Raw genomic sequence first — 106,386 nt, forward strand, 5'->3', positions numbered from 1 at the left:
GCAGGGTCCGTACGCCGGTCGGCGCGGCCTGGTCGGTGACGAACCATGCGAGGCGGCCCTGGTGGATCTGCCGCCGGTTGGTGAAGGTCGCCACGAACCGGCTGTCGACCGGCGCGCCGGTCGCCGAGAAGCAGCGCACCTGGATCAGCAGGTCGGGCGCGACCAGGCTGCGGTACCAGCCGGCCACCGTACAGTGCACCGGCCCGCCGCCGTACGCCACCACGTGCGCGACCCCGCCGGTCGTCGCGGCACCCTCCAACTCCACGGTGTACGCCCCGGTGGCGGTGCGCCGGACCACGATGTCGCCGTCGGCGGAGTTGACGCTGTAGCCGTTGGTGACCCGGTACTCCGCGATGGTGGGCTGATCCGCCCAGACGGTGGCTGTGACCGGATCGGCGAGCGGATCCGCCCCGGCCGGTCCGGGCACGGCGAACGCCGCTCCGAGGAGCAGCGCGCTGATCCCCACCGCCATCCAGCTCGTACGTCGCACGACCGTAGCCCTCCCGCCCTCGCCGGACACCTGGCACCGCGCCACGAGTCTGGCAACCCCCGTCAATGCCCGTTCCCGGTCAACCGGCGCGGGCGTCGCGGCCATCGCTGTGACGCTACGCCCGCCGCCGTCGCCACAGAGCCGACCCCGGCGGCGGGGTGGTGGCTGCGTAGGGTGGGCGGAGCGCGGGTTCGGCTCGGGGCCGGCGGTCGCGCCGAGCGCTTGGAGGAGGCCCGATGGCCAGCATCGACATCGCCGTACCGGCTCCGGCCGCTGTCGTCCCGCCCGCGCTGGCGGACCGTCCGCTGCTCACCTGGCTCGACGGCGCGACCGGCGAGCGGGTCGACCTGACCGCGGCCCAGCTCGGCGGGTGGGCGGCGCGCTCCGCCGGCCTGCTGCGCGACGGCTGCGGCCTGACGCCGGGCAGCCGGGTGGCGGTGCTGCTGCCGCCGCACTGGCGTACCACCGCGGTTCTGCTGGGCGCCTGGGCGGTCGGGCTGGAGGTCTCGTTCCGGCCGCGCGCCACCGCCGGGCTGCCGGTGCTGGAGCCCGGCGGTGATCGACCGTACGACGCCGTCCTGGTCACCCCGGAACGGCTCGACGACTGGCTGGAGGACGTACCCGACGGGCTGCACCGCTACCTTGTCGGCACCGGGCCGGAGCCGCTGGACGACGTGCCGGCCGGCTGGCTCGACTGGTCGGTGGAGGTGCTGCGACACGGTGCCGCCCCGATGGATCGCCCCCTCCTGCACGCCACCGACCCGGCCAGCCCGGACGGCACCACCTACGACGAGTGGGGCCGGGTGGCCCAGGCCGTCGCCGAGCAACTCGACCTGCGGGTCGGCGACCGGCTGCTGGTCGACGTCGCTGAGCACGACCAGCCGCTGAATTGGCTGCTCGCCCCGCTGTCGGCCGGCGCGTCGGTGGTGCTCTGCGCCAACCTCGACCCGGCGGCCCGGGAGGCGGTGGCCGCTGCCGAGCAGGTCACCCGGGTGCTCTGACCCACCGGGCCTCCGGGCCGGCCGTCATCCCTCGTCCAGCCGGTCGAGCAGGTCGACGGCGGCCCGCATGTAACCGCTGATCCAGCGGTCGTGGATGCGTTTGATCGGCAGCGGCGCGAGGGACAGATGCCGCTCCCGGCCGACCTTGCGCCCGGTCACCAACTCGGCGCGTTCCAGCACCCGTAGGTGTTGCAGCACCGTGGTGCGGTCCAGTTCTGGCAGCAGCGCGCAGAGCGAGCCGGTGGTGTGCGTGGACGCTTTCAGCGCGTCGAGCATCCGTCGCCGTATCGGTGAGGCGAGCGCCTTGAACACCAGATCGTCGTCGGAGTCGGCGGGATCCTTGGCGACCGAGCCAGTCATGTTGTAAAAATACAACATGACTGGCTCACTTACCGAACTCTCCTTCACCGTCTCCGGCCGCATCGCACGCCCGCGCGCCGAGGTGTACGAGGCCGTCGCCGACCCGGCGCAGCTTTCGCGCTACTTCACCACCGGCGGCGCCCAGGGGCGGCTGGAACCCGGGGCGCAGGTCACCTGGGACTTCCACGACTTTCCCGGCGCCTTCCCGGTCACGGTGGCCGAGGCCGACCCGCCACACCGGATCGTCATCGAGTGGGACGGCGAGGCGACCACCGGCGACGGCGGCAACACCCGGGTCGTCTTCGAGTTCGAGTCGATCGACGACGACACCCGAACCCTGGTCACCATCACCGAGACCTCCTGGCAGCCGACTCCCGAGGGGGCCCGGGCCGCGTTCGGCAACTGCGAGGGGTGGACGGGGATGCTCGCCGCCCTCAAGATCTGGCTGGAGCACGGCATCAACCTGCGCGAAGGCTTCTACAAGTGAGCTGGCCGCGCCGATCGTCGACCGGACCACCTGGAACGACGCGCGAGGCGTACTCCTGCACAGGAGAAGGCCCTGACCCGGATGAAGGACGCGATCAGCGCCGCCCGCCGCCGCATGCCGATGGTCGAGGTACGCCCAGACTACGCCTTCCACGGCCCAGAGGGCGTCGTCACCCTGCTCGACCTCTTCGACGGCCGCCCGCAGCTCATCGTCCAGCACTTCATGTTCGCGCCCGACTGGCAGGAAGGCTACGACGGCTGCTCGATGATGGCCGAGCACATCGGCCCCCTGGCCCACCTGCACGCCCGGCGTACCTCCTTCGTCCTCACCTCCCGCGCGCCGCTGGAGCGCCTGCACGCCTTCCGGGCCCGGATGGGGTGGCACCTGCCCTGGTACTCGACCGTCGGCGACGCCTTCAACGAGGGCTTCGGGGCTACCGTCGACGGTGTGGAACGCCAGGGGATCAGCGTCTTCCTCCGCCGGGACGACCGCGTCTTCCACACCTGGTCGACCCACGCCCGGGGCGAGGAGCCGTTCATGGTCGTCTTCGACCTGCTCGACCTCACGCCACTCGGGCGCCAGGAAGACTGGGAGAACTCGCCACCCGGCTCACCGCAGGAGCCGACCTACTCCTGGATGCGCCTCAGTGGCAGCTACGAGGAGAACGGCCGGCCTCGTAGCTGCCACCGACCGGAGCACGCCTGACAGTCACTCGACCCGGGGTACCCGACGCCGGTCAAGCCCCGGCACCCGCCGCGAGCAGGGCGCATTGTGCTCGTAGGGCAGCACGCACCGCCCGCCGCCGTCGGGCAGCGGCTGGTCGCAAAAAACCCAGTGACGTACGTTCTGCTGATCCTCCAGCGAGACGTTCACCCCGCCCGGCTCGACCCGTGCGTTCAGCCGGGCCAGCACCCGGGCGGCGGTCCGGGCGAAGATCCGGGCCCGCAGCAGGTCCGGCGCGCTGACCGGCACGTGGATCATCCAACGCTCGCTCATCGGTACCGGTACCTCCCCGACTGGGCGCTCTGCCAGGCCCGCAGGGCGCTCTTGATGCGTACGTTCTCCTCCTGCACCGCCACCAACGCGGTCTGCGCGGTGGCCAGTTCGTCGGCGACCCGGTGCAGGAAGGCGCGGATCTCGGCCGGGTCCAGCCCGCGTCGCCGGACGTTGAAGCACCGCTCGCGGATCTGCGCGGGCCGCAGTGGATACGGAGCCGGCGGCGGCAGCACCGGCCATTCAGGGCTTGCCGCAGGCCGGCGCAGCAGCCGGCGGAACAGGTTGCGCACGTTGACCACCCTTCGTCGGATCGGGTGACGGTGGAGGAGTGGCCTCCGCCGAGGGGGCCGGCGGAGACCGCCCTCGCCCGGCCGTCGCAGCCTCAATTGGCGGTACGACGACAGGGCCGCGCTGGGGGCGCGGAGTGGGGTCTCGACGGCGATGCGAGACCGGTACGAGAGGCGCCAACCGACCGCATCAGCACCGCATCACCGAGAGCGACGCTACCGATACCTCTCACCTCTGTCAACGCTCTCTTACCTCTCGAATCTAGCCAGCCCCCTGCCTGCTCCTTCTCTCCTAGTCATTGCTGCTCTCTCACCTGGTGCTCGATACTGGGAGGGCCAACCGACTGCAAGGGGCCTGCACGTGCCGATTCCGCCAACCATGGACGAGTTGATCAAGGATCTGCTGAGACGGATCGAGGTGGGAGAGTTCCAGCCCGGGTCACAGATTCCGTCCACTCAAGAGCTTTCCGACCACTACGACGTGTCGGTGTCAACGATCCACCGCGCGGTGGCGAGGCTGCGGCAACAGGGCGTGCTGGTCGGCCGCCCAGGTCGCGGCGTCTTCGTCGCGGAGGCCACACGGCGCTGATCTTTTCCTGATCTCGCTGCCAGCGATGTGCCCTCAACCCGGGGGAGCCGAGCAGACCACCACCCGACCGGCCAGCGCGTACGAGCCGTTAATTTGAGGCCGCCTGACCGACCGCGGCGGAGGCCCGCTCCCCAGAGGGGAGGGCCGATGGCAGACGGGATGGTAGACCGCGTCACTTCTGATGCCACCTACGCCGGCTTGAGAGGACGACGGCTGGATTCAGCGGGCTAGAAAGATCACCGTCTGACCGACCGAGGCGACGGCAGTTCAAGAAATGAACCGACTGTCGGACTGCCGCCAGCAGTGGCCGGCAGCCTTGGGGCGCAGCACCCGGCCGGGTGCGGTTTATTGCCGATCAGTACGCGCGTAGCCGATCGAGGTTGTCGCGAACCGCCGTATCGGGCGGCTTTACACCGTAGTGCAGGCTGCGAAGCGCCGCCGCAGCCTCATCAGGAGCGTCGCAAACTGCAGCACGTAGTTGAGTACGTCTCCACTGCTCGCGGCCCGCACGAATCGCTGCGTCCCACCCATCAACATGGTCCACACCGAACTCGACCACCAGTGAGTTGAGTACGTCTTCGATGCAGGGACGGAACCGGTGGCCGCCCACGGGAAAGTGAAATTCCGCCATGTGTGGAGGCTTCCCGGTACGCCATCGCTGGCGAGCTTTGCCCTTCTCACCAGCCACGAGGACGTAGGCGAACTCATCGCGGTGGGCATGGACGTGGATGTGGGCGGCCGGGACAGAGCCGTTCACTTGGCGGAGGTACTCGTACCGAAAGAGAGGGACTTTGTCCCCAGCCGGGACCACATGAAACCAGGATTCTTCCACAGCAAGGTAGGAGGCACCCCGGTCCCAGCAGCAGTTCAGCTTGACGGACAAGTCCAGCCGATGGGTGCCACCGATGTACAACGGGAACACGGCCTCTTTGCCGTTCTCGTATGCAGCCACGATGACGCGTGGGCTGTCGGCGCCGCCGGCAACGACAGCGGACAAAGCCATCCTGGTTGGGATGACCCGCCCGATACGAGAGGTAAGGTCCTCAGCGAAGGCGGTGGCTTTGTCGATCAGTTGCTCGTCGGCGTTGTCACTCATCTTCGCCGAGGAGATAGTCGATGCTACGGACGGTCTCGTACACCGCGCGCTCGTCGGGGCGCAGGTCAAAGTTTCGCCCTAGGTCGTACAGCGTCTCCTTGTCCATGCTCACGCGACGTAGGAGCGCTTCGCGCCATGCCAGCAGCTCGTCCCGCGTCTTGACGATGGCGGTTGGCATAGCCGGTCCTCTCGTCGCTGACGGTACTGCCGTAAGGCTCATGTTAAGCGGACCTCCTGAGAGCTGCTACCCGTAGTAACGGACCGACACACTCTTGGCGACGGTGCGGACAAGTTTGAACACGAAGTGCGAGAAGCGACACCCCCCGATCGGGTAGATGCTGCGTGCTGACAGCAAGGAGTCGGCATAACGACAGTGGATGCGGTGCAACCAAGTGCAGTCACCGTCCCGCGTTCACGGTGCATTCGGCTGGAGGTCAGGCATATGACTCGATGTCCTTCCAAGGGGGTGTGTTGAGACGCTTCGGGGCTCAGGTTGGGTGGCGTGCTGATGGGGGCGGCTGGTCGGCGGGCTGTCCTATGCTCGTCGGGTGAGTGCGGCGGCGGGCATGCGGGCAAGATGGGGCGGCTCGTGCTCGGTGAGATGCTGATGCCGCTGTCGGCGATCCCGGCGGAATCCGTCGAGCACGGTGAGGTCTTCACCCGTCGTTGGATTGTGGATCTGATCCTGGACCTGGCCGGATACACCGCTGATCGTGATCTCGCGGCGCTGGTGGCGGTCGAGCCGGCCAGCGGGGAGGGTGCTTTTCTGGCCGCGATGGCTGCCCGGGTCAGTGCCTCGTGTCGTAAGCATGACCGGTCTCTGCTGGACGCGAAGCACGCGGTGCGCGCCTTCGACCTGCTGGCACCCAACGTGGCGGCCAGCCGCCGGCTCGCCCGGGACGTGTTCGTCGAGGACGGCTGGCCGCTCCCCGAGGCCCGCGAGGTGGCAACGGCATGGGTACGGCAGGGTGACTATCTGCTCGATACACACGTCGACAGCGGTGTCGATCTGGTGGTGGGCAATCCGCCGTACGTCCGGTTGGAGGACGTGCCGGCGGACCGCATGCTGGCCTACCGCGCCGCGTGCCCGACGATGACCGGCAGGTCGGATCTGTATGTCGGCTTCTATGAGCGTGGGCTGCGCTCCCTGAAGCCGGGCGGGGCGCTGGCGTTCATCTGCGCCGACCGGTGGATGCGTAACCAGTACGGGCGGCAGTTGCGGGAGCTGATCGTCGCCGGCTACAGCGTCGACGTGACGGTCACCATGCACGATGTCGACGCGTTCGAGGAGCAGGTTTCTGCCTACCCGGCGATCACCGTGCTTCGGCGTGCTCCCCAGGGTGCGGCGGTGGTGGCGGATGCCCGGCGTGGTTTCACGGCTCCGGATGCCCCGGAGTTGTTGGAGTGGGTCGCCGATCGGGAGTCGAGGCCACGGGCGGACGACCGGTACGAGATAGCGAGGCTACCCCACTGGTTCGACGGCGGTGACTCCTGGCCGGCGGGCTCGCCCTCGCGGCTGGCGCTGATCGAAGATCTGAACGACCGCTTCCCGCCGTTGCAGGACGCGGCGACCGGCACTCGGGTCGGGATCGGTGTGGCCACTGGCGCCGACAGTGTCTTCATCACCACCGGCGCCGACGTCGAGCCGGGGCAGCTGTTGCCGCTGTCGATGGTCCGCGACACGACGTCGGGGACTCTGCGGTGGTCGGGCCACTACCTGGTCAACCCGTGGAACGCGGACGGGCAACTCGTCAACCTGGATGCCCTGCCTCGGCTGCAGGCTTACTACCAGCGGCACGCGGCGGCCCTCAAACGGCGGCACGTCGCCGGCAAACAACCCGCCCACTGGTACCGGACGATCGACAAGGTCGACCACTCCCTCGTCGAGCGCCCGAAACTGCTGTTTCCCGACATGAAGAACGCCATCCACCCCGTCCTGGACGAGGGCGGCTTCTATCCGCACCACAACCTGTACTACATCATTTCTGCAACCTGGGACCTCCGCGTCCTAGGTGGACTCCTGCTTTCTCGTGTCGCACAAGCCTTTGTAGAGGCCTACGCCGTTAGGATGCGTGGCGGCACCCTTCGATTCCAAGCCCAGTACCTGCGCCGGATCCGCGTACCCCGGCCCGAGGCCATCTCCGCTGCGGACCGGGCTGCGCTCGCAACCGCCTTCGACAAGCGGGACAGCCGGGCGGCGACGGAGGTTGCCCTACGGGTGTACGGGATCGACAAACCGGGAGACCTGATCGATGGACCAGCAGGCGTTCGAGGAGGCAATCCGTAGCTCCTGGGCGGTCCGAGAGTCGCAGGCCGCGAAGAAGCTGCTGTCGGGCAAGACCGACACCGGAGGACGTGGCGCAGTCACCGGCGGCGCGCATCTCGACGCTCTGACCGAACTGCTGGCCAACGTCTTCCGGGACGCTGGATTTCCGCCGGACGCGGTGCGTTGCAAGTCCGGCATCGAGCTGCCCGGCTATTTTCGGCCCACAAAGCAGTGGGACCTCGTGGTGCTTCACGAGGAGGAACTGGTTGCGGCCATCGAGCTGAAATCGCATGTCGGCCCATCCTTCGGCAACAACTTCAACAACCGCAATGAGGAGGCGATCGGTAGCGCCGTCGATCTGTGGCGAGCCTATGAGCATGGCCTACTCGGCCGGCTGCGACCGTGGCTCGGCTACGTCCTCCTGGTCGAAGAGGCGAAGGGGTCGACGCGCAAGGGCAGACCAAGGAGCGGTACGTTGCCTATCGACCCTGCCTTCTCCGACACCTCTTACCTGGACCGTTACGCGATCCTCTGCAAGCGGCTGGTGGACGCAGGATTGTACGACGCCACGTGCCTCGTCACATCCTCGCGGGAGCCGGATGCGCCCATCCGCCAACCCGACCCGGAGATCGGGTTCGCCGCCTTCGTCGGTTCCATCGCCGCCCGCATCGAGAAGGTCGGCGTGCCCCGTCCGAGGCTCAACTGAACCCACACTCGGGGTGGCACCTGCCGCCGCCCTGAGGGCAATTCCACGCAATGTATTGCCTCAGCCCTCGTCCTGCGGCCGTGCCGTCGGTCCGGCCAGCCCGTGCAGTATGAGGTCGGTGAGGGTCTCCACCACCTGATCGTTGTCGGGTGGGTCGGCGGTGCTGGGCAGCGCGTAGTTGAGCGTGAGGAGCATCGCGCCGATGGCCGCGGCGACGAGCTCCGGGTCGCCGGGCAGTCGGTGTCCGCGTTCGGCGAGGTACTCCAGGTGCTCGCGGATGGTGTGGGTCTGCTCCCGCAGGTCGCGCCAGGCGCGGCCCGAGCCGGGGTCGTCGGCCACCATCGACTGGAAGACAGCGATTGCCACCGGGCGGTTGTCGCGCAGCACGGCCCACGGGGCGGCGAGGTGGTCGCGGAGCTGGTCGCGGTTGGTCAGGTCGTGTTCGCGCGGGTGCTCCATGCCGGCGACGCGCGCGTCGACCGCGTCTTCCAGCTCGGCGAGGAGCGCCTTGAGCAGCTCCTCCTTGCTGGTGAAGTGCTCGTAGAACGAACCGGTGGCGCGTCCGGCCGTGGCCGTGATGTCAGTGATCTTCGTGTTGAGGTAGCCGCGCTCGCCGAACAGTCGCCGTGCCGCGTCGAGCAGCGCGGCGCGGGTCTCAGCCGCCTTCGCCTTCCGCGTGGCGGCCCTCTCCTGCGGCATCCGTCCTCCAATGGCTGTTGACCCGGACGATAACATCGAACATACTTTCACCGAATCAGGATTCGGTGAATCTAAGTTCAGGGAGGCTTCATGCGGACGATCGTGGTCGGCGGCGGAATCGCCGGAGCGGCCGCCGCGCTCGCGCTGCGGCTAGACGGTCACGACGTGACCGTCTACGAGGCGTACGAGAACCCGGCCGGGCACGTCGGCGGCCACCTCAGCCTCGCGGTCAACGGCCTGCGCGGTCTGGAGAAGCTCGGCTGCCTGCGCGAGGTGCAGGCGGCCGGGTACGACATCGAGCGGATGCGCTTCCACAGCGGGAGCGGCCGACGGCTGGGCGACGTGCCGCGACTGCGCCGCCAGGCCGATCCGCTGCGGAGCGTCACGATCATGCGGGGACGGCTGGTGGACATCCTGCGGCGCGCGGCCCTCGACGCGGGCGCGCGCATCGTCACCGCCGAACGTCTGGTCGGCATGGTCGAGACGCCGGAGAGCGTGACGGCCGAATTCGCCTCCGGTCGACGCGACACCGCAGATCTGCTCGTGGGCGCCGACGGCATCCACTCAACCGTGCGCGGGCTGCTCGACCCGTCCGCGCCGCGCGCCGAATACGCGGGGCTCTACGGGGTCGCCGGGATCTCCACGATCGAGGATGCCGAAGTCGGCATCTGGAACCTCACCCTCGCGCGGAACGGTGTCTTCGTCTACAGCACCGTCGACGAGGGGACCGCGTGGTGGGCGGCCCAGGTCGCCGATCCGGTGCCGCCACCACTGCGCGGCGGCGTCGACGAAGCACACTGGCGACGGCGCCTGCCCGGGCTCTTCCCGGAGGCCGTGCCGGCGGCCGTGCTCGCCGCCACCACGAAGGTGCTCGCCGCAACCCACATGCATGCCTGCGGCCCGATCCGGACGTGGCACAGTGATCGGGTGGTGTTGGTCGGCGACGCCGCTCACCCGGTCGGCGTCGGGCAGGGCGCCTCGATGTCCATCGAGGACGCCCTGGTGATCGCTGCGGCGCTGCGGACCGTGCCGACGATTCCCGCAGCGCTCGGCGCTTATGCCGCGGAACGCCGCCCACGCATCACCCGGCTGCTCAAACACGCCGACGACGCCCGTGGCGGCAAGAAGCCCGGCCCTGTGAAGCGTCACCTGGATGCGGCCATGATGCGCCTGTTTCTCCCGTTCTACGAGCGGGCCCAGGGCTATCTGTACGACTACGAACCGACCGTGTCCGCAGCGCGCACCGGAGCGTGATGTCAGGCAGCGCGCGGCGGCACGGCAGGCCCGCTCAGTCGAAGGTGGGGAGGGTGGGGCCGAGGACGTCGTCGGCGTCGACGATGGTGTACGCGTACCCCTGCTCGGCGAGGAAGCGCTGTCGGTGGGCGGCGTACTCGGTGTCGATTGTGTCCCGGGAGACGACGGTGTAGAAGTGCGCCTGCCGGCCGTCGGCCTTGGGGCGTAGCACCCGGCCGAGCCGCTGCGCCTCCTCCTGGCGGGAGCCGAACGTCCCCGACACCTGGATCGCCACCGCCGCCTCCGGCAGGTCGATCGAAAAGTTGCCCACCTTCGAGATCACCAGCGTCCGCAGCGAGCCGGACCGGAACGCGTCGAAGAGCCGCTCGCGTTCCTTGTTCGTGGTCGAGCCCTGCACGATCGGCGCGTCGAGATATTCGCCGAGCTGGTGCAACTGGTCGATGTACGCGCCGATGACAAGTGTCTGCTCGTCCGGGTGCCGGTCCACCAGGGCCTTCACCACCGGCAGTTTGGTGCGGGCGGTGGCGGCCATCCGGTAACGCTCCTCCGCCTCCGCCGTCGCGTACGACATCCGCTCGGCATCGGTCAGGGTGACGCGTACCTCGACGCACTCGGCGGGGGCGATCCAACCCTGCGACTCGATGTCCTTCCAGGGCGCGTCGTACCGCTTCGGGCCGATCAGGCTGAAGACGTCGCCTTCGCGGCCGTCCTCGCGTACCAGGGTGGCGGTCAGGCCCAACCGGCGACGGGCCTGGAGGTCGGCGGTGAAGCGGAAGATCGGCGCGGGCAGCAGGTGCACCTCGTCGTAGACGACCAGGCCCCAGTCGCGCGCCCCGAACAGGTCCAGGTGGGTGAACGCGCCGCCGCGGCGCGAGGTCAGCACCTGGTACGTGGCGATGGTGACGGGCCGGATCTCCTTGCGCTCGCCCGAGTACTCGCCGATCTCCTCCTCGGTCAGCGAGGTGCGGGCGATCAGCTCCCGCTTCCACTGCCGGCCCGCCACCGTGTTGGTGACCAGGATCAGCGTGGTCGCCTTCGCCTCAGCCATCGCCGCCGCGCCGACCAGGGTCTTGCCGGCGCCACAGGGCAGCACCACCACCCCGGACCCGCCGGCCCAGAACGAATCCACGGCCTCGCGTTGGTACGACCGCAGCGTCCACGGCTTCCCGCCGTCCTTGCCCGCCTCGGCCAGCTCGATCGGGTGCGCCTCCCCGTCGACGTACCCGGCGAGGTCCTCCGCCGGCCAGCCGAGTTTGAGCAGGGCCTGCTTGAGTCGCCCACGCTCGGACGGGTGCACCGCGATGGTGTCGTCGTCGACGCGGTTGCCGAGCATCCCGGCGAGCTTCTTGCTCTTGGCCACCTCGACCAGCACCACCCGGTCGAGGGCACGCAGGACGAGACCGTGCGCCGGATCGTTGGCGAGCTGGAGGCGGCCGTACCGGTCCATGGTCTCGGCCACGTCGACCAGCAGCGCGTGTGGCACCGGATACCGCGAGTACTTGATCAGAGCGTCGACCACGCCCTCGGCGTCGTGGCCGGCGGCACGGGCGTTCCACAGCCCGAGCGGCGTCAGTCGGTACGTGTGCACATGCTCAGGCGATCGTTCGAGTTCGGCGAAGGGAGCGATGGCCATCCGGCAGGCCTGTGCGTCGGGGTGGTCGATCTCCAGCAGGAGGGTCTTGTCCGATTGCACGATAAGCGGTCCACCACTCACGCCGAATCCTCTCGTCCGTACGGCTGATCCGGCCGCCGGAGCAGGCGGCTGACCTGCCGCCGGGCGACCATCCAGTCTTGCACGCGGTGGCGGGTGGCGAGAAAGTGCTCGGGTTTGCGCAACCTCGCTGGTAGTCATGTGCGTCTAGCAGTAGGGGACGAGTTGTCGAGGTCGACGGTCGGTGAGTCGCGTACGAACCACCGTGGTCCTCGCGGTCGTCATGCCGGTCGGTACCGGTGCGTAGCGCGTTCGATCCACGGTCCGACGGGCCAGGAAGCGGGGGACCTTCCCGTCACCGTGGACAGCCAACGGGGGCGAGCGGCGCGCCCGGGCCGCACCGGCGACCCCCCAGCCGGGTTGGCCGCTGGACGGCAGGGGTAGGAGCCGAACCCGGATCGGTACCCGACGGTGCTGGTCGACAGACGTCAAGGGTGACACCCTTGACGTCCAGGGACGGACCGTACGGGGGAGGACAGATGACTGTTGATCAGGAAGTTGTCCCCAAGCGCGAGCAGGCAGAGTCAACCGAACCCGTCTCCACCGCCACGGTGGTCGCGTACGCGATCGTCGGTGTCGTCCTGTTCGGCTGGTTCCTGTTCGGCTGGTTGGTGCTCCAGCAGGGTTTCGTCGACTCGGTCGGTGAGGCCGCCGGCACCGGGTTCGCCCTGCTGCTGATCGTAGCGATCGTCGGGTCGGTGCGACGCAGCCGCCGCTGAAGCGCCGATCCTCACTTCTCCAACACCGCTGCGGTGATGCGGTGCAGCGCGAAGGTGTGCAGCATCTCGGTGCGTTCATCCTCGGCCCGCAGGTAGCCCGCGCCGAGCGAGACCGGTCGCACCAGCCGGGACGCGGTTGCCCCGTGCGCGTCGACGTAGCCGACCCAGACCAGCGCCTTGTCGCGTACCGCCTGTTGCAGCACGGCCAGGGCGTCGTGGTGACCGTGGGTGGGCACGGGCCCGTCCGGCGTCACGCCCCGCACCACCGCCGGGGCCCGTCGGGCGGCTCGCGCCGCCGCGTCACCCCGACGGATCTGCTCCACCACGCCGAGCAGGCGGGGCAGCGGCAGACGTGGGGTGGCAAGTGGGTCGAGCGCTCGGCTGGCGACCGAAACCCTCGCCGCGGCCCGTCGAATCTTGGGCCGGGTGAGCACCGTCGAGCCGGTGGCGTCCTCGGCCACCGGAGCGTAGCCGGCCTCCCGTAGCACGCTCAGCAGCCGGCCGCCCTGGTACGGGGTCACCAGCACGGTCGGCGCGAGCCGGCGCAGCGCCAGTGCCTCGACCCGCCGGTCGGCCAGCACCTCGGCCAGCAGCGCCTCGTCGTCACTGCGCAGGTACGCCCCGGCAGAGCCGATCCGCAGCCCGCCGTGCTTGCGGGCCACGTCGTCGACCAGGTACGTCAACCCCTGCGGTACCGGCGTTCGGGAGCGGCGGCGGAACAGTTCGTGCAGGTCGTCGGCGGAGTAGCCAGCATCAAGGGCCCGTCGCACGCTGCCCGTGGTGATCCGGTGCACGCTCGCTCCACCCGCCGACTCGGGTTCGGCGACCGTCTCCAGTTCGACGGCGAGCGTCGGCTCCGGCGGCCCGGGCACCACCACGGTCAGGTCGGCCTGGACGAGGAAGTGGTCCACCGGGGCCGGCAGCAGCGTGTCCAGCGCCCGGACCGCACTGCCGCCGTCCTCGGCGTCGGCCCGAAGCCCCAGCGGGTCGTCCGTCGCGCCGTCCTCGCTGGCCGTCGCTTCGGTCAGCAGCAGTCGCCCGTACGAGGTGAGTGCTCCCAACCCGGTCACACCCAACGTGGCCGCCTCAGCCAGCACCTCCCGGTACGCGTTCTCCCGGCCACGGCTGCGTCGAGGTGCCCGCCAGTCCAGCAGTGCCAGCACCTCGTCGACGCTGGGCGCGGTGGCCGGTTCCAGATCCGCGAGCACGCCGAGCACCGCCTGACGGGCGGCGGGGGCACCGGCCCGTTCCGCCTCCGCCGACAGCACGGTGATCGGGCGGTCCCGGTCGTCCCGCTGGCCGACCAGCCCGACCTGTCGAGTCATGGTCAGCCAGGCCCGCGCCAACTGCTCCCAGCGTTGGGCCAGCGAACCGGCCCGCCACACCTCGTACCCGGCGGTGGGCAGCACCTGCTGGTCGGCGCCGTACCGGCTGGCGGCGCCGGGCAGTTCCAGCTCACCGGTCAGCCCGGCCGCGTACGCCACCTCCAGCAGCAGCGCGGCGGTCGACTCGTCCAACCCGGTGGCCCGCACCAGCCGGCGCAGGTCACGTACGCCGATTCCGCCCGACCGCAGGACCGGCGCCGGTTCGGCGGCCAACTGCTCCAGCAGCGCCTCGGTGTGGCGTACCACCTCCATGGTCTGACCAGCCCCCGCGGAGTCGGCGGCCTTCGGCTCGCGGGGTGTGGCCGTCACCTGCGGCGGACTGCTGCTCAGCGGCCCGAGCGGCCCGGTCTCGCGGCGCAGCAGCAGCCCGATCTCCCGGGGCAGCTCGACCATGCCGGTGGTGCCACCCTTGCCGCCGGACACCCGCACCAGCAGCCGATGGTCGACCAGCCAGCGCACCGGGGATCCGGTCGCCGCCCCGCCGTTGGTGTCGTCCGGTGGCAGGTCGTCGTCCGCGCCGACCGCCGGTGCCTGCAACGCGCCGGGCGGCACGCTGCCGACCGGTGGGCCGGCGGCCAGCCGGTCCAGGATCGCCCGGGCCGACGGGGGCGCGGACAGCAGCGTCCGGCGCAGTTTCGCCGGGTCCGCGCAGAGCGCGGCGGTGCGCGGGTCCAGCTCCGTCGCCGGTCGGCCGAGTCCCGCCGGGTACGGGGAGATCTCGTCGATGCCACCGACGAGATGCAGGGCGCTGTCGGGGCCGTACAGCAGGAACCGGGCACGTAGCCGGTCGACGGCGGCCCGGACGGCGGTGGGGGCGGGCGGGTTGGGGCCGGCCGTGGCCAGGGCGAGCACCCCGTCGACCGAGGTGGTGCCGTCGGCCGGGTCACGGGTCAACCGGGCGGCATCCATGATCTGGAGCGTGAACTGGTCCAGCCCGTCGAGGGCGCGCGACACCGAGACGCGAGACTGCGCGCGGATGGCGAGGGCGGCCACGTCGGCGGGGACCGGCACGACGAGGTCGGGCCGTAGCTGAAGGAGCGCGGCGAGGGACTCGTCGGGCAGCGACCGCAGGTGGTCGGCGAGTGAGGTGCTCATCGTCGTTCCACGCTAGCCCGGCTGGGGCCACTCCCGCCTATCGGACGTCCCGGCCGGTCCGGCTGGCCGGGTAGCTTTCCAGGATGCCTTCGTTGACCGTCGGATTCGATCTTGACATGACGCTGGTCGACTCGCGTCCCGGCATCGCCGCGGCGTTCCGCGCGCTGAATGAGCTGACGGGGGTGTACGTGGACCCCGACGCCGCTGTGTCGCGGCTTGGCCCGCCGCTGCGCACCGAGATCGCCCGCTGGTTCCCACCCGAGCGGGTGGAGGAGGCGGTCCGGCTCTACCGCGAGCTCTACCCGGCGTACGCGATCACGCCGACGGTTCCGCTGCCCGGTGCCCGCGCGGCGGTGGCGGCGGTGCGCGAGCGGGGCGGCCGGGTGCTCGTGGTCACCGCGAAGATGGGCCGGCTGGCCCGGCTGCATCTCGATCATCTGGGGCTGGCCGTGGACGAGGTGGCCGGTGACCTGTTCGCCGAGGAGAAGGCGACCGCGTTGCGGGCGCACGGAGCGACCCACTACGTCGGCGACCACGTGGCGGACATGGTGGCCGCCGCTGCGGCCGGGGTTCCTGGCATCGCGGTGGCCACGGGCCCGTGTTCGGCCGATGATCTGCGCGCCGCCGGGGCCGCGACCGTGCTGGCGGATCTCACCGGATTCCCAGCGGCGCTCGACGGGATGATCCGGCTAGCCTTGAGGCAGTAGACGGTTCAAGCGAAGCAGAGGTTCTCAGGTGCCTACGGGTCGAGTGAAGTGGTACGACGCGGCCAAGGGATACGGATTCGTCACCAGTGACGAAGGCGGCGACGTGTTCCTGCCGAAGGCCGCGCTGCCGGCGGGTGTCACCGATCTCAAGGGGGGCCAACGGGTCGACTTCAGCGTGGTGGACAGCCGGCGGGGCACGCAGGCGATGGGGGTGAAGCTCCTGGATGCGCCGCCGTCCGTGGCGGAGCTGCGCCGACGCCCCGCCGAGGAGCTGCACGGCCTGGTCGAGGACATGATCAAGGTGTTGGAGGCGAAGGTCCAGCCGGACCTGCGTCGGGGCCGCTTCCCGGACCGCAGGACCGCGCAGAAGATCGCTCAACTGGTCCACGCGGTCGCCCGCGAGCTGGAGGTCTGAGGCACGAGCCCGGCGTCGGTGGCCCGGTCGAGCAGTGCCTCGACGGCAGCGAGACCTGCCTCACCCAGGTCTGCGGTGAACTCGTTGACGTAGAGGCCGATGTGTCGGTCCACCACGTCGGGCTCCATCTCCTGGGCGTGCGCCAACACGTACGCCCGGCTGGCCGCCGGGTCGGCCCAGGCCCGCTGGACGGAGTCCCGGATCCAGCCGGCGGCCTCCTGCGGGTCGACCACACCACGGCGGGCCAGGATGGCACCGAGCGGAATCGGCAACCCGGTGTCGGACTCCCACCACTCGCCCAGGTCGACCAGGGCGGTGAGACCGTGTCGTGGGTAGGTGAACCGGGCCTCGTGGATCACCAGCCCGGCGTCGTACCGCCCAGCGGCGACGCCCGGCATGATCTCGTGGAACGGGACCACCTCGATGCGCCGCGGTGCCCGCCCGGCCGCCCACAGCCGGAACAGCAGGTAGGCCGTGGTCCGGTCACCGGGCACCGCCACGGTGGCGCCGGTGAGGTCGGTGCGGTCGGGTCCGCCGCCGTGGTCGGCCCGGGTGAGCACCAACGGACCGCACCCCCGACCCAGGGCACCCCCACAGGGCAGCAGGTGGTAGTCCTTCAGCAGCCACGGCAGCGCCGCGTAACTCACCTTCACCAGGTCGAACGCGCCGCGCTCGGCGGCCGTGTTGGTGACGTCGACGTCGGCGTACGTCACCTCGACCGGCGGTGCGCCGGGCACCTGTCCGTGCACCAGGGCGTGGAAGACGAACGTGTCGTTGGGGCAGGGCGAGATCGCCAGCGAGAGCGCCACACCCCCACCGTAGCCCCGCCGCCCTGACCTGCCGCCGGCCGCCTGGGCTGGTACCCGACCTCGCTGGTGCCCGCCGCTCTCGCTGGACGGACTGCCAGCGGGGGCAGCAGGCGGGCGGAGGCAGCGGGGGTCAGCGTAGGGCGGTGGCGGCGGCGGTGAGGGCGGTCAGGGCGTCGCGCATGCGCCATGCGTCGCGGTCGCGGGGGCCGATCGGGTTCGAGACGGTACGCAGCTCGACGAAGGGCACGCCGGCCTGGCTGGCCGCGACCGCGACGCCGTATCCCTCCATGGCCTCGGCCACCGCGTCCGGGTAGCGCCGGATCAGTTCGTCGGTGCCGGCGGTGGTGCCGGTCACGGTGCTGACGGTCAGCACCGGGCCGACGGTCGCGGTCGGTATCGCTGTGCGCAGGGCCGCCAGCAGCGCCGGGTCGGCGTCCAGGGTCGACCCGCCGCCGAGCAGCTCGGCCGGCATGCCGAGGTCGTCGATCGGGATGAAGCCGTCGGGTGATTCGGCACCCAGGTCGGCGGCGATGGCCCGGCTACCGAGCACGGTGCCGCCGACGGCGACCCGGCCGGCGAAGCCGCCGGCCACCCCCGCACTGACCACCGCCCGGTACGGGCGACCGGCCAGCTCGGCGAGCGCCAGCAACCGGGCGGTCGCCGCACCGGCGACCGCCGGACCCACCCCCACCGGCACCACTGCCACGGTCGGGTCGGCGAGGCCGGCCTGGATCGCCTCGGCCTCGGCCGGCACCGCGGTCAGCACGAGCAGGCCGCTCATGTGATCGATCCCGGTGAGCTGCGCCGCGTCTCATCGTCGCCGCCAGCGGAACCGGTGATGGTCGAGGACGGACGGTAGATGTGGAAGCCCGGCGGTGCCAGCTCCGGCTCCTCGGGATCTCGGCCGCCCTGGACGGGTGCCGGGGACATGGGTGCGGCTTCGGCGGCGCGTTCCTCCTCGGCGCGCTTCTCTTCGGCCTGCTTCTCGGCGGTCAGTTCGTCGTCGGTCAGCGGCCGTCCACGCAGCCTCTCGGCTCGGAGTCGGCGGGCCATCACCAGGCCGCGGAGGGCGGCGAGCGCGCCGACAGCAGCGGCGACGGCGACGCCGATCCGGCCGTCGAAGGGTACGAGCCCCAGCCCGCCACCGGCGACGAAGGCGAGCATCAGCACGGTCTCGGAGTGGGCGAAGGAACTGGCCCGCAATCGTTCCGGGATGCGTTCCTGGATGGAGGCGTCCACGGCCAGTTTGGCGATGCCGCTCATCATGGCCGTGACCACGCAGAGCAGGGCGACCATCGGCAGCGAGAAATGCAGCACGGTGAGTACGGCCACCCCGGCGACGATCACCATGCCGCTGGACTGGAGGGCGGCCGGCCGGTGGATGTGCAACCGGGTGCCGATCGCGGTGGCGAGGAACGTGCCGATGGCCAGCGCGCCGCCGACCAGGCCGAGTGCGCCCTCGTCGCCGAGGTCACGCCCGAACACCACGGTGGTCAGGTCGCCGGCCTTGATGGTGAAGGCCAGGAAGAGCAGGAGGAAACCGTAGACCGCGCGCAGCGTGGCCGCGCCGACCAACGTCGAGATCACCAAGCGTCCGGCGGGCCGGCCCCGGCCCAGCGGCCGGTCTCCGGTGGCGCGACGCAGCGCCCGAAGGGGGCGCGGTACCCGTTCCGGCGGCTCGGAGTCGGCCTTCGGCGGCAGCCGAAGAGAGATCACCATGCCGACCAGGAAGATCACCGACGCTACCCGCAACGGCCACTGCGGCCCGAACCAGAACGCGGCCAGACCGATCGGGGCGACCAGTGCTCCCGCGACCGTGCCGTAGACGCTGGCCCGGGCACCGACCTGGGACAGGCCGAGCCCGTCCGGCAGCAACCGGGGTACGGCCGCGGAACGTGCCACTCCGTACGCCCGGGAGAGCGCCAGCACGCCGAAAGCCGCCGGATAGAGCCCGAAGCCGTGGATGTAGTCGGAGATCAGCCAGGCCAGGAACGCCCGACCGAGCATCGTCGTGGCGAGGGCGTACCGACGGCCGTGCCGGAAGTGGTCGAGCAGTGGCCCGACCACGGGAGCGAGCATGGCGAAGGGCACCATGGTCACCAGCAGGTAGAGCGCGACCTTGCTCCGTGCCTCGCCGAGGGGCACGTTGAAGAAGATCGTCCCGGCCAGCCCGATGGCGATCAACGTGTCACCGGCGCAGGAGACCGCGTGCAGGTCGAACAGCCGGACCATGCCGGTCTCCCCGCCGGCACCCCTTGCCCGGGCCCGGGCGGCGCTGCGGGTCACCCAGCGGCCGCTGGTCACGGAGCCACGCAGCATCAGCCGGGTGGCGCGGATGCCGGTGCCGACGGTCCGCCCGAGGAGGGACCGCTCAGAGCGGGAGAACAGCGGCATGGCACCCATCCTGACCCATCGGCCCGAGCGATGCTGCGCCACCGGCGGAGAACACCTCTGGGGAGTGCCTCACAGTCTGCCCATCCGATGGGGAACAATGGTCGGGTGACCAGGCCCGTCTCCGCCCGTGCCGCTCGCCTTGACCAGGTCTGCGCCGCCGCCGTCGAGGTGGCTCGCGCCGGCATCACCGAGGTGGGCCCCGACGACGTCGGCGACCACCTTCAGGTTGTCGCCGAGGGCGACCGACTCGTGACCCACTACTTCGAGTGCCGGCTGGCCGGTTACCGCGGTTGGCGGTGGGCGGTCACCGTGACCCGGGTACCACGCAGTCGTACGGTGACGATCTGCGAGACCGTCCTGCTGCCCGGGCCGGACGCGTTGCTCGCGCCCGGCTGGCTGCCCTGGCAGGAGCGACTGAAGCCCGGCGACCTGGGCCCCGGCGACCTGCTGCCGACCCCGTCGGACGACGAGCGACTCCAACCCGGCTACCTCCTGTCCGACGACCCGGCGGTCGAGGAGACGGCCTGGGAGTTGGGGCTGGGGCGGTCCCGGGTGATGTCGCGGGAGGGACGCATCGAGACCGCTCAGCGGTGGTACGACGGCGATCACGGCCCCTCGGCGCCGATCTCCGCTTCCGCGCCCGCCGCCGCCCGCTGCGGCACCTGCGGTTTCTACCTGCCACTCGCCGGCAATCTGCGGCAGTGCTTCGGCGTCTGCGGCAACTTCTACGCTCCCGACGACGGCCGGGTGGTCAGCGCCGACCATGGCTGCGGTGCCCACTCGGAGACGTTGGTCGAGGCCGACACGGCGGTCGACGAGATGCCCACGGTCTACGACGACAGCGCGGTGGAGCCGATGGCGGTCAGTCGGGCGTCCGGGTCCGTCGAGAGCGGCGAGCCAGCGGAGCCGTACGGGCACTCCTGACCGTGCCGCCGCCGGCGACTCAGCCGGCGGCGCGGCGACGGCGGCGATTGGCGTCGTGCCGCATCATCACCGCCAGACCGGGGAAACCCCACAGGAATCCGGCCAGGCAGACCCAGAGCCAGTTCTCGTGACCGCTGGCGACCAGCCGGTCGCGGAAGAGCAGCAGCACCAACCCGGCGACGGCCCAGGCCGCCATCCCGGCGAGTGCGAACGGCACCATCGGCGGGTCCAGCGGCTCGGGACGGGGTGGTGGGGTGGACACCCGACCAGGGTACGTGACCCCGTTTTCCGGCGGGCCCGTCATCTGCGACGATGCGCGCGACAACCCGATGATCCGCTGTGAGGTCCCTGATGGCAGTAGCGCCGCCCGACAACGGCACCCCACCCGGTTCCGGCCAGCCGACCAACGGCTTCGACCGGTACTTCGAGATCACCGCCCGCGGCTCGACGCTCACTCGCGAGGTGCGCGGCGGCCTGGCCACCTTCTTCACGATGGCGTACATCGTGGTGCTCAACCCGCTCATCCTCGGCAGCGCCGTCGACGGTGCCGGGAACACCCTGCCTATTCCCGCGATCGCGGCGGCCACCGCCCTGGTCGCGGGTCTGATGACCATCCTGATGGGCGTGGTCGGCCGCTTTCCGCTGGCGGTCGCCGCCGGCCTCGGGGTCAACGCCCTGGTGGCGTACGAGGTCGCGCCCGAGATGACCTGGGCCGACGCGATGGGCCTGGTGGTGATCGAAGGTCTGATCATCGCGGTGCTGGTGCTGACCGGGCTGCGTACCGCCGTGTTCCGCTCGGTACCGACCCAGATGAAGACGGCGATCGGCGTCGGTATCGGCCTGTTCCTCACCATCATCGGTCTGGTGGACGCCGGGTTTGTCCGGCGGATTCCGGACGAGGCGAACACCACCGTCCCGGTCGGCCTGGGCATCGGCGGCAAACTCGTCAGCTGGCCGATGCTGGTCTTCGTGGTGGGTCTGCTGGTGACCCTGGTGCTGGTGGTACGCCGGGTGAAGGGCGCCATCCTGATCGGCATTCTTGCCTCCACGGCGTTGGCCATGGTGGTGGAGGCGTTGGGCAACATCGGCCCGTCCTTCGTCGACGGGGTGCCGAACCCGAAGGGCTGGTCGCTGAACGTTCCGACGCTGCCGAGCAACCCGATCGACGTTCCGGACCTGTCCCTGCTCGGGAAGTTCAACGTGCTGGGCTCGTGGGAGCGGGCCGGTTGGCTGGTCGTGCTGATGTTCATCTTCACCCTGCTCATCACCGACTTCTTCGACACGATGGGCACGATGGTGGCCGTCGGTCAGGAAGGCGGCATGCTCGACGAGGAGGGCACTCCGCCGCGTGCCAAGGAGATCCTGCTGGTCGACTCGATCGCGGCGGCCAGCGGTGGTGCGGCCAGCGTCTCCAGCAACACCTCGTACATCGAGAGCGCGGCCGGTGTCGCGGAGGGTGCCCGGACCGGGCTGGCCAACCTGGTCACCGGCGCGCTCTTTCTGCTGGCCATGTTCCTGGCGCCGTTGGTGGTGGTCGTACCGTTCGAGGCGGCGTCCGTCGCACTGGTGGTGGTCGGCTTCCTGATGATGACGGCGGTGCGGACGATCGACTGGTCCGACTACGAGATCGCCATTCCGGCCTTCCTCACCATCGTGTTGATGCCGTTCACCTACTCGATCTCCAACGGGATCGGGGCGGGCCTGATCGTCTACGTGGTGATCAAGCTGGCCAAGGGCAAGTCCCGGGAGATTCACCCGTTGCTGTACGCGGTGGCGGCGCTCTTCGTGGTGTACTTCCTGCGCGGTCCGATCGAGGCGCTGCTCTCCTGACTGTCACCGGGCCGGGCGTGTGATCCACGCGCCCGGCCCGGAGCAGGGAAGACGCCAAGGTGAGCATGGTCATATCAGCTGCCAATCCGGCAGTTCCTTAGTTAGGCTAACTATCGTGACGGAGCGGACGGTGACGGCTCAGAGCATGCCACCGGCGCAGCTGGCCCTTCAGCTGCGTGATGCGATAACCCGGTTGAACCGACGGGTCCGCCAGGCCCGGCCGGTTGGTGACCTCACGGTCACCCAACTGTCCGCGCTCACCAGCCTTCGGCTGGCGGGCGCGCTGACGCCGCGGGAACTCGCTGACGTCGAACGGGTGCAGCCACCGACGATGACGAAGATCGTCGCGAAGCTGGAGGAGCGCGGCCTCGTGCAGCGCACCCCGCACCCGACCGACGGTCGGCAGGTCATCCTCGCGACGACTGAGGGAGGCCAGGCCGTGCTCGACCAGTTGGAACGGGTTCGGGACGGTTGGCTGGCCCGCCGGCTGACCGAGTTGAGTGACACCGACCGGGAGACGCTGCACCGAGCTGCGGAGATCCTGCAACGAATCTCCCACGCCTGACGCCGCGCACACCTGGTGTGCGACCCGCGCCGTGCCGTCCGTCGTTGACGACGCGTACGACCGCGAGGAGGCGCACCGAGAGTGCAGGCAAGGCTGAGCACGATGTTCCAGTCGTTACAGGTCCGCAACTACCGGCTCTTCGCATTCGGGCAACTGGTCAAGCTGATCGGTGTCTGGATGATGTTCATCGCCCAGGACTGGCTGGTCCTCGAGCTTTCCGGCGACTCGGCCACCGCCCTCGGTGTGGTCGTCGCTCTCCAGTTCACCCCCGTGCTGCTGCTCACGCTGCTCTCCGGCCGCCTCGCCGACCGGTACGACAAGCGGATGCTTCTCTTCGTCGCCAACGCGTTCTGGACCGTGCTGTCGCTGGCGATGAGCGTGCTGGTGCTCACCGGGCTGGTCCAGCTCTGGCACGTCTTCGTCTTCGCCGCCCTGCTCGGCGTGGCCAACGCGGTGGAGACCCCGGTGCGGCAGGCGTTCGTCTCCGAACTGGTCGGCATGTCCCTGCTGCCCAATGCGCTCTCGCTCAACGCGGCCGTGTTCAACTCGGCCCGGATCGTCGGCCCGGCCGTGGCCGGCCTGGCCATTGCCCTCTTCGACGTCGGTCCGGTCTTCCTCTTCACCGCGCTCAGCTCGATCGCGCCACTGGTCACGGTGATTCGGATGCGTCCGGCCGAACTGCATCGGGAACCGCTGCCACCTCGGGACGAGCGGGCCGCCGCGACCGTGCTCGACGGGCTGCGCTACGTCGGCCGCCGACCCGACCTGCTGCTCCCGATGGTGGTGATGTCGGTGATCGGGATGTCGCTGTTCAACTTCCAGTTGACGCTCGCGGCCCTGGCGAAGACCGTCTTCCACACCGGGGCGGCCTCGTTCGGTCTGTTCAGCACGACGCTGGCCGCCGGTGCGCTGGTCGGCGCGTTGGCCGGCACCGGGCGGCGTAGCCGTCCCTCGGTCTGGCTGGTGCTGGGCGCCGCGATCGGCTGCGCCACCTTCGGCACGCTCGTCGGGCTCGCACCGGAGTACTGGATGGTGGTCGCCCTGCTGCCGCTGACCGGTTTCTTCATGGTCTACTTCGCCCAGGCGGCCAACCAGCGGGTGCAACTCGGTACCGACGCTGCGTTCCGTGGGCGGGTGATGGCGCTGTGGGTGCTGGTCTTCCTGGGTACCAATCCGGTCGGCGCTCCGATCATCGGCTGGGTCGCGGAGACCTTCGGCGCCGGTGCGAGCATCTGGGCCGGCGGGCTGCTCTCGCTCACCACCGCGCTGCTCGCGTTGGCCTGGCAGCTGCGTCGGGCCGGGGCCCGGCTGCGGTTCCGGATCCTGCCCCTGCCCCGCTTCTACGTCACCGAGGTGTGACCGTGCCGGTGATGGGCGGCTGGTAGCTCGCCTCACACCTCGGCAGGACCGGCCGGAATCGAAAATCGGTTACGTCACGTTCCGCTGCGACATAACTTCGGTGAGTGGAGGTCCTACGCTTACTGCTCCTCGCTGTGGCGCTGGCGGCCGTGGTTCTCGTGCCGGTGCTGATCACGTTGGTCATCTGCACCGACGAGATTGTCGATCGGATGACCGGCGGATACGGCGAGCGGCGGCAGCGGCGCCGGGAACGACGCCTGATCGCCCGGCTGAACGAGGCCGCCGACGCGGTCGCGGTCGCCGAACAGATCGACCTCGACGCGCTCGACCGGGTGGACCGCCGGCCACTGGAGCAGATCGCCGCCGACCTGCGGTTCCTGCGCCGGGGCCGGGCCGGCGGCACCAGACCGGCGGTGTGGCACAACGGTGTGCTCGACGCGTACGACGACCGACTCCGCCTGGCCTGCCGGGCGCTGGGCGTCAGCGAACATCTCGCCGAGGTGACCGGCCTCGACCGGCAGATCGAACGGGTACGGGTCGAGGCCGAACTGGACGCGGCCGGCCTACGACTGCCGGCCGCCCGCCCCGAGCAACCCGAACGCAACCGTTGACTGCCACTCTGTGACAGGTGCGACTCTTCACCGCGATCTACCCGCCGGCCGAAGCCATCACTCACCTGACCGCGCGGGTGGCCGGGTTACGCCTGGCGGCGGCTTCGGCCGCCGGCACGAACGTGCGGCTGATCGACCCCACCCAAGCCCATCTCACGCTGGCCTTTGTCGGCGAGGTCGACGCCGCGCGGCTGGCCGACGTGCGGCAGGCCCTCCGGCTCGCCGTCGACGATGCGCGCGACCGTGCAGAGGCGGGCGGCGGTCCGCCGGTACTGCGGCTGGGCGGCGGCGGCCGGTTCGGCTGGGGCCGCAGCACGGTGCTCTGGGCCGACGTACGCGGTGACGTGTCCCGCCTGGCGTTGCTGGCCAGCGCCGTACGTGCCGGACTGACCAGGGCCGGGTTGCCGAGCGACGACAAGCCCTTCCGACCGCACCTCACCATTGCCCGCCCTGGTGACCGGATGCCGCACGCCGACATCGAGGCGGACCTGGCCACCCTCGACAGCTACCTCGGGCCGCCATGGCGGCCCGAGGAACTGGTGCTGGTGGAGAGCCGCCCCGGACCACCGTCGCGTCATCACCGGCTCACCGCCTGGCCACTCTGAGGCCCGAGGGCCGACCGCGGGGCTCGCGGGTCAGGATGACTCGCGAGCCGCCGGGCCGCTGCCGAAGAGGACGTCGTCCCAGCTGGGAAGCCGCTTGCGCGGCTTGCCGCCGGCCTCGCTGGACTCGGTGGCACCACCGGTCGGCGCGTTCGTCCGGCGGGGTCGCAGCACCGCCAGCGAGGGCACGGCCGGGACCTCCTTGGGCGCGTCCGCGTCGTCGTCGAAAGCCGATCCCTGACCGCCCCCGAGCAGCGCCGCAGCGCCCCCGGTGACCGCCCGTTGGCGCTGCGCGTCCGGACCACCGGCGAGCGCGGCCGGCGAGCGCGGTTCGAGACCACGACCCGAGGTCGAGCCGAGCGGTCGGTCGAGGGAGGCGAGCAGGGCGTCGCGGCCGGCTCGAATCGGATCACGACCCGAGCGGCCCGGATCGGCGGGCGACGGCAGACCGTGCCCACCCCGACTCGGCTCGCCACGCGACGGGCCGGGCAGGGCGTGGCCGCCCCGCTCCGGTGCCGGTTCCTGACCGAGGATCGGTGTCGGGCGTTCGGCGCAGAGATACTGCGCCATGTCGTCGTGCGGGGTGACCGACTGCCGGGTCTTGTCCAGATCCCAGGCCGCCTGAGCGGTGGCCTTGCCAGACGGCCAGGTGGCGACGATCCGCCAGGTGCCGTCGTCGCGACGCCACGCGTCCCAGGAGATCTTCTCGGTGTCGATCCCGTGCTGCGCGAGCCGACCGTTGACGACCTCGGCCAGCGGCGTCGGCTTCTCGGCGCCCTTGAGTCGGCTGCGCCGGGCGTGCTGGGCGAGCATCGCGCGCTCCTGGAGCACCGGCCCGGCGTAGCGGAGCACCCGATCGACCGGGACACCGGCGATCCGGGCAACGTCCTCGGCGGACTCTCCGGAACGGATCCGAGCCTGAATGTCCCGAGGGGACAGGGAGGGCACCGGGTCGGCGGTGGCCGCGGCCACCGCGAGCGTGGGCGTACCCGGCTCGGCGTGCAGCGCTCCGGCGACCCGCTCATCCAACGGCAGGGCGAGCAGTCGCCCGACCTCGTCGGCGAGCACCAGGGCCTGGCCGTCCTCGGAGAGGGCGACGAAGCGTACTGGGCGCATCGCGTTGCCTCCGTCCCGCTTCGCTGGCCGTACGCCACGAGCCGGCCACCCGGGGCGTTGAGCTCCACGGTACGCCCATCCGTCCCCCGGTGGGAGACGCCACGCCCGGGTAAGCGTCGGATCCGCCTGCTCCGCCGCTGTGTGACGGGTCAGCTGTCGCAGGCGGACAGTGGCCTGCGCACGGGCCGAAGCGGTGCGGCCACCCGGTCGCCGGAGTCGATCCACCACCGACGCCGGTACGGTGCGGGCCCGGCACCCGATCGGGGTGCCGGGCCCGTGGGCGCGACCGTCGGGGTGTTACAGCCGCTCGACGACGTAGTCGATGGACGCGGTCAGCGCCTCGACGTCGGCCGGCTCCACGGCTGGGAAGAGCGCGACCCGCAGCTGGTTACGGCCCAGCTTGCGGTACGGCTCGGTGTCGACGATGCCGTTGGCGCGCAGTGCCTTGGCGATCGCGCCGGCGTCCACCCCGTCGGCGAAGTCGATGGTGGCGACCACGTTGGAGCGCAGCGCCGGGTCGGTGACGAACGGCGTGGCGACGGAGGAGCGCTCGGCCCACCCGTACACGATCGCGGCGCTCTCGGCGGTGCGCTTGGCCGCCCACGCCAGACCGCCCTGGGAGTTCATCCAGTCGGTCTGCTCGGCGGCGAGGAAGATGGTCGCCAGCGCCGGGGTGTTGTACGTCTGCTCCAGCCGCGAGTTGTCGATCGCGGTGACCAGGTCGAGGAAGGCCGGGATGTACCGTCCCGAAGACTTGATCGCGGTGGCGCGCTCCAGCGCGGCCGGCGACATCAGGGCGAGCCAGAGCCCGCCGTCGGAGCCGAAGCACTTCTGGGGCGCGAAGTAGTAGACGTCGGTCTCACCCACGTTGACCTCCAGCCCGCCGGCACCGGAGGTGGCGTCGACCAGCAGCAGCGAGCCGGGGTCGGCACCGGCCACCCGGCGGATCGGCACCGCCACGCCGGTCGAGGTCTCGTTGTGCGGGGTGGCGTAGACGTCCACGCCGGCCTCGGCGACCAGGCTCGGTGCGCTGCCCGCGTCCGACTTGCGGACCGTGGGCTCGCCGAGGAACGGGGCGTCCTTGACGGCCTTGGCGAATTTGGCGCCGAACTCGCCGAAGCTGGCGAACTGGGCCCGGTCGCGGATCAGGCCGAAGGTGGCGACCTCCCAGAAGGCGGTGGCGCCACCGTTGCCGATGACCACCTCGTAGCCCTCGGGAAGGGAGAAGAACTCGGCGATGCCCGAACGCAACCGCGCCACCTGGTCGCGGACGGTCTGCTGCCGGTGTGAGGTGCCCAGGTAGGTGGTGGCCACCTCGGCGAGCGCGGAGACCGCCGCCGGACGGACCTTGGACGGCCCGCAGCCGAATCGGCCGTCGGCGGGCTTGATCTCGTCGGGAATCCGGATGGTCGGTGCGTCAGCCACGGTGTTCAAGATCCTTCCGCATGGTCGGTGCCCGGGTGAGCAGAATGGGCGTGGACCGAATGGCGGGCGCGTGCGCGATCGCACGGCGTTGCCGGGTCGAAGCCCCTCCGGCAGCGCTGCCGGCTTTCATCCTCGCACCAGTCGCCGCCGCCCCGGGCGCTGGTCCCAGCCCCAACCGTGAGGCGTCCGCCACAGCCCGTGGCGTCCCCCACATCCCGCCGCCGACGCCGCCCGCCGGATGGGCGGCCTCGGCGGACCGGGGCTGTTAGGAAGGGCCCCTTCCTCTACCGCAGGCGATAAGAAGGTGCCCTTCCTTACAGCTCAGGCGTCGCGGGGGACGGCGTCCCAGCCGTCGACCTCATGCGGCTTGCGGGTGCCGGGGCCCACGTAGCGGGCCGAGGGGCGAACCAGCCGCTGGAGCTTCTTCTGCTCCAGGATGTGGGCGCTCCAGCCGCCCATCCGGGCGCAGGTGAACATGGAGGTGAACATGTGCGCCGGCACCTCGGCGAAGTCGAGCACCACGGCGGACCAGAACTCGACGTTGGTGGCGAGCACCCGGTCCGGCCGGCGGGCCTGCAACTCGGCGAGGGCGGCCCGCTCCAGGGCCTCGGCGACCTCGAAGCGTGGGGCACCCAGCTCCTTGGCGGTACGGCGGAGCACCCGGGCGCGCGGGTCCTCGGCCCGGTAGACCCGGTGGCCGAAGCCCATCAGCCGCTCACCCCGGTCGAGTACGCCCCTGACGTAACCTTCCGCGTCGCCGCTGCGCTCGACCGCCTCCAGCATGCTGAGCACCCGCGACGGGGCACCGCCGTGCAGCGGACCGGAGAGCGCTCCGATGCCCGAGGAGATGCAGGCGGCGGCGTCCGCACCCGTGGAGGCGACGATCCGGGCGGTGAAGGTGGAGGCGTTCAGCCCGTGCTCCGCGGCCGAGATGAAGTACGCGTCGACGGCCTTGACGTGCCGAGGGTCGGGCTCACCACGCCACCGCTTCATGAAGCGCTCGACGACCGTCTCCGCCTTGTCGATCTCCTTCTGCGGAACCGCCGGCAGCCCGAGGCCGCGAGCGGACTGGGCGACGAAGGAGAGCGCGGTGACCGAGACCCGGGCCAGGTCCTCGCGGGCCTGCTCGTCGGAGATGTCCAGCATCTGCTGCAGACCCCAGTACGGCGCGAGCATGGCGACGGCGGACTGCACGTCGACCCGGATGTCTCCGGAGTGCACCGGCACCGGGAACGGCTCGGCCGGCGGCAGGCCCGGGCCGAAGCGGCCGTCGACCAGCAGCGCCCAGACGTTGCCGAAGGAGACCTGGCCGATCAGGTCCTCGATGTCGACTCCGCGATAGCGCAGCGCACCGCCCTCGCGGTCGGGCTCGGCGATCTCGGTTTCGAAGGCTACGACGCCCTCAAGTCCGGGTTTGAAGTCGGCCATCTCACTGCTCCTGGTGTGTGGTCGGTGCGCCCGCCCGGGCTCGGTGTCCCGGCCCCGGCCGGGTGAGCGCCTTAGGCGACCCTCAGGGATGTGTTCGTGACATCTTGCCTGCTGGCGACCGGGTGCGCGAGACGCTGGCAATGTGCTGCAGGCGACATCCCGCTTGCCGGGCCCCTCCCGGCACCGATAAGACTGGGCCGGACGGGCTGGTCGCCGGGCGCGTACCGGCCCGACGGGGGAGGAGCGGGAACGTGATGGGGGACACACCGGTGCCGGCCGGAATGCGGCACGAGTACGCCGCCGAGTCCGGCCTGACGGAGAGCGGACTGGCCGCCGACTGGCACACCCAGTTCGACAGGTGGTTCGCCGACGCCGTCGCCGCCGAGTTGCCCGAGCCGAACGCGATGGTCCTCGGCACCGCCGACGCCGCCGGGCGGCCGAGCGCGCGGACGGTGCTGCTCAAGGGGTACGACCCGGAGGGTTTCGTCCTCTTCACCAACTACGACTCCCGCAAGGGTGCCGAGGTGGCCACCAACCCGTACGCCAGCCTGCTCTTTCCGTGGTTCCCGATGCAGCGGCAGGTGATCGTCACCGGTCCGGTGACACGGGTCGACCGGGCGGAGACGGAGGCGTACTTCGCCAGCCGGCCACGCGGCTCGCAGCTCGGAGCCTGGGCCAGCACCCAGTCGTCGGTGCTGCCGGACCGGGTCGCCCTCAACGACGCCTATCGGGCCGCCGCGGAGCGCTTCGCCGACGTGGACCCGATCCCCGCCCCACCGCACTGGGGTGGCCTGCGGGTACGCCCCGACTCGGTTGAGTTCTGGCAGGGCCGGGCGAGTCGACTGCATGACCGGCTGCGGTTCCGTCGCACCGGTGCGGACTGGGTCGTGGAGCGGCTGGCACCGTGATCGTCGGCAGCACCAGCCGGCCGCGCGAACAGCGCCGCTGGGCGATCGACCTGCGTCCACTGCGGGTGCCGGCGTACCGGCGGATGTGGTTCGGCAACACCGTGGCGATGTTCGGCTTCCAGCTGACCGCGGTCGCCGTTCCCGTGGAGATGTACGCGCTGACCCAGGATTCGCTCTGGGTCGGTCTGCTCGGGATCGCCGGCTTCGTGCCGTTGCTGATCTTCGGGCTCTGGGGCGGGGCGGTGGCCGACGCCTGGGACCGGCGTCGGGTGCTGCTCGGCGGCTCGGCGCTGCTCTGGGCGTCGATGCTCGGGCTGCTCGGGCACGCGCTGCTCGACATCGGCAGCCCGGTGCTGCTGCTGGCGTTGGTCACCCTTCACTCGACCGCGTTCGCGATCAGCTCACCGGCACGCAGCGCGATCCTGCCCCGACTGCTGCCGCTGGAGCTTGTGCCGGCCGGCGCCACCCTCAACTACACGACGTTCACGGGCGCGTCGGTGGTCGGGCCGCTGGCCGCCGGGCTGATCTTCGCGGCCTTTGGTGCCGATCGGGGTCTGCCGATCGCGTACGCGCTGGACGCAGTGCTCTTCACCGCGCTGGTGGTGGCCACCGTCCGGCTGCCCGCGATGCCGCCCGAGTCGGAGGTTGACGGCGAGGCCCGCCGGGGCGGGCTGCGGGGCGTGGTGGACGGCTTTCGATACCTCGCCACCACACCGGTGCTGCTGCTGTCCTTCGCCATCGATCTGATTGCGATGATTCTGGCGATGCCTCGGGCGCTCTTCCCCGAGGTGGCGCAGGAGCGGTTCGGCGGTGACGCGGTGGTGGGCTGGCTCTTCAGCGCCATCGCGATCGGCGCGATGCTCGGCGGGTTGACGTCCGGCTGGATCGGCCGGCTTCGCCGCCAGGGCCTGGTGCTGGTGGCGGCCGTGGTGGCCTGGGGGTTGGCGATCGCCGCGGCGGGGCTGGCCCGACAACTGTGGCTCATGGTGCTGCTGCTCGCGGTCGCCGGAGCGGCGGACCTGGTGAGCGCCGTGCTGCGACAGTCGATGCTGCTGGTTTACGCACCGGACCGGATGCGGGGCCGGCTACAGGGTGTCAACACCGTCGTGGTGGCCGGCGGTCCGCGCCTGGGTGACCTGCGGGCCGGTGCGATGGCGGCCGGATTCGGCAGTGGGGTGGCCTGGGTGGGTGGCGGTGTCGCGGCGGCGTTCCTGGCGGCGTTGCTCGCCGTGGCCTTCCCGGCGCTGACCCGCTACCGGCCGCCGGCTCGGGAACACGGACCCGAGCACGACGGGAGTCCCCGACCGCGGCGAGCGGACGACGACGGCGGCGACTAGGGTCTGGCGACATGGACAGCCGCGATCCGATCCCCCTGTCGGGAGCCCAGTGGAGCATCTCCGCCGCCGGTCACGAGGCGGTCATCGTCGAGGCGGGCGGCGGACTCCGCGCCTACCGCCAGGACGGGGTCGAGCATCTCGACGGGTACGCCACCGACGAGGTGTGCCCGGGCTCGGCGGGGCAGGTGCTCGCACCCTGGCCGAACCGGATCCGCGACGGCGTCTACACCTTCGGTGGCCAGTCGAGGCAGCTGAACCTGACCGAGCCGGAGCGGCACAACGCCATCCACGGTCTGGTGAACTGGGTGTCGTGGCAGCTCATCGAAAAGCGGTCGGACGAGGTCACGGTCGGCTACGACCTGCTGCCGCAGCCCGGGTACCCGTGGCCGCTGCGGCTGCGTACCAGGTGGAGTGTGGGCGCCGACGGACTGCGGGCCGAGCACGAGGTGACGAACGTCGGCACCGAGGCGGCGCCCTTCGGCTTCTCCGTGCATCCGTATCTGCGGCTGCCGGGGGTGCCGGTGGAGGACATCGCCCTGCGCGTACCTGGCCGGACCCGGCTGGTGCTGGACGGTCGGCTGCTGCCGGTCGGCGCGGCCACGGTGGCCGGCACCGAATACGACTACACCGAGCCGCGCCGCATCGGCGACGCGGTGCTGGATCTCGCCTTCGGGCAGGTGATCCGGGACGCCGACGGTGGCTCCTCGGTGACGCTGACCGGTCCGGACAGATCGGCCGGGTTGCGGCTCTGGGCCGACGACCAGTTCGGCTGGTGGCAGGTTTACACCGGTGACACGCTGACCGGCGAGCGGTTCCGCCGGTCGGTGGCGGTGGAGCCGATGACCTGCCCACCGGACGCGTTCCGGTCTGGCCGGGACCTCATCACCTTGGCCCCGGGCGACACCTGGCGCGGAAGCTGGGGCATCCGACCAGGTGTCTGAGCGCCCGGTCACGTGCCGGGCGGGCAAGTGGAGGAGTACGGCGTGGAGTTCGCGGAGGTGGTCCGGCGGCGTCGGATGGTGCGCAACTACGACCCGGACCGGCCGGTCCCGCCGGAGGTGCTGGAGCGGCTGCTGGAGCACGCGCTGCGGGCCCCGTCAGCGGGCTTTTCGCAGGGCTGGGGCTTCCTGGTGCTGGAGTCACCGGAGGACCGGGAACTCTTCTGGACGGCCAGCACCCCCGAGGGCGGTGGGACGGGGCGGTGGCTCACCGGGATGCGCCGGGCCCCGCTGATCGTGGTGCCGCACGGCAACCGCTCGGTCTACCTGGAGCGCTACGCGGAGCCGGACAAGGGTTGGGCGGACCGGTCGACGGATCGGTGGCCGGTGCCCTACTGGTACGTCGACACCGGCTTCGCCGCGCTGCTGATGATGCTCACCGCGGTGGACGAGGGGCTCGGTTCGTGTTTTTTCGGCATCCCGCCCCAACGGTTGCGGTCCTATCGCGAGGCGTTCGGCGTGCCGGACGCGTACCACCCGATCGGTGCCCTCACTATCGGTTATCGAGCCCCCGACCACCGGTCACCATCGCTGCGTCGTGGCCGTCGTCCAGTGGACGAGGTTGTCCGGCGGGGACGGTGGAGCTGACCGGAACCGGTGGCTTCGTCCGGTTGAGAACTGGACGACCGGTGGTGAAACTGGCATCAGGGAGCAGAACGTGGGGTGCGGGGTCCGGCTACGCTGGCACGGTCATCGGCGCCGCAGGTCGCGGCGTTGTGCCGCGACGCGGCCCGGCGTCGTGGTTCGACCCGGCCAGGGGGAGGGGAGCGTGCCGTCGTGATCTTCAGAGCGGTCCGGGACGGACGTCCCTATCCGGAACACAACCTGACCCTGAAGCAGTGGGCGGAGATTCCGCCTCGCCCGCTGCGTCTGGATCAGCTCATCACCACCAAGCGGGAGCTGGCGTTGGACAAGCTCCTCGCCGAGGACTCCACTTTCTACGGTGACCTGTTTCCGCATGTCGTGCAGTGGAACGGTGGCCTGTACCTGGAGGACGGCCTGCACCGGGCGTTGCGTGCCGCGCTGCAACAGCGCAACCAGATCCACGCTCGGGTGTTCGTGCTCGCCGGGGCGGTCGAGTGACCCAGGTGGACCTGCTCGACCTTGACGCGTCGCTGACCGAGGACGAGCGACAGGTCCGTGCCGTCGTACGCCAGGTGGTCGACGACCTGGTACGCCCGCACGTGGCCGGCTGGTACGAGGCGGGCCAGGTGCCGGCCCGCGAACTGGCCCGCGAGTTCGGCAAGCTCGGCCTGCTCGGCATGCACCTGACCGGGTACGGCTGCGCCGGCTCGACGGCCGTCGCGTACGGGCTGGCCTGCCTGGAACTGGAGGCCGGTGACTCCGGTGTCCGGTCACTGGTCTCGGTGCAGGGCTCGCTGGCCATGTACGCGATCTGGCGCTACGGCAGCGAGGAGCAGAAACAACGTTGGCTGCCGGCGATGGCGGTTGGCGAGGCGATCGGCTCGTTCGGGCTGACCGAGCCGGATCACGGCTCGGACCCGGCGTCGATGGCCACCCGGGCGCGCCGTGACGGCGACGACTGGGTGCTCAACGGCAGCAAGATGTGGATCACCAATGCGCCGATCGCCGATGTGGCGGTGATCTGGGCGCGCACCGACTCCGGCGTGCGGGGCTTCGCCGTACCGATGGAGACGCCGGGGGTGACGGCCAGGGAGATCGGCCGGAAGATGTCGCTGCGGGCCTCGCTGACCGGGGAGATCTCCCTCGACGACGTCCGGCTGCCGGCCGACGCCCAACTGCCCGACGCGATCGGGTTGAAGGCACCCCTGAGCTGCCTGACCGAGGCTCGGCACGGCATCGTCTGGGGTGCTCTCGGCGCGGCTCGCGACTGCCTGGAGACGGCCCTGACGTATGCCACGACGCGCACCCAGTTCGGGCGGCCACTGGCCGGCTTCCAGCTCACCCAGGCCAAGCTCGCCGACATGGCGGTCGAGTGGAACAAGGGCTACCTGCTGGCGCTCCAGCTCGGCCGGCTGGCCGACGCCGGAAAGCTGCGCCCCGAGCAGGTCAGCGTCGGCAAGCTGAACAACGTACGCGAGGCGTTGGCAATCGCCCGGCAGTGCCGCACCATCCTCGGCGCGAACGGGGTCTCCGGGGACTACCCGGTGATGCGGCACGCCAACAACCTGGAGAGCGTGCTGACCTACGAGGGCACCTCGGAGATCCATCAGCTGGTGGTCGGGCAGCGGCTCACCGGCGTCTCGGCGTTCACCTGAACCCGGCCCGCTCCATCTGACGGACTCGACGAGCGGCTGTCGTACGTTGGGCTTACCGTCATCAACAGAAACCGCGTCTGACGAGGACGGTGAGGGCGATGGCACGCGACGGCGACATCAACGAGCCCACCAGCAACTTTGATGATCACCGGCCGGACGCCCCGGACGCATCACCGCAGCCCCCACAGTCAGGTGGCGGAGCGGTCCGCGCCCTGCTCTGGGTGCTCGGGGCCGCGGCGCTCGCGGTGGTGGTGCTGCTCGGCGTGCAGACCACCGGAATCCTGCCCGAGTTCCGTAACCCGTTCACCAAGGAGCAGACCGACCGCAGTCAGCCCGCGCTGCTTGAGTCGATGCAGGATCTCAGCCGCTACGTGGCAGCCGAGGGCAACTTCCAGGTCGTGGTCGACCTCCAGAACGACCGGCGCAATGTGCCGGACTGGCTGCTCAACCAGCGGACCTTGTTCGTCGGGTCGGGCAGCGTCGAGGCGTACGTCGACTTCGGCACCCTCACCGAGGGAGCGATCGTGCAGTCGGCTGACGGGAAGTCGGTCGAGATCAAGCTGCCGGCACCGCAACTGGGCGAAACCAACCTGGACCTGGAGAAGAGCTACGTCTTCGCGGAGGAGCGTGGCCTGCTCAACCGCGTCGGTGATCTGATCGGCGGTGATCCGAATCGGCAACAGCAGGTCTACCGGTTGGCCGAGGATCGGATCACTGCCGCTGCTCGGGACAGCGGCCTGAACGCCCGCGCCGAGGAGAACACCCGCAAGATGTTGGAAGGGCTGCTCCGCTCGCTCGGTTTCGAGCAGGTCAGCGTCACCTACGTCGCCCCCTGACCGACCGGTCCCGGCCCGCCGGTAAGGCGGGCCCGGTCGGGTGGCCGGCGGCTCAGCGTCCGGCGACCAGGTGGCGGTCCTCGTTGGGCATGATGATCCAGAGTGCCAGGTAGATGATCACCTGAGTGCCCGGCAGGAGCAGTGACAGCAGGAACAGCAGCCGGACCAACCCGGCCGATGTCCCGAACCGCCGCGCCAGACCGGCGCAGACCCCGGCGAACATGCGCCCCTCGCGGGGGCGGACCAGTTTGCGACTCATTCGTGGCACTTCCCCTCTGCGGCGATCCGCCGCTGCTGCAATCAACGCTAGGGATGGATGGCCGCCCTGCCCTCGGTCGGGAGGAGGAAGACCACCGCGCTGACCCGTAGGTGCTTTACCCGCGCAGGCTCCGGATGACGCCTACCACCGGGATCAGGGCTGACCGCGACGCCAAGGGCGAGGTAGTAGGCTCGCTGGTCGGGCGCCCTCACCCGGGCGTCACCAGGGCCGGACCGCACCGGAGACCGGCCACGACCGGGTCGGCTGCACGGAGCCGACCATGACCGGCCGCGTACCGGTAACCCCGGGGACGGCGAGAAGGCACTGTCATGATCAGCGTGTTCGACCTGTTCAGTGTGGGTATCGGACCGTCCAGCTCGCACACCGTGGGGCCGATGCGGGCGGCGCGTACCTTCGTTGCCGGGCTCAAGGGCGACGGGCTGCTCACCGACACCGCCCGGGTGCGGGCCGAGTTGTTCGGTTCCCTCGGCGCCACCGGGCACGGGCACGGCAGCGACCGTGCGGTGCTGCTCGGCCTGGCCGGCGACGCCCCCGAGACGGTCGACACGGACAGCGTCGAGACGCGGGTGGCCCGGATCCGGACGGAACGCCGGCTGTCCCTGCTCGACACGCACGAGATCGACTTTGACCCGGAGCGGGACCTGACGTTGCACCGCCGTCGGTCGCTGCCGTACCACCCGAACGGGATGATCTTTTCGGCGTACGACGCGAGCGGGGCCGAGGTGCGTACCCGTACCTACTACTCGGTGGGTGGTGGGTTCGTGGTGGACGAGGCAGCGGCCGGGGCGGACCGGATCAAGCCGGACAGCACCCCGGTCCGGTACCCGTTCCTCACCGGCGCCCAGCTGCTCGACGTGACCGCCGCGACCGGGCTCTCGATCAGCGAGGTCATGCTCGCCAACGAGGTGTCGTGGCGGGCCGAGGCGGACGTTCGCGCCGGGCTGCTCGACATCTGGCGGGTCATGCGGGAGTGCGTCGAGCGCGGCTGCACCCGCGACGGCACCCTGCCGGGTGGTCTGAAGGTGCGTCGACGTGCCGCCGAACTGCGTCGGAGCCTGCAGGCCGACGCCGCCGGAGATCCGCTGCACGTGATGGACTGGGTGACGCTGTTCGCCTTGGCGGTCAACGAGGAGAACGCGGCCGGCGGCCGGGTGGTGACCGCGCCGACCAACGGGGCAGCCGGCATCATCCCGGCGGTGCTGCACTACTACACGCGGTTCGTACCGGGCGCCTCCGACCAGGGGGTGGTGCGGTTCCTGCTGGCGGCCGGCGCGATCGGAGTGCTGTTCAAGGAGAACGCGTCGATCTCCGGCGCGGAGGTGGGCTGCCAGGGCGAGGTCGGCTCGGCCTGCTCGATGGCCGCCGCCGGGCTGGCCGAGGCGCTGGGCGGCACGCCGGCCCAGGTGGAGAACGCCGCCGAGATCGGCATGGAGCACAACCTGGGGTTGACCTGCGACCCGGTCGGGGGTCTGGTGCAGATCCCGTGCATCGAACGCAACGCGGTGGCTAGCATCAAGGCGATCACCGCTGCCCGGCTCGCGCTCCGCGGTGACGGGGTGCACGCCGTCTCGCTCGACAAGGTCATCAAGACCATGCGGGAGACCGGTGCCGACATGAAGGTCAAGTACAAGGAGACGGCGCGCGGTGGCCTGGCCGTCAACGTGATCGAGTGCTGAGCGTACGGGCGTTCACCGGCTGCTAACCTGTCGTTCGTTCAGCAGGCGGGAGACGGCGGTGACCTCTGGCGTCGCGGCCCTGTGGTCGCACCGCAATTCGCTGCGCATCCTGGTCCGGCGTGATCTCGCGGTCAAGTACCAGCAGTCGGTGCTGGGTTACCTCTGGTCGCTGATCGAGCCGCTGGGCATGGGCGCGATCTACTGGTTCGTCTTCGGCGTGCTCTACTCCCGCGACACCAACCGACACCTCGGCGAGGCGGCCGGGTCGTACCCGCTGTTCCTGATCACCGGAATCTTCGCCTGGATGTGGACCAGCTCGGCGCTGAGCGAGGCCACCCACGCGCTCACCGGCCAGTCCCGGTTGATCACCACGATGAACGTACCCCGGCAGGTCTTCCCGATCGGCCGGGTCGTCGGTCGCTTCGCCGAGTACGCCGCGGGCCTGCCGATCCTGGCCGCCATCGCGATCTGGTACACGGCGCAGGGCCGGATCGAACCGGGCTGGTCCCTGCTCGCCCTGCCGTTCGCGGTGCTGGTGCAGGCGATCCTGTTGATCGGGCTGGCGTTGCTGCTGTCGGCGTTCAACGTGCTGATGCGGGACGTGGAGCGGTTCATGCGCCTGGTCATCCGGGTGCTCTTCTATGCCACGCCGATCATCTATCCGCTCAGCCTGGTCCGTGACTCCGGCCTGCCCGGCTGGCTCAGGGCGGCCTACGAACTCAACCCGCTGGTCGGCATCTTCCAGCTGCACCACGCGGTCTGGTATCCGAATGAGTTCCCGGGCGCGCGGCTGCTCGCCACCACCGTCGGCATCAGCGTGCTGCTGTTCGTGGCCGGCTGGTGGGCGTTCCGCCGGCTCGAACCGGCCGTGCTCAAGGAACTCTGATGGGTGAGCCGATCATCGAGGCGGAGGGCCTCGGCATCCGGTTCGTCCGCAACCGTCGTCGACAGTTGCGGCTACGGGAGCTGTTCATCCACCGGGGGACACGTGGTGCCTCCGACGGCCGGTTCTGGCCACTGCGCGACGTCTCGTTCTCGATCGCGCCCGGGGAGACCGTCGGGGTGATCGGCCGCAACGGCACCGGTAAGAGCACTCTGCTACGGCTGATCGCCGGGGTGCTGATCCCCGACGAGGGGCGGATCCGGGTCTCCGGTGCCGTCGCCCCGCTGCTGGAGCTCTCCGCCGGCTTCTCCAACGACCTGACCGGGCGGGAGAACCTGTACCTGGTGGGCGGCCTGCACGGGCTGTCGTCGGGCTACCTGAAGCGCCACTTCGACGAGATCGTCTCCTTCGCGGGCGAGCAGGTGGAACGAGCCATCGACACCTCGGTACGGCACTACTCGTCCGGCATGAAGGTGCGGCTCGGGTTCGCGATCATCTCCCACCTGCCGCACCCGGTACTGCTGATGGACGAGGTGACGGCGGTGGGCGACGCCGAGTTTCGCAAGAAGTGCTACACGACCATCGACCGTCTGCTCGGGGAGGGGCGCACTCTGGTGCTGGTGTCACACAACGAAAAGGATCTGACCCGGTTCTGCCGTCGAGGACTCTTCCTCGACGCGGGCCGGCTGAGCGTCGACGGCACTATCGCCGAGGCGATGGCCGCGTACCACGACGCGGTTCCCCGGTGACCCTCGCGATCGTGCTCGCCGCCGGATCACCGGCCGCGAGCCTGCCGACGGCTACCGGCGAGACGATGAGTGAGCGGCTGGCCGCCCAGTGGCGACGGGCCGGCGCGGCCGAGGTACGGATGGCCGCGGACCTGGACGAGCTGGCCCACCTGGCCCGGTCGGCCGACGGTCCGGTGGTGGTCAGCGGGGTCGACCTGGTCGCGCACACGGCCGTCCTGCGGCACCTGGTGACCAGCCCGGTCGGGCCGACCGTGGCGCTGGTGCTGACCGATCCGCCCACCGACGGGCGGACGGTGCTGCGCGAGGAGCGCGGCCAGGTGGTGGAGGCGGGCCGCCCCGAACAGTTGGCGGGAGGCACGGCCACCGGCATCTTCGGCGGCGCGGTGCGGGTCGGTCGGGAGGACGTGCCGGCGCTGGTGGCGGCGGCCCGCGCGGTCGCCGCCGGTCGACTACCGGCCGGAGCCGTCGCGGTGGACCCCTTCGAGGGCGCTGCGCCGGTCGTCCGCCCGGACAGGGCGGCAGGTCCGGTCGTGGACCAGCTCTTCGCCGCACTCACCGCGCAGGGCGCGCTCGTCTTCGCACAGCGGGTACGCCTGCTCGTCGCGCACCGGGTCGACGAGGCCGCCGGGCTGGCCCGGGCGGAGGCGGCGGTGGCGGCGGTCCACGAGGACCGGGCCGAGTTGCGGCTGTCGGTGAAGGAGAAGGACGACTTCTTCACCACCTTCTTCGTCAGCACCTGGTCGCCGTACGTCACCAAGGGCTGTGCCCGGTTGGGGCTGAGCCCGACCGCGGTGACCATGGTGTCGGTGGCCTTCGCGGCGGCCGCGGCGGCGATGTTCGCCGCCGGTGGCCGGCCGCTGCTGGTGGCCGGCGCGGTCCTGCTCTACCTCGGCTTCGTGCTGGACTGCGTGGACGGTCAGCTGGCCCGGTACACCCGCAACTTCAGTGCCTGGGGTGGCTGGCTGGACACCATGGCCGACCGGGCGAAGGAGTACCTGGTCTACGCCGGTCTCGGCTGGGGCGCCACGGCGGCCGGGTTCCGGTACGGCTGGGCCCTCGCGATCGCCGCGATGACCTTGCAGACCGTGCGGCACATGACCGACGCGTGGTACGGGGTGCTGCACGACGAGGCGGCACGTCGGCCGAAGAGCGTCGGGACCGGTGGGGGTGGGATCGGCGATCGACTCAACGCGGCGTCGACCCGGGTGCAGGCGGACACCGGCTCGGTGTCGTACTGGCTGAAGCGCACGGTGGTCTTCCCGATCGGGGAACGGTGGGCGTTGATCTCGCTGGCGGTGGCCCTCTTCGACCAGCGGGTCGCCCTGTTCGCGGTGCTGACCTGGGGCGTGCTGGCGTTCGCGTACACCGGTGGGCTGCGTACGCTGCGGGCGCGTTGGATGCGGGTACCGGTGCTGAACACGCTCGACGCGACCCTGCACCGCGACGACGGACCGCTCGCCGCCCGGTTGCCGGTGGCCCGCCGTCCGGGGCCGTTGGCGCTGGCGGTGGGAGCCACGGCGGTGGTGACGATCCTGCTGGTCCTGGCGCTCGGCTACGGTGAGGCGTGGCCGAGCTGGACCGTGCTGCTCGGGCTGGTGGGGCTGCTCCTCGCGGCCGGCGGGGCCGGGGCGGCGCACCACGGGCCGTTGGACTGGCTGGTGCCGGCCGCGCTGCGGGCCGCCGAGTACCTGTTCGCCATCGCCGTCGGCGTGATCGGCGGCGCGCCGGCCTGGCTCATCTTCGGGTACGTCTTCGTGCTCACCCTGCATCACTACGACCTGGTGGCCCGGCTGGAGAAGCGGCAGCCGGCCCCGCCGCTGCACGCCGCGACGCTGGGCTGGGAGGGACGCTCGGCGGTGCTGGCCCTGACGGCGATCGCCGGAATCGTGAGTATTGGTCTGGCTACACTCGGTATCTACCTGTTGGTGCTGTTCATGGCGAGCGTGGTGCTGGCGTGGGTGGTCCGGCCGGCGCGCGCCGCGCGGCTGCCGGCGGGTGCGGGAGCTCGCGCGACTCGCTGAGGAGGGGCCGGGACGATGACGCTGGTCAGCTTCGTTGTCCCGGCCTTCCGGGTGCAGGGCTACCTGCGGGAATGTCTGGACTCGATCCTTGCCCAACCGGTCGCCGACATCGAGGTGATCGGAGTCGACGACTGCTCGCCCGACGGCAGTGGGGAGATCCTCGCCGAGTACGCCGACCGCGACGACCGGGTGACGGCGGTACGCCTGGACCGCAACGTGGGGCTCGGCCCGGCCCGCAACGTCGGGCTGGACCGGGCGGTCGGCGAGTACGTCTGGTTCGTCGACGGTGACGACTGGCTGACGGCGGACTGCCTGGTCGAGGTGGCCGCCCGACTGCGCGAGACCCGGCCGGACGTGCTGATCGTCGACCACGTACGCGCGCACTGGGACGACACGGTGACCCGCAGCGCGATGGCCGATGTCTTCCCCGTTCCACCCGGGCCGGTCACGTTCCGCCTGGCCGAGCGGCCGGAGACGGTGAGACTGCTGCACACGGCATGGAACCGACTGATCCGTCGGCAGTTCCTGGTCGACGTGGGGCTGCGCTTCGCACCCGGCTGGTACGAGGACGTCTCCTTCAGCTATCCGACTCTGTTGGCCGCAGACCGGATCGGGGTGCTGGACCTGGTCTGTGTGAACTACCGGCAGCGGCGGGCGGGCGCGATCACGAGGACCCGCGGCGAGCGCCACTTCGACGTGTTCGAGCAGTGGCACCGGGTGTTCCGGGAACTGGACCGGCTCGGAGCCGAGGAACTGCGGCCGGAGCTCTTCGAACGGATGATGTGGCACTACCTGGTCGTGCTCGGCAACGGCGACCGGATCGGGCCCGAGCTGCGACCGACCTTCTTCGCCCGGGTCGCCATCGAGCACGCTCGGTTCCGGCCACCCGAGGGGCACCGGGTGCCGGGCGGGGTGGCGGGGCTCAAGCACCGGCTGGTGGCGGCGGGTCGATGGCACGCGTTCAGCGCGCTGCGGACCGTGAGCCGGGCGGGGGAGACCGTTCGCCAGGTCGCCGGCAGGACTCGCCGACGAGTGCTGCCGGCGTCCCGGGTCGGCGTGCGGCGGGCCCGTGACGCGGTGCTGCGCCAGTACCAGCGGGCGGAACGCCGCCGGCCGGTCGAGGAGAACCTGGCCGTCTACGCCGCGTACTGGTATCGCGGTTACACCTGCAATCCCGCCGCGATCTACGAGGCGGCCCGCCGGCTGGCACCGCAGGTCCGGGGCGTGTGGATCGTCCGACGGGACCGGGTGCACACCCTGCCCGAGGGGGTCGAGTACGTGATCGCGGGCACCGCCGCGTACCACCGGGCGCTGGCCCGGGCCCGCTGGCTGGTCAACAACGTCAACTTCCCGGACTCGGTACGCAAGCGGCCGGGCACCGTGCACGTGCAGACCCACCACGGCACCCCGGTCAAGGTGATGGGCCTGGACCAGCAGCGTTATCCGCTGGGTGCGGGCGGGATGGACTTCGCCGGCCTGCTGCGCCGGGTGGATCGGTGGGACTACAGCGTCACCTCGAACAGCTTCTCCACCCAGATGTGGGAACGCGCCTATCCGGCCGGGTACACCACTCTGGAGGTGGGATACCCGCGTAACGACCGGCTGGTGACCGCGACCCCCGAGGAGGTGCTGCGGCGGCGCGCGGAGTTCGACGCCGGCCTCGGTGAGCAGGTCGTGCTGTACGCGCCGACCCATCGGGAGCATCTGCCCCGGTACCGGCCACCGTTCGACGTGGAGCGGTTCCTCGGCGCGCTCGGTCCCACCGGCCTGCTGCTGATGCGCAGCCACTACTTTCATGACCGGGACCGGCGACTGCCACCTCCGGCCGCGCGTGGTCGCGTCCTGGACGTGAGCGCCCATCCTCGGGTGGAGGATCTGTACCTCGCCGCCGACGTCCTGGTCACTGACTATTCGTCGGCGATGTTCGACTACGCCGTCCTGGACCGACCGATCGTCATCTACGCCCCCGACTGGGACGCCTATCGCCTGACCCGGGGTGTCTACCTGGACATCACCGCCGAGCCGCCGGGCCCGGTGGCGCGGAACTTCACCGAACTGCTCGACGTGTTCCGGTCGGGCGCGCTCCGCTCGTCTGAGGCCGAGCAGGCGCGGGCGCGCTTCCGGGAGCGGTTCTGCGCCCTGGAGGACGGGCACGCCGCCGAGCGGGTGGTACGCCAGGTCTTCCTCGGCGAGGCACCGGCCTGAGTTCGAAGTTCCGCATAAACGCCGCTAATCGATGGAACGTAATAGGTCTGTCACGTTTCAAACATGGCACGTTTACCCGATGTGCCGGCTCCATGATCCTGGCCACAGTCATTCGGGGCTTCGATGACGAAGGTGGGGAGGGGACGGTGACCACCGTCGCGCTCAAGGATGTCACAAAGGTCTTCCGAGACGGCACGGTCGCGGTCGACAGCGTCAACCTCGACGTGACCGACGGTGAGTTCATGGTGCTGCTCGGGCCGTCCGGCTGCGGCAAGTCGACGGTCCTGCGGATGGTGGCGGGGTTGGAGGACCCGACCTCCGGCGCCGTCCTGCTCAACGGGGAGGTCGCCAACGAACTGCCGCCGCGGGAGCGGCGAGTGGCGATGGTCTTCCAGGATTTCGCGCTCTACCCGCACATGAGCGTCAACGACAACATCGCCTTCCCGCTCAAGCTGGCCGGTGTCGAGCCGACGCCGCGTGGCGAGCGGGTCACCGATGTGGCCAGCGCTCTCGGCATCGGTGACGTGCTGGCCCGGCGGCCCAGCCAACTCTCCGGCGGGCAGCGGCAGCGGGTGGCGATGGGCCGGGCGATCGTCCGCCGGCCGGGGCTGTTCCTGATGGACGAGCCTTTGTCCAACCTGGACAGTGGGCTGCGCGCGGAACTGCGCGCGGAGATCTCCGGCCTGACCCGCGAGCTGGGGGTCACCACCATCTACGTCACGCACGACCAGGCCGAGGCGCTGACCATGGCCGACCGGGTCGCCATCATGCGCAAGGGTGTCCTTCAGGACGTCGGCACCCCGACCCAGGTGTACGGCCGACCGGCGACGCTCTACGTCGCCGCGTTCCTGGGCAGCCCTCGGATGAACCTGCTGGAGGCGTCGGTCTACGTCCACCTCGACCGCTATGTCACGCTCACCCTCGGGGAACAGGCGCTCTACCTGCCCTGGGACGACATCCGCAGCCGGGCCGTGGCGCACTACCACGGCGAGCGGATCGTGGTCGGGATGCGGGCCGAGGCGCTCACCCCGGTCGCTCCCGACACCCCCGGTGACGTGCTCCAGGGCCGGATCCGCTACCTGGAACACCACGGCCACGAGTCGTTGGCCTTCCTCGACATCGGCGCCACCGCCATCATGGTGGACGACATCGGCGCGCCGGTGGACGCCGAGACCCCGCCCGGCCAGCGCGGCCTGCGCCGGTTCGGCCAGGTGATGCAGCGGTTCAAGGGACGGGCCAGTGAGCCGGCGACGCCCGGGGGCAACGGCAACCGGACCAGCGTGCTGCACGACCCCGGCCGCCACCACCGCCGCCCAGCCGAACTCGCGGTACGGCTCGCGCCGTACCCCGCCGTCACCGCCGGGCACCCCCTCGCCGTCCAGGTCCGCATGGACGCCCTGCACTTCTTCGACGACCGCGGCGACCGCATCGACGTCGGCTGGCGCTAACCCCAATGCCGCTCCCTCCCCCCTCCCTCCCCCTTCGGCGTCGATCATGCAGTTGTGGCACCTGACAAAGGCCACTTATCCGTGTATATCGGGTGCCATAACTGCATGATCAGCGTGGTGGGAGGGGGAGGGGGAGGGGGAGGGGGCGGCGGTAGGGGGACCAGGCGACGAAGCGGGTGAAGAGGGCGCGGGGGGTGGGTCCGTCGTGGGGGTTGAGGTGGTAGAGGTCGCGGGTGGCCTCGTAGAAGAGGCCGGAGAGATAGATCGACAGGCCGATTTCGTTGCGGCCGTACTCGACCTTGAGCAGCAGGCGGGCCATCGAGCAGGGCCACGGATTCCCGCATGCCCGGCAGCACCACAGCGGGCGCAGTGGAGTGTGTGGTGTCTCGTGCCGGGGATAGGCCCGGGGCCGGTCAGGGGCCGGCCCGTCGCTGGGCTGCGGTAGCTGGGTCGTGATCGGCCAGTTCGGTGTGGGGCGGGTCATGTCTGATCGCTCCGATCCATCGTCTTCGCTCACCGCTATGGGTCCGGGGTCCGTCTCGGCGGGGGAGGCCGGACGGACCCCGGGTACGGAACCCCACGGTCTGCCGCAACCCGGGGTATCCGTTACGTGACAGTCTGGTGAGGACGGCGCTAGCTTCGGAAGGCGATCGCGCCCCACCAGTCCGGCCGTACGAGACGGCCGGCACCGACGTGCAGAGGTGTGCAGATGGATCGGATGCCCTTGCTGGACCTGTTCGCCGGTGAGTTGCGCCGGCTGCGGACGAAGGCCGGCCTCTCCCAGGAGGCGCTCGGCGAGCAGATCAACTATTCGGCCTCGCTGGTGGCCTCGGTCGAGCAGTGCCGGCGCGCGCCCCGGGAGGAGTTCACCCAACGCTGTGACGAGGCGCTGCACGGCGAAGGGCTGCTGCTGCGGATCCGGGAGGCGATCCTCAAGGAGAGCCTGATGCCGTGGTTCCGGGAGTGGGTGACGATCGAGCAGGAGGCGACCGCGCTGTGCAGCTTCCAGCCGCTGGTGGTGCCCGGCCTGCTCCAGACCGAGGAGTACGCCCGCGCGCTCTACGAGGGTGCGAGTCACCTGGTCGGCGACCAGGTGGAGCAGCCGCTGGCGGCCCGGCTCGACCGGCAGAAGGTGCTCGACCGGCCCAACCCGCCGCTGCTGGTGGCGGTGCTCGACTACACGGTGCTGGAGCGACCGGTCGGCGGCCCGAAGGTGATGCGGGAGCAGTTGCGGCACCTGGTGACGGTGGGCAACCGGACCCGGGTGCACCTGCACGTGGTGCCCCGGGGCGTCGGCGCCTATCCCGGGCTCAACGGCGCATTCGTGATCGCCACGCCGCCGGAGGGCGACGACCTCGCCTACCTGGACAACCAGTTGAGGGGCACCATCGTGGAGCGCACAGTGGACGTAAACTCGCTGCGGCAGCACTGGGAGTCCGTCCGAGCCGAGGCGCTGCCGCACGGGGCCACCCTCACAATGATCTCGGAGGCGGCGGAATCATGGACCTGACCGGCGCGATCTGGCGCAAGAGCAGCCGCAGCAGCGGGAATCAGGGCGACTGCGTCGAGGTCGCCGACAACCTGCCCGGCGTGGTGGGCGTACGCGACAGCAAGGACCCCCACGGCCCGGCGCTCACCTTCACCCCGGACACCTGGCGCGCCTTCGTCGAACTCACCAGACGGCACTGACCCCGGTTCGGCAGAGGGCGCCGACCCACGGATCGGTCCTTGCCGGCCAGGTTACCGACGGGTAGCGTCGGGGCATGAACATCGACTCGCGGCAGGTGGCAGCCGGCATGCTGGAGGCGGTGCCCTTCGCCCGGACGCTCGGCGTCGAGTTCGTCGAGGTGGCCCCGGAGGCGGAGGGCGGCGTCCGGGTGGTGGTCCGGCTGCCCGACTCGCCGGCGACCCACAACCACATCGGTGGTCCGCACGCCGGTGCCATGTTCACCCTCGGGGAGACCGCCTCCGGTGCGGTGGTGCTCGCTGCCTTCGGTCACCTGCTCGACCGGGCCACGCCGTTGGCGGTACGGGCGGAGATCGCGTACCGCAAGCTCGCCCTGGGTGCGGTGCGGGCGACTGCGCGGCTCGGCCGCCCGCCCGCCGAGGTGGTCGCGGAGTTGGAGGCCGGCGAACGACCCGAGTTCCCGGTACGCGTGGAGATCGCCACCGAGGCGGGCAAGCCGACCTCGGAGATGACCGTCGTCTGGACCCTGCGCCCGAACTGACCCGCCGCCGGTGGAGATGCTGAGGCCCGTCGATGTTGCCGGGGCGGGGCCAAGCGTGCTGGAATGGCTCATATCGCCGCAGCGCGGGGGCAAACGCGCTGAGCCCGGTGAGCACGGGAGCAACGTAGTGCTGGCAGCGCGCCGTTTCAGGGTGCGCCGCGCGCCGCGTCGTCGGTCCCACGTCACTTCGACGGGCGCACATCCCGGGCAGGTGTCTCGTCCCAGGTAACACCGGCACGTGTTCCGCGGCGGTTGGCCGTCGACGCGCCGGAGGCGTCCCAGCGATCCGCAACGCACATAACCGGCGACGAGGTGAGAAGCGATCATGATTTCCCGGGAGAGTTTGGCCGGGTGGTTCCGGCACCGCTACGTGTGGGCGGCGGTGATCCTGCTGGCGGTGTCGGCCGGCGCGGTCGTGCTGGTCACCACGGCCAGCTCCAAGTCGCAGCCGCCGGATCTGCACGGGCAGATCATGAACCGGATGCGGACCACGCTGGAACAGGCCGACCCGGAGCAGCACAACCACGCCGGGCACGAGGTGCAGCAGGTCAACGGTGAGGACGTCAAGCCACCGGTGATCTGCGGAGTCCACGTCTACGGCTACGAGCCGGCCGAGGTCACCGTGCTGGCCGACGTGAAGACGGTCTACGGGTTCCACCTGTGCGGAGTCGCCGAGCAGGGACGCACCTGGGACTGGGCGGTCAAACTGGCCGGCCCCCTGATCATGGACCTGTCCACGGAACCTGCCGGCATCCAGGTGGTCGAGGCGACCGAGGACACCAGGTTCATCGACCGACTGCATCAGATGTTCCCGGCCAAGTACGCGGAACTGGCGGAGAAGGAGGCGCTCGGCGAATCCGAGATGCTCGATCTGCGTCGCCGGTACGACTCCGCAGCCGGACTCTGACCACGTGGGGCATGGGCGGGTGCGGCCTGCTGACCGCACCCCTACGCGCCGCGCGGCCCGCCGCGCCGTATCCGAAGACGTACGTTTGCCGGTACGTGTCGGCGGATAGATTGGTACGATGCTCGGCCTGCCTGATCACGTGACCGCTGTTCTGTTCGATCTCGACGGTGTGCTCACCCAGACCGCCCGGGTGCACAATGCCGCCTGGACCGAGACCTTCGACGACTACCTGCGCCGACGGTCGGACACCACGGGGGAGCCCTACCGACCGTTCGATCCCGGACCTGACTATCACCGATATGTCGACGGTCGCCCCCGTCTCGACGGAATCCGGACCTTCCTCGCCTCGCGGGACATCACGCTGCCGGAGGGTTCTCCGGAGGATCCACCGGGCGCCCAAACCGTTTACGGCCTCGGCAATCAGAAGAATTCCCTGGTGCTGGAGCGGATCCGCACCATCGGGGTCGACGTGTACCCCGGCTCGGTGGCGTACCTCAAGGCGGTGGCCGCGGCGGGACTACGCCGAGCGGTCGTCACCGCCAGCGCCAACGGCCGCGAGGTGGTCGCCGCCGCCGGTCTGGAGCCGCTGCTGGAGGCCCGGGTGGACGGCCTCACCGCCCGAGCCGAAGGGCTGCGCGGCAAGCCGCACCCGGACACGTTCCTCGCCGGGTCGAAACTGCTCGACGTGGCACCGGAGAATGCGGCCGTGATCGAGGACGCGCTGGCCGGTGTGGAAGCCGGCAAGGCCGGCGGTTTCGGGTACGTCGTCGGCGTCGACCGGGCGGGCCAGGCCGACGAGCTGCGCGCGCACGGGGCCGACGTGGTGGTCGACGATCTCGCCGACCTGCTCGACGCTGGAGGGGCCAAGTGATCCGGGAGCGGGCGTATCCGGTCGAGCCGTGGCACGTGCGGGAGACCCGGCTGGACATGGACGTGATCGCCCAGTCCGAATCGGTGTTCGCCCTGTCCAACGGGCACATCGGGTTGCGCGGCAACCTGGACGAGGGTGAGCCGCACGGGCTGCCCGGCACCTACCTCAACTCGTTCTACGAACTGCGACCCCTGCCGTACGCGGAGGCCGGGTTCGGCTTCCCCGAGTCCGGCCAGACCATCGTCAACGTCACCAACGGCAAGCTCATCCGGTTGATGGTGGACGACGAGCCGCTCGACGTGCGCTACGGCGAGGTGCTCGGCCACGAGCGGATCCTCGACATGCGCGCCGGCACGCTGCACCGGTCGCTGCACTGGCGCTCCCCGGCCGGCCGCGAGGTCCGGATGACCAGCACCCGGTTGGTCTCCTTCCGGCAACGTTCGGTGGCCGCGTTCCGTTACGAGGTCGAACCGGCCGACGGCAAGCCGCTGCGATTGATCATCCAGTCGGAGCTGGTGGCCAACGAGACGTTGCCGCCGCAGAGCCGTGACCCGCGCGTCGCCGCAGTGCTGGAGTCACCGTTGCAGGCGGAGGAGGAGCTGACCACCCCGGCCGGTGGGCTGCTGATCCATCAGACCAAGGTCTCCGGGCTGCGGGTCGCCGCCGCGATGGACCATGAGGTGAGTTCACCGGCCCGGACGTCGGTCGGCTCCGAGGGGTACGAGGACTGGGTGCGTACCACCGTGGCCTGCGTGTTGGAGCCGGGCCAGAAACTTCAGGTGGTCAAGTACCTGACCTACGGCTGGTCGAGCCGACGTTCGTTGCCGGCGTTGCGCGACCAGGTCGGTGCCGCGCTGGCCGCGGCGAAGCTGGACGGCTGGGACGGGCTGGTCCGTGAGCAGCGGGAGTACCTGGACGAGTTCTGGGACGCCGCTGACGTCGTGGTCGACGGTGACCCGGAGGTGCAACAGGCGGTCCGGTTCGGCCTGTTCCACGTGCTCCAGGCGGGTGCGCGAGCGGAGCGGCGGCCCATCTCGGCCAAGGGGCTCACCGGCCCCGGGTACGACGGGCATGCCTTCTGGGACACCGAGATGTTCGTGCTGCCAGTCTTGACGTACACCCACCCGGCTGCCGTACGGGACGCACTGCAGTGGCGTTTCTCCACTCTGGAGCAGGCCCGGGAGCGGGCGCGAACGCTCAACCTGGCCGGGGCCGCCTTTCCGTGGCGCACCATCGAGGGGCCGGAGTCGTCGGGATACTGGCCGGCGGGGACTGCCGCGTTCCACGTCGCGGCCGGCATCGCCGACGCGCTGCGCCGCTACGTGTTGGCCACCGGTGACCGGGAACTGGAGCGGGAGATCGGCCTGGAACTGCTGGTCGAGACGGCGCGGCTGTGGCGCTCGCTCGGGCACCACGACCGCGCCGGCAACTTCCACATCGACGGGGTCACCGGTCCCGACGAGTACACCGCCGTCAAGAACGACAACATCTACACCAACCTGATGGCCCAGCGGAACCTGCGGGCCGCCGCCGAGGCGGTCATGCGGTACCGCGACGAGGCGTTCCACCTGCGGGTCACCGACGAGGAGGCCGCCGCGTGGCGGGACGCCGCCGCGGCCATGCACATCCCGTACGACCAGGAACTCCACGTGCATCAGCAGGTGGAGGGCTTCACCCGGCTGCAGGAGTGGAACTTCGAGCAGACCCCGCCCGACCGGTACCCGATGCTGCTGCACTATCCGTATTTCGACCTGTACCGCAAGCAGGTGATTAAGCAGGCTGACCTGGTACTGGCCATGCACTGGCGGGGCGACGCCTTCACCACCGAGGAGAAGCTACGCAACTTCCTCTACTACGAGCGGCGTACGGTCCGTGACTCCTCACTGTCGGCCTGCACCCAGGCCGTGCTGGCGGCGGAGGTCGGCTACGCCGATCTGGCGCACAGCTATCTGCGCGAGGGCGCGCTGCTGGACCTGCACGACCTGAACGACAACACCCGCGACGGCGTGCACATGGCGTCGCTCGCGGGTGCCTGGCTCGCGCTGGTCGCCGGGTTCGGCGGTCTGCGGGACCATGACGGGACGCTGTCGTTCGCGCCGTCCCTGTCGAGCCGGCTCAACGCACTGTCGTTCTCGCTTCAGTGGTGCGGCATGCGGTTGCGGGTCGACATACGCAGCCACGAGACGACGTACGCCCTGCACCACGCCGACCCGGACGCGCTCATCGAGCTGCGTCACCACGGCAAACCGGTGCGGGTCGTCTGCGACGAGCCGGTGACCGTGCCGAATCCGCCGCCGCGTACGGACCTGCCGATACCGGAGCAGGCACCCGGGCGGGCACCGCTGCTCCGGCTACCGGACAATCCGGCCTGACCCGGCTGCGCCGCCGTCAGATGGGCTCGCCCTGGGAAGGGCGGCCGGCGGCGTCGTGGGGCGACCTCGCCCGAGGATCGTCGGCCGAACGGGCCTCGGCCGCGTCGTCCGCCCAGTCCCGTCCGCGCTGCTCGTCCTCTTCCCGCCGGTCGCGTTCGGCGGCGGACTGCACGGGCTCACGCTGGTGATGCGCCATGACGATCCTCGCGATCTGTCGGCGGCGCCGGTGACGCCGGTCCGTCTGCGGTCGCCCGCCGGCTACCCGGCACCCCCCGGCGCAAACCCTCCGGGCGACCGGGGCGTGTGGCCGGCCGGGCTGGGTATCCGGGCGGTTGAGACAGCCGGCAGGGGGACGAGATGGATGTGCACGGGCAAGCGGCGACGATCCCGGCAGGTGGCGTCCTGCTCCCCGCCGACCTGCTGGTGCCGGCGGAGCTGGTCGGGGCGGTGCTGTTCGCGCACGGCAGCGGCAGCTCCCGGCACAGCCCGCGCAACGTGGCAGTGGCTCACCAGCTCAACCGTGCCGGCCTCGGCACCGTCCTGGTGGACCTGCTCACCGCCGCCGAGGACGAGATGGACGCGGCAACCGCCGAACTGCGTTTCGACATCGGGCTGCTGGCTGACCGTCTCGCTGGGACCCTGAACTGGCTGGCCACCGAGCGGCCGTTCGGAGCCGCCCCGGTCGGCCTCTTCGGCGCGAGCACCGGGGCCGCCGCCGCGTTGGTCGCCGCGGCGCAACGGCCCGACCTGGTGCGGGCGGTGGTGTCCCGCGGTGGTCGTCCCGACCTGGCCGGGGCCGCCCTGGACCGGGTACGCGCCGCCACGCTGCTGCTGGTCGGCGGTCTCGACGAGGAGGTGATCACTCTCAACGAGCAGGCGCTCGGCAAGCTGACGTCCCGGGCCGAACTGCGGGTGATCCCCGGAGCGACGCACCTGTTCGAGGAGCCGGGCACCCTTGACCAGGTCGCCGAGGCGGCGGTCGACTGGTTCCACGACCACCTGCAACCTCAGCCGACACCGCACTAGGCCCGCTCCGAAGCGGTCACGCGGAGTCGCCGGTGGCTGCAGCGGCCTGCCGTTGACGCTGGACGCTGTCGATCACACGCCAGGCGACAGCGGTGATCGGGACCGCCACGAAGGCCCCCGCAATGCCGGCGACGAGGGTGCCGGCGGTCACCGCGATCAGGATCACCGCCGGATGGAGTCGTACCTGGCGCTTCATCACCAGCGGCTCCAGCAGGTTGCCCTCCATCTGCTGCACGGCGATCACGGCGGCCAGGGTGAGCAGGGCGGTGGTGGGACCGTTGGCGGCCAGTGCGACCAGCACCGCGACCGCGCCGGCCACGGTGGCACCGACGATCGGCACGAATCCGCCGATGAACGTGATCAGCGCCAGCGGGAACGCCAGTGGCACCCTGAGCAACACCAGCGCCAGGCCGATACCGATGGCGTCGATGGCCGCGATCAGCATGGTGCCCCGACTGTACGAACCGAGGGTGCGCCAGCCGACCCGGCCAGCCTCGGCAGCGATCTCCCGGTTCCGCCCGGCCGCCCGGCGCAGCGTCCAGTGCCACATCTCCCGGCCGTCCTTGAGTAGAAAGAACAGCAGCACCAGGGCGAGCAGGGCGGAGCCGGCCACTTCGATCACCGTGCGGGCACTGGCGATCGGGTCCACCTCCTGCTGGCTGACCGTCTGACGCAGCTGGGCGAGCAACCCGTCGAGCTGTTCCTCGGTGACCGGCAGGGTGGAGATGACGAAGTCCCGGGTGCGCTCCAGCCCCTGACCCAGCTCGTCGCCCAGCTCGCTGAACTGGTCAGCGGTCAGACTCCAGACCAGGATGCCGACGCCGCCCAGGATGCCGAGCAGAAGCAGGACGGTGAGCAGGGCGGCGAGCGCGCCGGGCAGGCGTAGCCGGCGTAACGCCAGCCGCACCGGATCGAGCAGGGCGGCAAGGAAGAGGGTCGCGGCAACGGCGATGGCCAGTGGGGTGACCAGCAGCGTGATCTGCGCCAGCAGGTAGAGGCCGGCGGCGATCACCACCAGACAGGCGCTCCACACCACCGCGGAACGGATCAGCCAGGGCAGGGCCGCCCACGTCTGGCGCGGCCCGGCACCCCGGACCGTCGTCTCGTCGGACGGGTGCCCGCCATCTCCCGCAGCCACGTCGGCCCTCCTCGATCTCCGGCGAGGTCGGTACCCGGTCGGCGTTCTCCCGACACCGATTCCGCACCAGGGCCTGTTCTCGATGTGCCGGCTGAACCAGGGACGTCGACACAGACCCTAGTTGCCGGAGGCCGACGCGGAGGGCTTTCGGCGCGCGAGGCCCGGTTCAGTACGCGGCGGCCGGAACCCGACCACCGGCGACCGCTGGCATCTCCCGGGTCTGCTCGGCGGCACTCGGCGTGGTCAGCGGCAGCACGTCACGATCCTCGGTCGCCGGCAACAGCGCGCGGACCGATTCCTCGCGCAGGCTGCGTGCCGCGGCGGCGGCGAGTTCCGCGGCCCGCCAGGCCAGCTGCTCCCGTTCCCGGGCTGCCCGCTGTCGGGCCAGGAGGTGGTCGCGTACCGCTCGGCGCAGCATCAACTCCTGCTCGACCGGGTGCAACCGGGGATCCCAGCCGCGGTGGGCGAAGACGTCGCTGAGCTGTTCCACCGACAGCTCCCGTCGCCAGTACGCGTCCAGAGCCGCCCGATGCAGCCAGCGCTCACGGTCGGCGTACTCGGCGGGCGTCCGGGCGGTCTGCGGCAACGGCATGCCGGCGGCACCGGAGAGCCGACGCACGTCCGCCTCCGCCGCCTCGTACGCCCGCCATGCCTGCTCGGCCTCGTCCTGCGCGGCCAGCCATTCGTCGCGGCGGTGTCGGGCCGTGGCATCGGCCCGGTCTGCGGCGACGGTGACCTCTTCGGCCCAGCGTTCCTGGTCACGTCGTTGCTCGGAGTGTTCGGACCGGCTCGGCAGCGCGGCCTCGCGGATGCGGGTGCCGGCGTCGAAGCGGAACAGCCGGGGCCGCAGCAGCAGGGCGGCGACGGCGAGGATCACCACACCGAGCAGACCCAGCCAGATGACGGCGGCGCGGGGCGCGTCGAGCAGGACGGAAGAAAGGGCGGTACGCATCATCAACACCTCGCGGTCGGGATGAATCATCGACTGTGGTGGACGCAGGTGACGGCTGGTCGGTGGTGGCGCGGGCCGTGCCACCCGTCGGCCGATCGGGATCGCCGGGATGGGTCCGGGGATCAGCTGCCGAGGCGGCGACGCGGGGTTGGCCGGTTGGCCATCGCTGGCGTACTGGCCGGCGAGGCGCTGGCGTCACCGGCACGATCGGCCGGGCTGCCGTCGGTCAGCCGGCGGGTGGGCCGCGGCGGGTCGGCTCGCCCGCGCGGACGGGGGCGATGAAGTGACCGACCTGGGTTGCTCGGGCCGGCGCGGCGTCGCCACGTCGGGGCCCGACCGGTGCGCTAGCCGTCGGCTCCTGCCGGCCCTGGCCGGCATCGATCGTGGGGCGGGGCTCGATGGCGGGTCGGACCGCCACCGCTGCGGTTGACAGCGGGCCGACGGCGACCGCTGCGTTCGACGGTGGGACGGCGGCGGACCGGGCCGGCGGATCGGCCGCGACGGCCGCGCCGAGACCCACGGCGAGCACGAGGGACGCCAACGCCAACCGGGTCAGCTCACGCAGTGCGCGCAGCGTCGCCGGCCACAGTGGACGGGCGAACGCTGGTGAGGGCACGGACCCAACCTATCCCGCCGTCGGCACGATCGCAGCGCTGCGACGCCACGGGGTGGGTGAAGCGCGACACGTCGTCCGATCAGGACGGCGACTCAGCGATCGGCGGTGCCGGTCACCGGCACCTCGGTGAAGAGGGCCAGCAGGTCACCGACCTGGCGGTCGGCCTCTGCCGGGTGGCGGAACCGTCCGGCCGGGTTGAGGGTGTATTCGTTGCGCCGGCCCACCCGGGTGCGGTGCAGGTAGCCGCCGGCCTCAAGATCGGCGACGATCGCCTGGGCGGCACGTTCGGTGACACCGACCTCGGTCGCGACGTCGCGTAGCCGGGCGGTGGGGTTACGGGCGATGGCGAGCAGAACGTGCGCGTGGTTCGTGAGGAAGGTCCAGTTCCGCACATTTTCCCCTGCGTCAGTGTTCGCCATGCCCGCCATCGTATGACCTGCCGTTCGGGTGTCCAGGTCGCGCTGAGGTCGGCATTCGGCGTGACCGGCGCAAGCGTTATCTGATGCATGAAATGCATATCACGTATAGCTTGACGTGCGTTATTTCGCGTGTGACCGTGATGGCAGCCCGTGACCAGCGCCGGCCGGGATGACCAGGCATTCCTCCCAGAGATGAGGTGCAGCCGAATGAGTCGACCCGGAACGCTCGGTCCCCAGCCCGGGCCGGAACGCGAGTTTCTCACCGCGGATCTTCCCGGCGCCCCGCAACAGGCCCTCGCCGAACTGTTGGCCGGCAATCGGCGGTTCGTCACCGACACGTTGTGGCACCCGAACCAGAACGCCGGGCGGCGGACCGCCGTCGCGGTCGAACAACATCCCTTCGCGGTGATCGTCGGCTGCTCAGACTCCCGGCTCGCTGCCGAGATCATCTTCGATCGCGGACTGGGTGACCTCTTCGTGGTCCGCACCGCGGGGCACACCGTCGGGCCGGAGGTGCTGGGCAGCGTGGAGTACGCCGTGCTCGTGCTGCGTACGCCGCTCGTGGTGGTGCTCGGGCACGACTCGTGCGGTGCCGTCCGGGCGGCCCGCGACGCACTGACCAACGCCATCACACCCCCGGGTCATCTGGGCGCCGTGGTCGACGCCGTGGTGCCGAGCCTGCATCGGGCGCAGGATGCCGGAGTGCACGAACTGGACGAGATCGTGGACATCCATATCGCGCGGACCGTCGAGACGATGCTGGCCTCCTCCGAGACGCTCGCGGCGGAGGTGGGTGCCGGGCGGTGCGCGGTGGTCGGGATGTCGTACCGACTGGCCGCCGGCGAGGTGCGGGCGGTGGCTGCGGAACCCGCCGAACTGGTTGGCGCGATGGCGACCACGTCCTGATCGCGACCGCCGTGGCGGTCGCGTGAACAGCGCCACCGCCGCGCCTGACGACGAGGGCCGTTCCGCCAGCCGGCGGAACGGCCCTCAGCACGTCGGGTCGGGCGATCAGAGCAGCGACACGTGGACGTGGTCGGTGTGGTTGGACGGGCCGCTGTAGGAACTCCAGCGCTCCGTCGCCGCGAACCAGATCTGTCGGTTCCAGATCACGTAGTAGATGCCCAGCCGGTCGGCGTTGCGGACCAGGAAGGCCGCCAGGTTGTTGCCGTAGATCCGGGTGTCGTTGTTGTGCCACGGCCTGAAGCCGCTGTTCTGCAACGACCAGTCACAGGCTCGGCCCTTGGGATGCTCGAACTTGTCACCGGGGCGGAAGCAGCCGACGAACCGGTTGAATCCGGCCCGCTTGACCTCCTTGTACATGTGCAACGTGCGAGGAGTGATGCAGCCCGACGTGGTGGGGTCGTTCTGGCTGCACGACTCGGGTTTCCAGCTGCCGTCCGAGGCTCGGTTCGGGGCGACCCGGGCCACCGGCGAGGTGGCGTCCACCAGCCCGCCGGTCAGGCCGACACCGCCGACCAGCCGGAGCGACTTCTCCGCCTCGCTCTTCTTGCGCGCCATGTCGTTGGTCAACTTCTTCTGCTCGCGCACCTCGGCGTCGAGCGCGAGCTTGGCCCGTTCGGCACGGGCCTTGACCGCGTTGACCTCACCCAGCTTCTTGTCGTTGAAGAAGTTCAACTCGTCAAGTGCCGAGGCCCGGTCGATGAACGAGTCCGGTGCGGTGCTCTGCAACAGCATGGCGATCGCGCCGACCCGGCCCGTCCGGTACGACTGGGTGGCGATCTGGGTGACCTGTGGGGAGAGCGCGTCCAGGTCGGCCTGCGCGGAGCGGACCTCGACCGCCAGTTTGAGCTGGTTCTTCTTGGACTTCGCCAGCTTCGCCTTGGCCTTGGAGTAGTCCCGGGTGGTCGCCTCGATCAGATCGTTGAGCATCGGCGGGTCGTCGTCGTGCTCCGCCGGTTTGGGGTCGTTCGGTGCGGCCGTCGCCGGCATCGGACCGGCGAACACGGCGAACGCGGCGAACACGGCCACCACGGGTGTCAACCAGCGGCGTAGGGGTGCCGTCACTGTTTTCCCTTCCATCGACCGCCGACCGGGTTAGCTGACGGGTTCGGGACGGAAGTGGCCCCTACCGCTTTCGCGGATTCACCCCACGCACCTGGGTCCCCGGCTCGCCTGACGGCGATTGGGCGGTGGTACCGCAGGCGCCGCTGCGCGCCTTCGGCGGTGACCGGCAGTGAGGCTACCCGACAGTCCAACTGTGCTTCTACGTCCCGAACCCGACGAGATGCGTCATTTCGTAATCGCGTTGAGTGACCAGCAACACGGTTTCGAACCGCATCAGTCGGGACGGTCACGTTGAGGAGTGTCACCATGTGGTGTCCGTGCTCCTGTCCGGGTCGGGCCACCCCGAGGAGGTGGCGGGGGACGTGTTTCGGGTGGGCGGGGTACTGAGGGCGCGCAGCGACTCGGCCCGGTCCCTCGCGGGCCGGGGAACCACGGGGGTGGGCTCGCTGGTGGAGGTGCCGGCGTCGTCGCGCCCAGCGGTGCTGACCACGACCGCCAGCGCGGTGGTCAGCGGCACCGCGGCGATCAGGCCGAGCGTGGCCACCACGCTTCGGACGATCTCCGTGGTGAGGAACTCGCTGGTCACGATCTGGCCCAGGGCGCGGGAATCCGCGGTCAGCAGGAGCAGTAGCGGCAGCGAGGCGCCGGCGTACGCCAGCACGATGGTGTTGACCACCGAGGCGATGTGTGCCCGCCCGACCCGGGTGGCCGAGCGGTACAGCTCCCGGCGGGTGAAGTTCGGGTTGGCGTGACGCAGCTCGGTGACCGCGGCGGCCTGGGTGACCGTGACGTCGTCGAGCACGCCCAGCGAGCCGATGATGATGCCGGCCAGCAGGAGGCCGTGCAGGTCGACGTCGGCGCGGAACATGGACAGGGTGGTGGCGTCCTCGCTGCCGAACCCGGTCAGGTGGGTGGCTCCGGTCGCGGCCAGCCCGAGCAGCCCGGTGAGCACCAGGCTGGCGAGGGTGCCGAGGACGGCCACCGAGGTCTGGGCGGATATGCCGTGGGTCAGGTACAACACCACGAACATGATCAACGAGGCGCCGACGATGGCGACCACGAGCGGTGGTCGGCCGGCGCTGATCCCGGGCAGCACGAAGGTCAGCAGGATGGCGAAGCTGGCGGCCAGGCCACCCAGAGCCGCCAGCCCCCGCAGCCGCCCGAAGGCGATGATGGCGGCGGCGAAGAGCACGGCCAGCCACACCAGCGGCTTGCCGCGCTGGTGTTCGGCGATGTTGTAGTTGCTGACCGAGGGATCCTCCGGGTCGATCAGCGAGACCAGGATGATGTCGTCGTCGACCTCGACCCGAGGTGCTCCCGGCCCGGCCGGGATGGGCGTCTGCACCTCCTGGCCGGCGTCCGGGCCGGTCTGCACCCGAACGGTGACCGTGCCGCAGGGGCCCGCCGCGGCGGTCGGGGTGCCCTCGGGCACCGCCGGGTTGGGCGGGCAGGGCTCGCTGACCACCCGGGTGACCGTGCCGTGGTAACGGGGGGCGTCGTCGGCGGCCTCGGGGCGCGGGGCGTCCCGGGGCCAGAGCACGAGGGCGGCGATCAGGGTGGCGAGAAACAGGGGGACCACGGTCACGACGAGGATCCGCCGCACCCCGGGTGGGGTGGGCGGCGCGGAACGGGTGTGGTCGGCGCCCATTCAGTGTCTCCCAACGATTTCAGGGCTGAGTACGTGTCGATGGGCGGGACGGTTCAGTACCGCTCGACGACCGCTTCGAAGGGCAGCCTGAATGGCCTGAGCGTGGCGGAGTGGCTGCGTACCGTGAGTTGCCGACCGGCTCGCGACGGCCGTTCGGGCGTTCGCCCGACAGCGACCTCGGGCCGCGAGGTACGGATTTCGGCTGGCCATCGTGTGCGAATGGTAACCAGCCCGACATCCCGACTCGGGCCGCGAGGGGTGCGTCGGCGGGTCGGGTCAGCCGCGCTTCATGAGGCGGCCGACGGCGGCCATCATCTCGGTCGCCATCTCGTCGGCGCGGCCCTCGGCGGCGCCTTCGTGCATGCAGTGCCGGGCGTGCCCGTCGAGCAGGCCGAGGGCGACCTTGTCCAGGGCGGCCTGGATGGCGGAGATCTGAGTCAGCACGTCGATGCAGTAGCGGTCCTCGTCGACCATCTTCTCGACGCCACGCACCTGGCCCTCCACCCGACGCAGCCGGGCGAGGAGCTGGTCCTTGCTGGCGGTGTAGCCGCGGATCGGCGTGGGTGTGCTCATGCCGGCAAGGATAACCTACCCCTGGGGGGTATGGTACGGTCGATGCGGTGGATACCCCCTGCGGGTATCCAGGCTCGCCGCGAGAAGTGTTTGGGAGGGGTTCCATGGTCAGCACGACGTACCAGGTGCAGGGCATGACCTGCGGCCACTGCGTCAGCGCGGTCAGCACCGAGATCGGTGCGATCGAGGGCGTCAAGGACGTCCAGGTGGACCTGGCCGCCGGTCGGGTCACCGTCACCAGCGACCAGCCCCTGTCCGACGACGCGGTGCGTGCCGCCGTCGACGAGGCCGGCTACGAGCTGGCCGGCGACTGAGCCGGCCGACGGGCAGAACCGAGGGGTCAACCATGAACACGGCGACGAAGCTGAGCGGCTTCGCACTCGGCCTTGCGGCCGTGTTCGGTGCCGCGTACGGGGTGGGACAGCTGACCGGCCCGGCGAGCGTGATCACCGCCGGCCACGACAGCGAGGGCGCCGACCATGGCGGTGACGCCGGTGACGCCGGTGACGCCGGTGACGAGGGGGCGACCGGGCACCTGCCCGGCGGACTGCTCGTCTCCGACCGTGGCTACACCCTGGTGCCGGTCAACGCGCCGACGGGTGAGTTCGCGTTCCGGATCACCGGCCCCGACGGCCTGCCCGTGACCGGCTACGACGTCACCCACGACCAACGGATGCACCTCATCGTCGCCCGCCGCGACCTTTCCGGCTTCCGACACGTCCATCCGGAGCTGGCCGAGGACGGCACCTGGCGGATCGACTCACCGCTGGACTCCCCCGGGGTGTGGCGAGCCTTCGCCGACTTCACCCCGACGGGCGGGGAACCCTTGACGCTCGGTGTCGACGTGACCGTCCCCGGCACGCTCACCGAGCGACCACTGCCCGCCCCGGCGAGCAGTGCCACCGTCGACGATTACACCGTCACCCTCGCCGGTGACCCGCAGGCCGGGCGTACCGCGACGCTGACGCTGACGGTCAACCGCGACGGAGCGCCGGTCACCGATCTGGAGCCGTACCTCGGTGCGTACGGTCACCTGGTGGCGCTACGTCGTGGTGACCTGGCCTACCTGCACGTGCACCCCGAGGGCACCCCGGGAGACGGGCGGACCACCCCCGGCCCGCAGGTGAGCTTCGCGACCGAGTTCCCCTCGGCCGGGGCGTACCGGCTCTACCTCGACTTTCGCCACCGGGGCGTGGTGCGTACCGCCGAGTTCACGGTGCACGTCGGCGACCCGGGCGACACCACCGGATCGGCCGACGGGAACGGCACCCCCCGGCCCGAGGACGGGCACGGCAGCCCCGGGCACGGGCACGACTGACGGGACCAGACCATGAGTACGAGCCGACCACTGACCTCCGCACCGCATCTGATCGAGCTGGCCATCGGCGGGATGACCTGTGCGGCCTGCGCAGCCCGCATCGAGAAGAGGCTCAACCGGATGGATGGCGTGCAGGCCACCGTCAACTACGCCACCGAGAAGGCAACCGTCTCGTACGCCGACCCGGTCACTGCGGACGACCTCGTCGCCACGGTGCAGAAGACCGGTTACCAGGCCACCCTCCCGCCACCGCCCACCCCGGCCGCACCGGCAGCCGCCGCCGAGCCGGCGGACACGCTGGCCGCGCTGCGTACCCGGCTGTGGGTGTCGGTGGCGCTGAGCGTGCCGGTGATCGCGCTGGCCATGGTGCCGGCCTGGCAGTTCACCTATTGGCAGTGGCTGTCGCTGACCCTGGCCGCCCCGGTGGTGGCCTACGGTGGGCTGCCCTTCCACCGGGCCGCGCTGGTCAACCTGCGCCACGGTGCCGCGACCATGGACACGCTGGTGTCCCTGGGCACGCTCGCCGCCCTGGGGTGGTCGGTGTGGGCGCTGTTCCTCGGCACCGCCGGCACCCCGGGCATGACCCATCCGTTCAGCTTCGACATCGGTCGCACCGACGGCGCCGGCAACATCTATCTGGAGGCGGCCGCCGGGGTGACCACCTTCATCCTCGCCGGTCGGTACTTCGAGGCGCGGGCGAAGCGTACCGCCGGCGCCGCCCTGCGGGCCCTGTTGGAACTGGGCGCGAAGGACGTGTCCGTCCTGCGTGCCGGGGTGGAGACCCGAATTCCGGTCGACCAACTCGCGGTGGGTGACCGCTTCGTGGTGCGACCCGGCGAGAAGATCGCCACCGACGGGACGGTGGAGGAGGGCTCCTCGGCGGTCGACGCCAGCCTGGTCACCGGCGAGTCGGTCCCCGTCGAGGTGACCACGGGCGACTCCGTGATCGGCGGTTGCGTCAACGCCGGCGGCCGGCTGGTGGTCACCGCGACCCGGGTGGGTGCCGACACCCAACTCGCCCAGATGGCTCGGCTGGTCGAGCAGGCGCAGAGCGGCAAGGCGGCCGCGCAGCGGCTCGCCGACCGCATCTCCGGCGTCTTCGTGCCGATCGTGATCGCCCTGGCCGTCGGCACGCTGGGTTGGTGGTTGGGAACCGGCGCTGGCCCGGCCGCCGCGTTCACCGCCGCCGTGGCGGTGCTGATCATCGCCTGCCCGTGCGCCCTCGGTCTGGCCACACCGACCGCGCTGCTGGTGGGCACCGGTCGTGGCGCGCAGCTCGGCGTCCTGATCAGAGGACCCGAGGCACTGGAATCCACCAGGCGGGTGGACACCGTGCTGCTCGACAAGACCGGCACCGTGACCACCGGACGGATGACCCTGCTCGCGGTGACTCCCGCCGAGGGTGAGCAACGTGACGAGGTGCTGCGGCTGGCCGCCGCCCTGGAGAGCGGCTCGGAGCATCCGGTCGCCCGGGCAGTGGTGGCCGGTGCCGCTGAGATCGGTGTGCTGCCGCCGGTCACCGATTTCGCCAACGTGGCCGGGTTGGGCGTCACCGGCACCGTGGACGGCCGGGAGGTGCTGCTCGGCCGGGCCCGGCTGCTGCGCGAGCGGGATCTGGTCGTACCGGAGGAGGTCGCGCGGGCGGCGACCGACGCGGAGGCGGCGGGGCGCACGGCCGTGCTGGTCGGCTGGGACGGTCGGGCCCGGGGCGTGCTCGCCGTCGCCGACCAGGTGAAACCGACGAGCCCGGAAGCGGTACGGCGGCTGCGTGCGCTCGGCCTGAAACCGGTGCTGCTCACCGGCGACAACGCCACGGTCGCCCGGGCGGTGGCCGCCGAGGTGGGTGTCGACGAGGTGATCGCGGAGGTGCTGCCGACGGAGAAGGTCGAGGTGGTGGCCCGGTTGCAGGGGGAGGGCCGGGTGGTGGCGATGGTGGGTGACGGGGTCAACGACGCCGCCGCGCTGGCCCGGGCAGATCTCGGCCTGGCGATGGGCACCGGCACCGATGTGGCGATCGAGGCGTCCGACCTGACCCTCGTCCGGGACGACCTGCTGGCCGCGGTCGACGCGATCCGGCTGGCCCGCAGCACCCTCGGCACCATCAAGGGCAACCTGTTCTGGGCCTTCGCCTACAACGTGGCAGCCCTGCCGTTGGCGGCTGCCGGGCTGCTCAACCCGATGATCGCTGGCGCGGCGATGGCGTTCTCCTCGGTGTTCGTGGTGGCCAACAGCCTCCGGCTGCGTCGGTTTCGGCCGGTTGCCTGAACTTTTCCGGTTGGCCCCGGCCCAGCTGGGTACCTGACTGTTCGTAGCGACAGAGACCCCCGGGAGGCCGAGATGGGTATCGAGGACAAGCTCAACAACACCGCCGAGAACACCGGCGGCAAGATCAAGGAAGGCGTGGGGCGCGCCACCGACGACGAGCGCCTGGAGGCCGAGGGCCGGGGCGACCAGGCCAGCGCCAACCTCAAGCAGGCCGGCGAGAAGATCAAGGACGTGTTCCGCAAGTAATCCGGTACGCGACGCGACCGCCGGGTCGGCTCATGCCGGCCCGGCGGTCAGGCACCCAGCGGTCGACCGGCGGTGAGCCGCAGGGTAAAGCCTTCGGCGTCGCGGTGACTGGTCACGTGGTTGCACGACTGATGCGTGATCCACAGGCCCAGCCCGCCCGGCGTCCCGTTGGCCGACGGCAGCAGCCCGGCGTACGGATCCACCGGGCCGGTGCCGGTGTCACTGACGGTGGCCACGATGCGGTCCGCATCCGCCCAGACCCGGAAGCGGACCGGGGAACGGCCGTGCCGCAGCCCGTTGGTGACGGTCTCGCTGACCGCGACGACGAAGTCGTCGAACTCGTCAGCCCGTAGCCGGCCCTGGCCAACCTGGTGCACGGCCGCGCGGGCCTGCGCCGCCGTCGGGTCGAGCAGATCGACCAGCGGTGGGGCCACCTGAATCGGATCAGGGGGCATCGGGCGCACCTGGCTCAGGAAGGTCTCCGGGGCGACGTAGTCGGCACTCGGCACATGCCGCCCGTCGGGTGCGGCGAAGCAGGGATGGGTGGCGGCGACGTCGGCCAACACCTCCGGCGCGGTGCTCCGGGTGTCGTACGCGCACATGCTCCACAGCGGCCAGTCGTCGTACGCGCGGTTGATCGCCGACTCGTACCGGGCCCACCAGTCCCAGGTGGGGCCGAGCCCGACCGGCGGCACCTCGCCGATGATCCGGATCTGGGTGGCGCCGTCGGCGACCAGATCGGCGAGGAGCTGGCGGTACATCCGGATGGCGGCGGTGGGCCGGCCGTAGACGTCACCGCCCGACAGGAACTCGACCTTCGCGTCGGCGGGCAACGCGGCGCGGACCAGATTGCCGGTGCGTTCGCCGAGCGCCACGAAGGTGGGCTCGTTCGCCTCGACGCCGCCGATCAGGAACGGCACCACGACGGCGAGCAGTTCCTCCTCGGAGCGGTAGCAGAGGGCCTCGTGGAAGTAGCCGGTGCGCCCGGCGGCCGGACCAGTCCTCACCGGGCCGCCTCCACGCGCAGGGCGGGTAGGTCCAGCAGGGCGGCGAGCCGGGCCACTCCGGAGCGGGCAGCCCGCAGCACGACGGTCGCGTGCCGGTCCCGGGCGTACTCGTTGAGGTGGATGAGGGCCCGATGGTCGAGGAAGCGGAGTTCGTCGGCCTCCAATACCAGTTCGTCGTCGACGGGGTGCAGCTCCGCGCGGTCCAGCGCGGTGCGGAACAGGGCGTGATTCGACGGGTCGAGCTCCCCGGCCAGGGCCACCTGACCCTGGCGCATCGGTACGGCGTACAACCGGAACTGCTGGTGGCCGAGGTTGTGCTCCGGATGCAGGCAGGCCAGCTCGGCGATCGCCGGCTCACCCAGCTGCGTGCGGTCGTACGCGCACATGGCCCGGAACGCCTCGGTGCGCATCATCTCGTTCACCTGCTGCTCGTAACGGGCGAACGCGTCGCGTTGGGTGGGCGTGCGGACCAACTCGGTGGCGTCGGCCGCCACCCGCAGGCCGGTGTAACCGTCGGTCACCGCATCCCGGGTGGCGCTGCGGTAGGCCGCCACCTGGCTGGCCGGATCGATCACCGCCGTGCTGGTGTACGCCCCGGCCAGGCAGTGGACCTGGGCGGCACCCGTCCGTAGCGCGTCGGCGAAGTCCCGGACCCCGAGCAGTTGGTCCCGAACCGGCTCGGCGGCACCGGGGACGACGAACCAGACCCGCTCGCCGGCCGCCAACCCGGCGCGCAGGAACTCCACGGCGTGGGTCATGAATTCCGTCGAGCCGTCGTACGCCCAGCACAGGTGCCAGTACGGCGACGACTGCTCAGTCAGCACGGCACTCCGCTCTCACCTCAGGTGCCCCATCCGGTGGAGTGTACGGCGTCATTCGACGCAGGTCCGAGACGCAGCTCCTTCGGATAGTCGACCCCTCGGGAACCAACCGGCGGGTATGACCGACCAATACGGCGATGACAGCCGTGACCGACGACATCAGCGGGTACGCGCTCGCCGCGGGCCGGGGCGACCATGCCGCCGCGGCAGCGTTCGTGCGGGGCACCCAGCACGACGTCCGTCGGTTCCTGGCCCACCTGCCAGGGGTGCGGGAGGTCGACGACCTGGTCCAGGAGACGTACCTGCGCGCCTGGCGGGCGCTGCCGACGTTCGCCGGCCGTTCCACGGCGCGGACCTGGCTGCTCGCCATTGCCCGTCGGGTGGCCGTGGACCAGGTACGCGCCGCCACCTGCCGGCCACGAACCGCGAACCTGGGCGACTGGCAGGCCACCGCGGAGAGCACGCCGGCCGGAGTCCGTGCCGGGGTGGAAGAGCAGGTGGTACTCCTCGGACTGCTCGACGGTCTCGCACCCGAGCGGCGCGAGGCGTTCGTGATCACCCAGTTGCTCGACCTGTCGTACGCCGAGGCCGCGCAGGTGTGTGACGTGCCGGTCGGCACCATCCGGTCCCGGGTGGCCCGGGCCCGTGACGACCTGATCGCGGCGATCCGGGCAGCCGAACATCCGGCCGAACGGCCCGACGCTGCCGGCTGAGATGTTCCGGGGCGTCGTCAGGCCACCCATCGCTGGCCACGGTTCCGGTCGCCGCGGTGCTGGGCGGCACCACGGCGAACCCGCCCCGGGTCGCGGCGGGCGTGCGTGGCGTGGTGGTGCGCCTGGCCCGAGTACGGCGGCAGCAGCCGCAGCGGGGCGGGCTCGTCGACCTCGTCGAGGTGCAACCGCCAGCGGGACCGCTCCGGCTGGTGGCGGTCGCCTGGGTCGCCCGGCTGTCGGGAGCTTCGCGCCAGCAGCACGGTGATCAGGTAGCCGACCACCAGGAAGCCGTGGCTCACCAGCCGGGCCACCTCGACCTGCGAGGCGACGAGGTCGTTCACCGACAGCAACACCAGGGTGACCACGAAGGCACCGAGCATCGGCACCAGCCCCGACGGCGAGGTCCGACGCAACGCGACGAAGAGGAAACCGGCACCCACCGCGACGTTCCACGCCGCGGACTCGTGCCACAGGTGCTGGCCGGTCGCGTGGATGTGGCCGGCGACCTCGCCCCGGCCGATCTGCGCCAGCCCGAGCACCAGCTGCACGGCACCGAGCAGACCCAGCGCGGCGCGCAGCCCGTTGACCATGGTGGGCAGCCCGGCGGTCGTCGGCCACCAGCGACCCGGGACCGCCATGGCGACGCGCGTGCGCCAGTGCCGGCGCGGCGGCGGGGCCGCAGCGAGGATCGACGCGGTCAGGTCCGGCAGCGAGGTCACCACCTGGGTACGCGCCCGACGGGTCACCGTCGCCGCGGAGTCGAGCCAGGCGCGGCAGCCGGCGCACGTCTCCAGGTGCACACCGACCCGGCGTTGCTCGTCCTCGGTGACCTCACCGTCCAACTGCGCCGACAGAATTTCCCGCCACTGCTCACACCGCATGTACCCATAGTCGCTCCCCGGGCCGGCATGGTTCCCCGTCGGGACCGACGGCAACGGCCGAACCCGAGGTCAGGGGCCACCCCGGCTGGCCCAGGCGTGCAGCGCGTCCCGGTTGCTCGCGCCGTCGAGGTTCAGCGCCGCCTCGATGAGGGCGAGATGGGTGAACGCCTGTGGGTAGTTGCCCAGGGCGGTGCCATCGGCGTCGAGCTGCTCGGCGTACAGGCCGAGCGGGCCGGCGTACTTGAGGAGCTGCGCGAAGACCTCGTGGGCCTCGTCCCGCCGGCCGGCCAGCACCAGCGCCGACACCAGCTCGAAGGAGCAGAGCAGGAACGCGCCCTCCGTACCGGGCAGGCCGTCGTCGGCTTTGTAGCGCCGGAGCAGGGCAGGGCCGATCTCCAACTCCGCGCGTATCCGGTCGATGGTGGCCAGCATCCGGGGATCGTCGCCGGGCAGGAACCCGACCAGTGGGATACGCAGCACGGAGGCGTCCAGCTCGGTCGAGCCGTACTCCATCACGAAACTGCCCACCTGTGCGTCGAAGCCGCGTTCCAGCACCTCGGCGTGCACCGTGTCGCGGGCCGTTCGCCAACGCTCGACACTCGCCGACGAGTCACCGAGCAACTCCGCCAGGCGGATGCCCCGGTCCAGGCAGACCCAGGTCATCACCTTCGTGTTCACGTAGTGCCGGCGCGGTCCGCGTACCTCCCAGGTGCCGTGGTCGGGCTCGTGCCACCGATCGGCCATCACGTCGACGTGCTTGCGCAGCAGCGACCACTGCTCCCTGGTCAGCTCGCCGGTGAGCTGGTGATACGCCAGCGCGGCGTCGAGGACGTGCCCGTACGTGTCGAACTGCACCTGCTCGGCGGCCTCGTTGCCGATCCGTACCGGCTGCGAACCGGCGTACCCCTCCAGATGTGGCAGCTCCCGTTCCTGTGTCGTGGTGCCGTGGATGCCCACCAGCGGGCTGAGCAGCTCTTTCGAGCAGAGGGAGATCAGGAAGTGCAGGTAGCGCCGGCCCTCCTCGGCGTGACCGAGCCGGAAGAGCGCGAGCAGCAGCAGGGCCGCGTCCCGGTGCCAGACGTAGCGGTAGTCCCAGTTGCGTACGCCGCCGATCTCCTCGGGCAGGCTGGTGGTGGGAGCGGCGATCAGCGCACCCGTCTCGTCGAAGGCGAGCCCGCGCAGCACCGCCGCGCTGTGCCGGACGGTGTCGGCACCAAAGCCGGAGTAGGTGCTGCGCGCCGACCACTTCTCCCAGGTCCGGCAGGTGCGTCGCAACAGCTCGTCCGGGTCGGCGGGCGCGGCCGGGGTGTCGCCGTAGCCGAGCAGCAGCGCGGTGGTCTGGCCGGCGGACAGCTCCGCGGCGAACCGCAGGGTCCCGTCGGCCACCTCGCTGGGCAGGTCGCAGTGGACGTGCAGCGGAGTGTGCACAGCCCGCCACCGCCCGTCGTCTCCTTCCCAGGTCACCGCCTGGGCGCCGTACCCGATCCGGGGCCGTACCCGGATGTCCAGCCGGACGGTGCCCTGCTCGACCGTGACCCGCCGCACCAGCAGCTTGTCCGTGGGCAACGGCTCGGCGAGGTCGCTGGGCGTGACCGCGAGGAAGTCATGGACGATCGCCGTCCCGTCGGGCGCCTCGTACCGGCTCTCCAGCACCAGGGTGCCGGGTAGGTACCGCCTGCTCGGCTGGGGGCAACCGGCCACGGTGAGGTCGAGGGCACCGCCGGTGCGGCGGTCCAGCAGCCGAGCCAGCAGGGCGTCACCGGCGAAGTGCGGCACGCAGAGCCACTCGACCGCTCCGTCCGCGGCGACCAGCGCGGCGGTGTGAGTGTCGGACAGGAACGCGTACGAGTCGATCGGGGGACAGGTCATCGCAGCTCCGGAGCGCCTGGTCGAGGAGGTTCCGCTACGCCGATGACTACCCCTCCAGCCCGGGGGTAAGCGCGCGGTTGGTCTGTCGGGAGGAGGTTGCGGGTGTCGCGTCCCTTCGTGAACTGGTCCGGCAGTCTCGCGTTCACCCCCTCCGGTCGCGCGGAGCCGGCGGACGAAGACGAGGTGCGGGAACTGGTGTTGCGGGCCCGCGAGTCGGGGACCACCCTGCGGCCGGTCGGCTCGGGTCACTCGTCGAGCCCGCTGGTACGCACCGACGGCACCCTGGTCAGCCTGGACCGGATGGTCGGCGTGATCGACATGGCCGGCGACCGGGCCACGGTCCGGGGCGGCAGTCGGCTCAAAGAGTTGGGCGAGGGCCTCTACGACGCCGGGCTGGCGATGGAGAACCTCGGCGACGTGGACTACCAGTCCATCGCGGGCGCCACCGCCACCGGCACCCACGGCACCGGCCTGCGCTTCGGCAACCTGTCCACCCAGGTGTCGGAGGCGCGCCTGGTCACGGGCACCGGCGAGGTGCTGGACGTCTCCCCGACCAGCAACAGCGACCTGCTGCCGGCGGTCCGCCTCTCCCTCGGTGTGCTGGGTGTGGTCACCCAGCTCACCCTCGCGTTGCTACCCCGCTACGACCTGCGCCGACGGGCCTGGTGCGCGCCGGTCCAGTGGACCCTCGACCATCTGGCCGAGTTGCAGCACCGCAACCGCAACATGGACTTCTACTGGTACCCGCGCAGCGACCTGACCCAGATCCGCACCATCAACCGCGCGGACGAGGTGCCCGAGGTGCCGATCGAGGCGAGCCGGATGTCCGCGTCCGACGGGTGGTACGAGCCCAGGGACCTGGAGGTCGGGCCGACCCACCGCACCATCCCGCAGCACCGGGAACTGCGTTTCGAGGAGATCGAGTACATGCTCCCGTCGGAGGCGTTCCCGGCCTGCTTCGCGGAGGTGCGCCGTCGGATCCGGGACCGGCACCGGCGCACCGTGGGCTGGCGGGTGCTGGTACGCACCATCGCCGCCGACGACATCTGGCTCAGCAACGCGTACGGTCGCGCCACCACCACCATCGCCTGCCTGCAGAACGCCTCGTTGCCGTACGAGGAGTACTTCCGGGACATGGAAACCGTCTTCCGGCAGTACGGCGGACGGCCACACTGGGGCAAGAAGCACTGGCTGACGGCTGAAGACCTGCGCCCGCTCTTTCCCCGCTGGGACGACTTTCAGGCGGCCCGCCGTCGCCTCGACCCGGACGGGGTATTCCTCACCCCCGACCTCGCTCGACTACTGGAGGAGGCGTGATGACACAGGTGTGGGCGGTGCCGGGCGGGCACGTCCCGTTCGCCGGCACCGGTGTCGAGCCGGAGTTCACCAGTTTCGACAAGCTGTGTGTGCTGAACACCACCGACTCCGAGGCGGAGGTGACGCTCCACTTCTACTACGAGGACGCCGAGCCGGTCGGGCCGTACCGTTTCGGCGTCGGTGCCCGACGGATCCGACACGTACGGGTCAACGACCTGATCGATCCGGAGGCGGTCCGCCTCGACCGCCCGTACGGCTGCGTGCTCAGCTCGTCGGTGCCGGTGGTGGTGCAGTTCCTCCGGCAGGACAGCCGGTCGTCGGCCAGGCTGGCCCTCACCGGGACCATGGCCCACCCGGTCGGATAGCCACCCCGACAGCTTGCGATGGCTCACATCGGGCATCCCGGGCCATGCCGAACTCGGTGGGACGCCGCCGAGGACGTGTTTCGGCCGTGGGGCGGTGGCGGTTGCGGTCAGGCCCACAGCGCCTCGGCGAGGGTGACCCCGAGGAACGCGGCACCCACCGCGGCGGTGACGCTGATGCCGGCGTTGAACAGCGCGGCGCGGCGCGCCCCGTCCTCGAAGAGCCGGATCGTCTCGTAGCCGAAGGTCGAGTAGGTGGTCAGCGCACCGCACAGGCCGACGCCGAGAAAGGCGACCAGGGAGCCGGAGACCGCGCCCACGGCGGCACCACCGATCAGGACGCCGAGGACGAGCGAGCCCAGCACGTTGACCGTGCAGGTGCCCCACGGAAAAACCGTGTCGTGGCGGGCCTGCACCGCCCGGTCGACCAGGTAGCGCAGCGGCGCGCCGAGGGCGGCGCCGAGCGCCACCAGAAGCACCGTCATCCGGCGCTCCGGTTCCGCTGCACGCCGGCCGCCAGCCGGGTCAGGGCCGTGCCCAGCCAGACGGCGGTGAGGGCGGCGACGAGGGTACCGGCGAGATACAGCAGGCCGGTCCGCGCGGCACCGGCCGTCACCGCCTGCTGCACCTCGACGGCGTACGTGGAGAAGGTCGTGTACCCGCCGAGCACGCCGACGCCGAGGAAGGGCCGGACCAGTCGCGGCGCGTCCCGCACCTCGGTGATCAGCACCATCAGTACCCCGATGAGCAGGCAACCCGACACGTTGACCGCGAAGGTGGCCCAGGGGAAACCGCGGGGCGGGTGCGGGAAGGCGATGGCCAACCCGTGTCGCACCAGCGCGCCGGTCATGCCTCCGACGGCGATCACGGTGAGCAGGCTGGCGGCACCGTCGGGCAGGGCGGCCCGTCGGCTCGGCTGGTCCAGCTCGACATCCGGGTCGACGGGTGGTCGCTGTGGCCCCAAGGTCACCCCCTACCAGCACGAGGGTAACGTCGCTCGGCCGGCGTCAACCCGGGCGCGGCCCCCGGCGACGGTAGGGTGCGGCAGTGACCGTGCTGCGTTCCGTTCTGCTGTTCGCCCTGGCGGCGATCGCTGAGATCGGCGGAGCCTGGTTGGTGTGGCAGGGCTGGCGGGAGCACCGAGGGCTGTGGTTCGTCGCCGCCGGCATGCTCGCCCTCGGCGCGTACGGCTTCGTGGCCACCTTCCAGCCCGACCCGAACTTCGGCCGCATCCTGGCCGCGTACGGCGGGGTTTTCGTGGCCGGTTCGCTCGCCTGGGGGATGATCTTCGACGGTTTCCGCCCGGACCGGTGGGATCTCACCGGCGCGGCGATCTGCCTGCTCGGCGTCGCCGTCATCATGTACGCCCCACGCGGCGCCTGACCCGCATCACCACGGTGCCGCGATGCGCGTCCTCTTCGCCAGCCGCTGACCGGGCTCGGGGCCGTGCCGGGCGGTTCGGCACGCCGACAGGGCTGGACCGCCGCCGCATCGACGGTGACTATAAGTAGCTGGTCGAACGCCGTCGGCTGCGACTGGCGGTAGTCCGCGTCGCGGTTCCGTCGTGCGACCGCGGGCCGCGTCCGCGTGTCGCCGACACCGAGGAGGTTCCACATGGCCGCCACGTCGACCCGGCGTCGTGACCGAGCGGCGCAGGCCGGGCCGGCGGCAGGGGAGTCGGTGCTGCCCGAGCTGCGGGCGATGTGGTGGGAGACGGGAATGCGGGCGCGGACCCAGGCCGGTCTGCTCGCCGTCTTCGCCGAACTGCCCAGGCTGATCTGGGCGGCCCTGCGGTTCAGTTGGCGCGCTGACCGGCTGCGTACCTCGGTGGTCGCCGTGACCACGGTCGGTGCCGGCGTGATGTCGGCGTTCGGGCTGCTCGCGACGCAGCGGGTGCTGGTGGAACTGTTCGCCGGTGGGCCGACCGGGGAGAAGGTGGTGGCCGCGCTGCCCGCGCTCGCGATGCTCGCCGCCGCGACAGCGGCGCGGTCCGGGATGGCCATCGCCACCGGCTACGCCCTGAACGGGCTGACCCCCAGGGTCAGCCGGGAGGTGGAACGAGGGCTGTTCGAGGTCACCACGGCCGTGCGCCTGGAAGCCTTCGACGCGGACGCGTTCGCCGACGACATGGAACGAGCCACCCGCGGCACCCAGTCCGCGGTCGACCTGGTGCCGGCCTCGATGAACCTGCTCACCGGGCTGGTGGGGGTGATCGCGGTGACCGTGGCCGTCGTGGTGATCCATCCGGTGTTGCTGCCGGCGCTGCTGGTCGCGACCGTGCCGAACGCGTGGGCGTCGCTGCGCGCGGGGCACCTGCGGTACCGGACCTACATCGCCGGCTCGGTCCGGCGGCGTCGGATGTGGCTGCTGCACCGGCTGATGGCCGAACGGGCTTCGGCACCGGAACTGCGCTCGTACGGACTGCGCCGGTTCCTGCTGGACCAGTACGACCGGGTGATGGGTGTGGAGACCGACATCGAGCTGGCCCTGGCGCGTCGGGTCACCACCACGGTCACCGTGGGCTCGATGATCGGTGGCGTCGCCACCGCCGTGGTCTACGTGCTGCTCGGACTGCTGCTCATCGACGGGCAGATCCCGCTCGCGGCGGCGGCCACCTGTGTGATCGCGGTGCAGGCGGCGCAGCGTTCGTTGGCCGTGGTGACCTTCCAGATGGACCGCGTCTACACCGAGGGCCAGCACTTCCGCGACTACACGGGGTTCATGACCCGCGCCGCCACCTATCTGCCCGAGCAGGTGGTGGCGGCGGCACCGGACCGGCTACGGGTGCTGACCGTGGACGCGGTGAGCCTGCGTTACCCGGATCGAGACAGCCCGGCGGTCGATCGCGTCACGTTGACCGTCGAGGCGGGGCAGACGGTGGCTTTCGTCGGGGAGAACGGTTCCGGCAAGAGCAGCCTGGCCGCCCTGATCGCCGCACTGCGTACGCCCAGCGAGGGGGTGATCCGCTGGAACGGTCATCCCCTGGCCGAGCTGGACCGCGACACGTTGCGTGGCCGCATCGCCGTGGTCACCCAGGAGTACCACAAGTGGCCGTTCACCGCCGCCACGAACATCGCCATCGGGGACATCGACGCCGAGGCCCGGCAGGATCGGATCGAGGCCGCGGCAACCCGCGCGGTCGCCGACGAGATGATCCGCGAACTTCCGCACGGGTACGAGACGCTGCTCGACCGCACCTTCGCCAAGGGGCAGGATCTCTCCGGCGGGCAGTGGCAGCGGATCACCGCGGCCCGTGGCTTCCTCCGCGACGCCGAACTGCTGGTGATGGACGAGCCGTCCTCCGCGCTCGATCCGCGTGCGGAAGACGCGTTGTTCCAGGCCATCCGCGACCGGCGGGGCCGGGCCACCACCATTCTGATCACGCACCGGCTGGCCAACGTCCGGCACGTCGACCGGATCTTCGTGCTGCATCACGGGCGTCTGGTCGAGGAGGGCACCCACGACGAGCTCGTCGCCGCCGGTGGCCGCTACGCCGACCTGTTCACCCTCCAGGCCGCCGGCTACGCGGGCACCGGCAGTCCGCCCGTTCCCCGGCAGCATCCGCACCCGGCCGCTGGCTGACCCGGACCCGCCGCGCGTCCTGGGTGGAGAAGCAGCGTCACGTTTGCGTCATCCGGCGACGGGAAGGGTGTGGCGTGACGGCAGGAGCAACGCATGAGTGAGCCCGTGTCCGACGAGCCCGTCGGCCAGCTGGAACTGGTCCACGCCTTCAGCGGGCCCATGCCCACGGGAGTCAGCGTCTCGCACACCGGCCGGATCTTCGTCAGCTTTCCCCGGTGGGGCGACGACGTGCCCGCCACCGTGGTCGAGCTGCGCGACGGCGTCGAGGTGCCGTATCCGGACGAGCGGTGGAACCAGGCGCGCGGCACCGACGACCAGGACGCACTCGTCTCGGTCCAGAGCATCGTGGTCGATCCCGCCGACCGGCTCTGGGTCCTCGACACCGGCAGCCCGATGTTCCGACCGACCCGACCGGGCGGCCCCAAACTGGTCCGGATCGACCTGGACAGCGACACCGTGGCCCAGGTGATCACCTTCCCGCCGGACGTGGCGCTGCCCACGACGTACCTCAACGACGTGCGCTTCGACCTGCGGCGTGGCGACGCGGGGCTCGCGTACATCACCGACTCGGCGATCACCGGACCGAACGGGATCATCGTGGTCGACCTGGCCACCGGTGCGTCCTGGCGTCGGCTGCACGATCATCCGTCGACCAAGGCGGAACCCCTGTCCCGCTTCCGGCCCGTCGTGGAGGGACGACCCTTCCTGCAACAGCCGGACGACGGGCCGCCGAATCCGGTGACCATCGGCGCGGACGGAATCGCCATCTCCGCCGACGGTTCCCGGCTCTACTACTGCGCGTTGGCCTCACGCCAGTGGTACAGCGTCGCCACCGACGCCCTCGCCGACGTCTCGGCCAGCGCGGATGAGGTGGCCGCAACGGTGATCCACGAGGGCGACAAGGGCACCGGCTCCGATGGGCTGGAGAGCGATGCCGCCGGGCGGATCTATTTCACCGCGTACGAACACAACGCGGTGTTGCGGCGGCGTCCGGACGGCGAGTACGAGACCGTCGTCCACGACCCTCGGCTGCTCTGGCCGGACACTCTGTCGGTGGCGGTGGACGGGCATCTCTACGTGACCGCGAACCAGGTGCACCGACAGCCCAACTTCCAGCAGGGCAGGGACCTGCGCCGCAAGCCGTACGCGCTGTTCCGCACCCGGATCGACGCCGGACCGGTGCTGCTGCGCTGAGACCGCCGGCAGCAACTCGGTGGTGCACGGCCGCGAGACCATGGGCGTCTATCGTTGCTTCGAGCTGACGAACCCCGATGATCCGCAGCTGATGGGGCGGCGACGAGATGACGAGCGTGGCGGGACGCCCCAGCCGGCTCAGGGTGGCCCTCACCTGGCTGGCCGGTAACGCCCTCATCGGGTACTTCTGGATCTTTCCGCTGGGCGCGGTGGACGGGGGCGCGGTGGCCACGGTCGTCGTGCAGCTGCTGCCGTTCGCATGCTTCCTGCTCTTCACGGACCGTACCGTTCCCCCGTTCCTCTGACAGCGGGGGAACGGTACGACCGGACTGCGGCGGCCGGGTCGGACAAGGCCAGCGACGTGCTGGTTGGCCCGGACCGGCCGGTGGAGCGGTTACAGTTCGGCCGTGTCCGGACGACAGCAGGTACGAGTCTGTGGGCGCAGTTCGACGCGGCGCAGCAGTTGGGCGTTGAGCGCGACCACGATGGTGGAGGCCGACATCAGCACGGCGGCGACCGCCGGGCTCAGCGCCACGCCGGCCCAGGCCAGAACCCCGGCGGCGAGCGGCAGCGCGACCACGTTGTAGCCGGCGGCCCAGGCCAGGTTCTGGAGCATTTTCCGGTACGCGGCCCGAGACAATCGGATCACTCCGCTCACGCCACGCGGGTCGGACGAGGCGAGCACCACGCCGGCGGACTCGATGGCCACGTCGGTGCCGGCGCCGATCGCGATGCCGACGTTCGCGCGGGCCAGGGCGGGCGCGTCGTTGACCCCGTCGCCCACCATGGCCACCCGCAGTCCTCGTCGCTGCAACTCCGTCACGGTGTCGTCCTTCTCCGCCGGCAGCACCTCGGCGAAGACCTCGTCCTCACCGGAGCGGAATCCGAGGTCGGCGGCGACCGCCTCAGCGACCGGACGAGCGTCCCCGGTGATCATCATGATCTTGCGAATGCCCTGCCCGCGCAGGTCGGCGATGGCCTGCCGGGCCTCCGGCCGGACCTGGTCGGACAACGCGAGGGCGCCGAGGACGACGGCCCGGCCGTCCTGTGGCCGCAGCAGGTAGAGCACCGCCGCGCCCCGGCGTGACCAGTCCTGCCGGTGCTGGTCGAGATCGTCCGGGACCGTCACGTCGAACTCCCGCAGCAGTGCCGGACCACCGACGGCGTAGGTCACCCCGTCCACCTCGGCACGCACACCGCGCCCGATCATCGAGTGGAATCCGGATGCCACCCGCCGGTCTTCCTGGTCGGCGGCGGCAGCCACGATCGCTCGGGCCAGGGGATGCTCGCTGTCGGCCTCCACCGCCGCCGCGATGGCGAGTACCTCCTGTTTGGTCGCGCCGGCGGTGGCGGCGACGTCGGTGACGACGTGCTCGCCCCGGGTCAGCGTGCCGGTCTTGTCGAACAGCACGGTGTCCACCGTGCGCATCCGTTCCAGGGCCAGCCGGTCCTTGACCAGGATTCCGGCTTTGGCGGCAACGGCCGTGGACAGAGCGATGACCAGCGGGATGGCCAGGCCGAGCGCGTGCGGGCAGGCGATGACCAGCACCGTCACCGTGCGTACGATGGCCTCGTCCACATCGCCGAGCAGGGACCAGACCACCAGGGTCAGTACGGCGGTCGCGGTGGCGATGTAGAACAGCCAGGCGGCGAACCGGTCCGCCAGCACCTGTGCCCGGCCGCTGGACTGCTGTGCCTGGCTCACCAGCCGCTGGATGCCGGCCAACGCGGTGTCGTCACCGACGGCCTCGATCCGGACCCGCAGCGCCGCGTCGGTGGCCACCGTGCCAGCCACCACCCGGTCACCGGCCGAGCGCGACACCGGCCGCGATTCACCCGTGATCATCGACTCGTCCATCTCGGCGCGGCCGTCCACCACGGTGCCGTCCGCGGGAACCCGCGAACCCGGCCGGATCAGGACCAGGTCGCCGACATCCAGCTCGGTCACCGCCACCCGTTGCGGCTGTCCGTCCGGGTCGAGCCGCTCGGCGTCGTCGGGCAGCAGGGCGGCAAGTGCCGACAGGGCGCCCTGGGCCTGGCCGATCGCCTTCATCTCCTGCCAGTGCCCGAGCAGCATGATCGTCACCAGCGCGGCCAGTTCCCACCAGAAGTCCAGGTCGAACGCGCCGAACGAGGTGGCCAGTGACGCCACATAGGCAACCGTGATCGCCATCGCGATCAGCAGCATCATCCCCGGTGCCCGGTCCCGGATCTCGCGCACCGCGCCTTGAAGGAAGGGCCAGCCGCCGTAGACGAAGACCAGCGTGCCGAGCACCGGACCCACCAGACCGATCCCGGGGAAGTCCAGCTCGTAGCCGAGCCAGCCCATCACCATGTGACTGGTGGCCACGATCGGCACGGTCAGCGCCAAGCTGAGCCAGAACTTGCGGCGGAACGCTTCCGGGTCGTGTCCGGCGTGCTTGTCGTGCCCGTTGTGCCCGTCCTGCCCGTGCTGTTTGGTGTGGTGCTGCGTGTCGTCGTGGGACATCTCGTCGCCTCCCGAAGCCACCTTATACCCCAAGGGGGTATCTGGCGACGTCGTTCGCTGCTCGTCGGGAGGTGGCCCGGCTACCGCCTGCCCTATAACAGGATCGCACCCAAAAAGACCTAGCCCTTTTCTCCATTCGTCCACAACGATTGGTCGGACAAGTTTCGCTGACGTGTTTCCGGTTCATGTCCAAGACGTCACTCAAATGTTCGGCAGGCGTACGGGGATCTAGAGCTGAACCGTTACACCATGGTAGGAATGCGCTTTGACGTGGGCAGGATGCCCACCCTCCACCGTGTAGCCGGCGTGTGCGCCGGATCCTGCTGAGATCAGCGTCGATGAGGCAAGGGGGCGGAGTTCGCCGGTGACACGTGCTACAGCGGCAGCCGCAGTGCGTACCCATGCCGAAGCGCGCCGGGGATGGCTGGCTCGGGGCAGCATCGTTCGGCTACTACGGCTGCTGGTCGCCGTACCATTGATCGCCGTCGTGGGGTTCGCCGGCCTGGCCCTGGAGGGCACGGTCCGGCAGGTGCTCAACGCGGGCACCGTGCACGACGTCGTCACACTCTCCACTCAGGCCGGCGCGCTCGCCCGCGCCCTCCAGGCCGAAAGGGTGATCGCCGCAGTCGAGGTGACCACTCAGGGGCAGGCCGCCAGCGCCGCCTTCGACGACCAGGTCGCCCGAACCGATGCGGAGATCGTCGAGTTCCAGCGACGCAGAGCCGAGGTGTCGACCGGAAATTCGGCCCTGCAACGGATCGACGCCGGCCTGACGTCGCTGGGCACGGTACGCGAGCAGGTCCGGTCAAGCCCTCGCGCCACCCTGTCCGCGATCGCCTTCAGCTACCGGATTCTCGTCGCGGACCTGCTCGCCTTCCGCGCGTCCGTGGCCACCGACACCTCAACGCGGATCGCCGACGACGTCCGGGCCGCGGTGGCGGTCTCGGAAGCGGGCGAGGCGATCGGTCAGCTCCAGGTCATCGTGCTGCGCAGCCTCGCCGGGGGAGAGCTGACCCCGGCCGGGCAGCAGGAGATCGTCGGTGCCCAGGCCCGGTACGCCGAGGCCACCAACGCCTTCCTGGCCCTCGCCGAACCGGGCTGGGCGGCGGATTGGGAGCAGATCGGCACCGACGCACAGGTCGTCGCCGCGCAACGCCTGCAGGACCAGGTCGGCCGCACGCTGCCCGGTGGGCGGCTCGCTGTCGACGCGAACGCCTGGGTCGAGGCGACCGATGGCTGGGTCAGCCAGATGTTCCGGATCCAGAGTGACGTGGACGCCGCCGTGGCGGAGCGGGTGTCGACCGAGCGAGGGCAGCTGCTGCGCAACGCGCTGCTGCAGGGCGCCGGCATCTTCCTGGTCCTGGCGCTCACCGCCGTACTCACCGGTGTGGTGGCCCGGCGGATCACCCGCCGGCTGCGGTCCCTGCGCAACACCGTGACCACAGTGGCGTACGACCGGCTGCCGGCCGTGGTGCGGGAACTCAGCGCCGCCGCACCCGGCAGCGTGCAGCCCAACGAGGTGGCGGACCGCTCGGTGTCGGAGTTCCGGATCACCGGCTCCGACGAGATCGCCGAGGTGGCCACCGCCACCCGAGCCCTGCACCGGGAGGCGGTCCGGATCGCCGGTGAACAGGCGGTGATGCGGGCCAACGTCGCGGAGATCTTCGTCCACCTCTCCCGACGCGAGCAGCGACTGGTCGACGCCATGTTGGCCCAGGTCGACGAGGTGGAGCGCGACGAGGCCGACCCGGAGCGCCTCCAACAGCTGTACCAACTGGACCACCTCGCCACCCGGATGGCGCGGATCAACCAGAGCCTGCTGGTCCTCGGTGGTTCCGGTATCTCCCGGGTACGCCAGGAGCCGGTCTCCCTCGACCACGTGATCCAGGCCGCGCTGTCCCAGATCGAGCACTACACCCGGGTCCGGATCGGCGCGGTGGACAAGGAACTCGCCATCGCCGGCACGGCGGTCGATGAGACCGTGCACCTCGTCGCCGAACTGCTGGACAACGCGACCGGATACTCCCCACCGGACGCCGAGGTGCTGGTCACCGGGCACGCGCTCGCCGACCGGGCGATCGTGCAGGTGGTGGACCAGGGAGTCGGGCTCTCCCCGCAGCGGTGCGAGCAACTGAACGCGGCGCTCGCCAACCCGTCGACGATCGACGTGTCGGGAGTGCGCGCGATGGGTCTGACCGTGGTTGCCCGGCTCGCCGCCCGGCATGCGATCAAGGTCGAGCTGTGTCCCGGCCCGAGGGGTGGCACGGTGGCCGAGATCGCGCTGCCGGCGACGATCGTCGTGCGCCGGCCGGTCGAGCAACCGCAGCCGGTGGCGTCCGAACTGGGTCGGGCCCGGCCCTCCGCCGCAGGAAGGCGTCCGGCCGCGACCTCCGTGCCCCGTACCGACGTCCCCGTGGCCGGCTCCGGCAACCCGACGTCCCACGTCGCGCGGGTGCCGGTCGGTGTCGGAACGGCTGCGGTCGGGCGAGCGCTGCCCAGCCCGGTCGTCAAGTCTCCCGCGCCCGCACCGCTGTTCCAGCCGGTAGCCCAGCCCCAACCGACGGGTTTGGCGCGGCCGGCGGGGCCGACGGTGAACGGCTGGTTCAAGACCGCCCTCGACGGCGACTCGGTGGCCGTCATCTGGCCGGCCGACGCCGGCGAGAAGTGGGCGACCGCCTCGCCAACGCTGTCCACCCAGGTCGGGCTGCCGCGCCGGGTGCCGCAGCCGCATCTCGTACCGGAAGCGCAGCAACCGGCCGCGGACCTGCGGCGGAAGCTGGATCCGGCAACCGTGGCGGCGGCCATGTCGGCCTACGCCAAGGGCGTCGCCGGACGCCGGGCCCCCAACTCCCTCTGACGCTGAATTCCCACCCCTCCCCGATCTGGAGCGACGTCGTGACAAGCCCGAACGATCTGAGCTGGCTGTTGCAGAACTTCGTGAGCCGTACCCCCGAGGTAAGCCATGCCCTCGCCATTTCCACCGACGGACTGGTCCTGGCGCACAACCACGGTCTGCCCCGCGACCGGGCGGACCAGCTCGCCGCCACCGGCAGCGGACTGATCGCCCTGCTTGTCGGCGCCGCCCGGTTCTTCGAGGCGGGCGCGGTGATCTCGAACGTGACCCAGATGGACGGCGGCTTCATGTTCTGCATGTCGTTTAGCGACGGAGCTTCGCTGCTCGTGCTCGCTTCCCCCGTCTGCGACGTGGGCCAGGTCTCGTACGAGATGACCGACCTGGCCAACCGGATGGGTGAGGTGCTGACCCCGGCGGTGCGTTCCCAACTGCTGGGGATGATGTGAGCGCCAGCCAGCCCGCTCGACGTGTCGTTCCGCCAGCCCGAAGGCTCCTCGCGGCCCTGCTGACCGGCGTTCTGGTCGCCGTCACCGCCGCCTGTGACGGGCCGTCGGAGCCGGAGCGTCAGACCATCCGCATCGGTATGATCACCGCCCTGGCCGGTTCGCTTGAGGCACCGGGCTCCGAACTGCGCGACGGTTTCCAGCTCTACCTGGACATGCGCGGTGGCCAGTTGGGCGGTCATCCGGCCCAGCTGATCGTCGCCGACGAGGGATACGAACGCGACGTGACCGTCGAGTCCGCCACGAAGCTGCTGGAGCAGGATCGGGTTTCGGCGATCACCGGCATCATCAACGGCGGTAGCGTCGCCGCCATCTATCCGCTCATCAACCAGCACAAGGTGCCGCTGGTCGGCGCGCTGGGGCGGCCGGCGCTGACCGACGTGACCTACGTCTGGCACACCAACCTGATCTCCGTCGAGCCCGGTGTGGCCATGGCGCCGTTCGTCAAACAGGAGGTGGGGCGGGGCAAGGTCTACGCCATCGGGCCGGATTTCCAGAGCGGGCGCGACGAGTTGCGCGGATTCGTCGACACGTTCGTCGAACTCGGCGGCCGGTTGGCCAACCCCGGTGGCAAGGCCGTCTTCAGTCCGTTCCCGGTCACCGAGGACTTCGGGCCGTACCTGGAGGAGATCGCCGAGACCGGTGCGGACGCGGTCTACTGCTTCTTCGACGCGCAGAACGCCATCACGTTCGTCAAACAGTACGCCGAATCACCCGTCGCTGACCTGCCGCTCTACGCGGCGGGCTTCGTGACCGAACCGGCCAGTCTGGTCGAGCAGGGCGACGCGGCCGAAGGCATCTACAACGGACTGAACTATTCACCCGACCTCGACAACGCGGCGAACCGGGAATTCGTCGCCGCCTGGAACGCGGCCTACCCGGGTCGGGTGCCCACCTCCATCGTGATGGCGTCGTACGACGCGGCAGCGGTGCTGGACCGGGCGATCGCCGCAGCGGGCACGAACCCCAGCCCGGAGGAGATCAACGCCGCGATCGCCGGGCTTGGCCAGCTCAACAGTCCACGGGGGCCGTGGCAGTTCGCGAAGGCCACCCACGCGCCGATCCAGAAGTGGTACCTGCGCCAGGTCCGCCGGGACGGTCGGGCGCTGACAAACGTCGTCGTCTCGGAACTGGCCACGCTCGGCGGCTGATCCAGCGGAAGGCGTTTGCTGGTCAGCCGGGCCGGCATGCCGATCGTTACCGGCTGCGTTCCACGACGTACTCGGGCAGGCCGAGCAGGAATCTGCCGTCCTCGGTCTCGGCTGCCGCCGGCCCCAGCGCCTGCTGTCCTTCCCGCCACGCGGCGGCGGCGAGTTCGCGGGCGCTGCGGCGGGCGGACTCGACGCAGTCGTAGGCGAGCAGCCGCCCGTGCAGCCAGCGCACCTCCGCCGCGGTGCGCTGCGCCCGGGACCGGCTGAGGAACGCGACAGTCCGATCGCGTTCGTCCGCGGTGCAGCGTCGCAGGAAGTCGATGAGAATCAACGTTCGCTTGCCCTCCCAGAGATCGCCCGCGATCTCCTTGCCGTACCGGGCGAAGTCCCCGACGAGGTTGAGCGCGTCGTCCTGGATCTGGAACGCGGCACCGAGATACCAGCCGTAGCGGTCGAGGACGTCGACAGCGTCATGCTGACCGGTGGCGACGATGATGCCGGTACGGCACGGGTAGATGCAGGTGTACCAGGAGGTCTTCTTCAGACACATCCGGAAGTAGTCGTCCGCGTCCAGGTCACACACGTTGTCGCGGATCCAGCCGACCTCGATGGCCTGCCCCTCCAACGAGTGACGCAGCATGAGTTGGGTCTCGTCGAACAGCCGCCACGCGATGCCCGAGCCGAGGGCTCTGCGATTGGCCGCGAGCCGCTGCAACGCGAGTAGGTTCGTCATGTTTCCCACGTTGAGGGCGACACCGACCCCGTACTCGCCGTGCAGGGTCTGTGCTCCGCGCCGCTGCTCGCTCTCGTCCTGGATGTCGTCATGAATGAGAAACGCGTTGTGGAACAGTTCCACGGTCACGGCGGCGTTGAGTCCGACCGACGGCGTGCCGCCGAAGGCCCGGCAGGCCGCCAGGCAGAGCGCGGCACGCAGCCCTTTGCCCCAGCGTCGCGGATACTCGGACACCAGGTCGTAGAGGTAATGCGGTCCGCCCGACGGCACGTCAGCAAGGAGCGCGTCGATCGCAAGGGCTCGGTAGCGCTCCAGCAGGTGCGTGACATGGTCACGAGCCACGCCGGTGGTGGACACGTCACCCGGCTACTTGTCCGACGGAGCGGACTTCTGCGTGGCCTCCGACGCGAGCCGGTCGACCAGCCCGTTCGCCACGTCCGGTACCAGCCGCGCAAGGTTGAGGACGCCGTCGAGGGCCTCGTGCGCGTCTGACGTGTACCGGCGGATGACCTCACCACGCCGGTCGTCCGAGGTCTTCAACTGCGCGACGACAGTGTCGATCAGTGCGTGTCCGTCGGTGCGCACCCGCGTCACCAACTCGTCGAACGCCTCCGGATCCACCCTGCGGTCGGCGCTCAGCTTCTCCTCAAGCCGTCGCGCGCTGGCAATGCCCGCCGCGAGCTCCTCCTCCAACACGCTTGCCGCATGGGTCACGGTCTCGGAGGTCTGCTCGGCCACCTTCTCGAAACGTTCGTCGCTGCGCTCACGCCCACTGCTCTCCATGGGAGAAGTGTTGGCGACCCCTCGCCGACCGGGTAGAGGTGTGTCGAGATGGTGACTCAGAGTATCCGTGATCGGCGGTCAGCGGTTGAGGTAGGCGGCCAGACCGCCGAGTTCCTCATTGGCGATGAAGACCGACCGTACGTTGAGGATGGCTTCCTCGACGTGGCTGGGGCAGCCCCACGCCGCGTCACCCCACGAATCGGCGATCTTGATCTCGGCCGGTGCGCTGCACTCCTGGTTGCCGCCGAGCTGGCAGCGCTCCGGGTGCGGGGTGGCCGCCTGTGCGGCGGCGGCGGCACGCATCTGGGCATTCAGTTCCGCGGCGGCAGTGGCGCGCTGCTCAGCTTCGGCACGGAGTTCCCGTTCCGCGCGAATCGCCTTGGCGAGTTCGTCGTGGGCTGCCTTGGCCTGCGCCTCGGCGGCGAGTTTCGCCTGCTCGATGTGGTGGCGCTCGATGGCCAGTGCCGCGGTGCCGGCGAAGACCCGGGCGAGGGCCAGGTCGGTGTCCTGCGGAATCCTTGGGCTGCGGTGGTACATGGCGAAGGTGCCCAGCAGGCTGCCGTCGCGGGCCAGGATCGGTGTGGACCAGCAGGCGGCCAGCCCGGCGCGCCCGGCCAGGTCGCGGAAGTCGACCCAGAACGGATCAGTGGCGATGTCGGTGACGACGACCGGTTCCCGTCGGTGCGCGGCGGTGCCGCAGGATCCGACGCCCTCGCCGGTGGCGATCCCGTCGATGGCCTGGTTGTAGAAATCCGGCAGGCTGGGCGCGGCACCGTGGCGCAGGTGTCGACCGTCGGGGTCGGCGAGCAGCACGGAAACGAGCATCTCCTGCGGAGCGAGATTCTCGATACAGCGCGCCATACCGTCGAGCACCTCGGCGAGCGGTGCCTGGCGGGCGATCTGCTCCAGCATGGCGCGGTGCTCGGCCATCAACCGTTGCGCATGCTTGACCTGGGTCGTTTCCATGCCGATGACGCGGATGCCGATCACTGTGCCGGCGGCGTCCCGGCGCGGCTCGTAGGTGAAGTCGAAGTACGCTTCCCGCGCGTGCGGCTCGGTGCCCAGCATGACCCGCACGTCCCGGCCCGTGTAGGGCTCACCCGTGCGGTACACCTGATCCAGCAGGGTGATGAAGCCCTGATCCGACAGCTCAGGCAGCACGTCCACGAGCGGTACGTCGGTCCGGGCCCGTTGCTCACCGATGGCGGCGAAGAACGCGTGGTTCGCCGTCTCCACCAGGTGCTCCGGTCCGCTCAGCGATGCGAAGACGGCAATGGACTGCCCGAACAGCGTCCGCAGATCCTCGGCTGCCTGCCCGGTACCCGCCGGATCCGCAGCAGTAGGCAGTTCACCTGGTACCGCCGTCATGGTGGTTCGCCTTTCATCTGCCCGTGCGGAACGGTCGGTTGTATGCCGGTCGGATGACGGTGGCCGCAAACTAGGGGAACGCCTGAGGCCGCCGATGCAGCGTACCGGCAACCCCTACTTCTGCTCGTTGGAGCTTCTCCCGTGGTGTGAGCTCGGGCTGCGGCGTCGCTCATCGGCTCGGTGGTGTCCGTACCTCCATCAGGTGCTTGGTGATGCGGAGCAGGACGCGGTCCGGCGGCCCGGCGACGAAGGCGGCGCTGTCGGCGAGCGCCGCGATCAAAGGCAGGCCGCGGCCGCCGACGGTGAGCGGCGCGGGAAGGGCGGCGTCGAGTGCGGCATCGGTGGGGGTGCTCCCGCGGTTGCCGACCTCCAGCAGGCAGACGCCGTCGTCGATGACGATGGTGATGTCGACGACGCTGTCGACATCGCCGTGCAGTACCGCGTTGGCGCATGCCTCGGTGATCAGCACGGCGAGGTGGTTGCGGGAGTCCTCGGCGGCGTCGGTGAGGCTGAGCAGGGTGGTGAGTACCTGGCGGGCGCGGGTCACCGAGGACGGCTGACGCGGGAGTGACAGGGTCATGCTCACCCGCATTACGTCGCTCCTCCCGGACCGTGCCCGACCTGTCGGAGAACTACACCGAGGCGCGATGCTCCGGTGGTGATCAGCCGTACCCCGGGTTGCGGAGGTGAAACGGTCAGTGTGTCGCTCGACAACGCCGGCCAACGGCAGTTCACCTGCCGGCAGAATATGGTAGGGGGGATCAAGGGCTTGGGGAGGCTGCTGTGGGTCTGCTGTTGTCGGTCCGGCCGGGCCGGGGTTGCACCGTGCTCGAGGTGCGCGGCGAGCTGGACATGGCGACGTCCCCGCAGTTGCGCGAGGGCCTGCAACGGTTGGTCGACGCCGGTGACCATCAGGTGGTGGTGGACCTGGCCGAGGTGGGGTTCATGGACTCCAGTGGGCTGGGCGCCCTGGTGGTGATGTTCAAGGCGTTGCGGGAAGTCGGCGGTCGGTTGTGCCTGGCCGCAGTGCAGCCTGCCGTGCAGAGCGTCCTGACGATCACGTCGGTGAATCGAGTGATCCCTATTTATGACAGTGTGCAGGCGGCTGAAGCCGATCTGCCATCCACGAACCCCGCGACGGGCGGGTAGTCAGTCGGGCAGCGCGGCGCTGGCACGCTCCTGGTCGGCACCGGCGTTGGTACGCCGGTCCTCGTTGTGCCCGTCATGCCAGTCGAGAATGAACAGGGTGGCGTCATCGGCCAGAGTCGGCCCGCTGACCTCGAGGACGGCGTCGGCCAACGCCCGGACGGCCTCGCGTGGATGCAGGTTGGTGATGGACCGCAGCATGGTCGGTAGATCCAGGCTGGCGGCGTTGCGCTCGCGCATGCCGTCGGTGACCACTACCAGACGATCGCCCGGCCGCAACTCGATCTCACCGGCGCTGTGTCCGGTATCGGCGAACATACCCAGCGGGAAGTTGGCCGGTAGCGACAGCGCCCGGCTCTCTCCGTCGCGTACCAGCAGCGGGGGGACGTGCCCGGCGTTGAGCAGCGTGCACACCCCGGTGCGCAGGTCGAGACGGCCCAGAACCGCGGTGATGTAACTGCCGGGCACGGGGGCGTGGTCGGCCACGTCGGCGTTGGCGGCGTCGGCCTGCTCCACCAGGCTGGCCCCCCGGCGGCGGCTGTTGCGCAGGCTGCCCACACCCAGGGTGGCCGTCAGCGCGCTGGCCACCCCGTGGCCCATCGCGTCGGTGACGCTGAAGTGCAGCGCGTCGCGGGCCAGACTGTAGTCGAAGGTGTCTCCGCCGATGCTCGCCGCGGGTTCGAGCCAGCCGGACAGGGTGAACGCGCTGGCCTCACACGTGAACGATGCGGGCAGCAGGCGACGCTGGATCTCCCCGGACAGGGTGAACGGGGTGGTGCGTTGTCCCCACTCGAACAGGTCGGTGTGCCGCCGGTTGGCGATCACCACGAACGCCAACACGTGCGCCGTGCGGGTGATCTCCTTCAGCGTCCGCGGGTCCGGCTCGTCCGGCAGAACCATCTCGAGCAGGCCGATCGCCTCACCTCGGTCGGTCACCGGCGCCAACACGGTCCACCCGTCGGGCTGCGGGACAACCCGCACCGTCTGGGTGCGTAGCGCCTGCTCGGCTGGGCCGCCGCCGAACGGCATCACCGTGGCGAGTTCGGCACCGTCCCGACGTCCCTCGCCGGGCTCGTCGAGCGGTACGTGGGTCAACCGGACCAGCGCCCGGCCGCTGAGGTCCGCGATCAAGAACGCCACGCTACGTGCCCGCAGCCCCGCACCGAGTTCGCGGGTGACCGCCTCGACCGCCTCGACCGGCGAGGCGTTCTCCGCCGCATCCAACATCTGCGCCATGACCGGTCCTCGACTGCTTCTCACTGCTTGAGCGTACGAGACCAGGTCGGTTAACGCCGATCATGAGCGTCGGTACGGCAGCGTCGGCTGGGCACCCGTTCCCCCGACCGCCCCGGTCAGCGCGACGCCGCCAGAAACTGCGGCAATGCCGGCCCTGGTACGGTCGGCGCCCCTGTGAAGGAGGCGGGCGTGACTGACGCTGCTGTTCAGGGACCTCGTCGTACCCATCTGGTGGTTGCGGCCGCTGCTGGCGTTGCGCTGGGGCTTTTCGCGTTCGTGGCCGACGCTGTCGCGGGTGTGGTGGGGCAGATCCTGATCACGCTGACCAGCAGCGGCTTCGCGTGGGGTTTGGCGGCATTTCTGGCCGGCCGTTGGGCTGCCACGGGCAACAGGGCAATGGCCGGTGCCAGCGCCTTGTTGGTGACCGCCACGCTGTTCTACTACCTGCTTGTGCTGGCGGTCAGCCGTCGATGGAGCGGCGGCACTCTGGAAGACGGCTCGTCGGCCGACCTGCTGGGGTTGCGCTCAGTCGCCGTCATGACGGCGCTGTGGTTGACCGGGTCCCTCGTGGCGGGACCAATCCTCGGAAAGCTCGGCCACGCCGTGCGTACCGGTGCGGTGGAACCAGCCGGCAGCGGCGACAAGGCGACGACCTCCGCGCTGGCCGCGGGTGCGGGGTGCGGCCTCCTGTCCGGGGAAGGCTGGCACTCCGTGATCCTGACGCCGCCCTGGCAGGTGGCCGTTGTCGATGCGGGGCACGCGGAGTTCCTCCGAGGCGTGCTGATCGGGCAACTCATCATGATCGTGCTCCCGATCGTCGTCCTGGCCTGGCTGGCCACGGCGCACCGTCTCTGGCGCACCATGCCAGTGCTCCTGGCCGCAGCGGCCTCAAGTGGTGCCCTGAGCGCGGTGCTGTGGCACCTGCTTCGCACGGCCGCGCACAACCTCTGAAGAACGTGTGCCGAGGCGGAAAATCCGTCGCCGAACGGCAGCGTGGAGGTTCCGGTGTAGAGGACGATGCCGGCGATGAAGCCGTCGCCGAGGCGGCCAGCGAGTCGACGTAGTCCGCGGAAGTCGTCGGGTCAGGAAGATCTCTTCCAGGGCCTGGAGGTGGCGGGTGATCGTCGGCTGGCTCCGTCCGAGGGCGGATTCGAGGTTGCGGCGACGATGGTCGCGGATCTGGCTGAGGGGAGGCGTACGAGCCTGCGTAGCGCCCTTACGGTTTCGATCTGCGAGGGTAGGCACGTTCGATCTGCGGCAGAGCTGCATCTGGAACGCCGCCCTTCGGTGTCCGATTTGCGGGACCCTGAGGCCGCAGCGCGGCCGACGCGGCGGCGCATTGGACGAGTAGGTGCCGATGACGAGATGTCTGTCGCTGGCCTTGGTGTTGTCGGGCCGGTCGACGATGGTCCGCCGTTCGCGGGTGCTCATCGTGCCTTGGAGCAGGAGCGCCGGGTGGGTGTGGCGGTGAGGCCTGCCGCAAGCACCGGTTGGTGTGGTCCGGGGCTGGGAAAACAGGGGGTCCCTGTGTTGCGGGCGAACGCGGATCAAAGTGAGCCACTCCCTGCCACACCGGGTGAACCCCAAGTCGCTAGACTAGGCGCTCGCGCCCTCGTAGCTCAGGGGATAGAGCATCGGTTTCCTAACCCGACGCTCCGCCGGTGTCCGCAGGCCGATGACCTGCGGCTTTCCTGGCGTCCCCGTTGCGTGCCGGTCGCTTCGCGGGCTCGCTGCGATCGCTTGCCGAAGATCAGCTGAAACATCGTGGGCCTGCGGGTGCAGGGTTGACGTAGCCGCGAGTCGGGACCGAGTCACCCTTCCTCGTCGTCGAGCAGTTCGCGGCGCCACTCCGCGAATCGGCTTCGGAGTTCGTCCAGCGCTGGGCCGGTGACGCCGTACTGAGCGAAGTCGTCGGGATCGAGCTGGGCGGCTTGTCCGAGGGCGTCGGCGAAGATGCGCGGGTCGAAGCCACGGTCGGCGCGCTGCGCGAGGGCGAGGAGGGCGTCGCGGGTGTAGCGGCCGGATCGGAGCGCGGCCTCGATGTCGATGAAGTCCCGGGCGAACGCTCGCCCGTAGAGGGCGCTCATCTTGTTCGCGACCGCGTCGTCGGGGTGCAGTACCGGTCCGATCGCCATGAGGATCGGTTCGTTGGCGCGCCAGTCCACGCCGAGTTCGACCTTGGAAACCCGCACGCCGTCGGTGACGGCCAGCCGGGCGAAGGTGTCGTACTGCCGCTCGGTCTCGACGGTGAGGCCGTCGTCTCGGTAGGCGTGTACGACTGCGGCGACTGCGGCGGTGAATCTGTCGCGGCGGTCCCATGAGGTGAACAGGTCGACGTCCTCGCTGGGTCGCTCCAGGAGCCCGGCGGCCTGGACCGCGTAGCCGCCGGCCAGCGCGAAGCCGTATCTATCGGTGGCCCTGAGCCCGGTCCGGGCGAGGCGTTTGTGGAAGGGGTTCACCGCTATGCCGCGTTGCTGCGGGTGGCGGCGAGTTCGGGGAAGGCGTCCTCCCAGCGCTGGCGGAGCTGGGGTGGCAGCCAGAGGCTGGGCCAGAGCCGCCGGAGGAGGTCGGCGTCGAGCCAGGTGTTCAGATCCTCGACGGTGCTGGCCTCAGTGAGTACCACCTTGTACATACTGGCCAGGCGTGCGGCCCGGCTCAGGTCGTACTCGGCGTGCCCGGACCAGTCGAGGTGACGCGGAAGCGACACCGTGCCCTCGGTCGGTCCGTGCAGTGCGGCCAGGGTTTCGGCCACCACGTAGGGCCTCCGGTCACCGTAGGACCGGTAGTCCGCCGGCGGTTGGGGTGCCGTCCTGCGTCGGCTGATGTTGGTCGCCCGTCGGACTTCCGGTCGGAGCGCCTGACGGATGGTCTCTCGGCTGTATCCGGTGACCCGCTGCAGATCGACCGGCCGCCACCCGGCCGCGTGAAACGCCCGCAGCTGCTCGTCCCGCTCGGTCAACGCCTGCGCCCGCGTCGCCTCGTACCTGGAGACAACCGCCTGCAACTCATCCTCGGAGAACCGGCCCATGGCCATCAGCCTACTACGTTAGGCCAAGCGCGCTTGGCGTTTTTATAGCTGGCGGGACCAGGCGTGGTGATCGCGTTGGGATCACTCATGTTCTGGTGAAGCCGAGGGCCTGGTATCCGGGCATGCGGCGTGGGAGTGAGGCGGCGAGGATGGGTGTGGCTGGGTCGTGGTAGTCGTGGACTTCGGCGACGTTCTTGCCGGGTGCGGCGCGGATGACGCGGCCGGCGCATTGGATGAGTAGGCCGTCGTAGGAGATGGGGCCGGCGAGGAAGAGGGTGTCGAGGGCGGGAGCGTCGAAGCCTTCGCCGATGAACGGTGTGGTGCCGATGACGAGCAGGCCCTCACCGGCCTTCGCGCCGTCGAGCCGGTCAACGATGATCCGCCGCTCGCGGGTGCTCATCGCGCCCTGGAGTACGAGTGGTTGGTGTCCGCGTGCGGCGAGCAGGGCGGTGAGTGCCTCGACGTGGGCGACCCGTCGGGTCAGGACGAGACAGTTGCGGCCGCGTGTGAGGGCTGCTGCGATGTCATCGGAGATCTGGGTGTTGCGGGGCTCGTCGAGGGCCAGTCGTCGGTGCACTTGGGCGAGCGCGCCGGGAGCGTCAAGGTCGATGTCGCCGGGTTGGAAGGTGGTCTCGTGGATGAACAGCGCTCGACTGGGTCCGGCGTCGGCGTGCATGGCTGCCGCTAGGGTGCCTTGTTCCTCGTCGGTCAGGGTGTGGCGTACGGGTCCGAGTTGCCAGGTGACGAGTTGGCCGAGGCCGTCGCGTCGGGTGGGTGTGGCGGTGAGGCCGAGCCAGAACTGCGCGGCGATCCGTTTGACCAAGTGCTCGTACGCCGCGGCGCCGAGGTGGTGGCATTCGTCGACGATGACGTGGCCGTAACCCTGGGTCAGGGTGGCGACGTCTTCGCGTCGAGCGAGGGAGGGCAGCAGTGCGATGTCCACGGTGCCGGTGAGCTTGCGTCGGCCGCCGCCGAGTTGACCGGGCTTGATGCCAAGGAACTGCTCGATGCGGGTGCGCCACTGGTCGGCGAGGGCTTTGCGGTCGACGAGGACCAGGGTGGAGGTGTTGCGTTCGGCGATCAGGGCGCAGGCCATGACGGTCTTGCCGGAACCGGGTGGAGCGACCAGGATTCCGTCGTCGTGAGCGAGAAGTGCGCCGACCGCGTTGACCTGTTTGCCGGTGAGTTCGGCGGTGAACGCGGCGTCGATCTCGGCCCCGGGGTTTCGTGCTTCCGTGACGGCCAGCCGGGATCCGGCGCGTTCAACGATGGCGGCGATGGTGTGCTGCAGGCCCCGTGGGAGGACCAGGCGGTCATCGAGGGTGAGGTCGTAGCCCTGGATGAAGCGCGGGGTGTCCCAGGTGGACTTGCGGAGCCGCTGCAACTCGTAGAACTTCGGGTTGGCCATGGCGGCGGCGTGCTTGAACGTCGCCAGCGCGGCGGGCGTGAGCTGCCTGGCGTCGATGCTCAGCCCGGCACCTGCCTCCGCGTGGACCACCGGAGGCAGCGGAGGATGAACCTGCGTCGCGGCGGACCGGCTCATCGTGGCGAGGTCAGCACCGGTGACGGCTTGCTTCGCTTGCCGGGCGACGTGTTCGGCGTCGCTGGGGCTGAGGCGGTCCAGCGTCGACAGGAATGCCCACTGGTCCGCGTACGGCTCGAGCGTGCCGAGGTCGAGAAACGTGGTCAGCCCGTCCTTGCGGCGGCGACCCTGCAGCGGCGCGGCGATGAGGTTGCCGAAGCCACCCTCGGGCAGGACGTCCTGGTTGGGGAACAGCCGGTCGTACGACCGCAGATCCATCGACCCGCGCAGCACCATCGCCTCACGCAGCAGGACCGTGCCGACGGCCCGCGCGGTGGCCGCGGCAACGGCGCCGGTAAAGAAGACCCACACGTGGGCGCCGCGGCCTGACTGGGAGATCTCCAACGCGGCGGGCACTGCGCGGGCCCGTGCCGCCTTCACGTACGCGAGGGCGTCGAGCATCGCCGTCGGCCCGTCGAAGTCGGCCACGACGAAGTGGCAGGTGTTGCCGGGCATCAGCGGGTACAGGCCCATGAACACGCCGCCGACCAGATGCGCCGCGACGACCTCCGTCGTACGGGGCAGGTAGGTGGCACCCCGCCGGTCCATACCCTTACGCCAACCGCCGGCCACCGCGGGCATCCACCCGGCTGCGCCGGTACGGGCGTTGTCCCACCGCACGGCGTACACGTCGGCTCGCGCCCGGAACCGGTCGGCGAACAACGCCAGCTTGTCCCGGGTCGGCGAAGCCATGGTGACCAGCCCCGGCGGCTCCACCGGCGCGGACAACTGCTCCGGCGCCGCAGCCGTGTCCTGGCCGCGCAACTCCAGCAGGCGCGCCAGCCGGGCGTTTCTCCGCCCGTAACCGCTCCACCTCCCGCCGAAGATCGACGAACTCGGCCAGCGAACCCATGCCGACCATCCTCGCGCATCGGGCTCCGAACAACCCGGCACCGATCCGCTATCCTCCGCCGATGGCATCGAAGGGCAACGCCGCGCTGGAGGCGATGATCGAGGAAGCCACCGTCGACACGGACGGTCACGAGGACGAGCGCACCGGCCTGTTCAACATGATCGAGGAACATCTGGCGGTGCCGTTCACCACCACCGTCCTCGGCGTCGAGGTCACCGTAGGCAAGATCGAGCTGGCAGCGGACAGCATCGTCGCGGTCTGCGCCCGAGGCCGCCACCGGCAGAGGATTGATCTCCTCGACTTGCCGCTGCCCACCCCGCCGCCGGACGGTGCCGCGTGGATCGACGCCTACCGGCACTGGGCCGGAAGGTAAGCCACGGTGAGCGAGTACCAGTACTACGAGTTCACCGCCGTCGACCGACCCCTCACCGGCCGGGAGCGGGCCGAGCTGCGGTCGCTGTCCACCCGGGCCGACATCACCGCCACCAGCTTCGTCAACACCTACGAGTGGGGCGACTTCAAGGGCGACCCGCGCAAGCTGATGGAACGATACTTCGACGCGCACCTGTACCTGGCGAACTGGGGCACTCGCCAGCTCATACTGCGGCTACCGAAACACGTGCTCGACCCCGCCACCGTGGCCCAGTACTGCCAGGGTGACAGTGCATCCGCCTGGACTGCGGGCAAGCACCTCATCATCGACCTTCACGACGAGGACGAGGACGGCGCCGACGAGTGGGAGCTCGACGGCCACGGCCTGCTCACCTCGATCATCCCGGTCCGGGCCGGCCTCGCCGCCGGCGACCTGCGCCTGCTCTACCTGGCCTGGCTGCGCTGCGTACAGTCCGAGGACATCGCCGACGACGAGCCCGAACCGCCCGTCCCAGCGGGGCTGGACACCCTCGACGCGGCCCTCACCGCCGTCGCCGAGTTCCTGCGCATCGACCCCGATCTGATCGCGGCCGCCGGGTCGACGGCGGCCGCATCCGGTGAACCGACCGCCGCGCAACTACGCACCTGGGTCGCCGGGCTACCCGCCCGGGACAAGGACGCCATCCTGACCGACTTGATCGCCGGCGGCGACAGCCACCTGCGCAGCCGACTGCTACGCCGCTACCGCGACGCACACCGCACCGATGCCCCCGCCCCGGCAGCCACCCGCACCGCCGGGCAACTGCTCGCCACCGCCGCGGAGTTGGGCGCCGAACGGGAACGACGGGACGCCGAGCAACGCGAACGCGACCGGATTCGCCGCGAACGGTCCGCTGCGGCAGCACGGCAACAACACCTTGACACCCTCGCAGTCGACCAACCCGCCGCCTGGCAGCGGGTCGCCGAACTCATCGCCACGAAGAAACCCCGCGAGTACGACACCGCCGTACAACTCCTCGTCGACCTGCGCGACCTCGCTGAACGCGACGGAGACAGCACATCGTTCCAAAATCGCCTGGCCGAGCTACGGGCGGCGCACGCCCGCAAGCCCAGCCTGCTCGAACGCCTCGACGTCGCAGGCCTCGACACCTAACGCGTGGTTCGCCGCCCAGTGACCATCACCGTGGCGCGCAAGATCGTGGACAGCCCGGCGTCCCCGGCGCGACGCCCCTGATAGCGGCGGCTTGGGCTTCTGGTGTCCGTCGGAACCCGCAACCGGAAATCGAATAGCTTCGTTTAAGGGGTGGACCCGGAGGGTCGGGTGACTGTCTGGGTGTGTGCTGCCGAAGTCATGGCCAGCTTGAAGTACGACGCCCCGGCCCTCGCCGATGATTGCCGCTGTATCAGCACTGGATGGAGACTTGCGACCGATCGCCCTTTCCGAAGTTGTGGCTACTGAACCGCGGCGGGTCCACGCCCCTTGACCAGACAACCGAAAAGGGTGAAGCCCGATGGACAGCCTGTGGGCCGGCGTCGACGTCGGCAAGACCCACCACCACGTGTGCGTCGTCCAGCGGATGCCAACCCGGGCGAACCGGTGCCAACGCGGGTCATCGCGGCCGACCCCGGTCGCAAACCGGGGTTCGTGTGCTCGGGCTGTGGTCCTGGGCTGGGAGAACGGCGGTCCGGGTGACGCGGGGGAACGTGGGCCACTCCCTGCCACCTCAGGTGAACGCCCAGGTCGCTAGACTAGGCCCTCGCGCCCTCGTAGCTCAGGGGATAGAGCATCGGTTTCCTAAACGGTGTGCATCTCTCTGCCGCAGCGCTGATGACCTGCGGTTTTCTGCTTTTGAGGATCAATAACTGGTCGCAGGGGGTACTGCTGTGATCGCTTGCTGGAGATTTGCGGCTGCAGCGTCTGGCCTGCTCAGAGTGCTGATGGCGTGATGGACTGTGTCAGCCGACTCCCAGCTCCAAGCACTCCCGTGCAGAGACAAGTACGGCTTGACGTAAAAGGTTGCACCGGGGGACACGGCTCTTTGATGGCCGGTTGCCCTGACGGTTGTGCGACTGACCGTATGACCGGTCGATGACGTTGCGTGACGGGCGTCCAGTCGACATCTCTCCACCCGGCATCCGCTTCTGTCGATGAGCGGATGTCCCGCAGCTCGTTGAAAATGTCATGATCGGCAGTAATGAGCAGCAGGGATCATTCTGATTTCGTTCTCGGTGAGGCGCGTCGTCACCACCTGACGCAGGTGAACGGTGTGCTTCGTCGCCCTGGGATGTACGGCAGGGACGAGGTGGCTGAACGGCTTCTGCTGGAGGCGATGGCCGCCGTGGACGGGAGCCTGACGCGGTGGCGGGCGGAGTGCGAGGGACTACGCGACCGCGACGCGTTCACCGCGACGGGCGTTATGGGCGCATACAGCACGATCCTGCCGGCAGATGCCGTGCGGGATGCCGCGTCCTCCGTCTACGCCGAGATCGCTCATCGCCTCGGCTGGCTCGAGCTGGATCGTGCGCTGTCCGAGGCGGAGTATCAGCAGCTGAGTGCCAACATCAGTAGCTGGGTGTCACAGGACCGAACGCTACCCGAGGTCATCGAGACGTTCGGGTCACCGTCGCTCTGGATTGGCGGAACGAACCCGCTCTACCCCAAGACGCTTGCCTACACCACGGCCGATCATGATCACGACTTGATCTGCTTTCACCTGTGGAATGCCTTCGCGAACGCTGCAGCCGAGACGGGTCTGCGGGGCGTGTACCCCGATCCGGTGGTCCTCGCCGTACGTCATCTCCCAGGCAAGTTTCCCGGCGCGTTCTCGTTCACGCCGAAGGGCCTGCACCGCAGGCCCGCTGTTCAACGGAGCCCACTGAGGTCAACCGTCTGGATTTTCCACGGTGACCGCGCCCGATACGCCTCCGGAGTGTTCGACACTCTGGACGCCGGGCTTGCCTGGGCGGCGGAGCGCCAAGTGACCGGGATCTTGGCCGAGTACGCCGGTGGGGGTGCCTACGACCTCGCAGTCAGTGAAGGCCGCTTCACGCCGTCGAAAGCGCACCACGGCACATCGGACCACGTCGCCGCCTTCAGTCCCGGGTTACGTCACGTCCACCTGACCGACGGCCATCGAGATTCATAGGTATTCGCTCATGGCAGACATCGTGCGCCCGGGTCGGAGCCTGCTTCTGCCTCGACTGCTGTCGGCGGTGTCTTGAGGCCTTCGGCGGCTGGTTGTCTTTAGGATTCTGCCGGGCGAAGGAGGCGGGCCGGAGGTGCCGTTCACGGGGAGTCATGTCGCGGCGGTGCTGCCGTTGACGCGGTCAGCGTGGCTGGTGCCATCGGCCCTGGTGATCGGGAGCATGGTTCCTGATGTCCCCTACTATCTGCCGCTGCCGGTGCAGGCGGCCCTGACCCACTCGCTCGTCGGCGTTCTCAGCGTCGATGTGGTGCTGGGTCTTGGGGCGTTGATCCTCTGGCATGGGCTGCTGGCCCGCTTCCTGACCGCCATCTCGCCTGCTCGACTGCGCGAACGCCTACCTTCGCCCAGGTCTCGATGGTCGGTTGGCTACGCGGCGACGCTGGTCGTTTCCCTGGCGATCGGTGCGTTGACGCACGTGCTGTGGGACTCGTTCACGCATGACGGGATGTGGGGCGCCGTCCACATCGGCTGGTTGGCGGAAACGCACCTCGGCACGCCGGGCTATCGCTGGATACAGCGTATGAGCACCATCGTCGGCGCCGTCGTGGTCGTGGTCTGGCTGCTCCGTTGGTGGCGCAGGCAGTCGCCGGTGCCTGAGCAGCGGCCGGCCGCCAATCGGGTACTCATGGTGGCCGCCTGGCTGTCCATCGGGCTCGCCGCCGTCGGCGGTGCCGCCCTGGCCGCCACCCAGGACGTGACCCCTCAGCGAATGGTGTTCCTCGCCGTCACCCAGGCAGGCGGTGCCGGTCTAACGGCCGCGATCGTCCTCGCCGCAGGCTACGCCGTCCTGGCCCGGCACGACCAACCAACCCGATGACCGACCAGAAGCTCAGCCACTGAACCGGAGGGCTCACCCGGTAACGCCTTCAGCAACGACACCCGCTTCTGCCGCAGTCTGCTCAATCAATGCTGCTGCAGGTCCGGTCGCGGCAAACTCGGCCCCATCGGGTCATCGCGGCCGGCGCCGCTGGAGATATCTTGTCCCCGTCCAAGTGCGCTGTACTGACGGCGGCAATGTGTGTGGGTCCTGGGGATTGGGACCATTCGACGACGACACCGCCTGCGACTGGGGTTACGACCTCGACGAGGCCATCCCGAGTGAACGATCCGCAGTCCTCCGCGAGGCTCTGGCTGCGGCAGCCGACGCGACCGGCTATCTGCCTTACGTTGAAGGCACCCAGGCGATAGCAGCCGCAGCCATCGTGGCAGCCCACCAGCCCGGCGGCCCAGCGCTTGACGCCGTATACAGCCCTGACTGTCCGCGCACGGACGGTCCACTCGACATACCAACCGACCTCATCGGCCTCTCACTCCGCGCGTTTGATCGAGTAGTAGCCGAGGACTCCCATTGGCGTGAATTGTGGGAAGAGGCAGGCCGATTCGACGAGCTCATCGCAGCCCTCGCGCCCATCCGCACCGCACTCCACGGCTGCTGAAGCGCCCAGCCGGAGGATCGCCCGGCCCACGCAAGGCCTACCCATAGAAGTGGCAGATCAGCGCACTGATCTGCCGCGAGCCGCGCGCTACGCAGCGTCAGCCGAGCCGGCCCAGGTGCCTCCGGACGTGCCGGTGAGCGGATGCTGGACAGGGGCCGGGAGGCTGAGTGGCCAGGTGATCAGGCGTGCGCAGATGAACCGAACACCCAATGGCTGGTCTGAAAGATGCGCCCGGCGAAGGTCGTCTCCTCTGGACCGATGAGGGAGAACCCGGCCGAGCGGCAGATGGCGTTCGATGCGGCGTTCGTCGTGCTCGGGAACGCGTGGATCAGCCCCCAACGCCCATCCGCGCGGGCCAAGTCGAGAACTTGGCGGACGGCTTCGCCCGCCAAGCCTCTGCCCTGGAATTCTGGCAGGACCATCCAACCGATCTCGGAGATGCCCTCATGGGGGTACAGCGTCACCGTCCCCGCCACCTGCGCGGAGTTACCGGCAACGATCATTTTTATCCAGGCGCTGTCCTCGTGAACCGTTTCAAGGTCACGCCTGAGCTGAGCGGCAATGCGCTCGCGCGGCTGCGGGCCGCCGAGCTCCAACATCATGACCGGATCGCAGCGCATGCGGACATACGCATCGAGGTCGGCTGGCTCCACGTCACGCAGAAGCATCTCGGGAGCCTACCCAGTCCCGCAGCAACCGACTGCGTTGCAGAAGCAGTCGCACATCTGGCGCCGGTCGTGCGGCCCCTGAAGCTGTCAGCCCATCACGGAGGTTTCCAGGTCGCGGCGGGTAAGCGCGGCACGGAGTTGCAGCGCCTCGGTCGCCAGATTCTGACGGCCGCCCTGCTCGCGGTCGATGGCGCAGACGACCGTCTCCACCTGGGCGCCGATGGAGCGCAGTTGCCTGCACGATGCCAGTAGGGCGCCTCCGGTGGTCACGACGTCCTCGATCAGTACGACACTGCGGCCGTTGACGGGACCGCCCTCGGCGACCTTGTTGGTGCCGTACTCCTTGGCGTGTTTTCGCACGAACACGGTGGGCAGTCCGGTCAGCTGTGACATCACCGTGGCAAGGGGGATGCCGCCCATCTCCATCCCCGCCAGCACGTCGCACTCGGGGAGCAAGGCGACCATCGCTTCGGCGACCTCACGCAACAGGTCCGGCTGCCCCTCGAACAGGTACTTGTCGAAGTACTCCCCGCTGATCTGACCGGATCGCAGACGGAACCGTCCGGTCAAGTGGCAGGTGTCATTGACGCGGCGCGCGAGCGGGAAGGTCACTCGGACAGCCTCGCATCCCGCCTGGATCAAGCAATCGTGCCCCTCGACAGCAACCCGCAGATCGTCCTGCAAGGACGACGCCCTGAACCGTCGACGTCCGGACTTGCCGCCGACCGGGCGACACAGCGCGTGACGGAGGAACCACGGCGACAGGTGCGTTCGTAGCCGGTACAGATCTTGAATGGTCAGGTTGTGTCGGGTTCGAGTGTCAGTCCGGTGTGAGCGAGGAAGCCGTCGAGCAGGTCGGTGCGGTACTGGATGCTTTTGAGTCGGTTCTTGATGATCGCGAGGAGATGGTCGACGCCGGTCACGGCGAGGTTGCCGATGCTGCGTTTGAGGTGTGACCACACTGCCTCGGTCGGGTTCAGGTCTGGGGCGTAGGCCGGTAGCCGGATCACGGTCAGCCAGTCCCGGGCGTCGATCATGGCGCGCATCGCGGCGCTGATGTGGGTGTTCAGGTTGTCCCAGATCAGCACGATCGGCCCGTCGAGTTGCTGGTGGGCGGCGTCGAGAAGCTGATGTAGTCGCATTCGCTGAAGCTGCGTCGTTCGTTTTTGCGGCCGCGGTGCACGATCGTGCGGTAGATCAACCGGGGCCGCTGGCCGGGCCGGTAACAGGTCAGCCCGGCGATCGAGACGCGGCCGGAGCCCTTGCCCGACACCGGGACCACCGGGGTGTGACCGCGTCGGCCCCAGGTGCGTACCTTCGGTGGACGCAGCGTTTGACCGGCCTCGTCTTCGAAGACCAGCCACGCCTGCCGCTGCGCCGCTACCGTTTTCCCGCCGGCCAAACCTCCCGCCGCCACGTCGAGACCGCGGCTTCGTCACGCTCGACCGCACGGTGCTTGGGCACCTGCACCGACCAACCAAGCCGGTACATGATGTTCGCCGTGCCACGCAGCGTGTAGCGGGTGCGGAACATCCGAGCGATCAGATCCGACACCCGCGCCAGGGTCCACCGCTGATCGGCACCGAACCCGTGCGCCGCCGGCCCCTGCTCCAGGGCGTCGGCCAGGCGCCGCAGCCGGCCCTCATCAAGGCGACAGCGAGACCCACCGGGCCCCTTCGACGCCAGAGCCTGCTCACCACCGGCCTTCCACCGTTTGCGCCACCCGTACACCGCGGTCTGCGACACCCGCAGCCTGCGCGCGATCTCCGGCACCGACACATCCTGGACGAACCAACCGGCCGCCTGCCGTCGTACCGCCTCACGCTTGGCCCGCCCCCGCGCGGACAACCCACCTCCATCGGGATACCTCATCACCCCGGCCTACAACGACCACCAGCGAAGATCACGACGACACGCCGAACCACAGTGGACACACCTGGCCATTCAAGATCTGTAGCGAATGCCCGCGCCAAATCCGACCCGACTCACCCCGGACCAGCTGGGCATCCCACTGGCAAGCCGTGCGCGCGGACATGTCAACACACAGCTCACCCCAGGGGCAATGGTGCGAACTCCCCACACCACTCAACCGTTCGGCCCGCCAGACTCGCGGTCTGTCCGCGCGCCGACCGTCCCAAGTGCCAGCCGTTTGGCTTCGGCGGCTGGTCAACGACGTGGCAGGACCACGGGGCATTTGTGGCTCGTCGCCGACAGCCACGGCCACGTCCGAATGGTTGCGCTCCGTTACCTACTCGGCGAACCTCACGGCCATTTCAGGCAGCATGCCAGTTCCAAAGTGACCGCCGATCGTCGCTCCTCGACGGATGCTTCGGACGGCCCGAGATGATCTGATGTGCGCGGGACCCGTCCTCGGTAAGGAAGTCGGTAAGGAAGGACGATGTCATGAACTGCTGCGCGAACGCGGCGCACAGTTGGCCGATGGCAGACGTTCTGCGATCTCTGCGGCCAATCGGGCGCACCAACCAGCCATCTCGGTCGTACCTGTGCGTGAAGGATGTGTAGCAATGTCGAGGTCGACCCGGCAGCGAGAGCGGTGACCGGAAGCTGTCGAAAGGTGGAGCAATGAGTTACTGCACCAACTGTGGTGCCGCCGCCCAGCAGCAAGCTCGGTTCTGCGCAACCTGCGGAACGGCCATCGTCGCTTCAGGTGGTCCTCCGGATCAGGTCTTCCGGCAAGATCCTCCGATGGCCGGCGGTATCGTGCCTGCCGCGGAACGGCCGGTCTCCGGCGGTCCGAAATTCCCGCCCTCCGCAGCTGCGCGGGTGGGTGGCGGCGCGCCCGTAGGCAGGCCTCCCATGCGACGCCGCGTCGCGGTGATCGCGACCGTGATGGCGGTGTTCCTCACGGCGGGCGCGATCGTGGCTGTCGGGGCGCTTCGGGGCGACGACCACCCGACATTGCAATGGACCAGCATGCCCACCTCCGGACTCCCTGCGAATATCGATTCAATAGCGTGCCCGGCGGAGAACGAGTGCTGGATGGCGAGCCGGAACATCCGGGGTATCGCCCACCTCAAGGACGACGCGATCACGATCATCGAACTGAACCCCGATTTCGTGCCAATCAGCGTGGCCTGCCGAACGCCGGATGATTGCTGGGCCGAGGGAGAAGATCGAGGCGCACTTGACGCTGCCGGGGAGCCTATGTCGGTCGGGGGGCCTTGGACCTTGGCCTACCACTACCACGGCGGCACGTGGACGCCCGAGCATTTGAACTCTGGGGGGCGTTTCGGATGTACCCCGCAGGCATGTTTCCAACGACGAGACTCTATGGTCAGGGTGTGGGACGGCAGCCGGTGGAGGGAGAGCCCGGTGCTGCCCGCGGCGGTGAATTCCGTGATAGTGACGTCCCTGTCCTGCAACGCCCACGACGACTGCATCGGCTTCAACCACAAGGGCAGTGTGCTCCGACTGACCGGTGGAGAGTGGTCCGCCACGGGTGAACCGCTGGATCTGCCGGACATGTGGCCAGTCGGCCAGTGCCCGACCACGGATGACTGCATCGTGCTCCTGACCTCTGTAGGGGGGGCCGATGCCTCGGTCGTCCAGGTAAAGGACGGGCAGTGGGTGCTCACAGATGACGCACGCCGCGGGTTGCCGAGGCGCTTCTTCACCAGGGCGGCCTTCGCCTGCACATCCATCACAAACTGCCTCATCGGTAGATCCCACAGCACGGACAGCGAACCGACGGACACGCAGAACCTGGTTGATGAGTGGATCTGGCAGTGGAATGGTAAGGAGTGGCGAGCCAACAGCGTCAGTGGGTTGACGAGTACCGCCGCTGGGATTTCCAAGGTGAGCTGTGCCTCGGAACGCTCCTGCTACGCCATTGGCTACTACACAAACGACGAGCCGTTCATCCTACACGGCACCCCAGGCTGATCACCATCCTCGTGCTTGGCCCAATCGGCGGGAGCATGCCCTTGCGGCCGGCGCAGCCGCCGCGACGCGGCCGGGTCTGCGATGCGCGAGATCCAGCTCCCGTCCGAGCACCCGCAGCACCGGCAGGTCGGTGTCGGCCTTGACCCAGGGCTATTGCGTAGTTGGTTGACGGGTGTTTGACCTGGGAGTTGGGGGTGGGGTCCAGCGAGGTCGGGTCCATGTAGGACGGGCGCGACCCGTTGGTGATCATGGAGTTTGCGAAGACCCATGAGCCAGAACAGGACCGCACCCGCCGATGTCATCATCGCTCACCGAGATCGTGCTTGCGCACCGACCCTCCGATGAATCGTTACCTACCGCGGTCACCGAAGGTGACCATCACAGTCTGTTCGTGGTGCTGGCTGCCGTGCCTGACCCGCGTGAACCGCGGGGCCGGCGCTATCCGCTGGTGAGCATCCTCGCGGTGGCGGTGTGCGCGGTGCTGGCCGGGGCGTGCACGTTCGCCGCGATCACCGATTGGGTGCGCGATCAGGATCGATCGGTGTGGGGCCGGCTCGGGTTCACCGATCGGGTTCCCGCGGCCACGATGATGTGGCGGCTGTTGATCCGCATCGACGCCGAGGTGCTGTCGCAGGTGCTGGTCCGGTGGCTGGGGGCCCGGGCGATGCCGGTGGTGGCGACCGGACGACGGTGGCGCCTCGTCATCGCCGTCGATGGGAAGGTCGTCCGCGGTGCCCGGCTGCCCGACGGGCGGCAGGTCCATCTGCTGTCGGCCCTACGACACGAGCACCTGTGTCGTGCTCGCCCATGTGCAGATTGCGGCGAAGTCCAATGAAATCCCGGCGTTCACACCGCTGTTGCAGCTGGTCGCGCCCAGCTGGGATCACTCAAAGACGTCCTGGTCGTCGCGGACGCGTTGCATGCCCAGACCGGGCATGCCGAGCTGCTCGCCGCCGCCGGAGGGCATCTGATGGTCGCGGTCAAGGGAAACCAACCGAAGCTGTTCGCGCAGCTCAAGGCCCTGCCCTGGGCGCAGGTGCCGGTCGGGGACCAGACCCGCGACACCGGCCACGGCCGCAAAGAAACCCGAACCGTCAAAGCGATTACCATCCAAACCCCGGGCGGGTTGGGCTTTCCCCACGTACAGCAGGCCGTCCGGATCACCCGGACCCACACGATCAAGGGCAGAACCACCCGCGAAACGGCGTACCTGACCGTGTCCCTGCCCGCCGAACAGGCCCAGCCAACCGACCTGGGCGCCTGGGCGCGGTCCGAGTGGCACATCGAGAATCGCCTGCACTACGTCAGAGACGTGACGCTACGTGAAGACGCCCACCAGACCCGCACCGGCAACGGCCCTACCGTCTTCGCCACGCTCCGTAACACCCCGATCGGCTACCACCGCACCAACGGCGCAACCAACATCGCCGAAGCCACCCGACGCGCCAACCGCCGACCACACGACCTCATCGACGCCGTGACCAGGAGAAACCCAACTACGCAATAGCCCTGGGTTGCCCCCACCGACAACCTCAGGCTGAAGACATACGATCGGAACGGCCCACTGGAAGAACTAGATGACATACGAGGGGCGTCAGTAGTGCGCCGAGAAAAGGTTTGCGTCGGCGTGACCCTTTCGCGGCCGGCACCCCATGGCGATAGTGATCGCGAATAACGCGGGGGTGCAAACAGCCTCAATGCGGCATCTGACGGCTTCGAGGAAGACGACCTGACCGTCGAGTTCGACGATGAAGCGGGTAAGTTCTGCGTCGTCGGTGAACGCGCGTTGAGCTAAATGGGCTGGTGATGACGCGAGTCGCCCGGAGCTTACACACAATCTCGGGCATTTCCGGGATGCGCCGCCTGCGGCGATGAAGACGTCGGCCACACTCGTCAGACCGGGCCAGGCACGTAGCCTCATTCGCTTTCTTTAGCCCCTGTCTCTGCGAGACGCCAACGGCGCGGGCGCGACAGCCGGTTCAGAGCCGAGATGTTATCAGCTTGCCAATTTCAAGCAGGGCGTCGTGATCGATTATCGTCGCGTCGATGCTGGGACCGACACCAACACTGACACTAGCCCGCTTGGCATTGAAGGAGTGGGCATTGATGTACGCCTCCCAGCCGCCACCGACGTCAACAGCATGCCCATATGCACGGTTGGGGTTGTACCAGTTGTCATTGGTGGGCCTCGTTACATCAATAGTATAGAATTTATTTCCCTGACCGTATCGACACTCCGCGACCGGCCCATCGGTGCTGTCAACGGATTCGGTCAGGCCCTCTTTGGGGTACCCGGCGAGCAGAGTAGCCGCCTCTTGGTCAGTCAATAGACTGCACGGGTCAACGCCAACCCTCGCGATGGCCTCCCGCGCCGGACTCTGCATCGTCGGACTAGGCAGCAACAGGTCGGGCTGTTCCGGCGTGGTCGTCTCGGTGGTCTGCGAAGTCGGGCGATCCGAACTCCCGGAGGGCGCAGATGTGACATTATCAGAGCCAGACAGATGATCGTTACTCGGTGGACTACATGCAGTCAATGCAGATATCGCGATGACCGCAGGCAGGCCGACGAGCCGCATACCCTTGAGCGTAATCATAAAGAACCCTTCAATCCGGGGTGAAGTGCGCGCCCGAATCGTACCGGCCGAAGTGCCGCCCCACCACCATCTCATCATTGATAGGCAAGTCAACGAGCTTCCGCATGAACGTATCGGTCGCGATCCGCCACCCTTGGACGGCCACTCGGCTCCCCCACGAACACGGCGCCCAAAGCCGAGATTCGACACCTCCCGCACGAACGCCGGCAGTGCAGGTAGAACATGAATCGCCCGCCTCGACTCCTCATCAAAGACACCAAGGCGGCCGAACTCTTCAGCCGACAGGGATTTTGCTAGAACTGCCCTTTATAGCGAAGAACGACGTCACCCAGACGGGCGCTTGGATCTCCACTGCAGTGATAAGAGATGGCTGGCGGCGCCAGCGGACTTCCGGTCTTAACGCCAAGTTCGATCCCCACTTGGCGCAAACCACGCAAGGCGTCCTCCGAGGACGCCTCAAGGAACTGCTGACAGGTGGAATTTTGAGTGATCTCATTCCCGGACGAAATTTGGTTAAAACCGTAGAGCGCGGCAATCACAAGCAACCCAGCCAGAAGGATTCCTCCACCGATCTTTGTAGTGTTCGTTTTACTAATATTGTCACCCATGTGAGCCCCACCATGGATGACTCCGCTCATTACTTTAGCCTCACCACTTGCGGTGACCGTGCTGCTGATCTGGTCACCTACGATAGAGCCGGCTTCTTGCACCGTCGAAAGCGCCTCGGCTTCTTCGATCAACTCTCGGATCTTGGACTTGAAGAAAACGTCATTCTTCGCCAACCAGCCAATTGCCGCAGCTAGGTCGCCTTGAGCGCGGACGCTTCTCGGGCTTCTCTCCCATTCCTCGTAAATCTCACTACTATCTGAGTCGATGAGCTGAGAGTGAACCCGCGAGCGAAGCTTCTTCGCTGCAGCTTGAAGACCAGCGCTCGCGGCGCCACCAATCGCGGCAACCAGGACACCTACAGCCGCCTTGCCAAGCTCCTCTTCCATAGCGTCATAGTTTCGGTCATCGGGCACACGAGGGGACCGACTGAATCGGCCCTCTCCATGTCAAGAAGCCGACAGCACCACGAAGGCAAGGAGTTGATCACGCTCGATTAACCCCAATTGGCGGCATAGATCCCACAAGGATGCAGACCACATTCTCCGGGGCGGCCGGTTCGCGGATGACACGGTGGACGTGTTTACCGGGGGCCGGCGACTGCGCACGTCGGTGG

108 protein-coding genes and 1 riboswitch (1 of these 109 only partly in view) are annotated in these 106,386 nt (G+C 69.9%); of the genes, 61 read left to right on the top strand and 47 right to left on the bottom strand.

Features of this window, described 5'->3' with window-relative positions; all coding sequences use genetic code 11:
- Positions 1-490, bottom strand: the 5' portion of a protein-coding gene (locus Vlu01_RS20435; protein WP_204001973.1) for a hypothetical protein. The gene continues 629 nt to the left of window position 1, outside the view; the window shows 490 of its 1,119 coding nt (coding positions 1-490); its start codon is at positions 488-490; its stop codon lies beyond the left edge, outside the window.
- 236 nt (positions 491-726) lie between these two features.
- Here Vlu01_RS20435 and Vlu01_RS20440 point away from each other — a divergent pair, with 236 nt between their 5' ends.
- Positions 727-1,491, top strand: a complete 765-nt coding sequence (locus tag Vlu01_RS20440) for a TIGR03089 family protein (RefSeq protein WP_204001975.1) — start codon at positions 727-729, stop codon at positions 1,489-1,491.
- Between the two features lie 24 nt (positions 1,492-1,515).
- Here the strand turns inward: Vlu01_RS20440 and Vlu01_RS20445 are convergent, their stop codons facing one another.
- Positions 1,516-1,851, bottom strand: coding sequence for an ArsR/SmtB family transcription factor (locus tag Vlu01_RS20445; RefSeq protein ID WP_204001978.1), 336 nt, complete (start codon positions 1,849-1,851; stop codon positions 1,516-1,518).
- Between the two features lie 16 nt (positions 1,852-1,867).
- Between Vlu01_RS20445 and Vlu01_RS20450 the strand changes: the two genes are divergently transcribed.
- Together Vlu01_RS20450 and Vlu01_RS20455 are read left to right on the top strand one after the other, a co-directional pair.
- A complete protein-coding gene (locus Vlu01_RS20450) occupies positions 1,868-2,338 on the top strand; it encodes an SRPBCC family protein (protein WP_204001981.1) in 471 nt (156 codons plus the stop codon).
- A gap of 81 nt (positions 2,339-2,419) precedes the next feature.
- Positions 2,420-3,043, top strand: a complete 624-nt coding sequence (locus Vlu01_RS20455) for a DUF899 domain-containing protein (RefSeq protein ID WP_204001984.1) — start codon at positions 2,420-2,422, stop codon at positions 3,041-3,043.
- 3 nt (positions 3,044-3,046) lie between these two features.
- Here the strand turns inward: Vlu01_RS20455 and Vlu01_RS20460 are convergent, their stop codons facing one another.
- Complete coding sequence (locus tag Vlu01_RS20460) at positions 3,047-3,334, bottom strand: hypothetical protein (protein WP_204001987.1); 288 nt, start codon at positions 3,332-3,334, stop codon at positions 3,047-3,049.
- Entirely contained in the window at positions 3,331-3,633 is a 303-nt protein-coding gene (locus tag Vlu01_RS20465) for a DivIVA domain-containing protein (protein WP_204001989.1), read from the bottom strand. The genes Vlu01_RS20460 and Vlu01_RS20465 overlap by 4 nt, the downstream gene beginning before the upstream one ends.
- Before the next feature lie 349 nt (positions 3,634-3,982).
- Here Vlu01_RS20465 and Vlu01_RS20470 point away from each other — a divergent pair, with 349 nt between their 5' ends.
- Positions 3,983-4,210: a winged helix-turn-helix domain-containing protein gene (locus Vlu01_RS20470; protein ID WP_204001991.1), complete on the top strand. Its 228-nt coding sequence runs from the start codon at positions 3,983-3,985 to the stop codon at positions 4,208-4,210.
- Positions 4,211-4,565: 355 nt separating this feature from the next.
- Here the strand turns inward: Vlu01_RS20470 and Vlu01_RS20475 are convergent, their stop codons facing one another.
- Both Vlu01_RS20475 and Vlu01_RS20480 read right to left on the bottom strand, forming a co-directional pair.
- The gene (locus tag Vlu01_RS20475; protein WP_204001993.1) at positions 4,566-5,306 is read right to left on the bottom strand and encodes a hypothetical protein; all 741 of its coding nucleotides are present in this window, start codon (positions 5,304-5,306) and stop codon (positions 4,566-4,568) included.
- Positions 5,299-5,484: a hypothetical protein gene (locus Vlu01_RS20480; protein WP_204001995.1), complete on the bottom strand. Its 186-nt coding sequence runs from the start codon at positions 5,482-5,484 to the stop codon at positions 5,299-5,301. Before Vlu01_RS20480 ends, Vlu01_RS20475 begins: the two co-directional genes overlap by 8 nt.
- Before the next feature lie 399 nt (positions 5,485-5,883).
- Between Vlu01_RS20480 and Vlu01_RS20485 the strand changes: the two genes are divergently transcribed.
- Both Vlu01_RS20485 and Vlu01_RS20490 read left to right on the top strand, forming a co-directional pair.
- On the top strand, positions 5,884-7,593 hold the full coding sequence (locus tag Vlu01_RS20485) for an Eco57I restriction-modification methylase domain-containing protein (RefSeq protein ID WP_239096011.1): 1,710 nt from the start codon (positions 5,884-5,886) through the stop codon (positions 7,591-7,593).
- Positions 7,559-8,278 (top strand): PaeR7I family type II restriction endonuclease, encoded by a 720-nt coding sequence (locus Vlu01_RS20490; RefSeq protein ID WP_204001998.1) that lies wholly within the window; start codon positions 7,559-7,561, stop codon positions 8,276-8,278. The genes Vlu01_RS20485 and Vlu01_RS20490 overlap by 35 nt, the downstream gene beginning before the upstream one ends.
- A gap of 60 nt (positions 8,279-8,338) precedes the next feature.
- Here the strand turns inward: Vlu01_RS20490 and Vlu01_RS20495 are convergent, their stop codons facing one another.
- Positions 8,339-8,977: a TetR/AcrR family transcriptional regulator gene (locus tag Vlu01_RS20495; RefSeq protein ID WP_204002002.1), complete on the bottom strand. Its 639-nt coding sequence runs from the start codon at positions 8,975-8,977 to the stop codon at positions 8,339-8,341.
- A 90-nt stretch (positions 8,978-9,067) separates the two neighbouring features.
- Here Vlu01_RS20495 and Vlu01_RS20500 point away from each other — a divergent pair, with 90 nt between their 5' ends.
- Complete coding sequence (locus Vlu01_RS20500; protein ID WP_204002005.1) at positions 9,068-10,231, top strand: FAD-dependent oxidoreductase; 1,164 nt, start codon at positions 9,068-9,070, stop codon at positions 10,229-10,231.
- Between the two features lie 34 nt (positions 10,232-10,265).
- On the opposite strand, the gene Vlu01_RS20505 is transcribed toward Vlu01_RS20500, so the two are convergent.
- Entirely contained in the window at positions 10,266-11,945 is a 1,680-nt protein-coding gene (locus Vlu01_RS20505; RefSeq protein WP_204002008.1) for a DNA repair helicase XPB, read from the bottom strand.
- Positions 11,946-12,421: 476 nt separating this feature from the next.
- Between Vlu01_RS20505 and Vlu01_RS20510 the strand changes: the two genes are divergently transcribed.
- On the top strand, positions 12,422-12,661 hold the full coding sequence (locus tag Vlu01_RS20510; RefSeq protein ID WP_204002010.1) for a hypothetical protein: 240 nt from the start codon (positions 12,422-12,424) through the stop codon (positions 12,659-12,661).
- Positions 12,662-12,672: 11 nt separating this feature from the next.
- Here Vlu01_RS20510 and Vlu01_RS20515 read toward each other — a convergent pair whose 3' ends face one another.
- Entirely contained in the window at positions 12,673-15,141 is a 2,469-nt protein-coding gene (locus Vlu01_RS20515) for a helicase-associated domain-containing protein (protein WP_204002013.1), read from the bottom strand.
- 83 nt (positions 15,142-15,224) lie between these two features.
- Between Vlu01_RS20515 and Vlu01_RS20520 the strand changes: the two genes are divergently transcribed.
- Together Vlu01_RS20520 and Vlu01_RS20525 are read left to right on the top strand one after the other, a co-directional pair.
- Positions 15,225-15,848: an HAD family hydrolase gene (locus Vlu01_RS20520; protein ID WP_204002015.1), complete on the top strand. Its 624-nt coding sequence runs from the start codon at positions 15,225-15,227 to the stop codon at positions 15,846-15,848.
- A 28-nt stretch (positions 15,849-15,876) separates the two neighbouring features.
- Positions 15,877-16,263 carry a cold-shock protein gene (locus Vlu01_RS20525; RefSeq protein WP_204002016.1) on the top strand — a complete coding sequence of 129 codons (387 nt, stop codon included), beginning with the start codon at positions 15,877-15,879 and terminating at the stop codon, positions 16,261-16,263.
- Here Vlu01_RS20525 and Vlu01_RS20530 read toward each other — a convergent pair.
- The 3 genes from Vlu01_RS20530 to Vlu01_RS20540 form a co-directional block, all read right to left on the bottom strand.
- The gene (locus Vlu01_RS20530; protein WP_204002017.1) at positions 16,224-17,072 is read right to left on the bottom strand and encodes a 1,4-dihydroxy-6-naphtoate synthase; all 849 of its coding nucleotides are present in this window, start codon (positions 17,070-17,072) and stop codon (positions 16,224-16,226) included. The two genes, Vlu01_RS20525 and Vlu01_RS20530, sit on opposite strands and share 40 nt — an antisense overlap.
- Before the next feature lie 130 nt (positions 17,073-17,202).
- Complete coding sequence (locus Vlu01_RS20535; RefSeq protein WP_204002018.1) at positions 17,203-17,853, bottom strand: futalosine hydrolase; 651 nt, start codon at positions 17,851-17,853, stop codon at positions 17,203-17,205.
- Positions 17,850-19,466, bottom strand: coding sequence for an MFS transporter (locus tag Vlu01_RS20540; protein WP_204002019.1), 1,617 nt, complete (start codon positions 19,464-19,466; stop codon positions 17,850-17,852). The genes Vlu01_RS20535 and Vlu01_RS20540 overlap by 4 nt, the downstream gene beginning before the upstream one ends.
- A gap of 87 nt (positions 19,467-19,553) precedes the next feature.
- On the opposite strand from Vlu01_RS20540, the gene Vlu01_RS20545 reads away from it, so the two are divergent.
- On the top strand, positions 19,554-20,390 hold the full coding sequence (locus tag Vlu01_RS20545; RefSeq protein ID WP_204002020.1) for a DUF3027 domain-containing protein: 837 nt from the start codon (positions 19,554-19,556) through the stop codon (positions 20,388-20,390).
- A gap of 19 nt (positions 20,391-20,409) precedes the next feature.
- Here the strand turns inward: Vlu01_RS20545 and Vlu01_RS20550 are convergent, their stop codons facing one another.
- Positions 20,410-20,652, bottom strand: a complete 243-nt coding sequence (locus Vlu01_RS20550) for a DUF2530 domain-containing protein (protein ID WP_275409396.1) — start codon at positions 20,650-20,652, stop codon at positions 20,410-20,412.
- Between the two features lie 89 nt (positions 20,653-20,741).
- Between Vlu01_RS20550 and Vlu01_RS20555 the strand changes: the two genes are divergently transcribed.
- The 5 genes from Vlu01_RS20555 to thpR all read left to right on the top strand — a co-directional run bounded on the left by Vlu01_RS20555 (position 20,742) and on the right by thpR (position 25,360).
- On the top strand, positions 20,742-22,220 hold the full coding sequence (locus tag Vlu01_RS20555; protein WP_204002022.1) for an NCS2 family permease: 1,479 nt from the start codon (positions 20,742-20,744) through the stop codon (positions 22,218-22,220).
- 115 nt (positions 22,221-22,335) lie between these two features.
- Complete coding sequence (locus Vlu01_RS20560; protein ID WP_204002024.1) at positions 22,336-22,785, top strand: MarR family winged helix-turn-helix transcriptional regulator; 450 nt, start codon at positions 22,336-22,338, stop codon at positions 22,783-22,785.
- An 81-nt stretch (positions 22,786-22,866) separates the two neighbouring features.
- Complete coding sequence (locus Vlu01_RS20565; protein ID WP_204002027.1) at positions 22,867-24,144, top strand: MFS transporter; 1,278 nt, start codon at positions 22,867-22,869, stop codon at positions 24,142-24,144.
- Between the two features lie 104 nt (positions 24,145-24,248).
- Positions 24,249-24,755, top strand: coding sequence for a hypothetical protein (locus Vlu01_RS20570; protein WP_204002030.1), 507 nt, complete (start codon positions 24,249-24,251; stop codon positions 24,753-24,755).
- A gap of 17 nt (positions 24,756-24,772) precedes the next feature.
- Complete coding sequence (thpR, locus tag Vlu01_RS20575; protein ID WP_204002033.1) at positions 24,773-25,360, top strand: RNA 2',3'-cyclic phosphodiesterase; 588 nt, start codon at positions 24,773-24,775, stop codon at positions 25,358-25,360.
- A gap of 30 nt (positions 25,361-25,390) precedes the next feature.
- Here the strand turns inward: thpR and sepH are convergent, their stop codons facing one another.
- From sepH to Vlu01_RS20590, 3 genes are all read right to left on the bottom strand, one after another.
- Positions 25,391-26,473: a septation protein SepH gene (gene sepH, locus Vlu01_RS20580; protein WP_204002036.1), complete on the bottom strand. Its 1,083-nt coding sequence runs from the start codon at positions 26,471-26,473 to the stop codon at positions 25,391-25,393.
- Positions 26,474-26,770: 297 nt separating this feature from the next.
- On the bottom strand, positions 26,771-27,898 hold the full coding sequence (gene serC, locus Vlu01_RS20585; protein WP_204002038.1) for a phosphoserine transaminase: 1,128 nt from the start codon (positions 27,896-27,898) through the stop codon (positions 26,771-26,773).
- A gap of 321 nt (positions 27,899-28,219) precedes the next feature.
- Positions 28,220-29,326 carry a citrate synthase 2 gene (locus Vlu01_RS20590; protein WP_204002039.1) on the bottom strand — a complete coding sequence of 369 codons (1,107 nt, stop codon included), beginning with the start codon at positions 29,324-29,326 and terminating at the stop codon, positions 28,220-28,222.
- Positions 29,327-29,580: 254 nt separating this feature from the next.
- Between Vlu01_RS20590 and pdxH the strand changes: the two genes are divergently transcribed.
- From pdxH to Vlu01_RS20625, 7 genes are all read left to right on the top strand, one after another.
- Positions 29,581-30,234 (top strand): pyridoxamine 5'-phosphate oxidase, encoded by a 654-nt coding sequence (pdxH, locus tag Vlu01_RS20595; RefSeq protein WP_239096012.1) that lies wholly within the window; start codon positions 29,581-29,583, stop codon positions 30,232-30,234.
- Complete coding sequence (locus tag Vlu01_RS20600) at positions 30,234-31,571, top strand: MFS transporter (RefSeq protein ID WP_373307479.1); 1,338 nt, start codon at positions 30,234-30,236, stop codon at positions 31,569-31,571. Before pdxH ends, Vlu01_RS20600 begins: the two co-directional genes overlap by 1 nt.
- Positions 31,572-31,582: 11 nt before the next feature.
- Positions 31,583-32,512 carry an aldose 1-epimerase family protein gene (locus Vlu01_RS20605; protein ID WP_204002041.1) on the top strand — a complete coding sequence of 310 codons (930 nt, stop codon included), beginning with the start codon at positions 31,583-31,585 and terminating at the stop codon, positions 32,510-32,512.
- A 42-nt stretch (positions 32,513-32,554) separates the two neighbouring features.
- The gene (locus Vlu01_RS20610) at positions 32,555-33,157 is read left to right on the top strand and encodes a nitroreductase family protein (RefSeq protein WP_204002042.1); all 603 of its coding nucleotides are present in this window, start codon (positions 32,555-32,557) and stop codon (positions 33,155-33,157) included.
- 189 nt (positions 33,158-33,346) lie between these two features.
- Entirely contained in the window at positions 33,347-33,652 is a 306-nt protein-coding gene (locus Vlu01_RS20615; protein WP_204002044.1) for a type II toxin-antitoxin system VapB family antitoxin, read from the top strand.
- Positions 33,649-34,809, top strand: coding sequence for an acyl-CoA dehydrogenase family protein (locus tag Vlu01_RS20620; RefSeq protein ID WP_204002046.1), 1,161 nt, complete (start codon positions 33,649-33,651; stop codon positions 34,807-34,809). Before Vlu01_RS20615 ends, Vlu01_RS20620 begins: the two co-directional genes overlap by 4 nt.
- Before the next feature lie 98 nt (positions 34,810-34,907).
- Positions 34,908-35,645, top strand: coding sequence for a DUF4230 domain-containing protein (locus Vlu01_RS20625; RefSeq protein ID WP_204002048.1), 738 nt, complete (start codon positions 34,908-34,910; stop codon positions 35,643-35,645).
- 52 nt (positions 35,646-35,697) lie between these two features.
- Here Vlu01_RS20625 and Vlu01_RS20630 read toward each other — a convergent pair whose 3' ends face one another.
- A complete protein-coding gene (locus Vlu01_RS20630; protein ID WP_204002050.1) occupies positions 35,698-35,904 on the bottom strand; it encodes a PspC domain-containing protein in 207 nt (68 codons plus the stop codon).
- 329 nt (positions 35,905-36,233) lie between these two features.
- On the opposite strand from Vlu01_RS20630, the gene Vlu01_RS20635 reads away from it, so the two are divergent.
- The 6 genes from Vlu01_RS20635 (at position 36,234) to Vlu01_RS20660 (ending at position 44,907) form a co-directional block, all read left to right on the top strand.
- Positions 36,234-37,601: an L-serine ammonia-lyase gene (locus Vlu01_RS20635; RefSeq protein ID WP_204002053.1), complete on the top strand. Its 1,368-nt coding sequence runs from the start codon at positions 36,234-36,236 to the stop codon at positions 37,599-37,601.
- Between the two features lie 58 nt (positions 37,602-37,659).
- Positions 37,660-38,487: an ABC transporter permease gene (locus Vlu01_RS20640; RefSeq protein WP_204002056.1), complete on the top strand. Its 828-nt coding sequence runs from the start codon at positions 37,660-37,662 to the stop codon at positions 38,485-38,487.
- Positions 38,487-39,233 carry an ABC transporter ATP-binding protein gene (locus tag Vlu01_RS20645; RefSeq protein WP_204002058.1) on the top strand — a complete coding sequence of 249 codons (747 nt, stop codon included), beginning with the start codon at positions 38,487-38,489 and terminating at the stop codon, positions 39,231-39,233. Before Vlu01_RS20640 ends, Vlu01_RS20645 begins: the two co-directional genes overlap by 1 nt.
- Positions 39,230-41,254: a DUF5941 domain-containing protein gene (locus Vlu01_RS20650; RefSeq protein WP_373307468.1), complete on the top strand. Its 2,025-nt coding sequence runs from the start codon at positions 39,230-39,232 to the stop codon at positions 41,252-41,254. The genes Vlu01_RS20645 and Vlu01_RS20650 overlap by 4 nt, the downstream gene beginning before the upstream one ends.
- 15 nt (positions 41,255-41,269) lie before the next feature.
- A complete protein-coding gene (locus Vlu01_RS20655) occupies positions 41,270-43,459 on the top strand; it encodes a bifunctional glycosyltransferase/CDP-glycerol:glycerophosphate glycerophosphotransferase (protein WP_204002059.1) in 2,190 nt (729 codons plus the stop codon).
- Between the two features lie 146 nt (positions 43,460-43,605).
- Positions 43,606-44,907 (top strand): ABC transporter ATP-binding protein, encoded by a 1,302-nt coding sequence (locus Vlu01_RS20660; protein ID WP_204002060.1) that lies wholly within the window; start codon positions 43,606-43,608, stop codon positions 44,905-44,907.
- Between the two features lie 109 nt (positions 44,908-45,016).
- Here Vlu01_RS20660 and Vlu01_RS20665 read toward each other — a convergent pair whose 3' ends face one another.
- A complete protein-coding gene (locus tag Vlu01_RS20665; protein WP_204002061.1) occupies positions 45,017-45,391 on the bottom strand; it encodes a hypothetical protein in 375 nt (124 codons plus the stop codon).
- Positions 45,392-45,616: 225 nt separating this feature from the next.
- Between Vlu01_RS20665 and Vlu01_RS20670 the strand changes: the two genes are divergently transcribed.
- The 6 genes from Vlu01_RS20670 (at position 45,617) to Vlu01_RS20695 (ending at position 51,285) form a co-directional block, all read left to right on the top strand.
- The gene (locus Vlu01_RS20670; protein ID WP_204002062.1) at positions 45,617-46,417 is read left to right on the top strand and encodes a helix-turn-helix domain-containing protein; all 801 of its coding nucleotides are present in this window, start codon (positions 45,617-45,619) and stop codon (positions 46,415-46,417) included.
- On the top strand, positions 46,408-46,596 hold the full coding sequence (locus Vlu01_RS20675; protein ID WP_204002063.1) for a DUF397 domain-containing protein: 189 nt from the start codon (positions 46,408-46,410) through the stop codon (positions 46,594-46,596). The genes Vlu01_RS20670 and Vlu01_RS20675 overlap by 10 nt, the downstream gene beginning before the upstream one ends.
- Positions 46,597-46,670: 74 nt before the next feature.
- Positions 46,671-47,135 carry a DUF4442 domain-containing protein gene (locus tag Vlu01_RS20680; protein WP_204002064.1) on the top strand — a complete coding sequence of 155 codons (465 nt, stop codon included), beginning with the start codon at positions 46,671-46,673 and terminating at the stop codon, positions 47,133-47,135.
- 325 nt (positions 47,136-47,460) lie between these two features.
- Complete coding sequence (locus Vlu01_RS20685) at positions 47,461-48,042, top strand: hypothetical protein (protein WP_204002066.1); 582 nt, start codon at positions 47,461-47,463, stop codon at positions 48,040-48,042.
- A 118-nt stretch (positions 48,043-48,160) separates the two neighbouring features.
- A complete protein-coding gene (locus Vlu01_RS20690; protein ID WP_204002069.1) occupies positions 48,161-48,913 on the top strand; it encodes an HAD family hydrolase in 753 nt (250 codons plus the stop codon).
- A complete protein-coding gene (locus Vlu01_RS20695; protein ID WP_204002072.1) occupies positions 48,910-51,285 on the top strand; it encodes a glycoside hydrolase family 65 protein in 2,376 nt (791 codons plus the stop codon). The genes Vlu01_RS20690 and Vlu01_RS20695 overlap by 4 nt, the downstream gene beginning before the upstream one ends.
- A 16-nt stretch (positions 51,286-51,301) precedes the next feature.
- Here Vlu01_RS20695 and Vlu01_RS20700 read toward each other — a convergent pair whose 3' ends face one another.
- Positions 51,302-51,481, bottom strand: a complete 180-nt coding sequence (locus tag Vlu01_RS20700) for a hypothetical protein (RefSeq protein WP_204002075.1) — start codon at positions 51,479-51,481, stop codon at positions 51,302-51,304.
- A 161-nt stretch (positions 51,482-51,642) separates the two neighbouring features.
- Between Vlu01_RS20700 and Vlu01_RS20705 the strand changes: the two genes are divergently transcribed.
- On the top strand, positions 51,643-52,311 hold the full coding sequence (locus Vlu01_RS20705) for a dienelactone hydrolase family protein (RefSeq protein WP_204002078.1): 669 nt from the start codon (positions 51,643-51,645) through the stop codon (positions 52,309-52,311).
- 16 nt (positions 52,312-52,327) lie between these two features.
- On the opposite strand, the gene Vlu01_RS20710 is transcribed toward Vlu01_RS20705, so the two are convergent.
- The 4 genes from Vlu01_RS20710 to Vlu01_RS20725 all read right to left on the bottom strand — a co-directional run bounded on the left by Vlu01_RS20710 (position 52,328) and on the right by Vlu01_RS20725 (position 55,445).
- On the bottom strand, positions 52,328-53,449 hold the full coding sequence (locus Vlu01_RS20710; protein WP_204002081.1) for an AI-2E family transporter: 1,122 nt from the start codon (positions 53,447-53,449) through the stop codon (positions 52,328-52,330).
- Positions 53,450-53,615: 166 nt separating this feature from the next.
- Positions 53,616-54,431, bottom strand: coding sequence for a hypothetical protein (locus Vlu01_RS20715; RefSeq protein ID WP_239096013.1), 816 nt, complete (start codon positions 54,429-54,431; stop codon positions 53,616-53,618).
- Positions 54,432-54,627: 196 nt separating this feature from the next.
- Positions 54,628-55,017 carry a hypothetical protein gene (locus Vlu01_RS20720; RefSeq protein ID WP_204002084.1) on the bottom strand — a complete coding sequence of 130 codons (390 nt, stop codon included), beginning with the start codon at positions 55,015-55,017 and terminating at the stop codon, positions 54,628-54,630.
- 92 nt (positions 55,018-55,109) lie between these two features.
- The gene (locus tag Vlu01_RS20725; protein WP_373307472.1) at positions 55,110-55,445 is read right to left on the bottom strand and encodes a helix-turn-helix transcriptional regulator; all 336 of its coding nucleotides are present in this window, start codon (positions 55,443-55,445) and stop codon (positions 55,110-55,112) included.
- A gap of 198 nt (positions 55,446-55,643) precedes the next feature.
- Between Vlu01_RS20725 and Vlu01_RS20730 the strand changes: the two genes are divergently transcribed.
- Positions 55,644-56,342, top strand: a complete 699-nt coding sequence (locus tag Vlu01_RS20730; RefSeq protein WP_204002092.1) for a carbonic anhydrase — start codon at positions 55,644-55,646, stop codon at positions 56,340-56,342.
- 105 nt (positions 56,343-56,447) lie between these two features.
- Here the strand turns inward: Vlu01_RS20730 and Vlu01_RS20735 are convergent, their stop codons facing one another.
- From Vlu01_RS20735 to Vlu01_RS20745, 3 genes are all read right to left on the bottom strand, one after another.
- Positions 56,448-57,464, bottom strand: a complete 1,017-nt coding sequence (locus Vlu01_RS20735) for a coiled-coil domain-containing protein (RefSeq protein ID WP_204002094.1) — start codon at positions 57,462-57,464, stop codon at positions 56,448-56,450.
- 4 nt (positions 57,465-57,468) lie between these two features.
- A riboswitch (cyclic di-AMP (ydaO/yuaA leader) is annotated at positions 57,469-57,599 on the bottom strand.
- A gap of 166 nt (positions 57,600-57,765) precedes the next feature.
- A complete protein-coding gene (locus tag Vlu01_RS20740) occupies positions 57,766-59,112 on the bottom strand; it encodes a YibE/F family protein (protein WP_204002096.1) in 1,347 nt (448 codons plus the stop codon).
- A 276-nt stretch (positions 59,113-59,388) separates the two neighbouring features.
- Positions 59,389-59,685 carry a metal-sensitive transcriptional regulator gene (locus Vlu01_RS20745; protein WP_204002100.1) on the bottom strand — a complete coding sequence of 99 codons (297 nt, stop codon included), beginning with the start codon at positions 59,683-59,685 and terminating at the stop codon, positions 59,389-59,391.
- Between the two features lie 104 nt (positions 59,686-59,789).
- On the opposite strand from Vlu01_RS20745, the gene Vlu01_RS20750 reads away from it, so the two are divergent.
- The 4 genes from Vlu01_RS20750 to Vlu01_RS20765 all read left to right on the top strand — a co-directional run bounded on the left by Vlu01_RS20750 (position 59,790) and on the right by Vlu01_RS20765 (position 63,514).
- On the top strand, positions 59,790-59,999 hold the full coding sequence (locus tag Vlu01_RS20750) for a heavy-metal-associated domain-containing protein (protein ID WP_204002102.1): 210 nt from the start codon (positions 59,790-59,792) through the stop codon (positions 59,997-59,999).
- Positions 60,000-60,031: 32 nt separating this feature from the next.
- The gene (locus Vlu01_RS20755; RefSeq protein ID WP_204002104.1) at positions 60,032-61,003 is read left to right on the top strand and encodes a DUF8832 domain-containing protein; all 972 of its coding nucleotides are present in this window, start codon (positions 60,032-60,034) and stop codon (positions 61,001-61,003) included.
- A gap of 12 nt (positions 61,004-61,015) precedes the next feature.
- A complete protein-coding gene (locus tag Vlu01_RS20760; protein WP_204002106.1) occupies positions 61,016-63,268 on the top strand; it encodes a heavy metal translocating P-type ATPase in 2,253 nt (750 codons plus the stop codon).
- Positions 63,269-63,340: 72 nt separating this feature from the next.
- The gene (locus tag Vlu01_RS20765; RefSeq protein ID WP_204002108.1) at positions 63,341-63,514 is read left to right on the top strand and encodes a CsbD family protein; all 174 of its coding nucleotides are present in this window, start codon (positions 63,341-63,343) and stop codon (positions 63,512-63,514) included.
- A 47-nt stretch (positions 63,515-63,561) separates the two neighbouring features.
- Here the strand turns inward: Vlu01_RS20765 and Vlu01_RS20770 are convergent, their stop codons facing one another.
- Complete coding sequence (locus Vlu01_RS20770) at positions 63,562-64,521, bottom strand: anti-sigma factor RsbA family regulatory protein (protein ID WP_204002109.1); 960 nt, start codon at positions 64,519-64,521, stop codon at positions 63,562-63,564.
- Positions 64,518-65,345 carry an MEDS and STAS domain-containing protein gene (locus tag Vlu01_RS20775; RefSeq protein ID WP_204002111.1) on the bottom strand — a complete coding sequence of 276 codons (828 nt, stop codon included), beginning with the start codon at positions 65,343-65,345 and terminating at the stop codon, positions 64,518-64,520. Before Vlu01_RS20775 ends, Vlu01_RS20770 begins: the two co-directional genes overlap by 4 nt.
- A gap of 134 nt (positions 65,346-65,479) precedes the next feature.
- Here Vlu01_RS20775 and Vlu01_RS20780 point away from each other — a divergent pair, with 134 nt between their 5' ends.
- On the top strand, positions 65,480-66,055 hold the full coding sequence (locus Vlu01_RS20780) for a sigma-70 family RNA polymerase sigma factor (RefSeq protein WP_204002113.1): 576 nt from the start codon (positions 65,480-65,482) through the stop codon (positions 66,053-66,055).
- Between the two features lie 17 nt (positions 66,056-66,072).
- Here the strand turns inward: Vlu01_RS20780 and Vlu01_RS20785 are convergent, their stop codons facing one another.
- The gene (locus tag Vlu01_RS20785) at positions 66,073-66,936 is read right to left on the bottom strand and encodes a zf-HC2 domain-containing protein (RefSeq protein WP_204002116.1); all 864 of its coding nucleotides are present in this window, start codon (positions 66,934-66,936) and stop codon (positions 66,073-66,075) included.
- Between the two features lie 69 nt (positions 66,937-67,005).
- Entirely contained in the window at positions 67,006-68,805 is a 1,800-nt protein-coding gene (locus Vlu01_RS20790) for a glycoside hydrolase family 15 protein (RefSeq protein WP_204002120.1), read from the bottom strand.
- 102 nt (positions 68,806-68,907) lie between these two features.
- Here Vlu01_RS20790 and Vlu01_RS20795 point away from each other — a divergent pair, with 102 nt between their 5' ends.
- Both Vlu01_RS20795 and Vlu01_RS20800 read left to right on the top strand, forming a co-directional pair.
- The gene (locus Vlu01_RS20795) at positions 68,908-70,122 is read left to right on the top strand and encodes a D-arabinono-1,4-lactone oxidase (RefSeq protein ID WP_204002123.1); all 1,215 of its coding nucleotides are present in this window, start codon (positions 68,908-68,910) and stop codon (positions 70,120-70,122) included.
- Positions 70,122-70,487, top strand: a complete 366-nt coding sequence (locus Vlu01_RS20800) for a sensory rhodopsin transducer (protein WP_204002126.1) — start codon at positions 70,122-70,124, stop codon at positions 70,485-70,487. The genes Vlu01_RS20795 and Vlu01_RS20800 overlap by 1 nt, the downstream gene beginning before the upstream one ends.
- A 107-nt stretch (positions 70,488-70,594) precedes the next feature.
- Here the strand turns inward: Vlu01_RS20800 and Vlu01_RS20805 are convergent, their stop codons facing one another.
- Positions 70,595-70,969: a fluoride efflux transporter FluC gene (locus Vlu01_RS20805; RefSeq protein WP_204002128.1), complete on the bottom strand. Its 375-nt coding sequence runs from the start codon at positions 70,967-70,969 to the stop codon at positions 70,595-70,597.
- On the bottom strand, positions 70,966-71,454 hold the full coding sequence (gene crcB / locus Vlu01_RS20810; protein ID WP_204002130.1) for a fluoride efflux transporter CrcB: 489 nt from the start codon (positions 71,452-71,454) through the stop codon (positions 70,966-70,968). The genes Vlu01_RS20805 and crcB overlap by 4 nt, the downstream gene beginning before the upstream one ends.
- Before the next feature lie 77 nt (positions 71,455-71,531).
- Between crcB and Vlu01_RS20815 the strand changes: the two genes are divergently transcribed.
- The 4 genes from Vlu01_RS20815 to Vlu01_RS20830 all read left to right on the top strand — a co-directional run bounded on the left by Vlu01_RS20815 (position 71,532) and on the right by Vlu01_RS20830 (position 75,565).
- Positions 71,532-71,867: a YnfA family protein gene (locus tag Vlu01_RS20815; protein WP_204002132.1), complete on the top strand. Its 336-nt coding sequence runs from the start codon at positions 71,532-71,534 to the stop codon at positions 71,865-71,867.
- A gap of 231 nt (positions 71,868-72,098) precedes the next feature.
- A complete protein-coding gene (locus Vlu01_RS20820) occupies positions 72,099-74,066 on the top strand; it encodes an ABC transporter ATP-binding protein (protein WP_239096014.1) in 1,968 nt (655 codons plus the stop codon).
- Positions 74,067-74,159: 93 nt separating this feature from the next.
- Positions 74,160-75,260, top strand: a complete 1,101-nt coding sequence (locus Vlu01_RS20825; protein ID WP_204002134.1) for an L-dopachrome tautomerase-related protein — start codon at positions 74,160-74,162, stop codon at positions 75,258-75,260.
- Positions 75,261-75,367: 107 nt separating this feature from the next.
- Positions 75,368-75,565 (top strand): hypothetical protein, encoded by a 198-nt coding sequence (locus Vlu01_RS20830; RefSeq protein WP_204002136.1) that lies wholly within the window; start codon positions 75,368-75,370, stop codon positions 75,563-75,565.
- A gap of 89 nt (positions 75,566-75,654) precedes the next feature.
- Here the strand turns inward: Vlu01_RS20830 and Vlu01_RS20835 are convergent, their stop codons facing one another.
- Entirely contained in the window at positions 75,655-77,748 is a 2,094-nt protein-coding gene (locus Vlu01_RS20835; protein ID WP_204002139.1) for a copper-translocating P-type ATPase, read from the bottom strand.
- Positions 77,749-78,112: 364 nt separating this feature from the next.
- Here Vlu01_RS20835 and Vlu01_RS20840 point away from each other — a divergent pair, with 364 nt between their 5' ends.
- From Vlu01_RS20840 to Vlu01_RS20850, 3 genes are read left to right on the top strand one after another with little or no spacing between them, the layout of a single operon-like run.
- Entirely contained in the window at positions 78,113-80,605 is a 2,493-nt protein-coding gene (locus Vlu01_RS20840) for a sensor histidine kinase (RefSeq protein ID WP_204002142.1), read from the top strand.
- 38 nt (positions 80,606-80,643) lie between these two features.
- Positions 80,644-81,048: a roadblock/LC7 domain-containing protein gene (locus Vlu01_RS20845; RefSeq protein ID WP_204002145.1), complete on the top strand. Its 405-nt coding sequence runs from the start codon at positions 80,644-80,646 to the stop codon at positions 81,046-81,048.
- Entirely contained in the window at positions 81,045-82,256 is a 1,212-nt protein-coding gene (locus Vlu01_RS20850) for an ABC transporter substrate-binding protein (protein ID WP_204002148.1), read from the top strand. The genes Vlu01_RS20845 and Vlu01_RS20850 overlap by 4 nt, the downstream gene beginning before the upstream one ends.
- Positions 82,257-82,302: 46 nt before the next feature.
- On the opposite strand, the gene Vlu01_RS20855 is transcribed toward Vlu01_RS20850, so the two are convergent.
- From Vlu01_RS20855 to Vlu01_RS20870, 4 genes are all read right to left on the bottom strand, one after another.
- Entirely contained in the window at positions 82,303-83,346 is a 1,044-nt protein-coding gene (locus Vlu01_RS20855; protein ID WP_204002150.1) for a polyprenyl synthetase family protein, read from the bottom strand.
- A gap of 9 nt (positions 83,347-83,355) precedes the next feature.
- Positions 83,356-83,772 carry a hypothetical protein gene (locus tag Vlu01_RS20860; RefSeq protein WP_204002152.1) on the bottom strand — a complete coding sequence of 139 codons (417 nt, stop codon included), beginning with the start codon at positions 83,770-83,772 and terminating at the stop codon, positions 83,356-83,358.
- A 78-nt stretch (positions 83,773-83,850) separates the two neighbouring features.
- A complete protein-coding gene (locus Vlu01_RS20865) occupies positions 83,851-85,140 on the bottom strand; it encodes a GAF domain-containing protein (protein WP_204002154.1) in 1,290 nt (429 codons plus the stop codon).
- Between the two features lie 169 nt (positions 85,141-85,309).
- Complete coding sequence (locus Vlu01_RS20870) at positions 85,310-85,732, bottom strand: ATP-binding protein (protein WP_204002156.1); 423 nt, start codon at positions 85,730-85,732, stop codon at positions 85,310-85,312.
- A gap of 191 nt (positions 85,733-85,923) precedes the next feature.
- Here Vlu01_RS20870 and Vlu01_RS20875 point away from each other — a divergent pair, with 191 nt between their 5' ends.
- Positions 85,924-86,289, top strand: coding sequence for an STAS domain-containing protein (locus Vlu01_RS20875; protein ID WP_204002158.1), 366 nt, complete (start codon positions 85,924-85,926; stop codon positions 86,287-86,289).
- Here the strand turns inward: Vlu01_RS20875 and Vlu01_RS20880 are convergent, their stop codons facing one another.
- Positions 86,290-87,522: a PP2C family protein-serine/threonine phosphatase gene (locus Vlu01_RS20880; RefSeq protein ID WP_204002162.1), complete on the bottom strand. Its 1,233-nt coding sequence runs from the start codon at positions 87,520-87,522 to the stop codon at positions 86,290-86,292.
- Between the two features lie 174 nt (positions 87,523-87,696).
- On the opposite strand from Vlu01_RS20880, the gene Vlu01_RS20885 reads away from it, so the two are divergent.
- Positions 87,697-88,473 carry a hypothetical protein gene (locus tag Vlu01_RS20885; RefSeq protein WP_204002164.1) on the top strand — a complete coding sequence of 259 codons (777 nt, stop codon included), beginning with the start codon at positions 87,697-87,699 and terminating at the stop codon, positions 88,471-88,473.
- An 860-nt stretch (positions 88,474-89,333) separates the two neighbouring features.
- Here the strand turns inward: Vlu01_RS20885 and Vlu01_RS20890 are convergent.
- From Vlu01_RS20890 to Vlu01_RS20900, 3 genes are all read right to left on the bottom strand, one after another.
- A complete protein-coding gene (locus Vlu01_RS20890) occupies positions 89,334-89,981 on the bottom strand; it encodes a nucleotidyl transferase AbiEii/AbiGii toxin family protein (RefSeq protein WP_204002165.1) in 648 nt (215 codons plus the stop codon).
- 2 nt (positions 89,982-89,983) lie between these two features.
- On the bottom strand, positions 89,984-90,550 hold the full coding sequence (locus Vlu01_RS20895; RefSeq protein ID WP_204002167.1) for a hypothetical protein: 567 nt from the start codon (positions 90,548-90,550) through the stop codon (positions 89,984-89,986).
- Positions 90,551-90,635: 85 nt separating this feature from the next.
- Positions 90,636-93,026 (bottom strand): DEAD/DEAH box helicase, encoded by a 2,391-nt coding sequence (locus Vlu01_RS20900; RefSeq protein ID WP_239096016.1) that lies wholly within the window; start codon positions 93,024-93,026, stop codon positions 90,636-90,638.
- Between the two features lie 20 nt (positions 93,027-93,046).
- On the opposite strand from Vlu01_RS20900, the gene Vlu01_RS20905 reads away from it, so the two are divergent.
- The 5 genes from Vlu01_RS20905 to Vlu01_RS20925 all read left to right on the top strand — a co-directional run bounded on the left by Vlu01_RS20905 (position 93,047) and on the right by Vlu01_RS20925 (position 97,999).
- A complete protein-coding gene (locus Vlu01_RS20905; protein WP_239096017.1) occupies positions 93,047-93,358 on the top strand; it encodes a hypothetical protein in 312 nt (103 codons plus the stop codon).
- A 6-nt stretch (positions 93,359-93,364) separates the two neighbouring features.
- Positions 93,365-94,510: a hypothetical protein gene (locus Vlu01_RS20910; protein WP_204002173.1), complete on the top strand. Its 1,146-nt coding sequence runs from the start codon at positions 93,365-93,367 to the stop codon at positions 94,508-94,510.
- A gap of 1,042 nt (positions 94,511-95,552) precedes the next feature.
- On the top strand, positions 95,553-96,503 hold the full coding sequence (locus Vlu01_RS20915; protein WP_204002176.1) for a DUF7710 domain-containing protein: 951 nt from the start codon (positions 95,553-95,555) through the stop codon (positions 96,501-96,503).
- Between the two features lie 133 nt (positions 96,504-96,636).
- Entirely contained in the window at positions 96,637-97,380 is a 744-nt protein-coding gene (locus Vlu01_RS20920) for a DUF4184 family protein (RefSeq protein WP_204002179.1), read from the top strand.
- A gap of 199 nt (positions 97,381-97,579) precedes the next feature.
- Entirely contained in the window at positions 97,580-97,999 is a 420-nt protein-coding gene (locus Vlu01_RS20925; protein ID WP_239096029.1) for a DUF4259 domain-containing protein, read from the top strand.
- A gap of 179 nt (positions 98,000-98,178) precedes the next feature.
- On the opposite strand, the gene Vlu01_RS20930 is transcribed toward Vlu01_RS20925, so the two are convergent.
- From Vlu01_RS20930 to Vlu01_RS20945, 4 genes are all read right to left on the bottom strand, one after another.
- Positions 98,179-98,667: a GNAT family N-acetyltransferase gene (locus tag Vlu01_RS20930; protein ID WP_204002185.1), complete on the bottom strand. Its 489-nt coding sequence runs from the start codon at positions 98,665-98,667 to the stop codon at positions 98,179-98,181.
- 87 nt (positions 98,668-98,754) lie between these two features.
- On the bottom strand, positions 98,755-99,279 hold the full coding sequence (gene pyrE / locus Vlu01_RS20935; RefSeq protein ID WP_204002188.1) for an orotate phosphoribosyltransferase: 525 nt from the start codon (positions 99,277-99,279) through the stop codon (positions 98,755-98,757).
- A gap of 185 nt (positions 99,280-99,464) precedes the next feature.
- Entirely contained in the window at positions 99,465-100,118 is a 654-nt protein-coding gene (locus Vlu01_RS28070) for a transposase (protein WP_444543444.1), read from the bottom strand.
- Entirely contained in the window at positions 100,048-100,539 is a 492-nt protein-coding gene (locus Vlu01_RS20945) for a winged helix-turn-helix domain-containing protein (RefSeq protein WP_239096019.1), read from the bottom strand. The genes Vlu01_RS28070 and Vlu01_RS20945 overlap by 71 nt, the downstream gene beginning before the upstream one ends.
- 711 nt (positions 100,540-101,250) lie before the next feature.
- On the opposite strand from Vlu01_RS20945, the gene Vlu01_RS20950 reads away from it, so the two are divergent.
- The 3 genes from Vlu01_RS20950 to Vlu01_RS27640 all read left to right on the top strand — a co-directional run bounded on the left by Vlu01_RS20950 (position 101,251) and on the right by Vlu01_RS27640 (position 104,077).
- A complete protein-coding gene (locus Vlu01_RS20950; RefSeq protein ID WP_204002191.1) occupies positions 101,251-102,570 on the top strand; it encodes a hypothetical protein in 1,320 nt (439 codons plus the stop codon).
- A 391-nt stretch (positions 102,571-102,961) separates the two neighbouring features.
- A complete protein-coding gene (locus Vlu01_RS27635) occupies positions 102,962-103,405 on the top strand; it encodes a transposase family protein (RefSeq protein ID WP_239096020.1) in 444 nt (147 codons plus the stop codon).
- Between the two features lie 42 nt (positions 103,406-103,447).
- A complete protein-coding gene (locus Vlu01_RS27640; RefSeq protein ID WP_444543446.1) occupies positions 103,448-104,077 on the top strand; it encodes an ISAs1 family transposase in 630 nt (209 codons plus the stop codon).
- A 472-nt stretch (positions 104,078-104,549) separates the two neighbouring features.
- On the opposite strand, the gene Vlu01_RS20960 is transcribed toward Vlu01_RS27640, so the two are convergent.
- Both Vlu01_RS20960 and Vlu01_RS20965 read right to left on the bottom strand, forming a co-directional pair.
- The gene (locus Vlu01_RS20960) at positions 104,550-105,146 is read right to left on the bottom strand and encodes a DUF3558 domain-containing protein (RefSeq protein WP_204002194.1); all 597 of its coding nucleotides are present in this window, start codon (positions 105,144-105,146) and stop codon (positions 104,550-104,552) included.
- 311 nt (positions 105,147-105,457) lie between these two features.
- Positions 105,458-106,159: a hypothetical protein gene (locus Vlu01_RS20965; protein ID WP_204002196.1), complete on the bottom strand. Its 702-nt coding sequence runs from the start codon at positions 106,157-106,159 to the stop codon at positions 105,458-105,460.
- Between the last annotated feature and the right edge of the window lie 227 nt (positions 106,160-106,386).

This window comes from Micromonospora lutea (assembly GCF_016863535.1).
GTDB classification, from domain to species: domain Bacteria; phylum Actinomycetota; class Actinomycetes; order Mycobacteriales; family Micromonosporaceae; genus Micromonospora; species Micromonospora lutea.

Excerpts from the sequence above, each read along its gene's own strand:
- Vlu01_RS20440 (WP_204001975.1), top strand. The coding sequence starts at position 727 with ATGGCCAGCATCGACATCGCCGTACCGGCTCCGGCCGCTGTCGTCCCG.
- Vlu01_RS20445 (WP_204001978.1), bottom strand. The coding sequence starts at position 1,851 with ATGACTGGCTCGGTCGCCAAGGATCCCGCCGACTCCGACGACGATCTG.
- Vlu01_RS20450 (WP_204001981.1), top strand. The coding sequence starts at position 1,868 with ATGACTGGCTCACTTACCGAACTCTCCTTCACCGTCTCCGGCCGCATC.
- Vlu01_RS20455 (WP_204001984.1), top strand. The coding sequence starts at position 2,420 with ATGAAGGACGCGATCAGCGCCGCCCGCCGCCGCATGCCGATGGTCGAG.
- Vlu01_RS20460 (WP_204001987.1), bottom strand. The coding sequence starts at position 3,334 with ATGAGCGAGCGTTGGATGATCCACGTGCCGGTCAGCGCGCCGGACCTG.
- Vlu01_RS20475 (WP_204001993.1), bottom strand. The coding sequence starts at position 5,306 with ATGAGTGACAACGCCGACGAGCAACTGATCGACAAAGCCACCGCCTTC.
- Vlu01_RS20480 (WP_204001995.1), bottom strand. The coding sequence starts at position 5,484 with ATGCCAACCGCCATCGTCAAGACGCGGGACGAGCTGCTGGCATGGCGC.
- Vlu01_RS20485 (WP_239096011.1), top strand. The coding sequence starts at position 5,884 with ATGGGGCGGCTCGTGCTCGGTGAGATGCTGATGCCGCTGTCGGCGATC.
- Vlu01_RS20490 (WP_204001998.1), top strand. The coding sequence starts at position 7,559 with ATGGACCAGCAGGCGTTCGAGGAGGCAATCCGTAGCTCCTGGGCGGTC.
- Vlu01_RS20495 (WP_204002002.1), bottom strand. The coding sequence starts at position 8,977 with ATGCCGCAGGAGAGGGCCGCCACGCGGAAGGCGAAGGCGGCTGAGACC.
- Vlu01_RS20500 (WP_204002005.1), top strand. The coding sequence starts at position 9,068 with ATGCGGACGATCGTGGTCGGCGGCGGAATCGCCGGAGCGGCCGCCGCG.
- Vlu01_RS20510 (WP_204002010.1), top strand. The coding sequence starts at position 12,422 with ATGACTGTTGATCAGGAAGTTGTCCCCAAGCGCGAGCAGGCAGAGTCA.
- Vlu01_RS20515 (WP_204002013.1), bottom strand. The coding sequence starts at position 15,141 with ATGAGCACCTCACTCGCCGACCACCTGCGGTCGCTGCCCGACGAGTCC.
- Vlu01_RS20520 (WP_204002015.1), top strand. The coding sequence starts at position 15,225 with ATGCCTTCGTTGACCGTCGGATTCGATCTTGACATGACGCTGGTCGAC.
- Vlu01_RS20535 (WP_204002018.1), bottom strand. The coding sequence starts at position 17,853 with ATGAGCGGCCTGCTCGTGCTGACCGCGGTGCCGGCCGAGGCCGAGGCG.
- Vlu01_RS20540 (WP_204002019.1), bottom strand. The coding sequence starts at position 19,466 with ATGCCGCTGTTCTCCCGCTCTGAGCGGTCCCTCCTCGGGCGGACCGTC.
- Vlu01_RS20545 (WP_204002020.1), top strand. The coding sequence starts at position 19,554 with ATGGGGAACAATGGTCGGGTGACCAGGCCCGTCTCCGCCCGTGCCGCT.
- Vlu01_RS20555 (WP_204002022.1), top strand. The coding sequence starts at position 20,742 with ATGGCAGTAGCGCCGCCCGACAACGGCACCCCACCCGGTTCCGGCCAG.
- sepH (WP_204002036.1), bottom strand. The coding sequence starts at position 26,473 with ATGCGCCCAGTACGCTTCGTCGCCCTCTCCGAGGACGGCCAGGCCCTG.
- Vlu01_RS20590 (WP_204002039.1), bottom strand. The coding sequence starts at position 29,326 with ATGGCCGACTTCAAACCCGGACTTGAGGGCGTCGTAGCCTTCGAAACC.
- pdxH (WP_239096012.1), top strand. The coding sequence starts at position 29,581 with ATGGGGGACACACCGGTGCCGGCCGGAATGCGGCACGAGTACGCCGCC.
- Vlu01_RS20605 (WP_204002041.1), top strand. The coding sequence starts at position 31,583 with ATGGACAGCCGCGATCCGATCCCCCTGTCGGGAGCCCAGTGGAGCATC.
- Vlu01_RS20625 (WP_204002048.1), top strand. The coding sequence starts at position 34,908 with ATGGCACGCGACGGCGACATCAACGAGCCCACCAGCAACTTTGATGAT.
- Vlu01_RS20630 (WP_204002050.1), bottom strand. The coding sequence starts at position 35,904 with ATGAGTCGCAAACTGGTCCGCCCCCGCGAGGGGCGCATGTTCGCCGGG.
- Vlu01_RS20635 (WP_204002053.1), top strand. The coding sequence starts at position 36,234 with ATGATCAGCGTGTTCGACCTGTTCAGTGTGGGTATCGGACCGTCCAGC.
- Vlu01_RS20645 (WP_204002058.1), top strand. The coding sequence starts at position 38,487 with ATGGGTGAGCCGATCATCGAGGCGGAGGGCCTCGGCATCCGGTTCGTC.
- Vlu01_RS20655 (WP_204002059.1), top strand. The coding sequence starts at position 41,270 with ATGACGCTGGTCAGCTTCGTTGTCCCGGCCTTCCGGGTGCAGGGCTAC.
- Vlu01_RS20665 (WP_204002061.1), bottom strand. The coding sequence starts at position 45,391 with ATGACCCGCCCCACACCGAACTGGCCGATCACGACCCAGCTACCGCAG.
- Vlu01_RS20670 (WP_204002062.1), top strand. The coding sequence starts at position 45,617 with ATGGATCGGATGCCCTTGCTGGACCTGTTCGCCGGTGAGTTGCGCCGG.
- Vlu01_RS20675 (WP_204002063.1), top strand. The coding sequence starts at position 46,408 with ATGGACCTGACCGGCGCGATCTGGCGCAAGAGCAGCCGCAGCAGCGGG.
- Vlu01_RS20680 (WP_204002064.1), top strand. The coding sequence starts at position 46,671 with ATGAACATCGACTCGCGGCAGGTGGCAGCCGGCATGCTGGAGGCGGTG.
- Vlu01_RS20685 (WP_204002066.1), top strand. The coding sequence starts at position 47,461 with ATGATTTCCCGGGAGAGTTTGGCCGGGTGGTTCCGGCACCGCTACGTG.
- Vlu01_RS20690 (WP_204002069.1), top strand. The coding sequence starts at position 48,161 with ATGCTCGGCCTGCCTGATCACGTGACCGCTGTTCTGTTCGATCTCGAC.
- Vlu01_RS20700 (WP_204002075.1), bottom strand. The coding sequence starts at position 51,481 with ATGGCGCATCACCAGCGTGAGCCCGTGCAGTCCGCCGCCGAACGCGAC.
- Vlu01_RS20705 (WP_204002078.1), top strand. The coding sequence starts at position 51,643 with ATGGATGTGCACGGGCAAGCGGCGACGATCCCGGCAGGTGGCGTCCTG.
- Vlu01_RS20715 (WP_239096013.1), bottom strand. The coding sequence starts at position 54,431 with ATGATTCATCCCGACCGCGAGGTGTTGATGATGCGTACCGCCCTTTCT.
- Vlu01_RS20725 (WP_373307472.1), bottom strand. The coding sequence starts at position 55,445 with ATGGCGGGCATGGCGAACACTGACGCAGGGGAAAATGTGCGGAACTGG.
- Vlu01_RS20730 (WP_204002092.1), top strand. The coding sequence starts at position 55,644 with ATGAGTCGACCCGGAACGCTCGGTCCCCAGCCCGGGCCGGAACGCGAG.
- Vlu01_RS20740 (WP_204002096.1), bottom strand. The coding sequence starts at position 59,112 with ATGGGCGCCGACCACACCCGTTCCGCGCCGCCCACCCCACCCGGGGTG.
- Vlu01_RS20745 (WP_204002100.1), bottom strand. The coding sequence starts at position 59,685 with ATGAGCACACCCACGCCGATCCGCGGCTACACCGCCAGCAAGGACCAG.
- Vlu01_RS20750 (WP_204002102.1), top strand. The coding sequence starts at position 59,790 with ATGGTCAGCACGACGTACCAGGTGCAGGGCATGACCTGCGGCCACTGC.
- Vlu01_RS20755 (WP_204002104.1), top strand. The coding sequence starts at position 60,032 with ATGAACACGGCGACGAAGCTGAGCGGCTTCGCACTCGGCCTTGCGGCC.
- Vlu01_RS20760 (WP_204002106.1), top strand. The coding sequence starts at position 61,016 with ATGAGTACGAGCCGACCACTGACCTCCGCACCGCATCTGATCGAGCTG.
- Vlu01_RS20765 (WP_204002108.1), top strand. The coding sequence starts at position 63,341 with ATGGGTATCGAGGACAAGCTCAACAACACCGCCGAGAACACCGGCGGC.
- Vlu01_RS20780 (WP_204002113.1), top strand. The coding sequence starts at position 65,480 with ATGACAGCCGTGACCGACGACATCAGCGGGTACGCGCTCGCCGCGGGC.
- Vlu01_RS20785 (WP_204002116.1), bottom strand. The coding sequence starts at position 66,936 with ATGCGGTGTGAGCAGTGGCGGGAAATTCTGTCGGCGCAGTTGGACGGT.
- Vlu01_RS20790 (WP_204002120.1), bottom strand. The coding sequence starts at position 68,805 with ATGACCTGTCCCCCGATCGACTCGTACGCGTTCCTGTCCGACACTCAC.
- Vlu01_RS20800 (WP_204002126.1), top strand. The coding sequence starts at position 70,122 with ATGACACAGGTGTGGGCGGTGCCGGGCGGGCACGTCCCGTTCGCCGGC.
- Vlu01_RS20805 (WP_204002128.1), bottom strand. The coding sequence starts at position 70,969 with ATGACGGTGCTTCTGGTGGCGCTCGGCGCCGCCCTCGGCGCGCCGCTG.
- Vlu01_RS20820 (WP_239096014.1), top strand. The coding sequence starts at position 72,099 with ATGGCCGCCACGTCGACCCGGCGTCGTGACCGAGCGGCGCAGGCCGGG.
- Vlu01_RS20825 (WP_204002134.1), top strand. The coding sequence starts at position 74,160 with ATGAGTGAGCCCGTGTCCGACGAGCCCGTCGGCCAGCTGGAACTGGTC.
- Vlu01_RS20830 (WP_204002136.1), top strand. The coding sequence starts at position 75,368 with ATGACGAGCGTGGCGGGACGCCCCAGCCGGCTCAGGGTGGCCCTCACC.
- Vlu01_RS20835 (WP_204002139.1), bottom strand. The coding sequence starts at position 77,748 with ATGTCCCACGACGACACGCAGCACCACACCAAACAGCACGGGCAGGAC.
- Vlu01_RS20860 (WP_204002152.1), bottom strand. The coding sequence starts at position 83,772 with ATGGAGAGCAGTGGGCGTGAGCGCAGCGACGAACGTTTCGAGAAGGTG.
- Vlu01_RS20865 (WP_204002154.1), bottom strand. The coding sequence starts at position 85,140 with ATGACGGCGGTACCAGGTGAACTGCCTACTGCTGCGGATCCGGCGGGT.
- Vlu01_RS20870 (WP_204002156.1), bottom strand. The coding sequence starts at position 85,732 with ATGCGGGTGAGCATGACCCTGTCACTCCCGCGTCAGCCGTCCTCGGTG.
- Vlu01_RS20880 (WP_204002162.1), bottom strand. The coding sequence starts at position 87,522 with ATGGCGCAGATGTTGGATGCGGCGGAGAACGCCTCGCCGGTCGAGGCG.
- Vlu01_RS20895 (WP_204002167.1), bottom strand. The coding sequence starts at position 90,550 with ATGGGCCGGTTCTCCGAGGATGAGTTGCAGGCGGTTGTCTCCAGGTAC.
- Vlu01_RS20905 (WP_239096017.1), top strand. The coding sequence starts at position 93,047 with ATGGCATCGAAGGGCAACGCCGCGCTGGAGGCGATGATCGAGGAAGCC.
- Vlu01_RS20915 (WP_204002176.1), top strand. The coding sequence starts at position 95,553 with ATGAGCAGCAGGGATCATTCTGATTTCGTTCTCGGTGAGGCGCGTCGT.
- Vlu01_RS20930 (WP_204002185.1), bottom strand. The coding sequence starts at position 98,667 with ATGCTTCTGCGTGACGTGGAGCCAGCCGACCTCGATGCGTATGTCCGC.
- Vlu01_RS20945 (WP_239096019.1), bottom strand. The coding sequence starts at position 100,539 with ATGAGGTATCCCGATGGAGGTGGGTTGTCCGCGCGGGGGCGGGCCAAG.
- Vlu01_RS20950 (WP_204002191.1), top strand. The coding sequence starts at position 101,251 with ATGAGTTACTGCACCAACTGTGGTGCCGCCGCCCAGCAGCAAGCTCGG.
- Vlu01_RS20960 (WP_204002194.1), bottom strand. The coding sequence starts at position 105,146 with ATGCGGCTCGTCGGCCTGCCTGCGGTCATCGCGATATCTGCATTGACT.
- Vlu01_RS20965 (WP_204002196.1), bottom strand. The coding sequence starts at position 106,159 with ATGGAAGAGGAGCTTGGCAAGGCGGCTGTAGGTGTCCTGGTTGCCGCG.